99 protein-coding genes and 2 pseudogenes (2 of these 101 cut by a window edge) are annotated in these 115,343 nt (G+C 42.2%); 30 read left to right on the top strand and 71 right to left on the bottom strand.

Annotation, left to right across the window (positions count from 1 at the left end; all coding sequences use genetic code 11):
- On the top strand, positions 1–692 hold the 3' portion of the coding sequence (locus AC4CUX_RS10685) for a mechanosensitive ion channel family protein (RefSeq protein WP_183174928.1). 232 nt of this gene lie to the left of the window's left edge; the window shows 692 of its 924 coding nt (coding positions 233–924); the start codon falls outside the window, past its left edge; its stop codon occupies positions 690–692.
- A gap of 49 nt (positions 693–741) precedes the next feature.
- On the opposite strand, the gene AC4CUX_RS10680 is transcribed toward AC4CUX_RS10685, so the two are convergent.
- Positions 742–3,438 carry a DUF2339 domain-containing protein gene (locus tag AC4CUX_RS10680; RefSeq protein WP_201950092.1) on the bottom strand — a complete coding sequence of 899 codons (2,697 nt, stop codon included), beginning with the start codon at positions 3,436–3,438 and terminating at the stop codon, positions 742–744.
- Positions 3,439–3,600: 162 nt separating this feature from the next.
- On the opposite strand from AC4CUX_RS10680, the gene polA reads away from it, so the two are divergent.
- The gene (polA, locus tag AC4CUX_RS10675) at positions 3,601–6,366 is read left to right on the top strand and encodes a DNA polymerase I (protein WP_201950091.1); all 2,766 of its coding nucleotides are present in this window, start codon (positions 3,601–3,603) and stop codon (positions 6,364–6,366) included.
- A gap of 146 nt (positions 6,367–6,512) precedes the next feature.
- Here polA and AC4CUX_RS10670 read toward each other — a convergent pair whose 3' ends face one another.
- Genes AC4CUX_RS10670 through ppx form a run of 5 tightly spaced genes read right to left on the bottom strand, consistent with a single transcriptional unit; the run spans position 6,513 to position 11,628 of the window.
- Positions 6,513–7,082, bottom strand: coding sequence for a YggT family protein (locus AC4CUX_RS10670; RefSeq protein ID WP_004979206.1), 570 nt, complete (start codon positions 7,080–7,082; stop codon positions 6,513–6,515).
- 25 nt (positions 7,083–7,107) lie between these two features.
- Entirely contained in the window at positions 7,108–7,938 is an 831-nt protein-coding gene (proC, locus tag AC4CUX_RS10665) for a pyrroline-5-carboxylate reductase (protein ID WP_004692257.1), read from the bottom strand.
- A gap of 28 nt (positions 7,939–7,966) precedes the next feature.
- Positions 7,967–9,313, bottom strand: a complete 1,347-nt coding sequence (gene tilS, locus AC4CUX_RS10660; RefSeq protein WP_201950089.1) for a tRNA lysidine(34) synthetase TilS — start codon at positions 9,311–9,313, stop codon at positions 7,967–7,969.
- A complete protein-coding gene (locus AC4CUX_RS10655; RefSeq protein WP_078388708.1) occupies positions 9,250–10,074 on the bottom strand; it encodes an acetyl-CoA carboxylase carboxyltransferase subunit alpha in 825 nt (274 codons plus the stop codon). The genes tilS and AC4CUX_RS10655 overlap by 64 nt, the downstream gene beginning before the upstream one ends.
- Before the next feature lie 30 nt (positions 10,075–10,104).
- Entirely contained in the window at positions 10,105–11,628 is a 1,524-nt protein-coding gene (gene ppx / locus AC4CUX_RS10650; protein WP_004692262.1) for an exopolyphosphatase, read from the bottom strand.
- Positions 11,629–11,891: 263 nt separating this feature from the next.
- Here ppx and trxA point away from each other — a divergent pair, with 263 nt between their 5' ends.
- From trxA to AC4CUX_RS10635, 3 genes are all read left to right on the top strand, one after another.
- A complete protein-coding gene (gene trxA, locus AC4CUX_RS10645; protein ID WP_004692264.1) occupies positions 11,892–12,218 on the top strand; it encodes a thioredoxin in 327 nt (108 codons plus the stop codon).
- A 330-nt stretch (positions 12,219–12,548) separates the two neighbouring features.
- Positions 12,549–13,817 (top strand): transcription termination factor Rho, encoded by a 1,269-nt coding sequence (gene rho / locus AC4CUX_RS10640; RefSeq protein ID WP_004692266.1) that lies wholly within the window; start codon positions 12,549–12,551, stop codon positions 13,815–13,817.
- Positions 13,818–14,228: 411 nt separating this feature from the next.
- A complete protein-coding gene (locus AC4CUX_RS10635) occupies positions 14,229–14,486 on the top strand; it encodes a hypothetical protein (protein WP_005400740.1) in 258 nt (85 codons plus the stop codon).
- Between the two features lie 140 nt (positions 14,487–14,626).
- Here the strand turns inward: AC4CUX_RS10635 and AC4CUX_RS10630 are convergent, their stop codons facing one another.
- From AC4CUX_RS10630 to pheS, 3 genes are all read right to left on the bottom strand, one after another.
- Positions 14,627–14,923, bottom strand: coding sequence for an integration host factor subunit alpha (locus AC4CUX_RS10630; RefSeq protein ID WP_004649746.1), 297 nt, complete (start codon positions 14,921–14,923; stop codon positions 14,627–14,629).
- Positions 14,920–17,301 (bottom strand): phenylalanine--tRNA ligase subunit beta, encoded by a 2,382-nt coding sequence (gene pheT, locus AC4CUX_RS10625; RefSeq protein ID WP_419380886.1) that lies wholly within the window; start codon positions 17,299–17,301, stop codon positions 14,920–14,922. The genes AC4CUX_RS10630 and pheT overlap by 4 nt, the downstream gene beginning before the upstream one ends.
- Positions 17,302–17,438: 137 nt before the next feature.
- Positions 17,439–18,419: a phenylalanine--tRNA ligase subunit alpha gene (pheS, locus tag AC4CUX_RS10620; RefSeq protein ID WP_004979194.1), complete on the bottom strand. Its 981-nt coding sequence runs from the start codon at positions 18,417–18,419 to the stop codon at positions 17,439–17,441.
- Positions 18,420–18,576: 157 nt separating this feature from the next.
- Between pheS and AC4CUX_RS10615 the strand changes: the two genes are divergently transcribed.
- Entirely contained in the window at positions 18,577–19,593 is a 1,017-nt protein-coding gene (locus AC4CUX_RS10615) for a hypothetical protein (RefSeq protein WP_078388713.1), read from the top strand.
- A gap of 61 nt (positions 19,594–19,654) precedes the next feature.
- Here AC4CUX_RS10615 and AC4CUX_RS10610 read toward each other — a convergent pair whose 3' ends face one another.
- From AC4CUX_RS10610 to rpmI, 4 genes are all read right to left on the bottom strand, one after another.
- The gene (locus AC4CUX_RS10610) at positions 19,655–19,867 is read right to left on the bottom strand and encodes a KOW domain-containing RNA-binding protein (protein ID WP_078388714.1); all 213 of its coding nucleotides are present in this window, start codon (positions 19,865–19,867) and stop codon (positions 19,655–19,657) included.
- A 129-nt stretch (positions 19,868–19,996) separates the two neighbouring features.
- Positions 19,997–20,548, bottom strand: coding sequence for a P-loop NTPase family protein (locus AC4CUX_RS10605; protein WP_114836800.1), 552 nt, complete (start codon positions 20,546–20,548; stop codon positions 19,997–19,999).
- 152 nt (positions 20,549–20,700) lie between these two features.
- Positions 20,701–21,060, bottom strand: coding sequence for a 50S ribosomal protein L20 (gene rplT / locus AC4CUX_RS10600; RefSeq protein WP_004692276.1), 360 nt, complete (start codon positions 21,058–21,060; stop codon positions 20,701–20,703).
- Positions 21,061–21,071: 11 nt separating this feature from the next.
- The gene (gene rpmI, locus AC4CUX_RS10595) at positions 21,072–21,266 is read right to left on the bottom strand and encodes a 50S ribosomal protein L35 (RefSeq protein WP_004278281.1); all 195 of its coding nucleotides are present in this window, start codon (positions 21,264–21,266) and stop codon (positions 21,072–21,074) included.
- A gap of 221 nt (positions 21,267–21,487) precedes the next feature.
- On the opposite strand from rpmI, the gene AC4CUX_RS10590 reads away from it, so the two are divergent.
- Both AC4CUX_RS10590 and AC4CUX_RS10585 read left to right on the top strand, forming a co-directional pair.
- Positions 21,488–22,741 carry an MFS transporter gene (locus AC4CUX_RS10590; RefSeq protein WP_114836799.1) on the top strand — a complete coding sequence of 418 codons (1,254 nt, stop codon included), beginning with the start codon at positions 21,488–21,490 and terminating at the stop codon, positions 22,739–22,741.
- A gap of 104 nt (positions 22,742–22,845) precedes the next feature.
- Positions 22,846–23,577 (top strand): energy transducer TonB, encoded by a 732-nt coding sequence (locus AC4CUX_RS10585; RefSeq protein WP_114836798.1) that lies wholly within the window; start codon positions 22,846–22,848, stop codon positions 23,575–23,577.
- Between the two features lie 106 nt (positions 23,578–23,683).
- Here the strand turns inward: AC4CUX_RS10585 and AC4CUX_RS10580 are convergent, their stop codons facing one another.
- The 3 genes from AC4CUX_RS10580 to AC4CUX_RS10570 all read right to left on the bottom strand — a co-directional run bounded on the left by AC4CUX_RS10580 (position 23,684) and on the right by AC4CUX_RS10570 (position 25,143).
- Positions 23,684–24,112 (bottom strand): YqaA family protein, encoded by a 429-nt coding sequence (locus AC4CUX_RS10580; RefSeq protein WP_114836797.1) that lies wholly within the window; start codon positions 24,110–24,112, stop codon positions 23,684–23,686.
- 1 nt (position 24,113) lies between these two features.
- Entirely contained in the window at positions 24,114–24,407 is a 294-nt protein-coding gene (locus AC4CUX_RS10575; protein WP_419380888.1) for a hypothetical protein, read from the bottom strand.
- Positions 24,408–24,522: 115 nt separating this feature from the next.
- Positions 24,523–25,143 (bottom strand): glutathione binding-like protein, encoded by a 621-nt coding sequence (locus AC4CUX_RS10570; RefSeq protein WP_419380889.1) that lies wholly within the window; start codon positions 25,141–25,143, stop codon positions 24,523–24,525.
- 324 nt (positions 25,144–25,467) lie between these two features.
- Here AC4CUX_RS10570 and AC4CUX_RS10565 point away from each other — a divergent pair, with 324 nt between their 5' ends.
- Complete coding sequence (locus AC4CUX_RS10565; RefSeq protein WP_004692288.1) at positions 25,468–25,920, top strand: Hsp20 family protein; 453 nt, start codon at positions 25,468–25,470, stop codon at positions 25,918–25,920.
- Between the two features lie 60 nt (positions 25,921–25,980).
- Here AC4CUX_RS10565 and infC read toward each other — a convergent pair whose 3' ends face one another.
- Together infC and thrS are read right to left on the bottom strand one after the other, a co-directional pair.
- Positions 25,981–26,532 carry a translation initiation factor IF-3 gene (gene infC, locus AC4CUX_RS10560; protein ID WP_078425166.1) on the bottom strand — a complete coding sequence of 184 codons (552 nt, stop codon included), beginning with the start codon at positions 26,530–26,532 and terminating at the stop codon, positions 25,981–25,983.
- A gap of 5 nt (positions 26,533–26,537) precedes the next feature.
- Entirely contained in the window at positions 26,538–28,460 is a 1,923-nt protein-coding gene (gene thrS, locus AC4CUX_RS10555; RefSeq protein ID WP_419282563.1) for a threonine--tRNA ligase, read from the bottom strand.
- 509 nt (positions 28,461–28,969) lie between these two features.
- Here thrS and AC4CUX_RS10550 point away from each other — a divergent pair.
- The gene (locus AC4CUX_RS10550; protein ID WP_419380896.1) at positions 28,970–30,613 is read left to right on the top strand and encodes an acyl-CoA synthetase; all 1,644 of its coding nucleotides are present in this window, start codon (positions 28,970–28,972) and stop codon (positions 30,611–30,613) included.
- A gap of 77 nt (positions 30,614–30,690) precedes the next feature.
- On the opposite strand, the gene yjgA is transcribed toward AC4CUX_RS10550, so the two are convergent.
- The 9 genes from yjgA to mazG form a co-directional block, all read right to left on the bottom strand.
- The gene (gene yjgA, locus AC4CUX_RS10545) at positions 30,691–31,224 is read right to left on the bottom strand and encodes a ribosome biogenesis factor YjgA (RefSeq protein ID WP_004979168.1); all 534 of its coding nucleotides are present in this window, start codon (positions 31,222–31,224) and stop codon (positions 30,691–30,693) included.
- A 2-nt stretch (positions 31,225–31,226) separates the two neighbouring features.
- On the bottom strand, positions 31,227–31,496 hold the full coding sequence (locus tag AC4CUX_RS10540) for an HPr family phosphocarrier protein (RefSeq protein ID WP_010325935.1): 270 nt from the start codon (positions 31,494–31,496) through the stop codon (positions 31,227–31,229).
- Positions 31,493–32,344, bottom strand: coding sequence for an RNase adapter RapZ (rapZ, locus tag AC4CUX_RS10535; RefSeq protein WP_004692298.1), 852 nt, complete (start codon positions 32,342–32,344; stop codon positions 31,493–31,495). The genes AC4CUX_RS10540 and rapZ overlap by 4 nt, the downstream gene beginning before the upstream one ends.
- Before the next feature lie 26 nt (positions 32,345–32,370).
- A complete protein-coding gene (gene panC / locus AC4CUX_RS10530; protein WP_004979164.1) occupies positions 32,371–33,213 on the bottom strand; it encodes a pantoate--beta-alanine ligase in 843 nt (280 codons plus the stop codon).
- 3 nt (positions 33,214–33,216) lie between these two features.
- Positions 33,217–34,026 (bottom strand): 3-methyl-2-oxobutanoate hydroxymethyltransferase, encoded by an 810-nt coding sequence (panB, locus tag AC4CUX_RS10525; protein WP_419380890.1) that lies wholly within the window; start codon positions 34,024–34,026, stop codon positions 33,217–33,219.
- A gap of 36 nt (positions 34,027–34,062) precedes the next feature.
- Positions 34,063–34,551 (bottom strand): 2-amino-4-hydroxy-6-hydroxymethyldihydropteridine diphosphokinase, encoded by a 489-nt coding sequence (gene folK, locus AC4CUX_RS10520; protein WP_419380891.1) that lies wholly within the window; start codon positions 34,549–34,551, stop codon positions 34,063–34,065.
- A complete protein-coding gene (pcnB, locus tag AC4CUX_RS10515) occupies positions 34,548–36,017 on the bottom strand; it encodes a polynucleotide adenylyltransferase PcnB (protein ID WP_419380892.1) in 1,470 nt (489 codons plus the stop codon). Before pcnB ends, folK begins: the two co-directional genes overlap by 4 nt.
- Before the next feature lie 137 nt (positions 36,018–36,154).
- Positions 36,155–36,553: a ComEA family DNA-binding protein gene (locus tag AC4CUX_RS10510; protein ID WP_114836792.1), complete on the bottom strand. Its 399-nt coding sequence runs from the start codon at positions 36,551–36,553 to the stop codon at positions 36,155–36,157.
- An 18-nt stretch (positions 36,554–36,571) separates the two neighbouring features.
- Positions 36,572–37,333: a nucleoside triphosphate pyrophosphohydrolase gene (gene mazG / locus AC4CUX_RS10505; protein WP_114836791.1), complete on the bottom strand. Its 762-nt coding sequence runs from the start codon at positions 37,331–37,333 to the stop codon at positions 36,572–36,574.
- 118 nt (positions 37,334–37,451) lie between these two features.
- Here mazG and AC4CUX_RS10500 point away from each other — a divergent pair, with 118 nt between their 5' ends.
- Positions 37,452–38,219, top strand: coding sequence for an SDR family oxidoreductase (locus tag AC4CUX_RS10500; RefSeq protein ID WP_078388728.1), 768 nt, complete (start codon positions 37,452–37,454; stop codon positions 38,217–38,219).
- Positions 38,220–38,258: 39 nt separating this feature from the next.
- Here the strand turns inward: AC4CUX_RS10500 and AC4CUX_RS10495 are convergent, their stop codons facing one another.
- The 4 genes from AC4CUX_RS10495 to cysM are packed head-to-tail and all read right to left on the bottom strand — an operon-like array spanning position 38,259 to position 43,767.
- The gene (locus tag AC4CUX_RS10495; RefSeq protein ID WP_004979149.1) at positions 38,259–40,565 is read right to left on the bottom strand and encodes a RelA/SpoT family protein; all 2,307 of its coding nucleotides are present in this window, start codon (positions 40,563–40,565) and stop codon (positions 38,259–38,261) included.
- Positions 40,566–40,598: 33 nt separating this feature from the next.
- Entirely contained in the window at positions 40,599–41,987 is a 1,389-nt protein-coding gene (gene rlmD / locus AC4CUX_RS10490) for a 23S rRNA (uracil(1939)-C(5))-methyltransferase RlmD (RefSeq protein ID WP_005400761.1), read from the bottom strand.
- A 6-nt stretch (positions 41,988–41,993) separates the two neighbouring features.
- Positions 41,994–42,815 (bottom strand): 3'-5' exonuclease, encoded by an 822-nt coding sequence (locus AC4CUX_RS10485; RefSeq protein ID WP_005400762.1) that lies wholly within the window; start codon positions 42,813–42,815, stop codon positions 41,994–41,996.
- A 22-nt stretch (positions 42,816–42,837) separates the two neighbouring features.
- Positions 42,838–43,767 (bottom strand): cysteine synthase CysM, encoded by a 930-nt coding sequence (cysM, locus tag AC4CUX_RS10480; RefSeq protein WP_005400763.1) that lies wholly within the window; start codon positions 43,765–43,767, stop codon positions 42,838–42,840.
- Positions 43,768–43,920: 153 nt separating this feature from the next.
- Here cysM and AC4CUX_RS10475 point away from each other — a divergent pair, with 153 nt between their 5' ends.
- The 5 genes from AC4CUX_RS10475 (at position 43,921) to rsfS (ending at position 49,836) form a co-directional block, all read left to right on the top strand.
- Positions 43,921–46,734, top strand: coding sequence for a GacS-like sensor histidine kinase (locus tag AC4CUX_RS10475; protein WP_279691830.1), 2,814 nt, complete (start codon positions 43,921–43,923; stop codon positions 46,732–46,734).
- Between the two features lie 113 nt (positions 46,735–46,847).
- Positions 46,848–47,636 carry a crotonase/enoyl-CoA hydratase family protein gene (locus tag AC4CUX_RS10470; RefSeq protein WP_005400765.1) on the top strand — a complete coding sequence of 263 codons (789 nt, stop codon included), beginning with the start codon at positions 46,848–46,850 and terminating at the stop codon, positions 47,634–47,636.
- Positions 47,637–47,670: 34 nt separating this feature from the next.
- Positions 47,671–48,546, top strand: a complete 876-nt coding sequence (locus AC4CUX_RS10465) for an NAD(P)-dependent oxidoreductase (RefSeq protein WP_005400766.1) — start codon at positions 47,671–47,673, stop codon at positions 48,544–48,546.
- A gap of 15 nt (positions 48,547–48,561) precedes the next feature.
- The gene (locus AC4CUX_RS10460; protein ID WP_005400767.1) at positions 48,562–49,356 is read left to right on the top strand and encodes a hydroxypyruvate isomerase family protein; all 795 of its coding nucleotides are present in this window, start codon (positions 48,562–48,564) and stop codon (positions 49,354–49,356) included.
- A 75-nt stretch (positions 49,357–49,431) separates the two neighbouring features.
- A complete protein-coding gene (gene rsfS, locus AC4CUX_RS10455) occupies positions 49,432–49,836 on the top strand; it encodes a ribosome silencing factor (protein WP_004692321.1) in 405 nt (134 codons plus the stop codon).
- A gap of 47 nt (positions 49,837–49,883) precedes the next feature.
- Here rsfS and AC4CUX_RS10450 read toward each other — a convergent pair whose 3' ends face one another.
- The 6 genes from AC4CUX_RS10450 to AC4CUX_RS10425 form a co-directional block, all read right to left on the bottom strand.
- Positions 49,884–50,492: a hypothetical protein gene (locus AC4CUX_RS10450; protein ID WP_078388733.1), complete on the bottom strand. Its 609-nt coding sequence runs from the start codon at positions 50,490–50,492 to the stop codon at positions 49,884–49,886.
- 17 nt (positions 50,493–50,509) lie between these two features.
- A complete protein-coding gene (locus tag AC4CUX_RS10445) occupies positions 50,510–51,847 on the bottom strand; it encodes an ammonium transporter (protein ID WP_078388734.1) in 1,338 nt (445 codons plus the stop codon).
- 185 nt (positions 51,848–52,032) lie between these two features.
- Positions 52,033–52,734 carry an XAC2610-related protein gene (locus AC4CUX_RS10440; RefSeq protein ID WP_078388735.1) on the bottom strand — a complete coding sequence of 234 codons (702 nt, stop codon included), beginning with the start codon at positions 52,732–52,734 and terminating at the stop codon, positions 52,033–52,035.
- Positions 52,735–52,831: 97 nt separating this feature from the next.
- Positions 52,832–54,286, bottom strand: a complete 1,455-nt coding sequence (locus tag AC4CUX_RS10435; protein ID WP_078388736.1) for an NAD(P)(+) transhydrogenase (Re/Si-specific) subunit beta — start codon at positions 54,284–54,286, stop codon at positions 52,832–52,834.
- Between the two features lie 3 nt (positions 54,287–54,289).
- Complete coding sequence (locus tag AC4CUX_RS10430) at positions 54,290–54,613, bottom strand: proton-translocating transhydrogenase family protein (RefSeq protein WP_004692331.1); 324 nt, start codon at positions 54,611–54,613, stop codon at positions 54,290–54,292.
- An 11-nt stretch (positions 54,614–54,624) separates the two neighbouring features.
- Positions 54,625–55,752, bottom strand: coding sequence for an NAD(P) transhydrogenase subunit alpha (locus tag AC4CUX_RS10425; RefSeq protein ID WP_004979125.1), 1,128 nt, complete (start codon positions 55,750–55,752; stop codon positions 54,625–54,627).
- 980 nt (positions 55,753–56,732) lie between these two features.
- Between AC4CUX_RS10425 and AC4CUX_RS10420 the strand changes: the two genes are divergently transcribed.
- Positions 56,733–57,923, top strand: a complete 1,191-nt coding sequence (locus AC4CUX_RS10420) for an MFS transporter (RefSeq protein WP_419380894.1) — start codon at positions 56,733–56,735, stop codon at positions 57,921–57,923.
- 62 nt (positions 57,924–57,985) lie between these two features.
- On the opposite strand, the gene AC4CUX_RS10415 is transcribed toward AC4CUX_RS10420, so the two are convergent.
- The 3 genes from AC4CUX_RS10415 to AC4CUX_RS10405 all read right to left on the bottom strand — a co-directional run bounded on the left by AC4CUX_RS10415 (position 57,986) and on the right by AC4CUX_RS10405 (position 63,273).
- On the bottom strand, positions 57,986–58,630 hold the full coding sequence (locus tag AC4CUX_RS10415) for a HEPN domain-containing protein (RefSeq protein WP_004692336.1): 645 nt from the start codon (positions 58,628–58,630) through the stop codon (positions 57,986–57,988).
- 735 nt (positions 58,631–59,365) lie between these two features.
- Positions 59,366–62,470, bottom strand: coding sequence for a type I restriction endonuclease subunit R (locus tag AC4CUX_RS10410; protein WP_078388738.1), 3,105 nt, complete (start codon positions 62,468–62,470; stop codon positions 59,366–59,368).
- A gap of 2 nt (positions 62,471–62,472) precedes the next feature.
- A complete protein-coding gene (locus AC4CUX_RS10405; protein WP_490792392.1) occupies positions 62,473–63,273 on the bottom strand; it encodes a type I restriction enzyme endonuclease domain-containing protein in 801 nt (266 codons plus the stop codon).
- Between the two features lie 59 nt (positions 63,274–63,332).
- On the opposite strand from AC4CUX_RS10405, the gene AC4CUX_RS10400 reads away from it, so the two are divergent.
- A protein-coding gene (locus tag AC4CUX_RS10400) for an IS3 family transposase (RefSeq protein WP_228127453.1) occupies positions 63,333–64,465 on the top strand; the annotation gives its coding sequence in 2 pieces (ribosomal slippage) (positions 63,333–63,585 and positions 63,585–64,465; 1,134 coding nt in all).
- A gap of 31 nt (positions 64,466–64,496) precedes the next feature.
- Here the strand turns inward: AC4CUX_RS10400 and AC4CUX_RS10395 are convergent.
- The 5 genes and pseudogenes from AC4CUX_RS10395 to AC4CUX_RS10375 form a co-directional block, all read right to left on the bottom strand.
- Positions 64,497–65,021: an FRG domain-containing protein gene (locus AC4CUX_RS10395; RefSeq protein ID WP_490792391.1), complete on the bottom strand. Its 525-nt coding sequence runs from the start codon at positions 65,019–65,021 to the stop codon at positions 64,497–64,499.
- A 3-nt stretch (positions 65,022–65,024) separates the two neighbouring features.
- The gene (locus tag AC4CUX_RS10390; RefSeq protein WP_193791549.1) at positions 65,025–66,404 is read right to left on the bottom strand and encodes a restriction endonuclease subunit S; all 1,380 of its coding nucleotides are present in this window, start codon (positions 66,402–66,404) and stop codon (positions 65,025–65,027) included.
- On the bottom strand, positions 66,401–67,804 hold the full coding sequence (locus tag AC4CUX_RS10385) for an AlbA family DNA-binding domain-containing protein (RefSeq protein ID WP_078388741.1): 1,404 nt from the start codon (positions 67,802–67,804) through the stop codon (positions 66,401–66,403). The genes AC4CUX_RS10390 and AC4CUX_RS10385 overlap by 4 nt, the downstream gene beginning before the upstream one ends.
- On the bottom strand, positions 67,794–69,524 hold the full coding sequence (locus tag AC4CUX_RS10380; protein WP_078388742.1) for a class I SAM-dependent DNA methyltransferase: 1,731 nt from the start codon (positions 69,522–69,524) through the stop codon (positions 67,794–67,796). Before AC4CUX_RS10380 ends, AC4CUX_RS10385 begins: the two co-directional genes overlap by 11 nt.
- 243 nt (positions 69,525–69,767) lie before the next feature.
- A pseudogene (locus AC4CUX_RS10375) lies at positions 69,768–69,956 on the bottom strand (hypothetical protein); the annotation flags it as partial.
- 196 nt (positions 69,957–70,152) lie between these two features.
- Between AC4CUX_RS10375 and AC4CUX_RS10370 the strand changes: the two are divergent.
- Complete coding sequence (locus AC4CUX_RS10370; protein ID WP_130804369.1) at positions 70,153–70,932, top strand: TorF family putative porin; 780 nt, start codon at positions 70,153–70,155, stop codon at positions 70,930–70,932.
- Positions 70,933–70,977: 45 nt separating this feature from the next.
- Here the strand turns inward: AC4CUX_RS10370 and AC4CUX_RS10365 are convergent, their stop codons facing one another.
- Both AC4CUX_RS10365 and AC4CUX_RS10360 read right to left on the bottom strand, forming a co-directional pair.
- Complete coding sequence (locus tag AC4CUX_RS10365; protein WP_078388745.1) at positions 70,978–71,193, bottom strand: hypothetical protein; 216 nt, start codon at positions 71,191–71,193, stop codon at positions 70,978–70,980.
- Between the two features lie 10 nt (positions 71,194–71,203).
- Complete coding sequence (locus AC4CUX_RS10360; protein ID WP_078388746.1) at positions 71,204–72,619, bottom strand: glutamine synthetase family protein; 1,416 nt, start codon at positions 72,617–72,619, stop codon at positions 71,204–71,206.
- A gap of 250 nt (positions 72,620–72,869) precedes the next feature.
- Here AC4CUX_RS10360 and AC4CUX_RS10355 point away from each other — a divergent pair, with 250 nt between their 5' ends.
- The 3 genes and pseudogenes from AC4CUX_RS10355 to AC4CUX_RS10345 all read left to right on the top strand — a co-directional run.
- Positions 72,870–73,265, top strand: coding sequence for a transposase family protein (locus tag AC4CUX_RS10355; RefSeq protein ID WP_078388747.1), 396 nt, complete (start codon positions 72,870–72,872; stop codon positions 73,263–73,265).
- Positions 73,213–73,545, top strand: coding sequence for a transposase (locus AC4CUX_RS10350; RefSeq protein ID WP_004692353.1), 333 nt, complete (start codon positions 73,213–73,215; stop codon positions 73,543–73,545). The genes AC4CUX_RS10355 and AC4CUX_RS10350 overlap by 53 nt, the downstream gene beginning before the upstream one ends.
- 9 nt (positions 73,546–73,554) lie before the next feature.
- Positions 73,555–73,683 (top strand): annotated as a pseudogene (locus AC4CUX_RS10345) (IS5/IS1182 family transposase); the annotation flags it as partial.
- 50 nt (positions 73,684–73,733) lie between these two features.
- Here the strand turns inward: AC4CUX_RS10345 and AC4CUX_RS10340 are convergent.
- The 5 genes from AC4CUX_RS10340 to kdpA form a co-directional block, all read right to left on the bottom strand.
- Positions 73,734–74,447: a response regulator gene (locus AC4CUX_RS10340; protein ID WP_419381180.1), complete on the bottom strand. Its 714-nt coding sequence runs from the start codon at positions 74,445–74,447 to the stop codon at positions 73,734–73,736.
- 27 nt (positions 74,448–74,474) lie between these two features.
- Positions 74,475–77,123, bottom strand: coding sequence for an ATP-binding protein (locus AC4CUX_RS10335; RefSeq protein ID WP_419381181.1), 2,649 nt, complete (start codon positions 77,121–77,123; stop codon positions 74,475–74,477).
- Between the two features lie 205 nt (positions 77,124–77,328).
- Positions 77,329–77,931: a potassium-transporting ATPase subunit KdpC gene (gene kdpC, locus AC4CUX_RS10330; protein ID WP_004682291.1), complete on the bottom strand. Its 603-nt coding sequence runs from the start codon at positions 77,929–77,931 to the stop codon at positions 77,329–77,331.
- Between the two features lie 19 nt (positions 77,932–77,950).
- Positions 77,951–79,993, bottom strand: coding sequence for a potassium-transporting ATPase subunit KdpB (kdpB, locus tag AC4CUX_RS10325; protein WP_004281624.1), 2,043 nt, complete (start codon positions 79,991–79,993; stop codon positions 77,951–77,953).
- 11 nt (positions 79,994–80,004) lie between these two features.
- Positions 80,005–81,729, bottom strand: a complete 1,725-nt coding sequence (gene kdpA / locus AC4CUX_RS10320; protein WP_039890241.1) for a potassium-transporting ATPase subunit KdpA — start codon at positions 81,727–81,729, stop codon at positions 80,005–80,007.
- 313 nt (positions 81,730–82,042) lie between these two features.
- Between kdpA and AC4CUX_RS10315 the strand changes: the two genes are divergently transcribed.
- Positions 82,043–82,840, top strand: a complete 798-nt coding sequence (locus AC4CUX_RS10315; RefSeq protein WP_130804367.1) for an undecaprenyl-diphosphate phosphatase — start codon at positions 82,043–82,045, stop codon at positions 82,838–82,840.
- Positions 82,841–82,895: 55 nt separating this feature from the next.
- Here the strand turns inward: AC4CUX_RS10315 and AC4CUX_RS10310 are convergent, their stop codons facing one another.
- From AC4CUX_RS10310 to AC4CUX_RS10290, 5 genes are all read right to left on the bottom strand, one after another.
- Positions 82,896–83,831 (bottom strand): recombination directionality factor, encoded by a 936-nt coding sequence (locus tag AC4CUX_RS10310; RefSeq protein WP_419381182.1) that lies wholly within the window; start codon positions 83,829–83,831, stop codon positions 82,896–82,898.
- Between the two features lie 195 nt (positions 83,832–84,026).
- On the bottom strand, positions 84,027–85,085 hold the full coding sequence (locus tag AC4CUX_RS10305; protein WP_419381183.1) for a YqaJ viral recombinase family nuclease: 1,059 nt from the start codon (positions 85,083–85,085) through the stop codon (positions 84,027–84,029).
- A 175-nt stretch (positions 85,086–85,260) separates the two neighbouring features.
- Positions 85,261–86,292, bottom strand: a complete 1,032-nt coding sequence (locus tag AC4CUX_RS10300; protein ID WP_201950347.1) for a DUF932 domain-containing protein — start codon at positions 86,290–86,292, stop codon at positions 85,261–85,263.
- Positions 86,293–86,314: 22 nt separating this feature from the next.
- Positions 86,315–86,593 (bottom strand): hypothetical protein, encoded by a 279-nt coding sequence (locus tag AC4CUX_RS10295; RefSeq protein ID WP_201953857.1) that lies wholly within the window; start codon positions 86,591–86,593, stop codon positions 86,315–86,317.
- 105 nt (positions 86,594–86,698) lie between these two features.
- On the bottom strand, positions 86,699–87,607 hold the full coding sequence (locus AC4CUX_RS10290; protein ID WP_490792390.1) for a YagK/YfjJ domain-containing protein: 909 nt from the start codon (positions 87,605–87,607) through the stop codon (positions 86,699–86,701).
- Between the two features lie 465 nt (positions 87,608–88,072).
- Here AC4CUX_RS10290 and AC4CUX_RS10285 point away from each other — a divergent pair, with 465 nt between their 5' ends.
- Positions 88,073–88,969, top strand: a complete 897-nt coding sequence (locus tag AC4CUX_RS10285; protein ID WP_078388754.1) for a hypothetical protein — start codon at positions 88,073–88,075, stop codon at positions 88,967–88,969.
- 100 nt (positions 88,970–89,069) lie between these two features.
- Here AC4CUX_RS10285 and AC4CUX_RS10280 read toward each other — a convergent pair whose 3' ends face one another.
- On the bottom strand, positions 89,070–90,305 hold the full coding sequence (locus tag AC4CUX_RS10280; protein WP_490792389.1) for a hypothetical protein: 1,236 nt from the start codon (positions 90,303–90,305) through the stop codon (positions 89,070–89,072).
- Positions 90,306–90,400: 95 nt separating this feature from the next.
- On the opposite strand from AC4CUX_RS10280, the gene AC4CUX_RS10275 reads away from it, so the two are divergent.
- Positions 90,401–90,697, top strand: a complete 297-nt coding sequence (locus tag AC4CUX_RS10275) for a pyocin activator PrtN family protein (RefSeq protein ID WP_004281614.1) — start codon at positions 90,401–90,403, stop codon at positions 90,695–90,697.
- On the opposite strand, the gene AC4CUX_RS10270 is transcribed toward AC4CUX_RS10275, so the two are convergent.
- Positions 90,663–91,799 (bottom strand): site-specific integrase, encoded by a 1,137-nt coding sequence (locus AC4CUX_RS10270; RefSeq protein ID WP_004281613.1) that lies wholly within the window; start codon positions 91,797–91,799, stop codon positions 90,663–90,665. The genes AC4CUX_RS10275 and AC4CUX_RS10270 overlap by 35 nt on opposite strands.
- Before the next feature lie 131 nt (positions 91,800–91,930).
- Here AC4CUX_RS10270 and dusA point away from each other — a divergent pair, with 131 nt between their 5' ends.
- On the top strand, positions 91,931–92,953 hold the full coding sequence (gene dusA / locus AC4CUX_RS10265) for a tRNA dihydrouridine(20/20a) synthase DusA (protein WP_419381298.1): 1,023 nt from the start codon (positions 91,931–91,933) through the stop codon (positions 92,951–92,953).
- Positions 92,954–93,015: 62 nt separating this feature from the next.
- On the opposite strand, the gene AC4CUX_RS10260 is transcribed toward dusA, so the two are convergent.
- From AC4CUX_RS10260 to AC4CUX_RS10210, 11 genes are all read right to left on the bottom strand, one after another.
- Complete coding sequence (locus AC4CUX_RS10260; RefSeq protein ID WP_078388757.1) at positions 93,016–93,525, bottom strand: hypothetical protein; 510 nt, start codon at positions 93,523–93,525, stop codon at positions 93,016–93,018.
- A 64-nt stretch (positions 93,526–93,589) separates the two neighbouring features.
- Complete coding sequence (locus AC4CUX_RS10255; protein WP_419381299.1) at positions 93,590–94,699, bottom strand: DUF695 domain-containing protein; 1,110 nt, start codon at positions 94,697–94,699, stop codon at positions 93,590–93,592.
- A 100-nt stretch (positions 94,700–94,799) separates the two neighbouring features.
- Positions 94,800–95,567: a tRNA threonylcarbamoyladenosine dehydratase gene (locus AC4CUX_RS10250; RefSeq protein ID WP_005400793.1), complete on the bottom strand. Its 768-nt coding sequence runs from the start codon at positions 95,565–95,567 to the stop codon at positions 94,800–94,802.
- A 114-nt stretch (positions 95,568–95,681) separates the two neighbouring features.
- Complete coding sequence (gene acnA / locus AC4CUX_RS10245) at positions 95,682–98,435, bottom strand: aconitate hydratase AcnA (RefSeq protein WP_419381300.1); 2,754 nt, start codon at positions 98,433–98,435, stop codon at positions 95,682–95,684.
- 127 nt (positions 98,436–98,562) lie between these two features.
- Positions 98,563–99,378: a TatD family hydrolase gene (locus tag AC4CUX_RS10240; protein ID WP_171054248.1), complete on the bottom strand. Its 816-nt coding sequence runs from the start codon at positions 99,376–99,378 to the stop codon at positions 98,563–98,565.
- Positions 99,379–99,390: 12 nt separating this feature from the next.
- On the bottom strand, positions 99,391–100,341 hold the full coding sequence (locus AC4CUX_RS10235) for an RsiV family protein (RefSeq protein ID WP_490792388.1): 951 nt from the start codon (positions 100,339–100,341) through the stop codon (positions 99,391–99,393).
- Positions 100,342–100,388: 47 nt separating this feature from the next.
- Positions 100,389–101,207 carry a hypothetical protein gene (locus tag AC4CUX_RS10230; protein WP_078389372.1) on the bottom strand — a complete coding sequence of 273 codons (819 nt, stop codon included), beginning with the start codon at positions 101,205–101,207 and terminating at the stop codon, positions 100,389–100,391.
- A gap of 90 nt (positions 101,208–101,297) precedes the next feature.
- Positions 101,298–102,887, bottom strand: a complete 1,590-nt coding sequence (locus tag AC4CUX_RS10225; RefSeq protein ID WP_004979098.1) for a peptide chain release factor 3 — start codon at positions 102,885–102,887, stop codon at positions 101,298–101,300.
- A 383-nt stretch (positions 102,888–103,270) separates the two neighbouring features.
- Positions 103,271–103,777, bottom strand: a complete 507-nt coding sequence (locus tag AC4CUX_RS10220) for a hypothetical protein (RefSeq protein WP_078389371.1) — start codon at positions 103,775–103,777, stop codon at positions 103,271–103,273.
- Between the two features lie 224 nt (positions 103,778–104,001).
- Positions 104,002–106,080, bottom strand: coding sequence for a bifunctional diguanylate cyclase/phosphodiesterase (locus AC4CUX_RS10215; RefSeq protein ID WP_078389370.1), 2,079 nt, complete (start codon positions 106,078–106,080; stop codon positions 104,002–104,004).
- Between the two features lie 263 nt (positions 106,081–106,343).
- Positions 106,344–108,539: a carboxy terminal-processing peptidase gene (locus tag AC4CUX_RS10210; RefSeq protein WP_078389369.1), complete on the bottom strand. Its 2,196-nt coding sequence runs from the start codon at positions 108,537–108,539 to the stop codon at positions 106,344–106,346.
- 241 nt (positions 108,540–108,780) lie between these two features.
- Here AC4CUX_RS10210 and nagZ point away from each other — a divergent pair, with 241 nt between their 5' ends.
- Positions 108,781–109,797 carry a beta-N-acetylhexosaminidase gene (gene nagZ, locus AC4CUX_RS10205; RefSeq protein ID WP_078389368.1) on the top strand — a complete coding sequence of 339 codons (1,017 nt, stop codon included), beginning with the start codon at positions 108,781–108,783 and terminating at the stop codon, positions 109,795–109,797.
- Positions 109,798–109,955: 158 nt separating this feature from the next.
- Complete coding sequence (locus AC4CUX_RS10200; RefSeq protein WP_078389367.1) at positions 109,956–110,831, top strand: class I SAM-dependent methyltransferase; 876 nt, start codon at positions 109,956–109,958, stop codon at positions 110,829–110,831.
- 62 nt (positions 110,832–110,893) lie between these two features.
- On the opposite strand, the gene AC4CUX_RS10195 is transcribed toward AC4CUX_RS10200, so the two are convergent.
- Complete coding sequence (locus AC4CUX_RS10195) at positions 110,894–112,225, bottom strand: alpha/beta fold hydrolase (protein WP_490792387.1); 1,332 nt, start codon at positions 112,223–112,225, stop codon at positions 110,894–110,896.
- A gap of 306 nt (positions 112,226–112,531) precedes the next feature.
- Between AC4CUX_RS10195 and AC4CUX_RS10190 the strand changes: the two genes are divergently transcribed.
- Both AC4CUX_RS10190 and AC4CUX_RS10185 read left to right on the top strand, forming a co-directional pair.
- Positions 112,532–113,797 (top strand): glutamate-5-semialdehyde dehydrogenase, encoded by a 1,266-nt coding sequence (locus AC4CUX_RS10190; protein ID WP_005400805.1) that lies wholly within the window; start codon positions 112,532–112,534, stop codon positions 113,795–113,797.
- Positions 113,798–114,275: 478 nt separating this feature from the next.
- A protein-coding gene (locus AC4CUX_RS10185; protein WP_005400806.1) for an acetate/propionate family kinase crosses the window boundary here: on the top strand, positions 114,276–115,343 show its 5' portion. The gene runs 150 nt beyond the window's last position; the window shows 1,068 of its 1,218 coding nt (coding positions 1–1,068); its start codon is at positions 114,276–114,278; its stop codon lies off the right edge, out of view.

Below are 115,343 nucleotides of genomic sequence, written 5' to 3'. Positions count from 1 at the left end.
TTGTGATGGCCAGCCTCAAAGAAGCTGGTTTTAAACTGAGTGTGTTTTTAGGCGCCGCAGGTATTTTGACGGTTGCTTTAGGTTTTGCCTCACAAACCTCTGCATCCAACTTAATCAGTGGATTGTTCCTGATTGGTGAAGGTTCTTTTGAAATTGGTGACACCATTTCAATCACCCTTATTCGTGGCAATACCATTGAAGGTGAAGTCATTTCAATTGACCTCCTCTCGGTTAAGTTACTCACTCAGGACAACATTTATGTACGACTACCGAATGAACAACTGATTCGAGCCCCAGTTCATAACCTCTCTAAGTTTCCAATACGGCGCATTCCCATCACCCTAGCAATTAACTTTCATGAGAACATCATTAAAGTACGCGAGGTGCTGATTGATGTGGCTAATAAATATCCTTTGGTGCTTGCAGACCCTAAACCTGCCGTCACCGTCACCGCCTTTCGCGAGTCTTCGATTGAGTTATTGTTTGCCGTGTGGTGTCAGCAAGAACACTTTTTACAAGTGCGCGATGAAATGCAGGAACGTATTCGCAATGGTTTCTTGGATAACCAAATCGAAATTCCTGTGCCGAAAATGGGTTTTGTCGATCATCCGCTTTCGCGTCCATTATCCAATGAAGAAATTGATCAATATGCCAATGCGCAAGCCTTTAAACGAGAACCGAATATCAAATAAATCGTCTCAGCTCCTTATGATCCATGCTGATATAAGGAGCTGAACTTGTTTAATTGGTCTTTTCCTCAAGTTCAGGCATCGGTGCAATATACGCAATCACCAACATCACCAAACCTGCACCTAAAAATGAAATCACGCGGGTGAGTGTCCCTATATGAGATAAGTCAAACAAGACCAATTTCAGTGTCACCAAGACCAAAATACAGCCGCCGAAAATCCACAATGAACGCAAGTTTCGTTTGGTTGCCGTCAGCATGCAAAAGAAGGCCAAACTGACCCAAAGCAAAGTAAAGCTCAGTTGCACCAAAGCGTTTTCCCACATTTCCCAGTCATTATAGGGTGTTGCAAAATAGACATGCAGCGCACGTAGCACCACATAACTACTGAGCCAGAGTAGACTCGACATCATCAAAATGGCACCCAGACTTTTTTCCAAACCCGCTTTCATTTGTAAATTCAGCATCCAAATGACACCAATCAGCATTGCAATACTGACCAAGTCAAATGGGTTGAAAATGGGTAGCCAGTACCCTGCAAAAGCTTGTTGGCTAAAGATCTGAGAACACACGATCCAAAACAACATGAGCACTAAGGTATTGCGTGCTTGCCAAAACTGTCTCCATCGCGTTTGAGTCGATTGTGTGTAGCACCATGCAGCAAAGGCCAGCGGTAAAATGACCATGCTTAAATACGGCATACTTGGAATGAGGGTTAAGCTGGTCAGCGCTAAACTCAGTAAAGCACCCAAACTCACCCACTCCTGCTCATCCTCTACGCCCTGTAACGGGCGAAGCCACAGCAACGTGAGTAATCCACTCGTTAAAGCAAACAATAGGCGATCTAAACCAGTCGACCACATAATGATGCCATCATGGCTCAAGCCCACCAAGAAAATAAAGGCAACTGCATACAACGGAATCAGGCCAATCCATTTGGGTAATAACCATGACCAACTGGCTTTACAGTAGAGCAACCATTCATTCAACACCGTATATAAAAGCACAATAATCAGCAGTGCCATCGTTACCTGACTTTTACTGTCGATTTCATCCAAAAGTAGGATAAACAACATGGTGGTTGCTGAAAGCAGTTGTAAGCAAAAAAAGGCAATGGTGGCAAAAGACAACTGTTGTCTAAAGCGCTCTACGCTGTTGGCAACGGCAACCACAGCAAAATAACTCAGACACAGCGCCCAATAGACTTCCGTTGGAAAACGATTGAGCTCCACCACATAATACAGACTTGAGAGCCCTGCCACGGCCAGTAAGCCCATCGCCAAATAACGACTCAGGGCGGAATTTCGATATAAGGCATACATAAAGATCAATGCACCCTCAACACTCCAACCCACTACGCCCCACTGATCAGGCAGTAAAATAGGGGGAATCAGTGCCAAGAAAACCAAAGTCAAACTGAGATAACTTTGCGCAATCAGCTCAACGCTATGGGCTCTTTTTAGCAGTTGATAAAGCACGGCATAGAGCGCTGCAAAGCCCAGACTAAAGCCTGCCTGCCAAGTCGTTTCTTCAAAATACATCACATACAAAAAAGCAAAAGCAACAATGGGTGCAGCAAAAATCAAAGCGACATCCAAGATCGGTTTTAACTTAAACTGCGTTAAATCCTCACGCGCCAACAGTTGACTATAACGAAAACTCAACCAAATAAAGACCGCACTATGTGCCAAAACCAACACGGCCAGCATGTCTCGCTCAGACGCTTTGCCTTGATAAAAGGCATACGCTCCGCCTACGACCACCGTCATTAAAAAAGCAATTTGGTTGAGGACTTTCCACGGTCTGAACGTGCTTAAAACAGCAACCGCAATATTAATGACCAAATAATAGGCTACCAACTCTATCGCAGTGGCATTCCGTACAGGCAAGGTAAAAGGCGCCAAATATGCAATGATCAGCGCCATCAACGCCAGCTCAATCGACTGTTGTTTTAAACTGAGCCAAAGTGTAAGCGCCATCACCACCACAAAGCACAGACTTGCAATCGCTAAACTTGCAATCACACCATTGTAGTAAGCAAAAAACAAAGTCAAAAATAAACCTGACAGTCCAAGTGCTTCCAAAGCCAAAGCAAAACTGCGGTTCTTTTGTAGGAGTGCGCAACCAAAGACCACAACGCCCACACTTACCGCAGCAACGAGGCTCAGCTTAACAGCGAGACTCAACTGCCAATGTTCGGTGGCAAAGCGTAATAATAAAATAAGCCCAATCAGCAGTATCACAATCGCAACTTTTAAGACAGGATTGCCCTGCCAAAGCCAGCGTTTCACTTGCTCACTGAGACTTAAATCATCTGTATTGTTTAGAGTAGTGGGTAAAGAGGGAGCGTTTTCAGATTCTGGGAATCGGTCAGATATCACCTGATGTGGCTGTGCTTGCACGGATAACAATAGATATTCTAAACGACGCAACCATCGAAAGAAAAAGAACAACCAACCACTGATCCCCAATCCAATGAGCCCACCCCATTGCCCCACCATGCCGACTAAAATGACGAAAGCAGCAAGGTAAAGCGGCACTTTTGACGTTGGCTGGAAAGTAATGTCCCGTTGTTCCGCCAAGGTCGTACTGGGGTGTTCAATACTATCAACATAGTACATAACACTCATGATCAAAGCAATTCCACACAATGCACTCAACAGCGGTACAGCCAGAAACCATGCTGCAATAGCAACAATCGTGAGCCCCATCAACCACATCATGCGAATTTCACGCTGTCCAGTTTGCATCCGTTCTCAATCTCTTTTTCTCATCTTCAAATAATACATCAGCTTGTAGTGCATCTTTAAGCGCATAACCGTAACCATCTATGCCAATCGGTACATCAATACACTTTGTTCTGCGTCAAAATCACGTACAATAAACGGGTTATTTGGATAAGGAATCTTGCAATGCCACCATTTGTCTTGGTCGATGGCTCATACTTTTTATTTCGTGCTTTTCATGCTTTGCCACCGCTCACCACGTCAACTGGCTTACATACCAATGCAATTCGTGGTGCAATTTCTGCCATCCAAAAACTGATGCGTCGTACCCAGCCAACACATATGGCAGTCATTTTTGATACACCAGAACCAACTTTTCGTCATGTGCTGTCGCCGATTTATAAAGGTGACCGCCCAAGTATGCCTGAGGAATTATCAGAGCAAATTCCATATTTGCATGCCTTAATTCGTGCTTTGGGTATCCCCTTATACATGCTCCCAGGTGCAGAAGCAGATGACATCATCGGGACTTTAGCCAAACGTGCGGAAGCCGCGGGACAGCAAGTGCTGATTTCCACAGGCGATAAAGACATGGCACAGTTGGTGACCGATAAAGTCACCTTAGAAGACAGCTTTAAAGACAAGCCCATGGATGTGAATGGTGTGTTTGAAAAGTTTGGGGTGTGGCCAAACCAAATTATTGATTATCTGACCTTAATGGGCGATGCATCTGACGGCATTATGGGTGTTCCAGGTGTTGGCGCCAAAACTGCGGCAAAACTGTTAACAGAATACGGCTCAATTGGTGGCATTTTAGAAAATGTCGATAAAATTAAAGGCAAAGTCGGTCAAAACATCAAAGAACATGCCGATGGAATTGCGCTTGATCATCAACTGGCAAGTATTGTCTGCGACTTAGAGACAGGACTGACCTTTGACGATCTCAAACTCCAAGATCCGAATACCGAAGCCTTGCGTTCACTGTATACAGAACTTGAATTCCGTCAACAGTTACAATCGCTCGATCATCCAAACAATCCCAATAGTGCAACCTACAAACAAGCGACGCAACACATTGCTAAATCAGCGCAGTCTGAAACCGTCATCAATACAGAAGATCAGGCCGTTCAAAGCAGTGTCGATGACCAACTGGGTCAAGCGAACTACCATACTGTGCTCAGTGCGGAACAGTGGGCACAATTATTCAAACGTTTAAGTACAGAAAAACGTTTTGCCTTTGATACTGAAACCACCAGTTTAGACTATCGCGTAGCGCAAATTGTTGGTTTTTCGGTCGCGTTTGATGCTCAAGATGCGTATTACGTTCCACTTGCGCATGATTATGAAAATGCACCTGCGCAGTTAGATCGTGAACAGATCTTGGCGCAAATCAAACCTATTTTAGAAGATGAGTCGGTTCAGAAAATCGGTCATCATTTGAAATATGATGCGCATGTCTTGGAAAATCATGGCATAGAGCTAAAAGGCTGGTATTTCGATACCATGTTGGCATCCTATGTACTCAATGCTGTGGCGACTCGTCACGGGATGGATGACGTTTCGCGTCTCTACCTCAGCCACTTAACCACTACTTTTGAACAGGTGGCGGGTAAAGGCGCAAAACAGAAAACCTTTAACCAAATTGAGATCGAAACCGCCGCGCACTATGCTGCGGAAGATGCCCATGTAACCTATCGCCTGTTTGAAGTGCTCGATGCCAAACTGCAAAAGCATCCCGAATTGGTCAATATTTTACATAATGTCGAAATGCCAGTTGCCCGCGTCCTGACCATCATGGAAGAAAACGGCATTGAGCTCGACTTAAGCTTCCTTGACCAACTCGGTGTTGAGTTTGCCAATACCATGGCCAATCTTGAAAGTCAGATTACCGAATTGGCGGGACAAAGTTTCAATGTTAGCTCGCCGAAACAAGTTGGTGAAATTCTGTTTGATAAACTCGGACTTAAGGGCGGCAAAAAAACCGCAACAGGTCAGTACAGTACCTCTGAAAATGTTTTAGAAAAGATTGACCACCCAATTACCGAGCTAATTTTGGACTATCGTGGGTTATCCAAACTAAAAAGCACCTATACCGATGGCTTATTAAAACAAGCCAACAGTGATACCCATCGTGTGCATACTAGTTACCACCAAGCACTGACCGCAACTGGTCGTCTGTCTTCGACCGATCCCAACTTACAGAATATTCCTATACGTGAGGAAATTGGCCGTCAAATTCGTAAAGCCTTTATTGCACCACCAGGTCGCGTGCTCTTGGCAGCCGATTATTCACAAATCGAACTACGTTTAATGGCTCATTTCTCACAAGATGAAGCCTTGGTCGATGCCTTTAATCATGGACAAGATGTACACCGTCGTACAGCGGCTGAAGTCTTAGGTGTCGCACTTGAAGATGTCACGTCAGACCAACGTCGTCAGGCCAAAGCCGTCAACTTCGGTCTACTCTACGGCATGTCTGAGTTTGGCTTAACCCGTCAACTCGGGTTTAGCCGTGAAGAATCGCGTGGCTATATTGCGAAATACTTCCAACGTTATCCGGGCGTGCTCGACTATATGGAACGTACCCGTCAAATTGCACGTGAACAAGGTTTTGTCGAAACCATTTTGGGTCGTCGCTTGTATACGCCCGATATTATGGCAAGCAATAAAATGATCAAACAAGCAGCTGAACGTGCCGCCATCAATGCGCCGCTACAAGGTTCTGCTGCAGACATTATTAAAATGGCGATGATTGCTGTTGATCAAATGCTGCCTAAAGATCAAGCCAAAATGCTACTACAAGTACACGATGAATTAGTCTTTGAAGTCGATGAAAGTATTGCTGATGCACTGGCTTCGAAACTGGCAGACGTGATGCAATCCGTCTTGCAAATTTCTGTGCCATTGTTGGTTGAAGTCGGCAAAGGTCGAAACTGGGATGAAGCCCACTAAAACATTTGCACCATCCTCCTCCTAGGAGGAAGGCTGGTATGGAGGTCATTTGCCTCCTAGAAGAAATATCAACGTCTTCACCTAAAAATTTCAACCACAAAAAAAGGACTCGCAATAGTCGAGTCCTTTTTTTATTCGCTACAATCTTATAAACCAGTGAGCAGGACAATCGCCACTTCATTCATAATCATTTCAGCAATATACAGCGCCAAGAACGCTACGATTGGAGAAAGATCAATCATCCCCATATTGGGCAATAAACGGCGAAACGGTGCCAATAATGGCTCTGCAAGTTCTTGAATCACTTCGATATAAGGCGAACGTGACTGCGTAAACATCACCACCCAACTTAAAATAATCGTTGCAAAAATCAGGTAACGACAGAAACGAATCAAGTCCTGAATCATGGTCACAAAAGTTAAAATGACCAAATGCACAGGACTATTCGGCATCGCTCCAGAGAGATACATGACGCCAAAAATTTTCAGTAAGTACAATAAAACCAAAAGCACTAAAGCCGCTAAGTTAACGCGGCCTTTCGCTACATTTGGAAAAATACGACCAAACATATCCACAATTTTGGTGGCTTTTACGGTCGACATCACCACTGGGTTATAAAAGTTAACCGCTGCCAACTGCATGAGAAAACGGAAGAACACCAGTAAAATTGCAACGTTAATAATGATGCCAAAAATTAGCGCAGAGTTTGCACCCATACTTGAACTTTCCTAAATAAAACGATTATTTGCTACTTTCACTCAGCTCTTGAGCAAGTTCCTGACTGCGCTTTTGAGCAGCAGCCAATGCAGCTTGGATATTTTGTGAAATTTGTGCACGATCAAACACTTCAAGTGCCGCTTGGGTTGTACCATTCGGTGAAGTGACATTTTTACGCAATTCAGCTGGTGTATTTGAGCTCGTGATTGCCATTTGTGCTGCACCCAGTGCCGTTTGCAACGTCAACGCCGTTGCTACTTTTTCATCTAGACCGAGGTTTTTACCTGCACGGATCATGCTTTCCATCATATAGAAAAAATACGCAGGACCTGAACCAGACACCGCAGTCACAGCATCAATTTGCGCTTCCTCGCCTACCCATAAAGTCAAACCTGTCGCAGCAAGTACTTGGCTCGCCAAATCACGGTCTTCTTTATCTACAGCCTCAGTGGCATATAAACCATGCGCACCTGTTTGTACTAAAGCAGGCGTATTTGGCATCACACGAACAATACGATTACTGCCAGCTAATGCAGCAATCGTTGCAATTTCAGCACCCGCAACAATCGAAATAATCAACTTACCGTCAAATAAACCGTTTAATGGTTTTAAAACATTGGCTAAAACTTGAGGTTTAACCGCTAAGACCACGACATCGGCTTCACGAATAGCAGATGCGTTATCCTCAGTCACCACCAAGTCTTTTTCGGCCAATAAATGACGAACTTGTTCAACAGGATCAGAAACCGTAATGCGAGTTGAAGGTAAACCACGTGAAATCAAGCCACCAATGAGGGCTTGAGCCATGTTACCACCGCCGATAAAACAAATATTACGATTCAACACTGCGCTCATGATTATTTCTCTATCCTGAATTTTTTAACTAAGCGATTAAATTTGGTTGCCATCCACCCGCTTCACAATAAGCCGACTCGACCAACCAAAATCCTTTAGGCGTAAAAACACCAAGCATAACATTATCTATGCTTAATATTTGTATTGTATGACGTTGCCACGGAAAAATTTGTGCGCTCTGAATGGCTTTTTTCAACGGCCAAGCCCCAATGCGTCCATACAAATGTAGTTTTTCCCCACCTAAACGCGGTTTTATCTGTAAAGGCTGCTCCAATAATGCAGAAGACAGTCCATATTTTTGTGTTTCAATGTGATATTGCCCTGAAGCCAATGCATAAGCTTGATCTAAACTAAAACGCTGCTCAATTGACTCAATCGTCTGGAATTGTTCCGCCAAATACTCTGCTTTACTGACACGAAAGAGCTGTTGTTGATAGCGCACATAATAATATTGGTTCCAGTGCAATGCGGCTTGGGCATCCACTTTGGATTCAATCACTTCATCAAACAAGCGTTGCACCATATCAAAAGCGGGGCGATATAAATCCTCACCTTTCATCCAAGCGGACAACAACTGTCGCTGTCTCGGTGCAGATAATTGACGAAATGGGGTTAAATTTAAAACCGCAGCATTCCCGCAACTGGCCCAATCTTGTGTCAACACATCAGCCAAAATCGTTTCGGCATCTTGCATCAAATAACTGGTGCGTGCCAAAGCTTGCTGCATTTTCGGAAAGCGTTTTTCTAAGATTGGCCACAATTCAGCTCGGCACCATGCCCGATCATAACTGGTATCAAAATTGGTTTGGTCTTGAATATTTCTTAGCTGCATCTCAGCGGCCCACAGCTCAATTTGCTGTCTGGACAAAGCCAATAGAGGGCGCCAAATTGTAAATTTCTCTCGTATATCGATGCCCTGCATGGCGGTTAGTCCATGAATCCCCGCACCAGAGAGTAAACGGAGTAAAACGGTTTCGGCTTGATCTTGTTGATGATGGGCGAGAACTAAAATTTCATTGGCAAGAAGATGCTTCTGAAAGGCCGCATAACGTGCACTACGCGCTTGGCTTTCTATATTGCCTGTATCAACATCCACTGCTTGAATCACACATGGGACATCAAGGACATAACATTGTTCTTGAACAAAGCTACCCCACTGCGGACTAACATCCTGCAATTGATGATCAATATAGATGGCGCGAATGCGCTTGGGAAATAAATGAGACATCAAATGGAGTAGCAGCATGGAATCCATGCCACCACTACATCCGATTAAAAAATGAGGCTGTTCAGGCGTATCCTGAAACTCAGTTAAGACACTAGCCCTAAATTGTCGCTGCCAAACTTCATTAAACGTTGGTAACGTGCTTCGCATCGTTCATTCGCATCCATTGGTTGCAACTCAGCCAATGCATCTTTTAAAACGGTTTTTAAAGCATGCATGACTTGTTCTGGGTTGAGATGAGCGCCTTCACCTTCATCGACCACATATTCAACAATACCAATTTTCTGTAATTTTTCAGCAGTCAATGCCAAAGCTTCGCTGGCTTGCTCTGCTTTTTCAGCTGTTTTCCATAAAATAGACGCACAGCCTTCAGGTGAAATGACTGAATAAATACTATGGGATAACATCACCACACGGTCAGCCACACCAATACCCAGTGCACCACCTGAACCGCCTTCACCAAGTACGGTTGCAATGACAGGCACTTTCAGGCTTGAAAGTTGTGCCAAAGATGTTGCAATTGCTTCAGCCTGACCACGTTCTTCTGCACCCACACCTGGATATGCACCCATGGTGTCAATAAAGGTAAAGACGGGTAGATTAAAACGTTCAGCCATATCGAGTAAACGTTGTGATTTACGGTAACCTTCTGGGTTACTCATACCAAAGTTATGTTGTAACTTTTCACGCGTACTACGACCACGATGTTGACCCACAATCATGACTGGCTGACCATCAAAGCGAGCTAATCCACCGATCATTGCACCATCATCACCAAATAAGCGATCACCATGCAAAGCATCAAATTCGGTAAAAATTTCACTCACATAATCTAAAAATTGCGGACGCTCAGGATGACGTGCAATTTGAACCGTCGTCCATGCTTTGGATTGCGCAGCTTTATTCTTCATAGCTCAACCATAAATCCCTAATTGACCAATTTATTCATCGACAAATTGTTCTGATTGGATATCCAGCTCAACATCCCAATGCTTAAATTGCGCTTGCTCATCATGCAAGTCTGCAACCAGCAAAGGCCATTGCGCGGCATTACCAGAAACACTCAGCTGCCATTGTTGCGCATTGCCTACTGTTAATTCAATGGCAGGAAGCATCTGATCGCTACGACTATGATTCAGTAAAACTGCGAGGCGAAGTAACAAACACAGATAGACTAATTTGTTGCCACCAACCTTCATCACATCGACACGTGCGTCACTGCGCAGCTTACGACGGTGATGGGCCACCAAATGCGACAGATGGTTTTGATCGATTTGCGAGAAACCCGCAATGTCAGAATGTTGCAATAAATATGCACCATGACGATGGTAGCCCGCATGACTAATCGCTAAACCAATTTCATGCAGATAAGCTGCTCGACGCAGTAAATCACTGTCTTCTGTGGTTAATTTTAGTGAATCTGCCACACCGTCAAACAAATGCTGAGCCATGTTCACGACCCGTTCAGCTTGTTTTGGATCGGCGTTATAACGGCCCATTAACGCTTGTACAGAACGATCTCGAATATCTTCATGTTGAAAACGTCCCAGCAAGTCATACATCACCCCTTCACGCAGAGCACCATCTGAATACACCAGTTTATCCAGTTCGAGTACATCAAAAATGGCATACAAAATAGCGATTCCGGCTGGCAAAACTGCTCGACGGTCTTCTTTTAGGCCATCAAATTCCATCTCAGCGACATGTTTATATTTGAGCAATTTTTCTTTAAGCTTATCTAAACCGTCACGGGTGAGTTCTTCTTTTTCATTACTCCAACCCATATTCACGGTAATTTGACGACACGCTTTGATGGTTCCACTCGAACCGACCACCGTATCCCAACCCGCTTCTTTATAGGTATTGGCAATACCAGACAGCTCCTTACGCGCTGCTACCACAGCTTTATCAAAACTTTTTTGGTTAATTTCACCGTCGACAAAGAAGGCTTTTGTAAATGCTACACAGCCCATTTGTAAAGATTCGGTATGAATGGGCTCAAATTCTTCACCAATAATCAGCTCTGTCGACCCCCCACCAATATCAATCACAAGACGGCGTCCACTGTTTACCATGGTATGAGATACACCTAAATAAATCAGACGAGCCTCTTCACGACCTGCAATAATTTCGATGTGCTTCGGCAAAATTTCTGCCGCTTTTTGAATAAATTCATGGCCATTTTTGGCTTGGCGTAGCGCATTGGTCGCCACAATTCTTAAACGATTCGGCTGAACCGAACCTAAGCGTCCGACAAAGCGAGATAAACAGGCCAAACCACGCTGCTGTGCGGCTTCTGTTAAGTTTTTGTTTTCATCTAAACCCGCTGCTAACTGTACTTTTTCTGACATTGACGCAACTTTTTTCACTTCGCCATGGTCCACTCGCGCAATCGCTAAGTGGAAGCTGTTCGACCCCATATCGATGGCAGCAAGTAACTCTTCATCAATCAAAAAATCAGACATGATTTAATATAAACCTATACAGAATTGTGCTTAGATTAATTCACCTCCATGCAATTTAAAAGCCATTTGTGGTCAGAAATTGACGAGCCTTTAAAATTTCGGCATATATGACAATTGTGTTACACGATCAGTAACATCGTGAGCTTCAATTAGACAAATTCAAACTAAAGGTTGAAAATTTAGTAATCCATCTACTCAGTGATAGCTGGCTATGACATACTATTAGCCATAAAACTATCCAAAAATTGAAACTGGAGCTATCCATGTCTGGCAATATCGTAAATACAACTGATACAAACTTCGACGCTGATGTACTTCAATCAGACGTTCCTGTGCTTGTTGACTTCTGGGCAGGCTGGTGTGCGCCATGTAAAGCAATTGCACCTGTATTAGAAGTATTGGCGAACGAATACGAAGGTAAAGTGAAGATTGTTAAAGTTGACGTAACTTCTTGCGAAGCAACGGCTGTGAACTATAACATCCGCAACATTCCTGCATTACTTATGTTCAAAAATGGTGAAGTTGTTGCTCAACAAGTGGGCGCTGCACCAAAATCGAAATTGACTGCTTTCATTGAAGAAAACATTTAAGCATCCGTTTAGATTGAAAATGAAATACGCTGCCTAAACAACAGCGTATTTTTTTCGGCTATAAATTGACAAGTCTGTCTTTCTCTCTTATATTGCATGATCAAGAGATAAAGGATTATTCAATCCTGTCATTTTCTTAAAAGACACAACACATAAGATCGCCGCTCGGCAATACAAATTGTTTTGACACGTTTCTCTTCAAACAATGAATCAGTACTCTGAATTGTTATAGTTCAAATACAATTGCGTTACTTCATTGCATGTCTGCGGCTAAATGTTGCTTCCTTTTCATCCTGTAATTTAGAATTTTTGATTCTTATCTGACCTCCTATGAATTTAACCGAACTCAAGAAAAAACCGATTGGCGAACTCATCAAAATTGCTGAATTTATGGGCCTCGAAGGAATGGCTCGTAACCGTAAGCAAGACATTATTTTTGCCATCTTAAAGCGCCATGCGATGAATGGCGAAGAGATCTTTGGGGATGGCGTTTTGGAAATTCTGTCAGATGGCTTCGGCTTCTTACGCTCTGCAGCGGGTTCTTACCTTGCAGGCCCAGATGACATTTATGTTAGCCCATCTCAAATTCGTCGTTTCAATCTACGTACTGGTGACACCATTACGGGAACCATTCGCCCTCCCAAAGAAGGCGAACGTTATTTTGCACTGTTAAAAGTGAACCAAATTAACTACGACACGCCAGAAAACTCACGTAACAAAATCTTGTTTGAAAACTTAACACCACTTTTCCCAACCGAACAATTGGTGATGGAACTTGGTAACGGGACGACAGAAGATTTAACTGCACGTGTAGTTGACTTGGTTGCACCTATCGGTAAAGGCCAACGTTCAATTATCGTAGCGCCACCAAAAGCGGGGAAAACCATGTTGTTACAAAACATCGCTCAGTCGATCGTGCGTAACAACCCTGAGTGCTTCCTGATCGTTCTTCTCATTGATGAACGCCCTGAAGAAGTGACCGAAATGGAACGTACTGTTCGTGGTGAAGTCATTGCGTCAACGTTTGATGAATCTCCTGCTCGTCACGTTCAAGTGGCTGAAATGGTGATTGAAAAAGCAAAACGTTTGGTTGAGCACAAGAAAGATGTTGTGATTCTGCTTGACTCCATTACCCGTTTAGCACGTGCTTACAACACGGTTGTGCCTTCATCTGGTAAGGTTTTAACTGGTGGTGTGGATGCACATGCGCTGGAACGCCCTAAGCGTTTCTTCGGTGCGGCACGTAATATTGAAGAAGGTGGCTCACTAACTATCATTTCTACAGCCCTGATTGAAACTGGCAGTAAAATGGATGAAGTAATCTACGAAGAATTTAAAGGTACAGGTAACCAAGAAATTACACTGGATCGCCGTATTGCAGAAAAACGTGTCTTCCCTGCGATGAATATCAAAAAGTCTGGCACCCGTCGCGAAGAGCGTCTAATGTCTGAAGACAATCTACGTAAGGTTTGGATTTTACGTAAACTACTTCATACCCAAGATGAACTTGCAGCAATGGAGTTCTTACTTGATCGTATGAAAGAAACTAAAACCAACGATGATTTCTTTGATCAAATGAAGCGTAAAGCAACCAGTTGATCCGACCTGCTTCACCTAAAAAGGCTGTCTTAACGACAGCCTTTTTATTTGGTTGACTTAGCTTACACAAAGCAACATTTCATCTCATTCTCTGTAAACTTATTTGCAAGTTTTTGATAAATAAAAATTTGAAATAAAAAACCTTCATCTTTTTAAATGTTTATTTAGTACTTCTCCAATACAAACCTCATCATTGATTGTTATTTTCTGTTAAAAAAGCCCTGTTTTTAGACCTTTTTTATCACTTTTTTCATCCCAGCTAGTAGCAATTCAAAATGCGCAGTGATAGCATATTTGCAGACCAGTTAGGCTGCTCCTGCATTGTTAGTCCCTAGCAAAATTAGGAACAATAAAAGCATACAACAGACTAACGTCGGTTTTTTTTAATCTCATATTTTAGAGAGTGATGCCATGTTATTCAAAAAAATCGCTATTGCTGCTGCAGTTGCTACTACTTTAGCTTTCGTTGGCTGTGCTAAGAAAGAAGAAGCTCCTGCTGCTGAAGCTGCATCTGAAGTTGCTGCTGCATCTGAAGCTGTTGAAGCTGCATCTGAAGTTGCTGTAGATGCTGCTGCTGCTGCTTCTGAAGCTACTGTTGCTGCTTCTGAAGCTACTGCTGCTGCTTCTGAAGCTACTGTTGCTGCTGCTTCTGAAGCTAAAGCTCACTAATCTCTTAGAGATTAGTCAAAAAGAGAGCCTGTGGCTCTCTTTTTTTATGCTCAAATTTTATCAAAAAACGACATTCTATTATTTTGCAAAAATTGAATCAGCCAAACGATCACCCAAAATTTTAAGCAAAAAAAAGCAGATCAATCGATCTGCTCATTTCCCACACGCTGGCGGAATTTCTGCCCTGCGCGGAAGGTCACTACACGGCGTGCAGAAATCGGAATTTCTTCACCCGTTTTCGGGTTACGACCTGGACGTTGACGTTTATCACGCAACTCAAAGTTACCGAAACCAGAAAGTTTAACTTGCTCACCAGAGATTAGCGCTTGGCTAATCTCGTCAAAGAACAACTCGACCATTTGCTTAGCTTCACGACGGTTTAAACTCGTGAGCTCACTTAAATGGTCAGCCATTTCCGCTTTTGTTAATGCTGTCATGAAGCCCTCAATGTCGCCTGATAAGTGTTTTCCAACACTTGTAAAATATGATCCATACCGGATTTAATTTCAGCATCTTCGAGCGTACGTGATGGATGTTGCCAAAGAAGTGCAAATGCCAATGAGCGCTTACCGTCTTCAACACCTTGCCCAGTGTACACATCGAATAACCAAGTCGAGTCTAAAAGCTCACCACCTGTTTTTTCGATAAGTTGCTGAATTTCACTTACATTTATCTTATCACTAATTAAAAGCGCAATATCACGTCTAACCGACGGAAAACGTGATAATTCTGTAAAATTAGATACATAAGTTTGCAAAACAGCCGATTGATCAAGTTCAGCCACCCAAGTTGTGCTCAAATCCAATGCATCTTCTAAAGATGGATGTAATCGACCAAAGTAACCAATAGATTGACCATCGACTAAAACCTCAGCAGACTGTCCTGGATGCAACCAGCTACGCTCAGAACGAACATAGTCTACTTGCACACGACCTGCTGCCAATACTTCTTCAATTTCACCTTTGAAATCAAAGAAATCCATAGCTTGAGGTTTAGCATGCCAAGTTTCTGAAGTTTTTGCACCTGTTGCAATCACTGCAAGGGTAGGAATTTGTTTCAAATCATGAATAGATTCAGCGTCTTGATAGTCAAAGCGTAAGCCTAGTTCAAAGAAACGTACACGACTTTGTTGGCGGTTTACGTTGTATTGCACACAAGGAATCAAACTAGAGAGCAGTGTTGAACGCATCACCGCTAAATCGCTTGAAATTGGGTTAGCCAAAGCCAAAGGATTCACAGCCGCATTGAGTTGCTTCTCAAGCTTTAAGTCTGCAAAGCTAAAGCTAATCGCTTCTTGATAACCCAAAGTCACGAGGGTTTGACGAAGCTGAGCCATTTCAAATTGGTCTTGATATTGCGCCAATTGCGCTTCAATTTTTGGCAAACTGATTTGAATATTGTCATAACCATGAATACGCGCAACTTCTTCAATCAGGTCTTGGTAGATTGCCATATCATAACGGTGTGAAGGCGGCACCACAGACCACTGACCTTCTGCTTTAACCGTCACAGCACAACCTAAACGGGTTAAAGCATCCGCAATAAATGCAGCATCTACGCGATAACCGAGCAATTGATCCACTTGTACTTGTTCTAGCTCAATCGCTTCACGCTTCGGTAAAACAGCCGCTTGTTCCGCAGTCGTAATCGGACCGAACTCACCACCCGCCAATTCTGCAATCAATTGTGATGCGCGGTGCATCGCGAGCATTGGGAGTTCAAAATCCACGCCACGCTCATAACGCTGTGATGCATCAGTATGTAAGCCAAAGCTACGGGCACGGCCTGCAATGGCTAATGGAGCAAAGAATGCAGACTCTAAGAAAATGTCTTGGGTTTCATCGGTAACAGATGAAGACAAGCCACCCATGATGCCTGCAATCGCTAATGCTTTTCCATCATCCGCAATCACCATGACTTTTTCATTGAGCTCAACTTCTTGTTCATTCAGTAAAACCAATTTCTCCGCCATATTCGCTTGACGAACTTGAACTGAACCTTGAATTTTTGCCGCATCAAAAGCATGTAGCGGTTGACCCAACTCCATCAGTACATAGTTAGTAATATCAACCAAAATACTGTGCTGACGAATCCCTGAGCGAACCAAAGCGCGTTCCATCCACTCTGGGGTTGCTGCTTTGGTATTCACATTTTTAATTACACGACCTAAATAGCGTGGGCAGCCTTCAGTGCTCACCACAACTTTTTTCTCATCAGCAATGCTCGCAGCAACGGCATTAATTTCAGGTGCAGTCACAGTCAGTTGGTTAATCACCCCAATTTCACGGGCAATACCACGAATACTGAAACAGTCACCACGGTTTGGCGTGATGCTGATATCAATCACATGATCATCTAAATTTAAATATTCACGAATATCCGCACCTACGGGTGCATCAACGGCTAACTCTAAAAGACCATCAATTTTATCTTCTAGATCAATTTCAGACGCACCACATAGCATACCTTGTGATTCAATGCCACGAAGTTTGCCTTTCTTGATTTTGAAATCGCCTGGAAGCACAGCACCAATGGTTGCCACAGGGGCTTTCATACCAACCCGAACATTCGGTGCACCACAAACAATTTGTAAAGGTTCCCCTGAACCAATATTCACCGTGGTCACACGTAAACGGTCTGCATCAGGATGTTGTTCTACCGTCAACACTTCACCAACAACCACGCCAGTGAACGGTTTTGCCGCAGGTGATAAATCATCAACCTCTAAACCCAACATGGTCAGTTGATCAGATAAAGTATTGCTATCAACGGCTGGGTTAACCCATGTACGCAACCAATTTTCGCTAATTTTCATAAATTCAATGTCCTTAATCTCCCCTAACCCCTCTTTTAAAGAGAGGAAAACACACCACCGTTTTAGGTAGACCAGTCCCCCTTTATAAAGGGGGATTTAGGGGGATTTCAATAATTCTAAAATAACTGTTTAAACTATTAAGCAAATTGGCGTAAGAAACGCACATCGTTTTGGTAGAACATACGTAAGTCATTGATGCCATAACGAAGCATCGCAAAACGTTCCACACCCAGACCGAAAGCAAAGCCTTTGTATTTTTCAGGATCAATCCCTGCTGCCTGCAAGACATTTGGATGTACCATGCCACAACCAAGCACTTCTAACCATTTACCACGCTCATCCATAATATCCACTTCAGCACTTGGCTCTGTGAATGGGAAATAAGATGGACGGAAACGCACTTTTAAATCCTTTTCAAAGAATTCGTTTAACAGATTAACCAACAAACCTTTCAGTTCTGCAAAGCTGGTATTTTCAGCGACATACAGACCTTCAATTTGATGAAACATTGGCGAATGCGTTTGGTCAGAGTCACAGCGGTATACACGACCTGGACATACAATACGAATCGGGGGTTGCTGGGTTTCCATGGTACGAATCTGCACACCAGAAGTATGGGTACGTAACAAATGTGTCGCATCGAAATAGAATGTATCGTGCATTGCACGCGCAGGGTGATGCCCTGGAATATTTAAAGCTTCAAAATTGTGGTAGTCATCTTCAACTTCTGGCCCAGTTTCAATCACAAAGCCCGCTTTGGTAAAGAACTGACAAATACGCTCTTGTACTTGAGTAACGGGGTGAATACTACCAATCGTTTGACCACGACCCGGTAAAGTAATATCCACCGTTTCACTTGCAAGTTTTTGCGCCAACGCCGCTTGTTGTAATTGTGTTTGGCGTTCAGTTAAAGCACCGGTAATCGCTTCGCGGACTGCATGAATTTGCGCACCAAAATTTTTACGCTCTTCAGGGTCCATTTTACCTAAAGCTTTTGATTGCTCAGCGAGCTGGCTTTTCTTACCCGTAAACTGCACTCGTACTTGATCGAGTGTAGCAAGGTCCTCTGCTGCTGCAATCGCAGCAAGCGCTTCAGTGGTCAGGGCTTCCAGTGACATAGTAACTCTCAAAGCAACAATTTATAAAATTAATAAAACCCCATATTCTATCAGTTTTTAAGCACGTTGATGAAGCTCTACGATCAGGAAAATTTGTTTAGTACATGGTTTTATAATCAGGTTAAGATAGGGCCATCACAGAAGAGAACAACAAACGATGTCGCTTGATCCTATTTGGCAACAACAACTTACTTTAGTGACTTATGGCAATGAATATTTACGCCACAACCTAAGTTTCCAACGTTGGTTAGAACATGCCATTTTTGACCGACATTGCTTTCAGTTCCGTGACCTAAATAGCCAACATTTACTGGCTCAGCATTTTCAGGTATGGCTTGAAGCCTTAAAAAAACAAGGGGTCAAACAGCTCAGTCTGCATAGCTCAACATTGCTAGCAGATGAAAAGAACCCCAACTCAAATATTGAACTCCTCGCTACACCACATATTATTGTGAGCCATCAAGCACAGCAAAAAACTGCTTGGATTTTTGGTAAAGAACTGGCTGAGTGGTACAGCGCTGAACATGATTTTATAGTTCCAAAGGCACAACAAAGCTCAATCCGTAGCGAAAATTTATGGCGTTTTGAACTGAATCACAAACTCAGCAAACGCATTGAAGCGGATTTACAAACGCCGAAATGGGATGAAATCGAGAACTTTACCGAACAAGAACTATTTAGTGCGCCATTTGCACAAGATTTAGTAGAGCCAGAGACGGCAAACTTACCTTACTATGGGCAACAAGATGCCACAGATGCAGTCCACCGTCTCGCTCTTTTACCAACAGATTACGCTGCTGATTATGCACACCAAACGCTGTATCGTTTAGATACACTATCAGCATTGATCCAGACTAAGATTCAACATCCTTATAATGCAGAAGGCCAAGTACTCACGCCAGATGAGCAATTGAACTTACGTCATTTTGAGCAAAAGATTGATGATTTAAGTACCAAATTTATCGTAAAAGTGGCCAATCACTATCAAACCGCGCAGCTCACACCCAAAGACACAACTACACCACTGGATGCACGTAATCATCCAACACCTAAATTAAGTGCGATAGAGAGCAAGCCTCATGAAATACACCATAAATCGGGGAAAACTGGGGTGTTTGCTTTAATCGTGATTACGATTTTGATCTGCCTAGTTGGCTATTATTTTGGCTTATAAGTTATTACCGAGATATCTAAGCGTTCCTCTCAATGAGCGCTTTTTTATGGATTCAATTTCTTTAGGCAGTAATTAGAAGATTGAAGGGCCGAATCTTGATTTGTACCTTATGCTGATTGGCATGTTGATTAATATAATGATTAACTGAAACCACCTCGCCTTCTAGCTCCGCATCAGGTCCATACATAATTTTAACTGACTCGCCTTTTCTGGGAATCATTTCTAATTCCACCGTAATACTTCCCTGTCCCATCCCAGTAATTTCTGCAAGCATATCCTGCTCCTTTTCTTTTTAATCTTTTTATTTATTAGGCATCGACCACCTTTGAGATTAAAGCAGATTTATGTAACTAAAGCTTAACAATTCATCTTGATCGCTGAGTATGCACTGATATTTTTTTATTTAAACGTTATGCTTTTCAACAGCCAACTGGTCTAAAAAACGACTCACCTGTTTTGGTGTCTTTAAATGAATCCACTGTATATGTTGATATTCAGGCATCTGCATCATTTTTAAGTATTTCTGTCGGTTTTTAGCATGTGTTTTGATCATCCACCAAATAATCGAGTCCCGACCAAACATCCGTAGCAAGCTTTCCCGATTATTCGAGTTTTCCCATAAATCCTGTTGCGCCCATGCCCGCTGAACCGCACGCTTCACAGAACGGTAAAGATTGACTGGAAACGGTAAGTCCAACCAAATGACAGTATCAATTTCCGCCCATTTCACAGGAATGGCGCGGGTATAGTTACCATCGATCACATAGCCCTGTGTCGCCTTTTGTACTTCCGACTCAATCTTGGCAAAGAACACCTCATCGGGACATTCTTGCCAGTCGTCTAACCAAAACAAATTATCCAACTCAATATAATGCAAATCTAACTTTTCGGCCAAAGCTCTGGAAAATGTAGATTTTCCTGTAGCAGAAGTTCCTACGACATTGATTCTTTTCATTGTACTGGCCTAACGCTGATGCGGTCTTTCTTATCATATGTAATTATGGTTGTATCACAGTCTCACCTTTGACCCATAAAAAATTTGATTCAAAAAATAATCGGCCATAAAAAAGACCGCTAAAAAGCGGTCTTTCTTTAAGTCTTAAAGACTTATGCAGCTAATGCATCTTTAGCTTTAGAAGCTAAAGCAGCAAATGCGACTGCGTCATGCATAGCGATGTCAGCAAGTACGCGACGGTCGATAATCACTTGAGCTTTTTTCAAGCCAGCGATCATACGGCTGTACGATAAACCATTTAGACGAGCACCAGCATTAATACGCGCAATCCATAGAGCACGGAATTGACGTTTTTTCTGACGACGGTCACGGTAAGCGTATTGACCCGCTTTGATTACTGCTTGGAACGCTACGCGATATACGCGTGAACGAGCGCCGTAGTAACCTTTAGCACGAGCAAGAATTTTTTTATGACGGCGATGAGCCTGTACACCACGTTTTACACGAGCCATTTATAATCTCCTTAGATGTATGGGCACATACGACGAACTGAAGCAACGTCACTCACGTGAACCATTACACAGCCGCGTAATTGACGAATACGCTTAGCAGATTTTTTGGTCAAAATGTGGCGTTTGAACGCTTGTTTACGCTTGAAACCGTTAGCAGTAGCTTTAAAACGCTTAGCTGCACCACGGCGAGTTTTCATCTTAGGCATAACAACCTCTTTTGAACACCTGTTCGGAACGTTTGCACCATTGCAAAACGACCTGCAGGTAAGGGAGCGAATATTCTAATCGAACTTTGTCTAAAACAAAAGCAAATAATCAACAATAAAAGCAAGCTTAGTTTATTTCCCGATAAGCTTTAAGCGATGAATTTATAACCGTGGTTTAGTCCAAGTCGTATAATGCCTCATCCATTCCATACGGTTCCCTTATGAACGCTACACAGGATGCTTTTGCCGCACTCCGATACCGAGACTTTTCTCTTGTTACACTCAATCAATTTTGCCTGACGCTTGCCATTTTAATTCAGGAAATTATTGTGGCGTATTCTTTGTATAAAATCACCAAAGACCCACTCACTCTAGGCTTGATTGGTCTGGCAGAAGCAATCCCCTTTATTGCGCTCTCCTTATGGGGCGGTTATTTTGCAGATCGCTTTAATAAGCAAACCATCATGAAAATCTGCTTATTCTTTGCCATTCCACTGCCCTTGGTTTTATGGGGTTTATTTCATGCTTATGGCTTAAAGCAAATTGAACTCTCCACCCTGTCATGGGGTGTTTATGCCGTGATCTTTGGCCTAGGAACAATTCGGGGGTTCTATAACCCATCTGCAACATCACTCAAACCTTTTTTAATTCCTCGGGAAATTTATGCCAATGGTGCTACATGGACCACCATCGGTTGGCAAAGCGGTGTGATTATTGGCCCGATGCTCGGTGGATTTATGCTGGCATTTTTAGGCCGTGAAACCAGTTTAATCAGTGTAGCGGTACTGCTCAGCCTATGTTTCTTACTCGTCAATCTTTTAAGCAAACGCACTTTTCCTAAAATAGAAACGGAACGTGTACTACAAAGTTTAGGTGAAGGTTTTCGCTTTATTGCTAAAACTAAAATTGTCCTCTGGGCCATCTCACTCGACTTAGTCTCGGTACTGTTTGGTGGTGTGATTGCTTTGCTCCCGATCTTTGCTGAAGATATTTTGAAAATTGGGCCTGAAGGATTGGGCTATTTACGGGCAGCACCTTCGATTGGTGCACTCATCACCATGATTGCGCTGACACGTTTTCCACCCACCCGACATGCATGGCGCAATATGCTGCTTGCTGTTGCAGGTTTTGGCCTATTCACCTTATTGTTCGCATACTCAAACTATCTCTGGCTATCTTTATTTGCTCTTGCTATGACGGGCGCATGTGACAGTATTTCAGTGGTAATTCGTCAGACTATTTTACAAATTTACCCTCCTGAGAATATGCGAGGCCGTGTTGCAGCGGTAAATGGCATGTTTGTGTCGAGTAGCAATGAACTGGGGGCATTTGAGTCAGGTCTTGCAGCAAAATATTTAGGCCCTGTGATTGCAACGGTTTTTGGCAGCAGCATGACGCTCTTGGTGGTCGCACTCAGTTGGGCTAAAACCAAAGACTTATTTGGTGTAGACATCACCCAAGTCGAGCAAAAATAGTTTTAATTTAACAATATAACTTGCGAGTCTTTCTAATTCAGGAAATACTCGCAACAATTATTTAAGTCATGCGCACTGGATGCGTTATAAAAGAAATCGATCATATGAAACCACTCTTCTTGCTCGCATTATCGACACTGCCTTTTCATCTCAGTCATGCAGCTCAGCCACCATTAGAACTCACCATTCAAAAAAGTTCAGCTCAATCGGCGCATTTGACCACGCGTATTCAATGGGTAGATTTTCCCAAACCCCAATATAAAAATAGTGATTTAAATCAACAAAACCGTGCAGCAATTATTCGTGTGTATGCAGATGAAACAGGTGATGTAACCAAAGCCACCGTACAGGAAAGTACTGGGCTCAAAGCTTTGGATGAAAAATTGGTGAATGCTGTGCTTCAAGCCAAAGTAAAACCGTTTATAGAAGACGACACCGCTTTAGCTGTCATTGGTTATCAAGTTTTTAATTTAAACTTAACTCCAGATGATGTCGAAGCATGTAACTATAGCTTTGACTCAAAGAACTGGCGTGCGCAACAACAGCAGCAAAAAGTGCCTTTTCAATATCAGGCTCAACCTACGCTTGCGCTAGATTCAACGCAGTTGAATGGTCATGACCGTCAAATTAAATTTAGCTTTAAAGCCGATAAACACGGCAACATCAAGAAGCCTAAAATTATCAAAGGTTCAGGTATTTACGAGCTTGATCAACAAGTTTTACAAGCCGTTGCAAACAGCAAAGTCAGTGTTAAACGCACGGCAAGTACACTGTGGCTCTATAAAAAGTCTAAATTTAAAGATGCGATTGAATTCGATCTAAATGCTTGTCGTTAAGAATTTAGCATGACACGAGTTTTTACTCACTCGTGTCATCTCTCTAGATAAACTTTAAACCCATTCAGCACATATAAGCATGTGGCTAGTTGGTCTCTGAAAATAATTAGAACTGACTAAACATCCAATACACAAAAAGATAGCGTCCGATTTTCGCAATACTCACCATCACGACAAAACGAACAAAGTTTTCTTTGAGTAATCCTGCAATGAGGGTAATCGGATCACCAATGATGGGAATCCAACTGAGCAATAAAGACCAAAAACCATATTTTTGATAAATACCCTGCGCCTGCAACATCTTTTGCTCTGAGACGGGAAACCATTTTTTATTTTTGTATTGTTCAACTTTCAAGCCGAGCCACCAATTCACACAGCTACCTAGAATATTGCCTAGACTGGCGACAGCTACCAATAACCACACTGGGTACTGCATCTGAGCCAACAATCCCACCAAGACTGCTTCTGACTGTAACGGCAGCAGTGTCGCTGCTCCAAAAGCAGAAAGGAAAAGTAGTCCTAAGGCCCACATCATTTTATGATTTTAAACCCAGCTTTTTCTTGGTTGAGCTATAGGCAAAACCTGACCAGATCAATGCCAGAATCAACAAAGACCAACGCGACCATGAATACTTATCAGCAATCGGTTCAATTGCGGCTCGAAGTACCGCCTGATCTTTGGTATTCAGCAGTTCAATGATTTTTTGAATGTGTACCGCTTCAGCTACAAATAGCACCAAACATCCCGCAACCCCCACAATAATACTGAGATAGATTTTAGGATTCGCTTCAATAATACGGGTTAAATTGAGAAAAAACTCTTTTTTCATTACACTGATGTCCAAACAACCTTTCAACAAAAAAGCCACCCATCGGTGGCTTTAAAGAATGGCTTATACCTTGAAGGTGCTAAGCTTAACACAGTTCAAGTCAGCGCTTCTGTAACTAATTCACTTGAAGCGCCAACGCACGCTGAACTGCAGGACGCGCTTGAATACGCTCCATATAAGCCTTCACATTTGGATAGTCATTTATGTCAACTTGTTGCCATTCATAACGCAAAATCCATGGGAAAATTGCCATATCCGCTATCGAATACTCACCAGCCACATAGTTTTGACCAAAAAGCTGCTTGTCTAGTACAGCATACAAGCGCTTAGTTTCATTGACATAGCGTTCAGTTGCATACGCAATACGTTCGGGAGCAAATTTACTAAAGTGATGGTTCTGTCCAAGCATTGGACCGAAGCCACCCATTTGCCACATTAACCACTGCTCAACCTCAACACGAGACTGTTCATCGCTTGGATAAAACTGCCCTGTTTTACGCCCTAAATACTGCAAAATCGCCCCTGACTCAAACACAGAAATGGCTTCACCTTTGGGACCATCTTGATCCACAATCGCAGGGATTTTATTGTTGGGTGAAATGCGTAGAAAGTCGGGTTGGAACTGATCATTTTCTAAAATATTGATGGGAAAGACTTGATACTCCAAACCCATCTCTTCTAATGCGATGCTAATTTTATGTCCGTTGGGTGTTCCCCAATAGTACAAATCGATCATGTGGTTATCCTGTTACTTTTCTCGTTTTAGTTCATATTGTCGAGGTTTGATACTGTTTATAACATGATTCCAGCCTAGAAACATTAGGTTAAACTGAAATTGAAATCTTAAAATATGCAAGACTAGCTTCATATAAATAGAATAATTATCAACCAAAGAGAATTTTAAAAAAAATCTTATTTTTTAATCTTGAAATTTCATAGAGCATCCAAATATTAAAAGTACAGCAAACATCCACACCGATTATTGCTGTGACAACCATGCTAATCGAGTCGCATAGGTTGCTTATTTATATCACTTTTCCTAATAGTGGAGGTTTTATCAATGAGTAATTTAAGCTTAATGCCATTATTCCGTCGTAGTATCGGTTTTGACCGTTTAAACGATTTGTTTGATCATGCAATGCTCAGTGAAGCACCACATTATCCTGCGTACAATATTGAAAAAGTCGGTGATGATCACTACCGCATTGTCGTAGCTGCGACTGGTTTTAACCAAGATGAGCTCGCGATTGACTTAGAAAATCAGGTACTTAATATTTCAGGTCAACATGCTGATCAGACCAAAGACAATCATGCTGAGTTCTTGCATAAAGGCATCACACAGCGCTCATTTAAATTATCTTTACGTTTAGATGAACACATTGAAGTACAAGAGGCCAATTATGAAAATGGTTTACTCACCATCCAGCTACGACGGATTGTTCCAGAAGAAAAAGCGCCATGCCGAATTCCAATCGGACAAAAGAAATTAACAACTGAAAACACTTCGGCATAGTAATCAACAAAATAAAAAAAGCACTGCATAGGCAGTGCTTTTTTTAAGATCAATGGATCATTACTTTTTCTTTTTAGGACCAAGCAACATACCCATTTGACGACCTTCCATTTTCGGTGCTTGTTCAACTACGCCCAAGTCAGCCACATCTGCTTCAACTTTTTGAAGTTGAGCCAAACCAAGCTGTTGGTGCGCCATTTCACGACCACGGAAACGAAGAGTAATTTTTACTTTGTTGCCTTCTTCAAGGAACTTAGTAATTGCACGTAGTTTTACGTTGTAATCACCAACATCAGTACCCGGGCGGAGTTTGATTTCTTTCACCTGTACTTGATGCTGTTTTTTCTTCGCTTCTTTCTGCTTTTGCTTTAGATCAAACAAATGCTTGTTGAAGTCCATGATTTTACAAACAGGCGGTTCAGCGTTTGCTACGATCTCAACAAGATCAAGCTCAACACTTTCAGCAGCGCGTAATGCTTCTGCCAAGCTAACAATACCTTTTTGCTCACCATTTTCGTCTACAAGACGGACTTCTTTCGCACGAATTTCATCATTCAAAGCAGGACGGTTTGATTTGTTACCGCCCTGTTGATTACGGTCAGGCTGTTTAATCGCTGTTACTCCACAATGTACCGGCCGCGTTCGGCAACGGCTGCTTTTACTAGGTCAACGAAAGCGTCGATTGACATAGTACCCAAATTTGTTCCTGAGCGGGTACGCACGTTCACTGTACCTTCCTCTACCTCACGATCCCCAAGTACCAGTAAGTAAGGAATACGCTCTAATGTACGTTCACGAATCTTAAAGCCGATTTTCTCATTTCTCAAGTCTGAAATCGCACGGAGACCGTTTTCTTTAAGTTTTGCGACGACCTGTTCACTTGCAGCAGCTTGTGAGTCAGTAATATTCATGACACAAGCTTGCACTGGCGCTAACCATGGTGGCATAAAGCCTGCATAGTGCTCAATAAGTATACCAATAAATCGTTCAAAGCTACCAAGAATTGCTCGGTGCAACATTACAGGCTGATCACGATCATTGTCTTCAGTGACATAAGATGCCTCTAAACGTTCAGGCAAATTAAAGTCACACTGGATTGTACCACATTGCCACACACGACCTAAGCAGTCTTTCAGTGAGAATTCAATTTTCGGGCCGTAGAACGCGCCTTCGCCCGGTTGCAACTCCCATTCCAAGCCTGCAGCATCCAAAGCATCTGCCAAAGATTTTTCAGCCATATCCCAAAGTGCATCATCACCCACACGTTTTTCTGGACGTGTAGACAACTTCATTTGTACTTCTTCGAAACCAAAGTCTTTATATACATCTAAAGTCAGTTGAATGAAGTCAGCCACTTCTTGACCAATTTGTTCTTTGGTACAGAAAATGTGTGCATCATCTTGGGTAAAGCCACGCACGCGCATAATGCCGTGCAGTGAACCTGATGGTTCGTTACGGTGACACGAACCGAACTCAGCCAAACGAATTGGCAAATCACGGTATGATTTTAAACCTTGGTTGAACACTTGTACATGACAAGGACAGTTCATCGGTTTAATTGCATAGTTACGGCTTTCTGAATGCGTCGTAAACATACCATCTGCATAGTTTGCAGCATGGCCTGATTTTTCCCAAAGCGTGAAATCAACCACTTGCGGGGTACGAATTTCAAGGTAACCATTATCTTGTTGTACTTTGCGCATGTATTGTTCAAGCACTTGATAAATGGTCCAACCGTTTGGATGCCAGAACACCATACCTGGTGCTTCTTCTTGCATATGGAACAGGTCTAAAGCTTTACCAATTTTACGGTGGTCACGCTTTTCAGCTTCTTCAATACGTTTGATATACGCTGCAAGCTGTTTTTTGTCTGCCCACGCTGTACCATAAATACGTTGTAACTGTTCATTCTTCGCATCGCCACGCCAGTAAGCGCCTGACATTTTAGTCAACTTGAATGCTTTTAAAAATTTAGTATTTGGCACGTGTGGACCACGGCACATATCCAAATAATCTTGATGGTAGTACAAGCCCATTTCTGTTTCTTCAGGCATGTCTGCAATCAAGCGTAATTTATAATCTTCACCACGCGCTGTGAATTCTGCAATCACCTCATCACGTGGTGTCATTTTTTTGATGACATCATAGTCTTGATCGATGAGCTTTTTCATGCGCTCTTCAATGGCTACCATGTCTTCTGGCGTAAATGGCTTTGCGCTAAAAATATCGTAATAGAAGCCATCTTCAATGACAGGACCAATCACCATTTTCGCTTCAGGGAACAATTGCTTAACCGCATGTCCCACCAAGTGAGCGCAAGAGTGACGAATGATTTCGACACCTTCTTCGTCTTTAGGCGTAATAATTTGAAGGCTGGCATCCGTGGTAATCAAGTCAGATGCATCGACTAAACGACCATCGACTTTTCCTGCAACTGTATTTTTCGCAAGACCCGGACCGATGCTCAGTGCAACGTCCATCACAGATACAGCTTGATCAAATTGTTTTTGATCGCCATTTGGCAAAGTGATAATTGGCATAAAAAATCCTTAAGGAGTGATGCCCCGTACCATGGAGCATATCACCGCGAGATTATGATCGAGGTAAAACCTCAAAAGATAAAAACGGTGGATAAATAAAATCAGTCGAATTTTACACGTGTTATCCACAGGATTAAACCTTTTCCCCTATAAAATTCACGTTTCAGCGCATTTTGAATTTATTTGCCAGTCCCACAGCATCACTAAAATGAGGGAATTGATGTGCCGCAATCCTTATCGCTACATTTTATAATGACTCTATCGGTCACTTTTTATTGAACAATACAGCAACACAAGCATACACATTTTGCTTAAAAAGCAGGCTAAAATCTAACTAAAAGGGTTTATATCGCACAGAATCCATAGATTCAGTTTAGATAAACTAAACAAAAAAAATTCAATAAATTCATCTAAAAAGAGCAACTCGACTAAAGCATAAATGCAAGATGGCTGAAAAATGCATATCTTTTAATCAATGGAAAAATAATACTGAATCTGGAGTGATCAACATGGTGAGTGCTTATGATGAGTTACCAAGAACCCCCGCAAACTTTGTGGCTTTGTCACCGCTGCGTTATTTAGAACGAGCTGCTTATATTTACCCTCATCAAGATGCCATCATTCATGGGCACCGCCATATTTCATGGCGTGAAACTTACCTTCGCTGCTGCCAATTTGCCTCACAATTACAAAAACTGGGAATCACAAAAAACGATACTGTCTCTGTTTTGCTGCCCAATGTCCCTGCAATGATCGAAGCACATTTTGCAGTCCCAATGGCAGGTGCTGTCCTCAACACATTGAACACGCGCTTAGATGCCAAAACCATCGCATTTATGCTTGATCATGCAGAAACCAAAGTCTTATTGGTGGATCCAGAGTTTGCATCGGTTGCACAAGAAGCCTTGGCTTTGGTCGGACGCGATATTTTCGTGATTGATGTAGATGATGCTGAGTACGAAAACTGTTTTGCAGCCCCGATTGGGCAAATCGAGTATGAAGACTGGTTAACCGAAGGCGATGACAACTTTGAATGGCATTTACCTCAAGATGAATGGGATGCCATTAGCCTTAACTACACCTCTGGCACCACAGGCAACCCAAAAGGCGTGGTTTATCACCACCGTGGCGCTTATATCAATGCAGCCAGTAACATCATTGCTTGCGGCATGACACCACGTGCGACCTACTTGTGGACCCTCCCCCTGTTTCACTGCAACGGTTGGTGCTTTGCATGGACTATGGCAGCCAATGGTGGCACCAACATTTGTTTACGTAAAATTGACCCTGAACTCATTTTTAAACTCATCGCTGAACACAAAGTCGATTATTTCTGCGGTGCGCCGATTGTGTTATCAATGCTGATCAATACCCCTGAAGAGCAACGGGTTCACTTTGAGCATCGCGTTGAAGTGATGGTGGCAGGTGCTGCACCGCCTGCTGCAATTATTGAGGGCATGCGTCATATTGGCATCAATGTCACCCATGTCTACGGTCTCACTGAAACCTATGGTCCTTCTGCGCTTTGTGCCTCTCAAGCAGGTTGGTCAGACTTATCGATTCAAGAACAAGCGCAACTGCACTCACGCCAAGGTGTACCGTACCCACTGCAAGATGGCATGAAAGTCCTTGATCCAGATACCATGCAACCTGTACCGCATGACGGTCAGACCATGGGCGAAATTATGTTCCGTGGCAACATTGTGATGAAAGGTTATCTCAAAAACCCTGAAGCGACCGCAGAAGCCTTTGCAGGTGGTTGGTTTCATACAGGCGATCTTGCAGTCTGCCAACCCGATGGCTATGCCAAAATTACTGACCGCTCTAAAGATGTCATTATTTCTGGAGGTGAAAATATCTCATCACTAGAAGTTGAAGAAATCCTCTATCAACATCCTGCTATTTTAACGGCTGCGGTGGTCGCGAAACCCGATCCTCGCTGGCAAGAAGTGCCCTGTGCATTTATTGAGCTCAAAGCAGGTAAAGAAATCACACCTGAGGAAATCATTGAATTCTGTAAGCAACATCTGGCACGTTTTAAAGTACCGAAAGATGTAGTGATTACAGAAATTCCAAAAACGTCGACAGGCAAGTTACAGAAATTTGTTCTACGCGATTGGGCCAAAGAGCGTGCAACGGGCGAGTTTAGCTAAACATTCAGCAGTCTATACAAGCAAATATTCTCAAAAAAAAGCGACCGTTAAGGTCGCTTTTTTTATGTCTAAATGACTTAATTATCTGAAATTAAAGCCACTTGCTGGATGTAGTTAAACAACTTCAAACGTGAAGCTTTAAGTTGTTCTTCATCAGCCTGCTGTTTGATATCACGGTGAATACGCAATACATGCTGACGAATGGTATGACGTTCCGCGGCATTATAAGTTTTGGAAAACTCATTAATGACCACATCACCATCTTTGATCATACGATCAACCCAACGCTGTAATTGAGCAGTTTTTTTCGCGCCTTGTTGCGGTGTCAAATAAGACAAAATCACCGTTTCATCTTCATTACGCAACAACTTCCCAATGCGTAAAAATTGGCGACGACGAGCTTCATTTGATGTAATTAGTTTCACATCCAAAAGGGCTTCAATCAAACGCTCTTCAACAGGTAAGTTTTGAATTTGTTTAGTGTTCAACTCTGCAAGTTGAGAACCCAAAGATGCCATACGTTGTACGGCTTTTTTCTGTTCAGTTTTACTTGCACGTCCTTCTAAAGATTCAAAGTCTTCTTCAGTAAAACTATGCGGTCGACGTGCCACGATTAATCTGCCTCGTAAAATTTTGCTGCAAATAGTGCCTGAATCTCAGATAAAGCTTGTTCTTCATCTGCGCCTTCAAGCACCAAGCGTAAAGTGGTGCCCTTTCCTGCGCCTAGCATCAGGAGGGACATAATATTTTTGGCATCCACCAATTTGTCTCCTTTTCCAATTTGAATTGAAGAACGGAATTTGGTGGTCACTTCAATGAGCTTGCCAGATGCACGCGCATGTAACCCTAGTTTATTAATTACGTCAACAGTTGTGTCAATCATGCCCAGTGCTTCATTTCTCGATGGAGGACCTGAATAGACCATTTTGCCTCAAGGGCTTTTTTTAGTCTATCCACAATATATACAGAGCGATGCTGCCCACCCGTACAACCAATTGACACGGTCATATAGTGACGATGCCCTTCAGCAAAAGCTGGTAACCATTTATCTAAAAACTTATAAATATCTTGGAACATTTCGTGCGTTTGCTCACTTTGTTCCAAAAATTTTTGCACAGGAGCATCTAGTCCTGAATACTTCCTCAGTTCTAAATCCCAATGGGGATTGGGTAAATGTCGAACATCAAACACATAGTCAGCATCCAACGGAATACCGTGTTTAAAGCCAAAAGACTGCAAAATCAAAATCAGGTTATCTGACTGCCCCAATTTTGACAGCAAGGTATGCTTTAAATCATGCACACTTTTATCGGTGGTATCAATATGCACAGTTGAGCGCAAATTAATCGGCAATAAAAGGGTTTTCTCTTCTTGAATGCACTGATTCAAACTTTGAAAGCGTGTCGCCAACGGATGTGGACGACGTGAAGCACTAAAGCGCGCAATCAGCTCTTGGTCACGTGTGGTCAAATAAATAATATCGACCGTACCATGCCTTTGCAATTGTTCAAACACCAAATCGAATTCTTGCAAATCTGCACGTGTACTGCGTACATCCACACCAAGCGCCAATTGCTCAAGGTTATTTTCCCGATCCAGTTTAGCCACAATCTCTGGGAGTAAGGCCAAAGGCAAATTATCAATACAGTAATAACCGAGGTCTTCCAATACTTGTAATGCAGAGGATTTACCCGAACCAGACTGTCCTGTAACAATTAAAATGCGCTTCATCTTAATCCTTTGAGAGGTGAGCTTGACTAAATATGTTTCACTTTCAAGTTATCAATTAAACGAGTTGCCCCGAGTTTTGCCGCAACAAAAAGCACCACATCTTGGTCAAACGCATCCAATTTCTGCAATGCAGGTGTGCGTGCTTCCACATAATCCACAACAAAACCAGCCTGTGTCAATGTCGCCTTTATATTTGCTAACACATCAGCTAAAGCGGTACCAGTTTGTAGCGACTGTTCTGCAGCTTTTAAACTTTGATAAATGGTCGGTGCTTTTTGACGGTTTTCTTCGCTTAAATAACCATTACGTGAACTTAAAGCCAAACCATCTTCTGCACGTGCAATTGCCACACCCATCACTTCAAGCGGCATATTCAAATCACGAACAAACTGACGAATCACAGCCAACTGTTGATAGTCTTTTTCACCAAAGAAAGCAAAATTAGGTTGCACAATATTGAACAGTTTCGTCACCACAACAGCGACACCATCAAAATGACCTGGGCGTTGTAGACCACACAAATCATTGGTGATATCTGAAACAGTAATATTGGTCAAACGTGGACTGTTGCCATACATTTGCTCAACCGATGGTGCAAACACGATGTCACAACCAACCTCGGCCAACAAGCGCTGATCTTGTTCCAAGGTGCGTGGGTAACTGTCAAAATCCTCATTGGGTCCAAATTGAATCGGATTCACAAAAATGCTGACTACAACCACATCACAGAGTTTTTTCGCTTCGCGTACAAGGTTCAAATGCCCCTGATGCAAGTTGCCCATGGTCGGGACGAAACCAATACTTTTTCGAGCCGTTCGCGCAGGGTTCAATGATGCTGATAGGCCTTGGATCGTGGTTTCAGTTTTCATGTTTTACAGCTCGACTTGGAATGTTTGTTCTTTTGCAGGGAATGAGCTATCTAGCACCGCTGCATGGTATGCCTTGAACGCATCCAAAATTGCCGTTTCCCCTGCTTGTTCTTTCATAAAGTTACGCACAAATTTTGCAACACGACCAAAAGTCAGTCCAAGCATGTCTTGTACCACCAAGACTTGACCATCGGTATCCACACCTGCGCCAATGCCAATGACAGGTACATGTGGGAACAACTCACTAATTTCTTTGCCGAGCTGCGCAGGCACACACTCTAATAACAGCACCGCAGCGCCCGCATCAACCACCGCTTGGCAGTCCGCAATCAGTTGGTCTGCCGCTTCACGTGTACGTGCTTGTAATTTATAGCCACCAAACACATGTACAGACTGTGGGGTTAAACCTAAATGTACACATACAGGAATACCGGTCCGTGTCAAAACCTGAACCGTTTCAGCCAGCCATGCTCCACCTTCGACTTTGACCATTTGCGCGCCCGCTTGCATCACTACTTTTGAGCTTTGCAAAGCATCATTTAAGGTGGCATAGCTCATAAACGGTAAGTCAGTCATGATCAAGGCATGCTGGTTACCACGGCGTACAGCTGCGGTATGGTAAGCCATATCTTCAACTGTAACAGGCAAAGTGGAATCACGACCTTGAATGGCCATACCGAGCGAATCGCCAATTAAAATGGTATCAATTTCAGCAAGTTCCATTGCCTTTGCCATACTTGCATCATAGCAAGTCAGGCAGGAAAATTTGCGACCTTCTGCTTTAAATTTTCTTAAGTCATTTAAACTAATCATCAAACTATTCCTTTCAACATCTTTAGCTCGGCTAAATTAAATCTCTGCCCAATTGCCTGCATCCAGCACGCTCAACGTGGGTTGTTGTACAACAGGCAACTGTTTCAACGCAATACCATCAATGTGTAAATCTGGGTCTAAATCCAGCAATGGAATCAACACAAAATCACGCTCCATCACACCGACATGTGGCACAGTTAAGCGTTCATGCTGAATTTTCTCTTCTGCATAGATCAGTAAATCTAAATCTAAAGTACGTTCACCCCAATGGCGTAAACGTACACGTCCCGACTCTTGTTCAAAACGTTGCAATTCATCCAGCAAGGCCAACGGTGCCAAGTTTGTGCTGAGTTGCACCACGGCATTTAAATAATTGGGTTGGTCTTGCGGCCCCATCGGTGGGCTTTGATACAGCTTGGAGATCTTCACATCGCCAAGACTAGCCAACTTGTGCACCGCTTCAGTCAAAATCACTTTAGAGTCGCCTAAGTTGCTACCTAGACCAATATACGTGACGATGCTCATTGTGTCGGTCCAAAAATCACGCTGCTTAAATCACGCTGAACACGTTTACGTTTTAAAATTGGGTGATCTGCGCCAATCTCGGTTGAGCTGTGACCTGTTCCCTTACCAGTCTGGGTACGGGCTTCAGCGTGTTGCTTCGGTTTACGTGCACGGCGACTGCGTGATTCTTGCTCTTGCACCAAAGGCTCAATTTCATGACTTACCGTTTTGGCAATCGCCGCTTCTTCAGCACTTGCTTTACCACTGCGACGTGATTTTGCACGTTGGCGGTTATATTGGCTGATGGCACGTTCTTTTTCATCGGTGCTCATCAACTGATAGGCATCCCACCACTGTCCCATGCCGAGCGTACCCTCATCACCGGATTTTTCGCGAAGCAACAAGAAGTCAAAGCCTGCACGGAAACGTGCATGGCTAGATAAGGCTTGAATTTGCTGTGCTTTCGGGTTGAGTAGTCGAGTTTGCATTTCCCACACTTCACGAATGAAGGTTTCGGCAAAGCGCGGAATAATAGTACGCGTGGCTTGGCGTTTTAATACATCAAGTCCCGCTTGTGCACGAGCTTCAGCCGCAACCATACCTTTACTGCTATAAAACTCACAACGCTCTAAGAACGGCTGCCATAACAACACCGCATAGAAAAATGCTGGGTTGATGGTTTTGCCCACTTGAATACGCTGATCGGTATTTTTAGCGGCACGTTCAATAAATGGGGTGATATTCGGTTGGATATCTGCAAATAACTGCTTCCAAATGCCGAAATCGATCAACATTGGCAACACACGATTTAAATGTCCCATCGTGAACAACTTCTGAGATTCATCATACAAACGGTGCGGCGAAACATCACGCAGTAACTGCGTCATTTCCAAGGTAAAAACGTCAAGAATTTGCTGATCAATTGAGAAACCTAATTTTGCAGCAAAACGTAAAGTCCGCAGCATTCGCACAGGATCTTCTTCAAAACGTGTTTGTGCATCGCCCAGTAGACGTAAGGTTTTATCTTTAATGTCATCCACAGCATGACAGAAATCTAAGACAACGCCCTTACGTGGCTGATAGTACATCGCATTAATTGAAAAGTCGCGGCGGGCAAAGTCTTGCTCAATCGTACCCCAATTGTTATCACGCAAAATCATGCCTTGTGCAGAGGTGACTTCTTTCTTCGGCGGTGCACGGAAAGTTGCAACTTCAACCAACTCACGACCTGAATAGACATGAGCCAGCTCAAAACGGCGCCCGATAATACGGCAACGTCGTCCGAAAACTTCTTTTACCTGTGACGGTGTTGCATTGGTCACTGCATCAAAATCTTTGGGATTTAGGCCAAGCATCATGTCGCGGACACCGCCACCGACGATATACGCTTCATAGCCTGCCTTAGTTAATGCATCGATCACATCTAAAATGTAAGAAGGTAATTGAGCGGTTGATAAACCACATTTTGACGCGCGCAAAGTTTGCAAAAGCCGCTGTCTCCTACGCCTAAACGTAAAATTCTAAGATGACGCTAATCATATATCTAACACAATCAAAGGGCAATTTGATTATCGAAAGCAAAGCAGGATTCTGATCAATTCACCAATAAATGACACCGCTTTTTTCACAAGCCCAAACGAGTTTTATTTTTTGCAAAAATTGCCGGTCCAATCCCGCGCACCTGTTGTAGTTCATCTATGGTCTTAAATGGCCCTTGTTTCTGGCGATAGGCCACAATTGCCTGTGCCTTTTTTAAACCCACACCCTGAAGCTGCTGTAATTGATCGACACTGGCTTGATTTAAACTAATTTTATTTGCGCTCAACACAGGTTGAGCCTGAACAGGAGACACAGCACGTTTCACGCTCTTTGGCGCTTGAATACGATCATCCCACGCCTGCTGCTCTGCTTTCCAGTTCAGGTAGTTCTGATCAAAAGACTGTGCATAACTACTGGGTACCCAAGCCAGTAGACTCAGTAATAACAACGCAATGATCAACAAACTTACTTTTATTTTTATCAATTCAAGCCACCATTTTTATTATTTCAGTTGTAATTTGGCTTGCTCCCACAGTTGATCCATTTCTTCTAAGGACATCTGCTCAATCTTTTTTTGTTGTTGCAAAGCTTGATCTTCAATGAAAGCAAAACGAGTACGAAATTTATGAATCGTACTCAAAAGCGACATTTCGCTTGAGACGCCCAGTTTACGCCCAACATTGATCATTGAAAATAAACAATCGCCAAATTCATCTGCTATTTCATCGGAATTTTGCTGTTGAACCGCATGTTTCAATTCAGCTAATTCTTCTTCAAGCTTGGTATAAGCGCCTGCTACATCAGGAAAGTCAAAACCGATTTGTGCTGCATTTTTTTGAATCTGTTCCGCTTGTTGTAAGGCTGGACCATGTTTGATGCTGTCTAATCGTGACTGTGCCTTACCCTGCTTTTCCTGTTGTTTAATTTGCTTCCAAAGCTCGCCTACATCTTCGGCAGACAAAGCTGAAAACTGCTGTGCTTGAAAGACATGGGGATGACGACGAATCAGTTTTTCTGTGATGGCATGAACCACATCTTGAAAATTAAAAGCCCCTTGCTCGGCATACATCTGTGACTGGAACACCACCTGTAACAGTAAATCCCCCAACTCATCGCGTACCTCATCAGCTTTACCTGAACGCACAGCGGCTTCAACTTCATAAGCCTCTTCAATAGCATAGCGGGTTAAACTTTCTGGGGTTTGCTGTTGATCCCATGGACACTTTTCACGTAATTCACGCATCACGTTCAGCAATTGTTCCATGTTTATCTCTCTTCAAAAATCATATTGATAAAAATTACATTATGACGGCATTCATTTGTTATGCTCAATCCAATCACAACAATAACATCAAGAAAAAGAGCAACAAGGAGCAGTTTCAATGCGCAGTATTTTGATTAGCGGTGCAGCCCAAGGTATTGGTGCAGCGATCGCCCGCTTATTTTATGCACATCAGTACAAAGTGGGAATTTATGACATCAATAGCGCTCAAGCCCAACAGCTGGCAGCCAGCCTCGGCCCGAATGCCAAAGCAGGGCAGCTCGATGTTTCCAACTATCAAGACTGGCAAACTGCTTTAGCCGAGTTTGTCACATGGGCAGGCGAGCTCAATATCTTGGTCAATAATGCAGGAATTCTATTCTCAGGGCCTTTTGAACACACAGAGATCAGCGCACATCACAAAACCATGTCGATCAATGTCAATGGTGTACTGAATGGCTGCCACGCTGCATTACCCTACCTCAAACAAGCGAATTTTGCTCGTATCATCAACCTTTCATCGGCTTCAGCCATCTATGGTCAAGCTGATTTGGTCTCGTACTCTGCCAGTAAGTTTGCGGTACGCGGCATCACCGAAGGCTTAGATACCGAATGGCAGAAATATGGCATTCGCGTGTTGGATGTGATGCCGCTATTTGTACAAACTGCCATGGTGCAAGATATGCAAGCGAAGAGTATTCAAAACATGGGGGTACACTTAACTGCAGAAGATGTAGCGCAACACGTTTTCCAACGTGCTGTTGCAAAAGATACGACACTCACTGCAACGCATCAAGCCGTGGGTGCCAGAGCCAAGCTTTTATTTCAACTGAGTAAAATCAGCCCCCAATTTCTCAATCGCCTGACCAACTTGTACCTTTCCAAATAAAAAGAGCCTGCAATTGCAGGCTCTTTCTTTTCAATTCGCTTAGTTACCTTGCACCAAACGACGCGCACTAATGATGCCTGGTTGTTGCTCCAATCGTGCCAACAGTTTTGATAGTTGCGATAAACCTTTCACTTCAATCAACAATTTCATATTGGCAATACCGTCTGCTTCAGAGATGGTATTAACCTGACGAATATTGATTTGATCGGAGAAAATCACTTGAGTCAAATCTTTGAGCAAACCACGGCGATCATAAGCTTCCACCACAATTTGCACACTCTGACCACGCGTTGGCTGCATTTCCCAGTCGGCTTCTACTGCACGTTCAGGTTCATTTTGAATCATGCGTAAGTAGTCAGGACACGCCACTTTATGGATGCTCACCCCACGGTTCAAGGTGATATAACCCGCAATTGACTCACCATGCACAGGCTGACAACACTGCGCCACATGCAGCTCAACGTTATCTAAACCATCAATCAGAATGCCATGCGCTGACAAGGTATGACTAGCACGTGGATTCAACGTCGGCTTCAGCACCAGTTCAGGTTCGTCCTGATCCAAATGCATATGGCGGTTCACCTGATTGATCAAGGCATGCAGACTAATGTCACCATTGACCAGTGCAATCAGAATATCTTCACCCGCTTTGACATTGAAATGATTGCAGTAATCATTCAAATCAATACTTTTTGGGTGAATTGCCAAACGTGAAAGTTCTTTGTTGAGCAGGTCACGGCCCACTTCCAAGTTTTTGCTGCGGTCTTGTTGTCTAAACCAATGACGCAGCTTGTCACGCGCACGTGCCGTCTTGATATAACCTAAAGAGTTCACCAACCAATCACGGTTTGGCTCACGGTCTTTCTTGGTTAAAATCTCAACTTGCTCACCCGTTTTTAAGGTATAAGTCAGCGGAACATAACGCTGATTCACCCGCGCGGCATAACACTTATTACCGACTTGAGTGTGCACATGATAAGCAAAGTCGAGTACGGTCGAACCACGTGGGAGCTCTTTAATATCTCCATCACGGCTAAATACATAAATCTTCTCAAAGTCTTCAAAATCTTGAATTTGCTCAAAATTTTCAGAGTCTTCATCAGACTTATGTACATTCGCATCATTGCGCTCTTGATAGTGTTCAAGTACTGCACGCAATGAATGTAAACGATGGTTAAAAGAGCGATCAGTATTCTTACCGCCCTCTTTATAGTTAAAGTGCGAACACACCCCAAGCTCTGCTTCTTCATGCATGCTCTTGGTACGAATCTGAACTTCCAGTGATTTGTTTTCCGCAATCACAGCCGTATGCAGTGAGCGGTAACCATTGGCTTTGGGATTGGTAATATAGTCATCAAACTGATGCGGTATATGCCGCCAAATTTGATGCACAATCCCCAGCGAGTGGTAGCACTCAGGTACGGTTTTAACCAAGACTCGAACGGCACGAATGTCATAGAGCTGATCGAAGCTCAGGTTCTTACTTTTCATTTTTCGATAAATCGAATAAATGTGTTTTACCCTGCCACTAATTTCAGCTTCAATACCATGCTCATTCAAAGATGCACGCAATGTATCAATCACAAACTGAATATATTGCTCACGCTCCAGTCGCTTTTCATTCAGCAGCGTCGCAATTTCTTTATAGCGATCGGGTGCTAAATAGCGAAAGGCTAAATCTTCCAGTTCCCACTTTAACTGCGCAATCCCTAAACGGTGTGCCAGAGGTGAGTAAATGGTTAAGATTTCTCGTGCTACACGCTCTTGACGTTCTTTAGATGAAGTCGCCAATTCACGCAGTGCATAAGTTCGCTCAGCCAATTTGATCAGTACAACGCGCACGTCTTCCGTCACTGAAATCAACATTTTATAAATGCCGTTTAAGTGCTCGCGCTGATTGTTATTAAAGTGATCTTCGAGGCGTTTATTCTGCTCAATGAGGTCGGACAACTTACCCATGGCCAAAGTGCCTTTGACCAGTGCATGCACTTGTTCGCCAAAATGCTCTTGCACTTCCGCCAATGGAATCACGCCTTCGCGTACACCACGATAGAGCATCGCAGCAGCCAAGGTGTCTTCATCGACATGTAAATGGGCCAGAATATCCGCCATTTCAATACCGGTATAAAAGGTATTGGAACGATGATTAACCGTGGTTTCTAACTCTTTTTGTAAAGTCAAATTGGCAACTTCTTCGAGTTGCTCAAGCTTCGCATCATCTAATATGCTTCGAACACGATCTAACCATTCAGCCAAATCATGTTGAGCTTGTTCGGCATGCTCTACAGTCGCCTCCTGAGACAACTCATTAAGTCGCCCAGGTAGTTGCTCACGTACTGTGACCATACCCTTCTCCTACACTTTTACGCTTCATATTCTTTAATCGTTTATCTCATTATCTTTTTCAAACAATGCTATCGACTCAACGTGACCTGTGTGGGTAAACATGTCCATCACACCGGCTTTGACTAATCGATAACCCTGTTGTACCAACAGCCCCGCATCCCTTGCGAGTGTCGCTGGATTACACGACACGTAAACGATTCTTTTTGCACCAAAGTTAGGCATATAATGCATTATTTCCTCTGCGCCTGCACGTGGAGGATCTATCAATAATGCATCAAATCCTTGATTTGCCCAAGAATGATGCGAGAAATCTTTTGTTAAATCTTGTGAAAAGAACTTCAACTGGCCAAGAGCATTACGTTCCGCATTTTCTGCACCACGTTGAACCATTTCTTCACTGCCTTCAACACCAACCACTTGTCCTGTTTCACCCACGCATCGAGCCAAAGGCAAAGAGAAATTTCCTAGACCACAGAACAAATCGAGAACACGTTCTCCTTGTTTTAAATCTAGCAAGTCACATGCCAATTTCACCATTTGCGGGTTAATGGTTGAGTTTACTTGAGTAAAGTCGTGTGGGTTAAATCCAAATGCCACATCAAAATCATTTAAACGATAATGTAAACGCATCTCTGCATGTTCATCATCCATACGCTTTAGACTGTCTGGGCCTGCAGCTTGTAAATACAACTGCCACCCTCTGTCTAACGCAAATTGTTTTAATCGGTTGACATCCTCTGTGTTTAATTTTTCAGTATGTCGCACCGTGAGGGCGATGTCACAATCCCCCATGGCCAATTCTATATGACCAATAGCCGCTTTGGCTGTTAGACTTTGGAGTAACTGCTTTAAGCGTGTGATCGAACCAAACGCTTGATCTAACACCAAACAACGATCAATTGAAGTCAATTTATTGGTTTGACGCTCTCGAAAACCCACGACCAATTGGTCTTTGTGCGGCAAATAACGTACCCCAATGCGTGCTTTACGACGGTAGTCTTCACGTAAAGAGCGCAAAGGCGGCAACCATTGTTCAGGTTGTATCCCCGCAAAATGCTGCAAATGTGATTTAAGCACATCTTGCTTTAAGCGAATTTGTTCATCGGGATGAATATGCTGCATATTACAGCCACCACAGCTTTTAAAATGCGGGCACTTCGGCTCAACACGAAAAGTAGAGGCTTCACTGAGGAGTTGAACAGCATCGGCTTCCTCTAAACGCTTTACCGCATGGGTAATCTGCGCTTTAACCGTTTCACCCGGCAACGCATAGCTAATAAAGACTTTTTTACCCTGCTTGTCCGCAGGATGGTCTGGATGCGAACCATAGTGCGCTATGCCGCGTCCTTCATGCGAAAGTGACTCAACCTGAAAAATATAACTGGGCTGTTGAGTTGGACGAGGTTTGGCTCTATGTTTCATGTGTACCTAAAGATGGGAAGGAGAAAAATCGGCAGCGGTAAAAGCCGTCTGCTGTGAGGTCTCACGCCACACCGACAAAAAGTCTTGATGCTGCGGTTGAGCCTGTAAAAACTGGATGGTTTGATCGATAAAATGACGGTGGTCTTGAGCGAGCAATTGCCCTTTGAGCAAGAGCCAACGCAAATACACCAACCATGTATTTAGCACATCACCTTCACAATAACTGGTGAGTTTGAGCCATTCCTGAGCCCGAACATATTCAGGTACATGATAAGCCCCATCGCCTCGTTTACCGGGATACCCCAATAAATGAGCAACATCATCTAGCTTTTGGAAATGACGTCCATTAAACATTGCCATCACATCCATCAGATCGATGTGACGCTGATGATAACGGTTCTGATAGTTATTATAGCGCTTTTGTGTGTCAATTTCGCCCTGATCGAACAAAGCAGGTGCAGTTAAACCATGATACATAGCACGAAGCATGATTACAGGTAAGTCAAACTGAGCACCATTCCAGCTCACTAAAGTTGGTAAGCGCTTATCAAATATGGATAAAAACTTACTGAGGATTTCTGCTTCCGAATATTGCTCACGGTTAAAAGAAAAAAGTTTCATCTGGCCTTGGTCATCCAGCCATAAGCCTGAAATACACACAATTTCATGCAAAGCCAAACGCTGAAAATCCATGCCAGACTCTTGGCGACGCAATTTGGTCAGTGCCGCCTCCAAATCAGCCTCAGGCAAATCTAAACCATATAAATGCGCCCCCGATCTCAAATCTGTCATTGTTTCAATATCAAAGGTGAGAACAGGTAAACGCATAGCAGGACTCTCTTTTATTGTTTTATTCAGGATCGACCACAGAGAAAAGACCCGTCGATAAATAACGGTCACCACGGTCACAAATAATGCACGCAATGACAGCACCAGGGTTTTCTTCAGCAATTTTAATCGATGCCCACACCGCACCACCTGAAGAAGTTCCTGCGCTAATCCCTTCTTTTTGCGCCAATTTACGCATGGTTTTTTCCGCTTCAATTTGCGGAATATCAATAATTTGATCAATCCGACTGCGGTCAAAAATCGTTGGTAAATATTCTTCAGGCCAGCGGCGAATCCCTGCGATACTTGAACCATCCGATGGCTGTAAGCCAATAATTTGAATGTCGGGGTTCATCTCTTTGAGATATTTAGAGACCCCCATAATGGTACCTGTAGTGCCCATTGAACTTACAAAGTGAGTGATTTTGCCACCTGTTTGCTGCCAAAGTTCAGGCCCAGTCGTTAAATAATGTGCTTCAACATTATCAGGATTACCAAACTGGTTGAGTACATGCCCTTTGCCTTCTTCTTGCATTTGCAAAGCCAAATCACGTGCACCTTCCATGCCCTGTTCTTTGGTCACTTCAATCAGTTCCGCGCCATAAGCACGCATTGCATCTTTACGTTCTTGGCTCATGTTGTTGGGCATAATCAGTTTCATCTGATAGCCACGCATCGCAGCAACCATCGCCAGTGCAATGCCGGTATTTCCACTGGTCGCTTCAATCAAGGTATCGCCCGGCTGGATTTGCCCTCGCTTTTCCGCTTGCATAATCATATTATACGCGGGACGGTCTTTGACAGAACCTGCGGGGTTGTTGCCTTCTAACTTTGCCAATACTGTTGCTTGAGTGTGACTTGCCAGACGCTGTAAACGCACCAGTGGAGTTTTTCCAACATAGTGATCTAACAAAAATTCGTCTGCTTGAAAATCAGTGGATGTAGTACTCATTCTTTGCACCTTGATCGAGGTGCGCCTATTGTATGGAAAAATGCCAGTCCCTGCACCCATTTAGCGTGCTTTTTCGTGAAAGTGATTAAAGCACCATCGATTTTTTATAAAGCGTGCTACACTTCAAAGCATAGGGAATAAATCACTTGCACCATGTCAAATATCAATAAAAAGTTATTTAATCGTCTGCACTTAAACCATGCTTATGGACAGCTCATTGCACTTATTTTCGTGCCGATTATGATTTTGGCCTGTGTAGGTGCATTACTGGTTATTACCGAAACTTCAAATGCCGCCAAAGCCCAGCAGCGACAAATGGCGATAGCGATTTTAACGCGCTACCAGCTGGATGCGGAAGCGGCGATCAATTTGGTGAATGCCTCCCCTTGGCAGTATGAAAATGCACGTTATTTGATGCAAAAGATGTTAGATGAAAAACATCTGATTCGTGCCGCAATTATTGACGACAAAGGCAATAACAAACTTAGCATTGGCTACCAAGACCAAGCGCCGTGGCCTGCGCTGAAAAAAAATACTGATTTTTTTGGTCCAATGAATTTTAAAGGCAATACAGTATATGGTTTGCCCATCAACCAATTTACAGGGACGCCTGCACAGTTGGTGGTTGAATTAGATAACCAGCCCTTACAAATTGCCCGTTATCGCGTGTTGATCGTGTTGATTGCGACAGGTCTGTTGACACTCTTATTGCTTTTACTCTGTTTAAATTTCTACTCGCGTCGCTGGATTGCGCCGATGTATGAAATTCGCATGCAGCTGCAACGTTTAAATGCCGACACCCTCGATCAACATATGCTGATTAACAGTACTGGTGAATTACGTTTGCTACAGCGCGATATTGCCAATGTGGTGAAACGTCTACATTTTAGTTTTTTAGAATTAAAAGAACACACTGAGCAGACGGAAGACGATTTGCGTCGAACCCTCGACACATTAGAGGTGCAAAACATCACCTATCGTCAAGCGCGTGACCAAGCCATTTCAGCAAGTCAGTCTAAGTCTGTGTTCTTGGCCAATATCAGCCATGAACTGCGCACGCCACTGAACAGTATTGATGGTTTTATTCACCTGTTACTGCGTCAAGACAACCTCAACAATGATCAAAACCTGTATTTACAAACCATCCGAAAATCATCTGCACACTTACTGGCACTGATTAATGATGTTTTAGATTTTTCAAAAATTGATGCAGGTAAAATAGAACTCGATACTGCAACTTTTGATTTAGAAGAAGCAATTTTTGATGTTATGGATATGCTGTCTCCTCTTGCTGCACAAAAGCATATCGATATGGCCTTTTACTATGCCGACAATGTGCCAAAGCATGTGGTTGGAGATGCCCTACGCTTCAAACAAATTTTAACCAACCTGATTTCCAATGCCATTAAGTTTACTCCTGATGGTGAGATCATCGTCCGCGCAAGAATGGAACAAGATGATATTGGACAGTGCCTATTGCACTTTAGTGTACAAGACAGCGGTATCGGACTCAGTGGAACCGACCGTAAAAAACTGTTTGAGTCTTTCTCGCAAGGTGATGCTTCGGTCACGCGTCAATTTGGCGGCACAGGTCTAGGCTTAGCGATTTCCAAACAGCTGGTGCATTTGATGCAGGGGCAAATTGGATTTGAGGACAACCAAGAACGCGCGCCCACCGAAAAAGGTTCCACCTTCTGGTTTACCGCCATGTTTATGGTCAATGAAGAAGATGAGTACGTTGAACATCCTCAATTTAGCGACATGCAAGTGGTCTCGTATTTGGCGCATCCTGCAACGGCCAATATTCTGCGTCATTATCTTGAAGACTATGCTGTGGAACACATCGAATCGAGTTCAATTTTAGACTTGTTCAGCCACCTCAACAGACTGCCTCAAGATGTGGAAAATACATGGTTAATTGTTGATCACAGTGGTGATACCGAAGCCTTATTAAAAGAAATTCGTCAGCGTTATAGCGGTAACCTTGCGGTTTATGGTTACCAGATGTCACTCGATTTGACCACGCTGAATGAATATCGCGCACGACCATTATACCAACCGCTCAGTCGGAGTGCTTTGATTCAATTGCTCAGCAATCAACCGCTATTTGAAGAAGACGAAATGGAGTCCTTCAATGGTCAAGGCTTACATATTTTAGCGGTGGATGACCATCTCCCTAACCTGATTGTCCTTGAAGCACTACTAGGCGAATTGAATGTCACGACAACAAAAGCTTTAAGCGGCCAACAAGCCTTAGAGATTTTACAAGAGCGCGCTGAACACGACAGCAAAGCTTTTGATTTGGTATTTATGGATATTCAAATGCCTGTCATGTCGGGTGTCGATACCACACGTGCCATTCGTGCGCTGGAGTCAACCATTGAAAACCATAAGCGTTTGCCCATCATTGCCCTCACCGCACATGCATTGGCCGATGAAAAACAAAAACTACTGCAAGTCGGCATGGATGACTATGTCACCAAACCGATTCAAATTGATCAGATTATCCAAATCCTGACCCATTGGACCACTGATCGTTTCAACAAAGGCTCACCCGTTGAAAAAGCCATCGTGATTGAAGCACTTGATCCGAAGGTACTCGACTGGCAGCAAAGCTTACAGTTAGCCGCCAACAAAGAAGACTTAGCAGTCGACTTACTGCGTATGTTAATGGATAGTTTTGATACTGAGCTGCATGAAATGAAGCAGTTGATTGAAATGGAAGATTTCCCACAATTGGAGCATGTGCTACACCGTCTGTATGGTGCAACACGCTATGTCGGTGTACCCAACTTACAAGAAGCAACAGGGACATTTGAACAGTTTGTTTCAACCTTACGTAAAGAACGTCGTAAAGCCGATGAACAATTTGTTCAAGAAACCATAAAGCGTTTCAATGAACTCAAAGTTGTGATTGAACAAGTACAACATGCGGCACAGCAAATTTTAATCAAACATATCCCATAAAACATTCAAAAGAGCATGGCACGAAAGACAAATTGCGACGTGACTCTTGGTGTCATTTATCCGCACGAGAGCTATGCTATGCTCCATGCGAGCAAAAAATAAGAGTTCTCATCATGGCTTTACTTCGCATTGAAAACAAAAACGGCATTGCCACTGTTTCACTTAACCGCCCAGACAAACGCAATGCGATGAGTTTCGACCTGTTGCGCGAGTTGGTTAAAACTGCTGAAAAAATTAAAAAAGACCGCAGCATTCGTTGTGTCATCCTCACTGGTGAAGCGCAAGTCTTTAGTGCAGGCATTGATCTTGCCGATTTGAACAATCCGAAGAATCGTGCCTATGCCGCGTGGGAACTGATCAAACCTGGACAAAGCCTCTTTCAAAAAGCCTTCCTAATTTGGCAAGAACTGCCTGTTCCTGTGATTGCCGCGATTGAAGGGTTTTGCTTTGGCGCTGGCATGCAATTGGCTTTAGCGGCGGATATTCGTGTGGCACATCCTGCAACCCAAATGTCGATTATGGAAAGCCGTTGGGGACTGGTTCCGGATATGGGACTGACGCGCTCTTTGAAAGGTCTAATCGGACTAGATCTTGCCAAAGAATTAACACTTACGGCACGTATTTTCGATGCAACTTATGCCAAAGAAATTGGCTTAGTCACACATCTTGATGAATCACCGCTTGCTAAAGCCCAAGCCATTGCAGAAGAAATGTTACAACGCTCACCAGATGCACTTATGGCCTCAAAATATGTGCTGGATGCCATGCAGCATGAGCCTAAAAAATCCTTACGTTTGGAAAAAATTTGGCAACTCAAATTACTGTTAGGTAAAAACAGCCAAATCGCACGTAAAAAAGATAAACAACCCGACGTGCAGTATCTACCACGCCAATACAAATAAGAGTATTTAAGCACTGACAATCAAAGAGGGTCCCATGAGTTTCGATCGACACACTAAAATTGCATTTCTCGGCATGGGACTCATGGGCAGCCGTATGGCCACCCGCTTACTTCAAGCAGGTCTTGAGGTCGCTGTATGGAACCGCACCAGTAGTGCCTGCGATGCACTCATTGATTTGGGAGCGACAGACTTAGCGCTACAAAATATTGCCGAATATCCAGTAGTTCTGACCTGTTTAGCGGACGACAAAGCCGCACTCAGCGTTTATGAACAAATCGAACCGTTTTTGACGGCGAAGCAAGTGATCATCGACTTTTCCAGTCTTTCAGTGGAACAAACCCTGAGTCTTGCAGCACGTGCCGAACAAAAACAGGTGCAATGGATCGACTCACCTGTTTCAGGGGGAACTATTGGTGCGGAACAAGGTACGCTGGTCATCTTTGCTGGTGGCGATACACAGACGATTCAAGACTTGTCTTTGATTTATAATATCTTGTCTCAACGTGTCACCTGTATGGGTAACACTGGAACAGGACAAGCCACCAAAATTTGTAATCAACTGATTGTGGCAGCCAATAGCACTCTGATTGCAGAAGCAGTTGCTTTAGCAGCCAAAGCTGGCGTGGACACTCGCTTACTTGCACCTGCGCTTGCAGGCGGTTTTGCCGATTCGAAACCCTTTCAAATTTTAAGTCCACGTATGGCGACTCACCTGTTTGAGCCCGTACAGTGGAAAGTTCAAACCCTGTCCAAAGACTTGAACAATGCTGTGCAACTTGCTGCGCAGCACCAACTCGACATTCCTGTTGCAGCGCGAGCACTTCAGCAATTGCAAGCACACCAACAACAAGGCTATGCTGAAGCTGATCTTGCCTCAGTCATATTACAAGTAGAACAAAAAGCCAAATAAAATCAGGAGAAAATCATGACCAAACTTGCTGTAAATTTATCCATGATTTTTACCGAAGTGCCGCTGCTTGAGCGTTTTGCTTTGGCTCAAACCGCAGGCTTTAAACATGTGGAAATCCAATTTCCCTACGAACTCAGCATTGAACAAATTCAAACTCAGCTTACGCTTCATGACTTAAGCCTCTGCCTCATTAACGTTCCTGCGGGCGACTTAATGACTGGTGGAAATGGGCTCACAGGTGTCCCCGGCAAAGAGTTAGAGTTTCATCGCGCTCTTCAGTTAGCAGTACAATATGCCAGCGCACTCAAAGTGCCAAGTGTGAATATCCTTGCGGGTAAACAACCCCTAGATGCCGACCTACTGCCCTGTTTAAATACCTTGTCCAAAAACCTGAAACTGGCCTGCCACATGTTCAGTGAACATGACATTCAACCTGTCTTTGAAATGATCAACGGCACAGATATGCCACGCTTCTTAGTACAAAATATTGCCCAAGCACAGGAAATGCTAGAAGCAGTACAACACCCTGCGCTTAAAATGCAATACGACTGCTATCACATGGCCATGATGGGTGAAGATGTGTTGCAAGGGCTACAAGAAAATATTCAAGATATTGGTCATATCCAATTTGCAGACTGTCCGGGACGGCATGAACCAGATACTGCACAAATTATGTATGCAAATATTTTTGAATGGCTACAACACAGCAGTTATGACGGTTTTATTGCGGCTGAATATCGACCAAAAACTGTTTCAACTCAGTCCTTTGCATGGAAGGCAAAATACTTTGCTGCACATCCTCAAAGTTGAACCATTGCGGATTTGAAATTTTCGCCTAAAAACGCTATATTATAAGATGAGTTATTGTCCGGAAAAATTCCCTTTATGAATTTAGAACCATCGCCCAGCGCTTCTAATTCTCACGATTTCGCAATGAATACCCAAGCTGCCGACGTACAAGCTTGCTTAAAAGTTGTACATGAAGCCCTTGAAGATGTAAAAGCAAAAGATATTTTAGCGATTGATGTCAGCCTAATCAGCAACGTCGCTGATGCAATTGTGATTGCAAGCGGTACATCAACGCGTCACATCAAAGCACTTGCTGATAACGTTGCTGAAGAAGCACGTAAAGCAGGTTTTCGCCCTCTCGGTGTCGAAGGCGAACGTGATGCAGAATGGATCTTGATTGATCTTGGCTTTGTTGTTGTGCACGTGATGTTGCCAACAGCACGTCGTTTCTACGACCTAGAAAGCCTTTGGCGTGCAGCCCCAGAAGAAACTGTAGCCTAATATGAAAAGAGCGACCTGAAGGTCGCTTTTTTTATGTCTAATTTTATTTAAATTAAGCGATGCATATCGACCATTGGGTAACGCTCTTTCACTTGGCGCTTCACGTGGGCATAGAGTTGATCTGCTTTTGCAGGACCATAAAACTCACAATAATTTTCATAACAGACTGTCAAGATCTGCGCATATTGAGTCATGGGCAAAGCTTCGAGCACCGCTCGATCATTCAAGGCCTGATACCTATCAATCACAATGGATAAAGCCTCTAGCTGCATTTTCACTTCACGCTCAAACTCCTGCACATCAACGGCTTTGACTGCTTGACAGATATTTTGCATAAAAAACGTCAATGCATCGAGTAACACTGCTCCCCCTTGTTCGCTTTTCGATGCTTTTGCAGAGGGATTCAACAACACTTGTTTTTCAACTTGGGCCATCTCGGCCAAGACATTTTTGAGCATGTCTTTTCGAAAGTAACGTAATTCCTCTGTGGTACAGATTTCACTCAAAAAACGATTCAGGACAAAGGAGGGTTGATCACCATATTTCGCTTCCCAATGATTCAATACTTGCTCTAAAAGTGTTCCTTGTAAGTACTGACTTAACCCACGTTCGATCGCTTGGCGTTTTTGTAAAATAGTTAATGTTTCAGTCGACATGAGCTATCCTCCTTTCATTAATGACGTTTGGTCATATCATCAGTTTCAAACGTCACATCACGCTGAAACTCAGGATAAGATAGTTCTGCATGTTCGGTATAGTCCAAGCCACGTTGTTCATGTTGTTTACTCACCCGCAAACCACCAAGAACGAGGTCTAAGACTTTAAAGACGATCAACGCCACACCAAAACCCCACGCAAAGGCTGTCAAAATCCCCAAGCCTTGTACCGCAATGAGCCCCGCATTAAACATATTGTTTTCAAAAAACAAACCCGCTGCCAATGTGCCCCATGCCCCACAAAAACCATGCACAGTCACCGCATCGACCACATCATCCAAGCGGAGTTTTTCCATCACCACTGGTAAAATACTGACCAGTACACCTGCAACCGCCCCACTGATGATGGCATACAGTGGACTCATGGTTGCACAGCCCGCCGTAATTGCAACCAGCCCACCCAAGGAGGCATTAATGGTGCCGCGCATTAAAATTGCTTTACCACGTATTAGGGTATAAACCATATAGGCAACTGCCGAAGCACACGCCGCCAAATGTGTATTCAAGGCAATCCGCCCAATACTCACATCTGCCTTCACGGTAGAGGCCGCATTAAAACCAAACCATGCCAGCCATAGAACAAAACCGCCTAGCGCCACCAACGGTAAATTATGTCCTGCCAAATAATGGACCTGCCCATTGCGTCCAAACCGTCCTAAACGGGGTCCCAGCACAATAATTCCGGCTAAGGCCACCCATCCACCAATCGAATGCACCACCGTTGAACCAGCAAAGTCGATAAAGCCCATGGCTTTTAGCCAACCTTCACCATCAAATAGACTCCCCCAAGCCCATGCACCAAAAATCGGGTAGATCAAACCACTGACCACCGCAGCACTCACGATATACGCCACAAAGTGAATCCGCTCAGCCATCGCCCCACTGGCAATCGTCGTGGCGGTGGCCGCAAACATCATTTGAAAGAACAAGAGGTTCCAGTGCCAGTCATCCATGGCATTGGGTGCAAAATGCGAAGTTCCTATCCAACCACTCGTATTGACACCAAACATCAAACCAAAGCCAATCAACCAAAACACCAAGCCCCCTAAACAGGCATCCATATAGTTTTTCATGAGTACATTAATGGTGTTTTTAGAGCGCACCGAACCACTTTCAATCAGGGCAAAACCTGCTTGCATGAAAAACACCAAGATGCCACCCAGCACCACCCAGACACTGTCAAGCGAGAGGCGAATCTCTTGAATATTTTGAGCCTGTGTTGGCAGGGGCTCTGCAGCAAAACTGGGTAAAGCAATACAGCACACAAAGAAGAGTAAGTATTTTATTTTTTTCATGAATAATCCCCCAAAGATTATTCATTTCAATTGCAAAATCAATGCCAGTGTTTCAACACATTACGGATATTTAATCATGATCCATGCCCGCCAATATAAACGGAGCGATTTAAACAAGGTGAAAAAACGATACACCATACAAGAAGTCAAAATGAATTTATAAGCCAATTGATAAAACATAACTTTTAGTTTTTATAGTACTCATCCACAGCATAATAGTGAACCTTCTCTATCCATCGACCACGATTCAGCGTTCGCTCTGTCACTTTAACCTTTCCCGCTTGGACTGTTGCATCTTCAATAAACTCTTTGACTAAACTCAAACCATGTTTAGGAATCACAATATATTCCGAACGGATGTGATAACAACATCCACTTTTATTGAAGGTTAAGATTCTTTTCTGTTTTGGATCGACCTCAAACATGCCCAAATTTTCATGGGTTAAGGCCGATAGCTCCTCACTCAGAACAAATTTATTTTTGGTTCGATGAAAGACATACACATCGTAGGTTGGTCCACCATAGGCACCATAGTTACCATTACGGATGGCGACATCCTCACTCCCGTCAAAGTTAAAGTCAGCAAAAATTAATGCGCTTTGCTCACCATAAAGCTGCACCACATTAACAGACGGTTTGTAAGTTTCGTCCAGATCCATCGTCAATTCAGCCGAGGAAAAATGCTGAAAGTGCTGTGTTGTCCCTTTTAGGTAAAGATCAATATTGGCTTGTCCATCACAGCTACTGTCCGTACAGTTCCTCGTCATTTTTACATCATAGTGCTTCGATGCATTTTTTATTTCGAAGACTTGAGCCTGAGTAGTTTGACTCAAAACGAACACACCAAATATCAACAGCAGCTGACACGAGATCTGATTTATGTTCATATTGTTTTCTTATTGAAAAGTTAAACATCATCTTAGCAAAAGCTGCAAACATAAAAAAACCACCCGAAGGTGGTCTTTATACACTCTAGGAGGAGGATTAGTGTCCACCACCATTGATTGCTTTAGTCATGTCTTCAACCACTTTCTTCGCATCACCGAAGATCATCATAGTTTTTTCGTTATAGAACAAATCGTTGTCTAGACCTGCATAACCTGTCGCCATAGAACGTTTGATGACCATAATGGTACGTGCTTTATGTGCTTCAAGAATTGGCATGCCATAAATTGGAGATGTTGGATCGTCTTTCGCTGCAGGGTTGACCACGTCATTCGCACCAATCACAAGCACCACATCTGTTGCAGGGAAGTCAGAGTTAATCTCATCCATCTCTAAGATGTCTTCATAAGCCACGTCTGCTTCAGCCAAAAGTACGTTCATGTGACCCGGCATACGACCAGCAACTGGGTGAATGGCGAAGCGCACTTTTACACCCTGTTCTTTTAGGATTTCACACAGTTCTTTGACCGCATTTTGTGCACGACCTTGCGCCATACCATAACCCGGTACGATCACAACGCTGTCTGCATTTGACATCAAGAAGCCGGCGTCATCTGCTGAACCAGAACGATGGTTACGCTGTGCTTGTTCGCCTTTGTCTGCAGAAGCTACCGCAGTTCCACCCATTGCACCACCAAACAAAACGTTGATGATTGAACGGTTCATGGCTTTACACATGATGTAAGACAGAATCGCACCTGAAGAACCCACCAGTGAACCCGCAACGATCAACATATTGTTTTCGAGTGTGAAACCAATACCTGCTGCTGCCCAACCAGAGAAGGAGTTCAATAGCGATACCACCACTGGCATATCACCGCCGCCGACTGGTGCAATCCACACCCAACCGAATGCAAGTGCCAGTGCAGTCATAGCCCAGAATGCATTCATGTTGCCTGTTGTGAAGAAGTACACACCACATGCCAACATTGCAAGGAAAATCAGCGCTTGTACAGGTTTAACCCATGCACCAGAAATGGTTTTCGCCCATTTTTTTGCAGCCAATTTACCATAAGCAAATACAGACGCTGTAAAGGTAATCGCACCGACGAAACAGCCCACGAACAATTCAAATAAATGAACCTGGCTCATGTGTGCATGTTGCACACCCGCAGCAGTTAATGCCGCTTCATTTTGTGCAAATAATGCAGTCAGTTGGTTGTTATGTAGAATTGCCGCAATCGCAATCAATACCGCAGCCAGGCCCACCAAAGAGTGCATCAATGCGACCGTTTCAGGCATCTGCGTCATAGGTACAGTGCGCGCACGAGCAATACCCACAATCGCACCCAGCACCATCGCACCACCAATCATCCAAATCACAGGATGATCTGCCACAAAGAAGGTAGTCACTACAGCAATCGCCATTGCGATCATGCCGTAACGGTTGCCTTGAATTGCCGTCTTCGGGCCAGACAAACCACGTAAAGTTAAGATAAAGAGGACAGCACCAATCAGGTAGAACCAATCCGCATAGTCTCGAATGAATTCCATATATTAGCCCTCTTTTTTCTTTTGCTTTGGCTTGAACATTTCAAGCATGCGCGCAGTTACTGCGAAGCCACCGAAAATATTGATACTTGCTAAGAACACCGCAATCGCACCTAAAATGCTCACCACATTCACACTTTGGAATGCAACATTCGCATCAACACCAATTGCAGGAATCCCCACCGTTTGAATCATTGCGCCCACCACGATGATCGATGACAACGCATTGGTTACTGCCATAAGCGGTGTATGTAGTGCTGGCGTAACGCCCCACACGACGTAGTAACCTACAAAGATGGCAAGGACGAAAATTGTAATTGTTTCAACCATGATCTATCTCCTTAACCACGCTTCAGCAGTACTTGACCGCCATGAGTTACTAGAAGGGCTTTTTGAATTTCTTCTTCAGGATTGATAGCAAAGTTTTTCTCTGCATCAAATAAAGTATCTAAGAAGTTCAAGACATTTCGTGCATACAAAGCAGAAGCTTCAGTTGAAACTGTAGAAGGAATGTTTGGAATACCTAAAATGGTTACGCCGTTGTCAGTCACAACATTTTCACCATTCTTAGAACCTTCAACGTTACCGCCTGTTTCAACCGCCATATCAAGGATGATTGAACCTGGTTTCATTTTGGCAACTGTTTCCGCCTTAATCAGACGTGGTGCATTACGACCTGGTAAAAGTGCAGTGGTAATCACGATGTCAGCATTCGATACAGCTTTGTCCACAATAATAGCTTGATCGCGGATATAGTCTTCACCTGGCATCCAACCATAACCATTTTTCGCAGCATCGGCTGCTTTTTGCTGTTCTTCCGCTGACATAGGTACGTCTAGCCATTTGCCACCCAAAGATTCCACTTGATCTTTCGCAGTCGGACGTAAATCCGTTGCTTCAACCACAGCACCCAAACGTTTTGCTGTCGCAATCGCTTGTAGACCAGCAACACCGACCCCCATGATCACGACACGTGCAGGTTTTACAGTACCCGCAGCCGTCATCAACATTGGGAACATGCGCTGGTACTCTGCCGCAGCAAGAAGCACTGACTTGTAACCCGACAAGTTAGCTTGTGAAGATAATACGTCCATGTTCTGCGCACGAGATAAAGTTCGTGGCAGTAGCTCCAAAGCAAATGCAGACACTTGTTGTGATGCAAATTGATCAAGCTCCGTATTACGGTACGGGTCAAACATGGCAATAACCGATGTATTTGGCGCAAGCTTTTGAATTTCAGCACCCTGAGGGGCACGTACTTTCAAAATCATTTGGCTACCGGTATAGGCATCATCTGTCAGCGTAGCACCGACTTGCTCATAAGCACTGTCGATATAAGCAGCTTTCACACCTGCTCTACGTTCAATCACTACACTATGACCAGCACTGATCAACTTTTTTACCGTTTCTGGCGTTGCGGCTACACGATTTTCACCGACGACAGTTTCGGCTGGAATTCCGATCTGCATGAGCGTCCCTCAAGCTAGTTTTTCTTAAAGTAAACATCACCGATTAGGCAATGTTTTCTCACAGGATGTTCTTATGAATTTTTGGATTCTAATGAAACTTTTTTAAAATACCACCCACTATTTATTTAATAAATACCCATATACTGAACTGGTGATTCATAAAAAATATTGGGTGATATCTCGTTTATTTACTTTGAATCCGCTTAAAAATTGATTTATTTCTATTCAAATTCTGAGCTACAGATCTTTTTACACTAAAATCTGCACTTTTTTTGCACAAAACTAAGTCCTTTAATTCCGCAGTATTGATCTTTTTGACCAATCCAAGAATATGAACCACCACGTTCACATTAACCCGAACCTGTCATTCATCGAGCTTTGCCATCTGCCGTCGCGCAAACTTTGCAGGCATTGACTTGAATGACAGTTTTGCCCCATTTGCAAAAGCTTAGAATTGGCCTGTTCCTATGTTTCATCGATCAAAAATGCCAATGCTCAAAATTTAGTCCAACTGAAACGTGTATTTGAAGTGGATCATATAAAAATACGAGGAAGGATTAATCACGTTTAAATAGATCTAAAACGCGGAACGACCAACAAAAATGTTTTTTTCATATTTTATGGGATGATAATGGCGCGCATTGAAACACTAGGCTTAAGTAAAAATGCACCATAATTAAGCAAAAATACCTTAAATAGATGAATATTTCAGTAATTTGCCCCAAATCTTTGATGTGCAAGATGAGTAAAAATGATCGAATGCAACAATTTCATACAAAATAGACGGCCATGCTCAGAATTTTTTAAAGATTTTTATTATTTTTTGACAGGAAATTCTAAATATCATCATTTTTTGATTGTATTAGATGAATAGGCTTTTGCCCCCAGCTTCGTATACAATTTCTGAAACGATGCATCTATTTAGCTCAAGCACGATGTAAACGTCATTCTAAAAAATACTCCCTCATCAAAGGCTCATTATGAATACTTCTTTCGACATCAGTCGAGACAAATCTCTGCTCTGGCTGATGGCAATTGTCTGCGGCTTATGTGCAGGGGCAAACTATTATTGCCAGCCTTTGATTTCCTCTATTCAGCAAAGCTTTCAAGCACCAGAAGAACAAGTGGCTTTGACCGTGACCTTTGCTCAAGTTTCCTATGCTTTGGGTTTACTGTTCATTGTGCCCTTAGGCGACATGCTGAACAAAGCCAAACTGATTCCATTCCTGATGTTTGGCGCATCTGCTGGACTGTTTATCTGTGCGACATCTACCAACTTATCGATGCTCTGGCTGGGTACCATTATTACGGGACTCTTTTCTGTCGCAGCACAAGTGCTGATTCCTCTGGCTACGATGGCAGTCAAACCTGAAAAAACGGGAGAAGTAGTCGGTTTCCTCATGAGTGGCTTATTGGTCGGGATTTTACTGTCGACCAGTGTGGCTGGATTACTCTCAGACTTATGGCACTGGAAAATGATTTATGTGCTGAGTGGCATCGCCATGTTTGCTTTGGCCCTTCTGATGAAAGGAAAACTCCCCCAACTACCAAAACTCAAAATCACCTATTTCGACATTTTTAAGTCCATGGGGAGTCTGCTGCAACAAGAGCCGCGTTTGGTGTTTCGCTCAATCACGGGTGGATTTGCTTTTGCTGCCATGAGTATGCTGTTTTCAACCATTGCCCTACTTTTAACCTCTGAGCCATTTCAACTTTCGGATGTTTTAGTCGGCGTGGTAACTTTGGTCGGCGTATTTGGTGCACTCTCCACCCAGTGGATTGGTAAATGGGCCGATCACGGTTATACCCTGCTTTTGACGTGGGTCGGCTGTGGGACTTTAGCCCTCAGTTGGGCCTTTCTATACTTAGGCGGGAGTTCACTCATCAGCTACATCATCGGTTATGCACTGATTAATTTAGGACTTGCAACCACACACAGTTGTAACCAAAACGTGATTTTCCGTTTACGCCCCGATGCGAAGTCTCGGGTGAACTCCATCTATATGACCTTATATTTTATTGGTGGCGCGTGTGGCTCGGCACTGGGTGTCTATGCATGGCATCACGGCGGCTGGAGCAGTACATGTTTAGTCGGTATTACACTGGTGATGATGGCGAGTGTCTTTGCTCTGCTGGATACCCTGTATAGCAAAAAACATGGTATTGCTTAACCCTTAAAAAAGACAGTTGACTGAGTAAACTGTCTTTTGGTTTGGGCACTTCATTTTGAGCGCTAACTGACCTGAGCCACGGGGTAAAAAGGTTTACCCAAGTCGAGACTATCGGCATTTTCCAAAGCAATATACAAAAATGCGGGCAGCAAAGCCGATAAAATTTGACAGCCATCTTGTAGCTGCTTACGGTTTAATGAACTCTTATAGGTTGAACCGCCATGCATCAGCTGATTTCTCAAGGTATATAAACGGTTAAACAGTACCAGTAAAATATCAACCGAATGCTTCTGTTGTAGCGCTTTCGCCACTTTTTTCTTTTCTTGTTCAAGCTGAGCCTTACAAACCTCTAAACCAATTTTCTTATTTTGATAGTCCCAATAGCCTTGATAGGTGTATTGGTTGTCTAAGAGCATACGAATGGCTTGACTAAACTTGTCCCATAAAATGCTATAAATTCTATGATCGACATCATGCTGGCAAATTAAATGTAAGAACTGACGTAAACTCTGTTTGTCCTGACTTTGCCCCAAGTCTTGTGCATATATCGCATTGAAAGAAATCCAGAGGCTGATAAATTGCAAATCGGGATCATGATCGAGCAGGAATGCTTGCTTTAACCAACTCAGCCCACGATGTATTCTCAGATTAAACTCATCACTCTGTTGTATTTTTTTAGTTTTAAAAATTTCTTCTAAAAGCAACATCGGCTTTTCCTATACTTTATTCTTCTATATATTCAACATACTGAATGATTAAGCTAAATTCAATTTAATCCTGCTAGGACATAATGATTGATAAATCCCACAAGTTCAGTGTGAATGTTCTATCGAAAAAAACATTCTGTTTTCTATATTTCAATGTATCTAATGAATATTGGCTGCTCCTCTTACCATTAATTATAAGTTCTAAGGTTGATAAAAGCAGATAATACCTCTCAATGAATGTATTCCATTTTTGTGATAGTATTGCGTGCTATCGGAAATACCTGAATAAAAATGAAGCACCGAGTTTCATTTTTCGTCCACTCCCAAAGATCCTCCTATCGGTAATGAATGCATTTCAGCTCATTACATTGTGCTGTATCTTGCTCAATAAATGGATTGACGCTTTGGCTTTGCGACATCTGATTTTCATGTAATTTCCCACATATTTCTTTGCACCGCTTCCGCTCTAAGACATAGGTTGTTCACCATGTCTTTGCAGACAAAAGCTGATAAACACTGATCAAGAGCCTGATTTTTTAATGAATACTGACAAAACCATTGAAACCCCTCAATCTCCACGAATCAGTGTTGCACCTATGATGGATTGGACAAACAAATAAATATTACTATTTAAAAACAATGATTTATTATTATTATAAATTTTAATGGCGTAAATTTGGTGTAAAAAACAATTGGCAAGCCAAATGCTTACCAATTTTTCAATCGAATTATTAGTTAAGCACACGTCCAAGCATTCGACAAAGTCTCCGCCTGCTTCATCACCAACTCAATCGCTTCAGCTGCTTTATCAGGTGGATACTTCCAACGCTGTAAAGTACGACGTACTAATATTTTCAGCTGAGCACGGACACTGTCCCTAACCTGCCAATCGACGGTCGTTGACTTCCTGAGCTTTTCGGTAATCTCTCGTGCGATCTGTTTCAACGTATCGTCTCCAAGCTCTCTGACAGCACTTTCATTGTTTGCCAAAGCATCATAGAAAGCGATTTCATCTGGATTCAAGCCAAGTGAAGCTTCACGCTGCATTTCTGCCTGAAACTCTTTTGCCATTTGAATGAGTTCTTCAATGACCTGAGACGTTTCAATCGCTCGGTTATTGTATTTCCTCAAGGTTTCCTGCAAACGGTCAGAGAAGCGTTTTTCCTGTACCACATTGTTTCGTGTCTTTGCCTTAATGCCATCATTGAGTAACTTTTCCAACAGTTCAACTGCCAAGTTACGGTATGGCATCTGCCTTACATCTTCTAAGAACTCATCTGAAAGCAAGCCAATGTTGGGTTTATCCAAACCACACATTGCAAAGACATCTGTTACCCCATCAGCAATGACAGCATTATCCAGAATCTGTTTTAGCGTACTGTCCTTTTCCGCTTGCGACAGTTTACGATCTACAGAGGTATGCTTGCTAATGACCGCTTTAATGGCTGAGTAAAAGGCAATTTCTTTGTGCAGGTTCTTCGCTTCATCCAAGGTGCTGCATAAAGAGAAGGCTTTATTGATTGCCAGGACTAAATCAAGAAAACGCTTTTTACCATCCTTCAAGCTCAGCACATAGTTAGCTGCGGGGATAATCAGTCGGTGTGCCTGAGTTTCATAAGCACTTAAATCCATGCCAACCTGTTCATTGGTTTTGGCAAACATTCCCCGTATCGCATCCATCTTTTCAGCAAGAACCGCATAAGCTTCTTCTGCACGTAATGTTGGTTCCCCTTTACCTTTGGCATCGGTATAGGTTTTTAAGGCTTGCTTCAATTCATTAGCAATGCCGATATAGTCAACAACTAGTCCACCCTGCTTATCTTTAAAGACACGGTTCACACGTGCAATAGCCTGCATGAGGTTGTGCCCCTTCATCGGTTTGTCGATATACATGGTGTGCGTACAAGGCGCATCAAAACCTGTGAGCCACATATCGCGCACGATCACTAACTGCAAAGGATCTTTGACATCCTTAAAGCGTTTCTCAAGACGTTTTTTAGTTTGCTTATTGTAGATATGCGGCTGTAATAATGGTTTATCTGAAGCTGAACCCGTCATCACAATTTTGATTTTGCCTTTTTCAGGATCAGGGTCATGCCAATCTGGACGTAAGGCAATAATCTCATTGTAAAGGTGGACACAGATCTCTCGGCTCATGGTCACAATCATACCTTTACCCGCCGTCGCTTCAGTACGAGCTTCAAAGTGTGCGACTAAATCCGCAGCAATCTGTTTCAGCCGTGGTGTGGCACCCAGCAGCTTTTCTAGTCGGCTCCACTCACTTTTAGTCTTTTCTCGGTTACCAACATATTCTTCATCTTCTACAACCTCATCAACTTGATCAGATAGCTCTTCGATTTCAGCCTGATTAATATCTAACTTTGCCAAGCGTGATTCGTAGTAGATTGGGACTGTTGCACCATCATCGACGGCATCCTGAATATCATAGATGGAGACATAGTCGCCAAAGACGGCTCGGGTGTCTTTATCTTCACTTGAGATTGGAGTTCCAGTAAAGCCAATAAAAGCAGCATTCTTTAAAGCATCACGCATGTGCTTGGCATAGCCGAACTTGTATGTGCCATCATTGTTTAGTTTTGCTTTCAAACCATATTGGCTACGATGTGCTTCATCTGACATCACAACAATATTATGGCGTCCATTCAATAATGGATGCTCACTCTCACCTTCCAGTAATGCAAACTTTTGTACTGTAGTAAAAATGATTCCACCAGACTCACGCTCAGCCAAAAGCTGTCTTAGCTCATCACGGTTATTGGCTTGTACTGGGGTTTGCTTTAATAATTCTTGAGCATTGCTAAAGGTTTCAAAGAGCTGTCCATCCAAGTCATTACGGTCAGTCACGATTAACAAGGTTGGGTTGTGCATAGCGGGCTGCTGTAAAAGTTTACCTGCATAGCAACACATGGAGATACTTTTACCCGAGCCTTGGGTATGCCATACAACACCGGCTTTTTTATCCCCAGTTGGATTGGCTGCTGCAATGGTCGCATGTACCGCTTCCCGAACCGCATGGAATTGATGATAGCCTGCAATTTTCTTAATGGTCTTTTCGCCATCTGTTTCAAACAACACAAAGAATCGAATGTAATCCAGGAACAATTCTCGATCAAAGAAGCCTCGAATAACTGTCTCTAACTCCCATTCTAAAACGGGTTTATCATCTTCATTCTTGATCGTACGCCACGGTAAAAAGCGTTCCTGATTCGCCGTCAGTGAACCGACACGTGCTGTTACACCATCACTGACTACCAAAGCTTCATTAAATACAAACAGATCCGAGATTTCTTCTTTGTAAGTTTGCAACTGGTTAAAGGCATCCCAGATATCTGCATTTTCATCGGTTGGGCTTTTTAGCTCCAACACGGCAAACGGAATACCATTGATAAAACAGATGATGTCAGGACGTCGAGGTTGTTTAGTACCTAGAATAGTAAATTGATTGACCGCAACAAAACGGTTTTGATGCACATGATTAAAGTCCACTAAGAAGGCATGGTCATGTACCCAATCATCTTGCTTCTTATACGTGACAGGTACACCTTCCAACAACATACGATGGAAAGCGCGATTATTGGTGACAATATCTAAACTTTCAGGTTGATTCAGCTTTTGTAAGACTTGTTCAAAACAATTTATGGGAAGATGCGGATTTAATCGTTCAAATGCAGCATGTAAGTCTGATTCAATTAAGACTTGTTTATAGTCTTTGCGTAGGGGATTACTGCTGTCGGGCGCAATATCAATACCATGAACGACTTCCCAACCATTTTCAGAAAACCAATCTAAACATAAATTTTCTAGTTGTGTTTCATTCATGGTTAAGATTCCCCCTGTATCACAAAATCAAAAATATTATCAATAACTACTTCCCTATGAGTTTCAGGATAGTTCAACCTCCTCAAAACTAAACGGAGCTTTGCTTGCAACTCTAAGGCAAGATCATCTCTTTCTTCAAAATCAACTTCTTTATACTCTGTAATGATTTTTACTATCTCGGAAGCAATCCTATTTATTAAATCCTTTTCTAAAGTTTCTTCTTGCTGTAAAGAATTAATCAATAATTCAAGGATCGGTGCCACATCCTGTGACTCAAGACTTGGCTTAGGTACAACAATCTCAGTATCGATACTTGGTGGGGCAATAATTATTGGTTCAGGTTGTAAGATAATAGCTTCTTTATCCTTTCTATTTTGCTCCCACTCTTCAATTAGAATATTTGAATAATCTGCAGCACCAATAAGATCAGGAAACAAACTTGCATGATGAACATTCATACGTCTCAAAAACTTTAAGCATTCTTTTTGCTGAACATTCTTGATAAAGACTTTACAAATATACTTAGCTAAAATAGCAGGCTCTTCCCCCTCATCTTGTGAAGCATTCCTTAGTTCTGCATCTGGATACTCTTCGCTTCCAAGAACTTCGATCAATTTATTTTCAATCGTGAGATCATTGGGTGAAAAAATAAAAAGTCCCGCTTGATTGACCAAACGTCCATGATCATCTTTTCGAGGTTCTAGCACTCGAATATCATTAAAGTACTCATCATCTGAGATAGCCGTTTTGTTTAGAATATAAATGGCTCTATAGAGAGGTGGATCAGGAAATTTGAACAACACTTATAAGTGATATTTTGCTCCCCAAATGATGTTATAAACATCAATATATGGAGTATTTTATGGCACGTAGACCAAGAAGAAATCATTCAAATGATTTTAAAGCTAAGGTAGCACTTGCTGCGATTAAAGCAGAAAAAACACTTGCTGAATTGAGTGCTGAATTTGATGTTCATCAAAACCAAATTATCGACTGGAAAAATCAACTGATTTCAGCTTCCTCGCAAGCTTTCGATCAATCAAAAGCTCCAACAGAACCACCCATCGATCTAAAAAAACTACATGCAAAAATCGGTGAGCAGGCATTAGAAATTGATTTTTTAGAAGGTGTGTTGAAGAAACTGGGCCGCTTCAACCACAAAAGTTAATCGATGACTCACTTCAGATTTCAGTATCTAAGCAAGCTAAGCTGCTGAAAGTCTCCCGTGGTTGTTATTACTATCGCCCAAAACCTGTGAGTGAATCAGATCTGAAGCTGATGCGCTGTATGGATGAGTTACATATGCAATACCCTTTTGCAGGTAGCCGTATGATGCGTGATTTGTTGAATCGTCAAGGACATCATATAGGACGACGTCATACACGTACTTTAATGAAGAAAATGGGCATTAATGCGTTATATCGTAAACCAAATCTAAGTCAGGCCAATCAAGCTCACCGTAAATATCCATATCTGCTCAAAGGATTGGCTATTCAGCGCAGTAATCAAGTGTGGTCTACGGATATAACGTATATCCCTATGGCAAAAGGCTTTGTTTATTTATGTGCTGTGATTGATTGGCATAGCCGCAAGGTACTTGCGCATAGAGTATCGATTAGTATGGAGGTTACATTTTGCATAGAAACATTAAATGAAGCTATTGAAAAATATGGTCGACCTGAAATATTTAATACAGACCAAGGCAGTCAGTTTACCAGTGATGCATTTATTGATGTATTGAAATCAAATGGCATTCAAATCAGTATGGATGGTAAAGGTCGATGGGTTGATAATGTGATGGTTGAACGATTATGGCGGAGCGTTAAATATGAAGAGGTGTATCTCAAAGCCTACAGCAATGTTTTGGATGCGAAGAAGCAATTAAACGCATATTTTGAATTTTATAATTTGAAACGACCTCATTCGAGTCTGGACAAAATGACTCCAGATGAGTTTTACTATGACCAGCTACCACAACAAAATAAGGTAGCTTAACTAGAGCAGAGTATCACTTATAAATAAGCTTTTAGTTGTTCAAACATGTGGGACCACCTCTATAGGGATTATCTGTTTCCTCAGCTTCATCTGCCTTAGCAAAAGCAAAAAATAAAGCGACGTAAGGTGAATATGTCCAATCTAACAATGGCGTTTTTAATCCATAATGTTGACCAATTGCCCACAACTCATCATCCTCTCGCTTATCACCACTATTAAACAAAGAGTGATCAGAAATTCTGCCACGTATAGCTTTACGAAAAAGTTTCAACTGCGCCTCAGCCAACTTTTTATCAATTGTATTTTGTTCATTAAACCGAGCTAAAGTTGGTGTTAGCCCCCAGTCATAACGTCTATGCCCACGGAAAACTAGCTCAACTGTTTTACGATTACAAAAGTCAGTATCTAAAAATGAAGTAAATTGATTCCAGTGCTCTAACTTTGTAACAGGAATGCGACCATTAATTTGGTCATTCATTAAAATGAAACTGTCTTTTAAGCTTTCTTTATTCCATACAGGAATTCGGTCCCAATCATGTTGTTCATATTGAGTCATAAATTAAACCTGCGCTCTATTTAATAAAGACACATCAATTTCACCCGACAATAATTTAGGTAATAACGTATCTCTTATACTTGCTAGAATATTATTTTCTTCAAACTTACTCGCCGAAAGAAGGTAAAACTCTTTTACATTTTTATGGAATAAATTCAAAATTCCATCTTTATTTTCGATAGGTAAAATACAAGGTGTATTTAAAACAGTATCATAACTCACGGCAGGATAAGCCCCACCATCAGCCAAATGAGCTAAACGCTTAATATTTTCTTTATCAGTTGCCACAATATAAATAAATTCAGCATAATTTTTATGCTTAGGCGAAAGAACAGCAAAACCTGTACTACCTGTTAAATTTTCTCGTTGAATAAAAGCATAAGAACCATTTGCAGGTCGAACTGTACCAAAAATTGTATCCCCTATTTTCAATACACGTCTTGCTCGACTCGGTGCTTTTTCAAAAATAAATTCTTCCGTTTGCTGAATAGTCCCCCATTTTGTATTTGATAAATCTACATAAGTTACTTTTTCAGGGCAATTTTTCTTAGTCCAAGATTGAACATTCAAATCAGCAAGAATACTTAAATCTGTTTTAAACCACCCCTTCGGCACTTCCCCTAACTCACTTTCCATCAACTCATCAGGAAATAGCGAAGCAGTTGCTCGCAATTCAGCCAAATCATCTTCAGTCATTTGCTGAAGTTCCACTTCACTTTTACCGCTAATGGCACACATAGCAGTAAGTTCAGGATCTTTGCCTTCCTGCTTAGCTGCAATTTTGGCACGGACAGGGTCAAAGTCGATAAACCAGCTTTTAAATAGGGCTTGGGCAATAGATTCCAAAGTTTGGTTAATTTGGTTATTTAGATTAATTTTTTCACAGAAATTAAAGTAAAAATCACCAATAATTTTTTGATTTTTATAGCAAGGATTAGGTAATTTTAGTTTATTAAAATCAGCCTTTTTAAAGTGAGGAATAACACCATCTACATTTAAATTTTTAATTTGGTTTTGAACCTCTTGCGAGCGTAAAGCCGCGAAAAGAAATTTAGGATAAATTAAATCTCTTTTTGCTCTTAGCGCAACCATATCTTGTGCAATGCAAAAAGTTACTGGATTTGGAACAAAACATACAGCACCATTTTGACTACCTTTATTTGTGATAATAATATCGTCAGGTAATGGATGCGATCTAAACCAGTTATTATAAGTATCAGTTGATACATATCTAACATTTAAAAAGCTTGGATAGAGATTATCATTACTGATACAGTTAGTAGCGATTAATGGAAATCCTTTTTCTGTTGTAGGTACAGTTTTACCCCTATTATCTACAACAAATTCTAATGCATCTGCCAAAGTGATTTTCTCATTATTCACATTCCACCCCCAAATTCTTTCTTAATCACCCAACAGCCACGAGTTCCACCAACACGTTCAAGCCAGCCTGCATCTTTTAAATGATTCAGATGCTTTTTCACTGCTGAATCATTAATACCAAGCTGCTCTGCCATAGAACGATAGGAAACTTTTGGGTTCTGTTGAATTAAAACTAAAATCTCTTTGTGCCGATCTGTCAACATATCTTCTTGGATTGAGCCACCAATTGAGCCACCGATTGAGCCACCTGCTTGCTCAGTCGAAGGACGGTAAAACTCCCAATCGACAAAATCTCCTTGGGCTTTCAGTTGAGGTTCGACATTGCCTGCCTTCAAACAAAGATCTTTGATCCGCGCAATACCACTGCCCCACTGCTCGATATAACCCAGCTCTTTAAACACACGCGCCAAAACACGGTTACGGATCTCAGAACGACCTTGAGCCAAATCTTCTTCAGTCAGACCATTGGGCAAGCCACCCGGGGATACAATATTCAGGATGTCATCATAAATGCCAACCTTGATATCACGCCCTGCATTGCTATAGTCACGATGCAACACTGCATTCACCAAGGCTTCACGAATTGCAGGAATGGGGATTTCATAACTTTCTGTACGTTGTAACCCTAAAATCTCCGCCCGTAGATGCAAATGGTTTTTAATGAATTGCTCGGTTTGCTTCAACTGGCTAAATAGGTCTCCACGATATTCTTTTTTGTCCAAAAACACCGTCATGGTCGTGCCTTTAAAGCGGCTACATTTGATCTCAACCTGCTCATAAAGCCCCAACAAAATGAGTAACCCATGACTAGGATAATCCTGTCCATTCTGCTGAATGATCAATTTGAGATTCCGCATTTTCTGCAAAGACAGCTCTTTACCCACCTCAGCAAAGGCTTTCTGCAACGGCTGTAAATCAATATCATCTAAACTGTATTGCGGATTCGGCTGCTCATCAAAAGTCTGGTTCAGACGCTGCAATTCGAGTTGCTGAATATACTCAGGCGATGCCACACGATTACTTGCACCCAAACGGATATAGGTTCCCTGTGCCTTACCTTGCGGCTTGAGATAATAAGGCAATAACGAACCACGGCTCACTTCAATCACCAGCAACTCTATGCCTTGGATATTCTCGATATAGATATACGGCAGAATGTTTGGCATACACAGTTCATTAATCATCGAAGTGATCTGATCTTGCAACTCAAAAATATCATCTTGAATACCTACGAGTTGGCGATCATCACTTACACCCACTACCAATTTACCACCACTGGTATTGGCAAAAGCAATCAGGGTCTTTGCGACCTGTTGCCCTTTCGGTAACTGCTCTTTAAATTCAAGGGTTTGACTTTCACCCTTCTGAATTTCTTGCAATAAAGGATGATCAGAACTCATAACCCAAGCCTTTTAGATTCTTTTTAATCTCACTTTCCAAGACAGCACTTTCAGCAAATTGTTCTTTGAGCTGAGCAGTCAAACGCAGCATTTTCTCAGCGAATGGCTCGCCATCATCTTCCTGCTCGACTGCACCCACATAACGTCCTGGAGTCAATACATAGTCGTGCTTTTGTATATCTTTTAACTCAGCAGAGAAGCAAAAACCTTTCTCATCTTGATACGCTTCGCCTTCAAAATTTTCGCCTTGTTGCCAAGCATGTAAAGCATTGGTGATTTTAGCAATATCTGCATCGGTAAAGTCACGCAGTACGCGATCTTTCATATAGCCCAAATTACGGGCATCGATGAACAGAGTCTTGCCTTCACGATTGGCTTTCTTTTTATCTAAAGACAAGCCATTCTTTTTGTCCTTGGTTAGAAACCAGATACAGGCTGGAATTTGCGTGTTGGTGAACAGTTGTCCTGGTAATGCGACAATACATTCCACCAGATCGGCTTCGATCAGGTTCTTACGGATCTCACCTTCATTGTTGGTATTGGAACTCATCGAACCATTGGCAAGTAACAATGCCATACTGCCCGTAGGTGATAGATGGTGCAGCATGTGCTGCATCCAAGCAAAGTTGGCATTACCTTGCGGTGGCGTGCCGTATTTCCAACGCACATCATTTTCTAAAGAAGCATGCCACCAATCCTTGATGTTAAAAGGTGGGTTAGCCATGACAAAATCGGCACGCAAGTCTGGATGCTGATCCTCTAAAAAGCTGTCTGCATTCTTTTTACCGAAATTAAAATCAATCCCGCGAATCGCCATGTTCATGGCTGCCAGTTTCCATGTGGTCGGGTTGCTCTCCTGACCATAGATGGAAATATGCTTTTTCTGTTCAGACGCTTTGTAACGCTTTTCCTGTGCATGTTGTTCAATGAACTTTTCACTGGATACAAAGAATCCACCTGAACCCATTGCAGGGTCATACACACGACCTTTATAAGGCTGCAACATTTCAACGATTAAGGTGACGATACTTTTAGGCGTGTAGTACTGCCCACCTTGCTTGCCTTCAGCCAAAGCAAACTGTCCTAAAAAGTATTCGTAGACGTGCCCAAGAATATCTTTACTGTGCAGACTGAGTTGCTCACCGTTATATTCTGGATTAGTAAAACTGGTGTCAGAAAAAGTATTGATCAGATCAAGTAACTTGTCATTGTCCAGCTGATACTGTCCAATACGATTAAGAATACCCTTAAGCTTTGGATTGGCTTTTTCAATTGCATCAAAGGCATTGTCAATCAGCCAGGATACAGAACGCAGTTTGACATCTGTACCTTGTTCATCCTGCCAAATGGTTGAGCCAATTGGTAAAGCGGCTGCATCACGGATATTTGACCAGCGGCCTGCTTTTGGCACCCAAAATACGTTTTTTTCTTGGTAGTAATCCAGTATTTCTAGTTCATCAGCAATAGACTGTTGGTATTCTTCTTCGCTGTCGTACTGATCACGCGGCATGTAATAGATGTTGTGATCGTCTTTTTGTGCAAACAATTCTTTGAGTTCAGATTGCCGTTCATCAAAAGCATCTGATACGTACTTTAAGAAAATCAGTCCTAAAACAATATGCTTGTAGTTAGCGGCATCCAGACTGCTGCGTAATTTATCGGCGGCTTTCCAAAGCTTGTCATCTAAGTCATTTAGAAACTTTTGTTCCAATGAATGCATTTTATTTCCTCAATCCAAGATCAACCGCTTTGGTTTTATACTTAATGTTAAACAATGTTGCTAAGTTAGCATATCAATGACCTATTAAAAGTCATGCACTTAACAAAAAAAATAGAGATTAATAAAGTCCTGTCATTTTAACGGGATAACTTTAGCTAAAATAGTCCTTTAACAACTGCTACGTCTTATAATGTCGTAAAAAAAAAGAGCAACCTAGAAAGTTGCTCTTTTCCAACCAATCGATTAATTGACGGGTCTGACTGATCGCTGCAACCCCTGCTGAATACCCTGCACAAACCCTTCAGGCGAAGCTTGTTGCTCCACCGTACGGTTTTGTTCTTGTTCAGGGTAGTATTCCTCCAGCACATCCAACCCTTCCTCTATATCCGTTTCAAACCGTGCATTGGCAAAACCCTTCCTTGCGGTAAAGTCTAATGATTCTATGAATACACCTAACTTTTTCAACTAACTACAAATGTGTTGCACTTGGGATTTGAATCTGCGACTTTAAAAAATATTCATCTTAAATTTTATACTTATTTTACGCAAAATTTACGATATTTTTATTATAAATCAATAAATTAATCCATAACATACATTACTTCACTGACTACTAATTTAAAATGTTATGAAAAAATTATACCATCTACTTTTTAGCCTTATACCGCTCTATTCAAGTTATGCTTTTGCTACTGGAGATGAAAGCTCTCCCGCATTAAGCTTTTCAGGTAATGTATCATTAGCCAGCGAGTACCGATGGCGCGGCCAAACGCAAACCCAGAATGACCCAGCCTTACAGGCAAACTTTGTTTTAAGCCACGCTTCTGGCTTTTATCTTGCTGCATTTGCATCGAATGTTGATTTTGATGACGAAGCGCATTTAGAACTGGATCCCCAGATGGGCTATACAGCGCCAATCGCGCTAGGTTCAATCCATCCTGCAGTCGATCTTGGCATCCTGCGCTACAATTACATCGATAACAGCGATTTAAATTATAATGAATATTATTTCAAAATGATCTTTAATGCGTTGCTGCATCAGAACGATAGCTTCACACCAAGCATAAGCTATACCGATAACTATGGCGGCAAAGCTGCAAGTGACAGTACAGGTAAAGATATCTCAAATTGGTATTTTAATGTCTTATATACTACACCGATTGCCCAAACTAATTTTGGCACAAATGTTAGCTTAGGCTATTCTAAAGCAAATCAGGACATTTATGGTTCTGAAGCAGAAGACCATTTTTTTGATTGGAAAATTGGTGCAACTTACCGCTATAACCCAATGGGAATAAATGTAGAATTAGCAGCAGTTGGTAGTAATTTAAAAACCAAAGACTTTACAAATCAAAATAAAAAAGGGGTAAAAACTGAAGCCGTATTTACCCTGACTAAATCTTTTTAAAAGTCTAATGCCAATAGTATCAATAATACTATTGGCATAATCATTTTACTTGATTGAATTCAATAAATACTCTACCTCACTTCGATTAAAACCTCTTTCTTTTAAAATAGCATGAATTATTTTTTTCATATTTTTTGACGCATGCTGGTATTTCTTTACTAAAATTTCAGAATCAATTTCCTGTAAACTATACTTCAAATATAATTCTTCATTGAGCTTCTGATTTTTAGCATCATCTTCATTATTTATCGTGTTATACATTTTTATGTAGCTAAATATCCCAATGCTGTTCCATTAAAGTGATTTGGCTATACATATGCTGATACTCCGCACATTTAACAGCACACCATAATTCCATAAATCTTTTGCCGAGATGTTTTTGCAAAACCGAATTACTGTGAAAAAGCGCTAAAGCATCCGGCTGATTTGTACTTAAAAAGAGCAGCTGATCTTTATTTTTTATGTGAGTGGCTTGCTGTGGAATTTCCAGATTCTGTGTCAACCCATGCAGTGTGCCGATCAAAATCAGGGCTGCAGTTAAATAAGGATTGCAATCCGCACCTGCAACACGATATTCCAAGCGTTGATTTTCATTGTCCGAACGTGGTATGCGAATGGCCACATTGCGGTTATTCACGCCCCAATTAGCTTCTAAGGGCACATGGTTTCCAGCTTTAAACCGGCGGAATGAGTTTACATTCGGGGCAAGCACGGCCATGGACGGCGGCAGCAAGACTATCAGCCCGCTGATCGCCTTTAATAATTGCCGTGACGGTAAAGGATTCTGCTTCATGCTGAAAATATTCTGCTGGTCTTGATTTAACAAACTCATGTGAAAGTGCATGCCGCTGCCCGCTTTATTCAGATCAGGCTTAGCCAAAAAGCTTGCATGTAACCCATGTTCTACAGCGACTTGCTTAATGGTGCGCTTTAGCATCATGATCTGATCGCATAGCTTCAAAATATCACCGCTATGCTGAATATTAATTTCGTATTGTCCGGAAGATGATTCCGAGACTAAGCCTGTAATCTGAATCCCCTGCAAAAGGGCAATCCGTTCAATTTCATCCAGAACGTCTTGATATTTATCTTGCGCATTCACATCAAAACATTGATTTAAATAAATCTGATTGGAGCCAGATTTTTCATTGCTGTCAAATAAATAAAACTCCAATTCTGCGGCCATGCAAGGATAAAAGTTTTGATCATGCAGCGCTCTTAAACTTTTTTTTAAAATATTGCGCGGTTCAACTTCGCAATCTTGATGATTGTCATCTTTCATGGTTAGGAATAACTGTGCATTGGACTCTGGATTTAAAGCGCAGGGCTGCAGGCTTCCCAATATAGGTTTACATAAATAATCCGGCTCACCGATCGATTTTCCTAAACCCGATTCTTCAATCACTTCTCCATCAAGACTCATGGCATAAATAGACATTGGGAAATAACAGCCTTGTGCAATATTTTTTAGACCGACAATATCTATGCGCTTGCCGCGGACATGACCATTCAGATCGTGCAGGCAAATCTCAACATGACGGGTATTGGGATAGCGCTGCAGATAGTTTTCGATTTCTTCTGAAAATAGAATATCTTCAATATCGCAGCATTGACGCGCAGATGGCATGGATTCAGGGACCGCTTCTTCGTCAGCTATATTATGTCTAGCCATGAGTAAATTACTCATTATTTTGTCCTGTTAAATATTAACAATGATCAAAATAAAACAAGTTCTACCGAATGTAACGTAAATAAACCGTAAAAAAGCACCCAACTAATATGATTATTTTTTAAACTATTAAAACCACGAAAAAGCTAATTTAAAATAAGTTAAAACATAAAAATAACAATAGATCTCTTTCATAAATCAAAAAACGATCTTCTTTTTGGTTAATATTTGCACTCCGGATTTCTTAGCATTCGTGCATAATCTGCGGATGAAATACATCGATTCAAACAAGCTTTCTGATCCTCAGTTCAAGCGATACACAGGCATCTCATGGTCAACTTTCTATTTGATGGTTGAGCAATTGCAGAAGCATGTCTCTGCCAAAGACAGACCGCCCAAGTTAAGCCTGGAGGATCAGGTTCTGCTCTGTCTGAGCTATTGGCGGGAATACCGAACCTTATTTCACGTTGCGACGAGTTACGGGGTTTCAGAGCCCACAGCCTCAAGAATTGTCCGTCATGTTGAAGACTGCCTGCTTCGGTCCAATCTGTTTAATTTACCCAAAGATTTACCCGAGGGCGAAGGCATCGACTGGAATGTTGTGATCGTGGATGCCACGGAAATTCCAATCCAAAGGCCTAAAAAAACAGAAGAAAAGCTATAGCGGCAAAAAAAAGACCCATACCTTTAAAGTACAAGCCATGATTCACTACAAAACTCAGCAAATTCTGAGTTTATGTGCCAGTCGCGGGGCAGTGCATGATTTCGAGTTGTTCAAACGCAATTTAAACCAGATTCCTTTTGGGGCTTTTATCCTGGCAGATAAAGGCTATCAGCGGATTTATGTGTTGTATCCGAATAGCCTGTTGCCATTAAAAGCCAAAAGACACTGTAAATTGGATCCTGAATTGAAAATCTATAATCAAGAAATCAATAAAAGATGAATCGGAATTGAGCATGTATTTGGCAACCTGAAAACCTTCAAAATCCTTGCTGAGCGTTATCGAAATAGATGTAAAAGGCTTAGTTTGAGATTCAATTTAATCGCTGGAATCTACAACTTGGAACTGAGCAAAAAATGATTTATGAAAGAGGTCTAATTACTCATGTAAAATAAATGGCATATTTAATATTAATAAATCTTCAAAAATCGCAAACCCACTCCCGGTTCAGTAATAATATATTTAGGCTGCACAGCATTATCATTTAACTTCACTCTTAATTTAGCCACCAGAATCCGTAAATAATGCGTATCTTCTTGGTGCGTTGGCCCCCACAGCTCTTTCAATATTTGCGGCTGAGTAATCAATTGGCCTTTATTTTTCGCCAATAAATTCAGCAGCTGATATTCTTTGCGTGTTAAGGAGAGCAATTGTTGATTTAAAAAAACCTGCCGTTTGGAAAAATCGATTTTTAATACGCCATCATCAAAAATTACAGTATCAACAGTACTATGCTGATGCTGCCTAAGCAGTACACGAATGCGCGCCATCAGCTCCTGAACACTAAACGGCTTGGTCACATAATCATTTGCGCCAGCATCCAGAAGCTTCACTTTTTCTTCTTCATTTGCCCGCACAGACAGCACTATCACTGGAACGTGCGACCATGTGCGAAGCTCAGACAAAACCTCATAACCATCCAAATCTGGCAAACCCAAATCGAGGATCACTAAATCTGCGCCTTGCAAAGCTAGGAGTTCCAAACCCTTTTGGCCATTTTCAGCCAAAAGCGTTTTATAGCCTTGCGCTCTGAGTGCTATATCCAAGAATTTTCGAATCTGATTTTCATCATCAATAATCAAGACATTGGTCATGGAGCTGGCTGATTCATTCTGTTCTGGCATTTTCCCACCTAAAAGCTGCTAGATGCTTTAAGTAATTTGCTGAATAGGAAGCTGTATGCGGATACATGTTCCTTGATTGTTCTTGCCTGATGATGCCATGATTTTCCCCATATGCGCACCCACAATCGCTTTCACAATCGTCAAGCCCAAGCCTGTACCATATTGCCCGCGGTCACCGCGCTGCATGGTATAAAACATGTCAAAAATGCGTTCCCGCTCACCTTCCGGGATACCCTGCCCCTTATCAGTTATGGTAATTTCGATCTCATTTTCATTCACCTGCTGCACCTCAATCATCACAGCTTTATTCTCTGGTGAAAATTTTGCGGCATTTTCCAACACATTAAAAATGGCCTGTTCAATCAAGGCGGCATGTACAAATAAACTCAAAGATTCTTGAGGCGCATGCACTTCAACCAATGCATCTGGCATATAACGGTTTAAACGGCGCACTGCTGAACCGATCAGTTCATCAACTCCAATCCAGTCCCGCTTCAAGCTTAAGCCTTCATGGCCTAAACGGGTCATATCCAGTAGGTTTTGAATATAGCGGTCTAAACGTTCCCCCTCTAAATGAATCGCTTCCAGCAAGCTGTCCTGATCATTTTCATTCATGGAATGGCGGTAAGTGCTCAAAGTATCCGCTGCTCCAATCATCGACGCCAAAGGCGAGCGTAAATCGTGCGATACGGATGATAATAATGCCGAGCGCAATTTTTCCGTTTCAGAATTCACATTGGCTATTTCCAAAGCCTTGGTCAGCTGGGTGCGGAAAATCGCCTGCGCAAGATACTCTACCATGAGTTCAGCGAGCTGTTTTTGCTCCGTATTGATTACTGCTTGCACATCTTTAAGTTTCAACCCCACCACGCCTAAGCATTGCTTGGAAGCCAATAAGGGCAAAAACCACCACTCATTTTCCGTCAAGGTTTGGGTAAAGCGACCGGACGGTTGATGGTTTTTGAATGTCCAATCGGCTGAAATTTTTTCTTTATTACTCATGATAGTGGATGATGCTTGAGTTGCTGCAGTATCTGGGAAATACAGCCAGACATCTGCATTGAGATTTTTACTCAGGCTATGTTCAGCAATCTCCTTGATTTGTGCCAAATCTAATGCTGTGGACAGCTTCTGCCCTAAATCCTGCATAATGCTGTTATAACTGTTCGCCGTTTTGAGTGCAGTCACCTGCTCTTTCAAACGTGACGCTAATCGGCTCGAAATTAAAGCCGCGCCCAAAAATGCAATCACGGTGACAATCCCCTGATGTGCAGAAATCTGAAATGTAAATTGCGGGGAAATAAAGAAAAAATTATAAGCTAGAAAGAATAGGATGGCTGAAAAAGCTGCAGCCAGCATCCGTGTTTTTGATGCCACAAAAACCACAGCGGTGATAAAAATCACCGAAAGATCTTCAATCCCTAAATACTTTTCCCCTAAGCTTGCAATCACAATGCTGATGACCGTGGTGGCTAGTACGTACTGTATTTCTCTCAGCGACAAGAATGCCCTTTGAGTGAAAAAGGACAGATGCTTATTCTCTGCAATAATCGGCACAATACTGAGTTCAAAACTGGGCCGGTATTGCAGTAATTGATCAATCAAATTGAGCCTTAAATTCAGCGAAAACTTTTGCGGAGCCGCTTGTGCTAAAACCAAGGTTGAAATGCCGCGGTCCATCACATAATCAAATAAAGTTTTAGCATGTTGCTGGCCGTGAAGGACTTCTGTCATTCCACCCATTTGACGCGTTAAGTTTAAAGCCCGTTCAATTTCACGGCTTTGCGAGTTTTCCTGTTTATTCATGATTTGCGTATCATGAGAAAAAGCAACAACCGTCCATTTTGCCGCACGATGCTCGGCAATACGGCATCCAGTCCGAACTAAAGCTTCAGAATGCCCTTTGCCATCAATCATAATTAAGACATGATTTTTTAAGGGGATTTGAGCAAGCCCTTGAATGGCGAAATTTTCGCGTACATCATTATCAACATAATTGGCAACGGTTTGCATTGCCAGTTCACGCAGTGCCGTTAAGTTGGAGCTGTTGAAAAATCGCTGTAAGGCCTGTTCCGCCTGCTCAGGCACATAAACCTTCCCTTGGTTTAAGCGCTCCAACAGCTCATTCACAGGCAAATCAATTAAGCGGATATCTCTAATCCGTTCGAACACCCGGTCTGGCACGGTTTCAGTGACACGAATCCCAGTGATTTGATATACCACATCATTCAAACTTTCCAAATGCTGAATGTTCATGGTGGTAAAAACATCAATACCAGCATCTAATAATTCATTGATGTCTTGCCAGCGTTTTTCATGACGGCTGCCGGGCATATTAGTGTGGGCAAATTCATCCACCAAAACAATACTGGGCTTTTTATCCAAAACGGCATCTAGATTCATTTCCTCCAGATGCTGCCCTTGATATTCAATAGCCTTGCGCGGAATTATATCTAAACCAGAAATTAAATTTTCAGTTTCTCTACGGCCATGCGTTTCTACATAGCCAATGACGATATTAATACCCTGCAGCGCCAGTTCATGCGCACGAACCAGCATGGCAAAGGTCTTTCCCACGCCCGGAGCTGCGCCTAAAAAAATCGTCAGCCGCCCAGACTGATAACGCTGTGTATGTTGCAGCAAAACATCGGCTTTATTGGTTCGTGGATCAGTCATAGAAGTAATCTTTATTTATTGCTTTAAAAGATGTTTTTAAATTCATTTAAATGCGTCTAAAGTCAGCTTGGCTATTGCTGGGCAATATGGATGCCACCGTTGGGCGGAGGTATAGAACATCCCCTCGCCCAACAATCGTATATAACTTAATTCAGATTATTCAATAGCTTTCAATCACTATATTTTAATCATCAAGCCATTCATATCACTTCCCGCCCCGATCCAAAGCCAAATTCAATTCAAGCACATTGACACGTGCCTGCCCTAAAATCCCAAAAATCGGCTGAACCGTATGCGACTGAATCAGTTTTTCGATATTCTGTTCAGGCATATGCCGTGCATGGGCAATCCGCTTCACTTGAATCATGGCTGATTGCACGCTAATTTCAGGGTCGATGCCGCTGCCTGAAGCGGTGACCAGATCCGCAGGAATTTTAGATTTTTCAATCTGTTCCTTCGCTGCGATTCGATTCAGCCGTTCCTCTATGGCTTTCTGCAGTTCAGGATTGGTTCTCGCCATGTTGCTTCCGGCCATCGCCATAGGATCATAATTTGCGGCAGATGGACGCGGATGGAAATATTGAACTTGGGCAAAAGGCTGTGCCACTAAGCGTGAACCGATCACTTGATTATTTTCGACAATCAAGCTGCCGTTGGCTTGTTTTGGAAAGAGCATTTGTCCTAAGCTGGTTGCAGCAGCACTATATACAAAGCCGCATAAGCCTAGAGCAATGATGGTCATTCCAAACGAAGCGCGCAGTTTCTCACCCCATGATGAGTCTGCCAATTGATGATTTTGCATATTCACTTTGTCATCCTCAAAAAATTTATAGGGCCAAGATTGGACTGATCAGCAGATCAATCGCTTTAATGGCAATAAACGGTAGCAGCACCCCGCCCACACCATAAATCAGCATGTTGCGGCGCAATAATTGGGTAGATGTCGAAGGTTTGAATTTCACACCGCGCAGTGCAATTGGAATCAGCAGAGGAATAATGATCGCATTAAAGATCAGCGCAGACAGGATGGCACTTTCAGAACTGCCTAGTTGCATGACATTTAACACATGCATTTGCGGAATTGCCGCGACGAATAATGCCGGCAAAATTGCAAAATACTTTGATACATCATTCGCCAAGGAAAAGGTGGTTAATGCACCGCGAGTAATCAGCTGCTGTTTGCCTATTTCAACCACAGATAGCAATTTGGTTGGATCAGAATCTAAGTCCACCATATTGCCTGCTTCTTTGGCTGCTTGCGTTCCCGAGTTCATGGCTAAGCCAATATCTGCTTGGGCCAACGCCGGTGCATCATTAGTACCGTCACCGACCATCGCTACCAAATGTCCTTTGTTTTGCTCGGTTCGAATGCATGTGAGTTTATCTTCTGGTTTCGCTTCAGCGATATAATCATCCACACCAGCCTCTGCTGCGATGGCCGCTGCTGTGAGCGGATTATCTCCGGTCACCATCACAGTTTTAATGCCCATTTCACGTAAGCGCGCAAATTTTTCTTTAATGCCTTGCTTAATCACGTCTGATAGTTCAATGACACCCAACAAATTCTGGTCTTTAGCCACGACCAGCGGCGTTGCCCCTTTTGAAGCTATTTGTTCTACGCGCGCTTTCAGTTCGGCATGATTTTCAAGGTTTTGCGAAGCGAATTTAAGAATGGCATCCATAGCGCCTTTACGCACTTGATGACCATCCGCCAAGTTAAGGCCTGAAATGCGTGTGGACGCATTAAAAGCGATAAATTCAGCCTGTTCAGGCTCGGCCACTCTTTCACCTTGCTCTTTGGCCAAAGCAACCACCGATTTACCTTCTGGCGTTGGATCGGCCAAAGAAGTCAGTACCGCCGCTTGGCGAAGTTCAGACTCCGTCACTCCTGTTAAGGGATAAAAAGCAGTCGCCTGACGGTCACCGTAAGTAATAGTTCCGGTTTTATCGAGTAGTAAAACATCTATATCGCCTGCAACTTCAACCGCCTTGCCTGATTTGGCAATCACATTGGCTTTGAGCGCTCTGTTCATCCCTGCAATTCCAATAGCTGGCAATAAGCCGCCGATGGTGGTTGGAATCAAGCAGACCAATAGCGCCACCAATAAAATCGGGCTGATTTCAATATGCAGGAAATGTCCAATCAACGGCAGGCTGACCACGACGATGATAAAAGTCACAGTCATCACGGTCAGTAAAATACCTAAGGCAATTTCATTCGGTGTTTTTTGACGGTTTGAGCCTTCGACTAAAGCAATCATTCGGTCGAGAAAGCTATTTCCCGCCTCTGCGGTCACTTGCACGATGATCCGGTCGGTTAAGACTTTGGTTCCGCCAATCACCCCAGATTTATCTGTGCCCGCTTCACGGAGTACCGGCGCAGATTCACCTGTTACTGCAGCTTCATTGATCGTAGCAAAGCCCTGAATTATTTCACCATCTGCGGGAATCAATTCCCCTGCACGCACTTCAATCAAGTCATGCATGTTCAATTCAGCCGCTGAAATCTGCACCCCATCCATATCATCTTTAGAATGGATCCGGCGCGCCGTCAAATTCTGACGCGCTTGACGCAGGGATGACGCCTGTCCGCGGCCTTTGGCTTCAGCAACCGCTTCGGCATAATTGGCAAAGAGAACCGTCACAAATAAAATCAACGTCACCAATAAGCCAAAAACCAAACTAGATTGACCTAGAATTGTACTAACCAGTGTAATCAGCGTCCCAAGCCAAACGATGGCCATCACCGGATTTTTAATCACATGCTGCGGCAGCAGTTTAATAAAAGCATTTTTCCATGCTTCAGCTTGAAATAAGGTTGAAGCTATGGTGTTTTGCTGTGTTTGAACAGTGTGTTTTGAATGATTCATTGTACTCCCCCTTAACCTTGAACCAATAACAGATGATCAGCAATTGGCCCCAAGACCAGGGCTGGCATAAATTGCAATAAGGTCAACATCACCACAATGGCAATTAAAGTCAGTGCGAATGTTGGCGTTTCGACTTTTAAACTGCCGCTGCTTTCAGGTGCTTGGCGTTTAGCAGCTAAACGTGTAGCGATGATTAAAGGAATAATTAATGTCGGGAAACGGCCGAGCAATAAAGCAATACCGCATGTGACATTCCACCACACGGTATTGTCTGATAGTCCTTCAAAGCCTGAGCCATTGTTGGCAAATGCAGACACATATTCGTACAGCACTTGAGAAATGCCGTGGTATTGCGGATTACTGTTGCCCGTCAATTCAGGAAAAAATACAGTTATTGCGGTTAAACCAAGAATGACGATGGGTTGGATCAAAATCACAACAGCGAGCAGCTTGATTTCACCGGCTTCAATTTTGCGGCCAAACAATTCTGGGGTGCGGCCGGTCATTAAGCCTGCAATAAAGACTGCTAAAAACAGATAAATAATGAATTGCTGTAAACCACAGCCAATCCCGCCCCAAATGGCATTGATCAGCATATTGGACAATTGCACCATACCTGTGAGCGGTGCAGATGAATCATGCATCATATCCACTGAGCCGTTATTGACTTGGGTGGTGACCGCTGACCACAAAGCAGATGATGCCTCGCCAAAACGCACTTCTTTACCTTCCATGGCGGAAAGCAATGTCGAAGTCGATGAAAGGCTTTCTGACCAGATAGCGCTAGTCGCAGAAATGATCGACATCAGCAGCATTGAAGCAAAGACCAAGCCTGCGAATTTGGCGCGTTTGGTGAAAAAGCCCAGCATAAAAATCACCGAAACAGGGATCAGTAAAATCGCAAGCATTTCCAGAAAGTTTGACAATGGTGTCGGATTTTCCAAAGGTACACTGCTGTTCGGACCATACCAGCCACCACCATTACTGCCCAATTGCTTAATTGCTACCATGGGCGCAACAGGGCCTAAAGGTATTTTTTGCGTTGTTAATTCGCTGCTTTGGTCGATGACTTGAACTTCTGGGCCGCCTTGAAAAGTCGATGGTACGCCTTGGCTAGTGAGCAATAATGACCAAACCATGCATAAAGGAATCAGAAAGCGGAACGTCGGACGAATCACATCGGCCCAATAGTTGCCGACATTAATTTGTTGCACTTTATGCTTAAAGCTGGTCTGTTGATCGGTTTCAGAAAGTGCATTGGATTGTTTGTAGAACAGTGCTCGAACTGTAGCCACCACCATCGCCAGGCCCATCATCGGCGTGAAGATCTGCAAGCCGACAATGCCGACCATTTGCGATAAATAAGACAGTTGCGCCTGTCCTGAATAGTGCTGCTGGTTGGTATTGGTCAGAAACGAAATCATGGTATGCAGCGCCAAATCCCATGACATATTCGGTGCATGGTTTGGGTTCAACGGCAGGCTGGCTTGAACCATAAATAGAGTCCAAGTCACCAAACCGATCACTGCACAGCTCATGACAAAATTGAATGAATAGGTTTTGACATTCATCCCCCGTTTGGGATTGATTCCTAAAACCGCGTAAATGGGCTTTTCAATCCAATTGAATAGAGGATCAATTTTCATATCGCGGTTGTGCATAATTGCTGCGAGGTATTTACCCAAGGGATAAGCCAGAACAAAGACGATGGCTAAAAGCAAAGCAAACTCTAACATGGCATTTCACTCCTATGTTTCAGAGCTGAAATCTGCATGCAGATATTGAAATAACGTTTATTTTGATTATTTAGTACAACGCAATTTTTTTGATGCTGTACCTGCTGATGCGCGTGAATGACCGCACTCATGTTTTTCATCCTAAGCATTGGGATATTCCAAAATCCAGTATGAAAAATAAGACCGTAAAGTCTCTATTCATAACTTTGGATGCCGCGTAAAGAAAGCGTAAAAATTTAGCTCAATGCACTTATAAATGCAGAAAAATATCTTAAAAGTGATGGCTATTATTATTCTGTGACTCACTTTATTTATGGATATAATTTCAGTACTTAAAGCCTTATTTTTAGGTTTTATAGAAGGTTTAACGGAGTTTTTACCCATTTCCAGTACTGGTCATTTAATTTTATTTGGCCATTTAATTGATTTTCATTCAGGCTCAGGCTGTGTCTTTGAAGTTGTCATTCAACTGGGCACAATCTTAGCCGTTTGTTGGCTCTACCGTAAAAAAATTATTAATCTACTACATGGTTTTATATCAGGTGATTACCATGCGAGACGTTTTGCGATAAATGTCTTCATTTCATTTATTCCTGCAGTAGTGATCGGAGTTATAGCTGTTGATTTTATTAAACAAGTTTTATTCAGTCCTTCGGTTGTGGCATCTGCACTGATTATTGGTGCACTGTTAATTTTTGCTGTAGAAGCTAAAAATTTTAAAGTCCAAACCATTGAGGCAACCAATATTGGATTCAAACAGGCCATTGTTATTGGTTTGGTTCAATGTCTTGCGATGATTCCGGGGACTTCACGGTCTGGTGCAACCATTATTGGGGGGATGTTGGCGGGTTTATCACGTAAAGCAGCTACTGAATTTTCTTTTTTCCTTGCCATACCAACAATGCTTGGTGCCGCTACTTATGACATATTTCGCAACGTTGATGTTTTAACTTCAGAAAATTTATTGAATATTTCCGTAGGCTTTGTAACCGCATTCATCGCAGCTTTGCTTGTGGTAAAAGCCATGGTTAAATTTGTAGAAAAACATACTTTAAAAGTTTTTGCTTGGTATCGTTTGGTATTAGGTTCAATCATCTTATTTATTTTTTAATACAAGCAAAAAAATAAATAAATTAAAGAGAACTCGCTGTTCTCTTTAAGTTTTTTTAATTTACAACCCGTACATTCTGCTGCAAGCTTTTCTGAATCTCTTGTACAACACCCTCTCCCTGATGGAACTTAGGCCCTGATTTAGATTCCTTTTTGGTTCTAGTTTGCAGGGGTTCAGATTCAATAAGTTCATCTATATCAAACTCCTTAACTACCTCCAAGCCTTCCTCTATATCGACCTCCATCCTTCCATTCGCAAAACCCTTCCTTGCAGTAAAGTCTAAAGCCTCCTGATAAAACCCAGCCTGCTTACTCTGCTCATCAATTTGCTTTGCCTGAATAATGGCTTCATTCAAGCTAATCCCCTCCCTTAAAGTTAGATCCACGTAATACACCTGCTGACGATAGCTTTGTGTCGTACTCTTGCCCCGCAATATCAATTGCAATGGGAGGCATGACAACAAACCATTTGATGCCGCATGGTAATAATTCAACCTTGCTGCCAAAGTTCGAATACTGTTAAAGCCTGTAGTTCTAAAGATAAAAGTTCCAAATTCATCCGATTCATCCAAGTTCACATGCAAACGCCCGTAGGGCTTGCAGTTCCCGCCCTGAGCTAATGGACATAAATCAGGGGATGGACAGGGATGTTGCTCCACGCCTTGGTTGGTTAAACGTTGGCAGGTTTCTCCATTACCGACACACACAGGCCGTCCGGTCTGTCGGTCAAATAAGGTGTATTCAGCGCGCAAGCTCAAATCAGGATCATTAAAAATCATTCTGACGGGGATTGAGCGTAGCTTTTGATTGGGAATATTAGCTCGAAGCTGATCATCTAATGGATGTTTGACCCAGCCTTCTTTGCTTTGAATCTGGGATGTAATAGTGAACTGGTCATCCTTTTCCGGTAGGCGTTTGCCATTCTTTTCAACCATCCGACCAATACTGATCCGTCCGAGTATTGGAGGAGTAATTGCTAAACCTTTAATCATATTGATATTCCTTAATGTATTACCTTACAAATTTGGGTCTATCTATGTAGGTCGGAACAAGGACCAAATAAGTTACCCAAAGAATGTAGAGCCAGATAAAGTGCTACAGAGATCGCGACCGATTTGCTCTCTACCGAAGGGTAGAGAGCGGGGAGCGATTTTTGTGAATTTTCGATTGGGTGCTGTAGATCGGGCTTAGTCGGTATAGATGTTGAATCGACGACTGCCCTGCTTTTGAAGTGGATAAAGCTCGATGAGTTCAGGCTGGTGCTGAAGCAATGTCTTGGTATTGAGGCTGATGGAGTCCTTGGCTTTCTTCCAGACTACTGAGCCATGTGCAAAGACTGCCCTTTCCTTGTCTTGCATCATCATCTGAATTTCATGTTTAAGCTGATCAAAACGTTCCTGCTGATGCTGAATCTCTTCTTTCATTTTGATGAGCTTGTCGAACATCAAATTGGCATTTTCATTTTGCGAGAGATCCTCTACGGTTAAAGGTACATGCGCTGGATAAAGTTGTTGAATCGCTTTAGCTGCGGATTCACTTGCATCCACGGATGGTGGTGTATCCTTTTCCACGCATTCCCAGAAATATCGTTCTGCTTGAACAATATGTTCAATCACGGATTCTGATCGTGTCACTTTGAAGATCTTGGTTTCATGCCCACAGATCAAGACACAAACATGCGCTGCCTGTTTACCAGTCACCGCCAGTTGATGTTGTACCTGACACAGCACGTATAAAGGCACACCATCACACCACAATTTTGCTCCATGCTCACCTGCTGTTTTGCATTCCAAAATTTGGACTTCATCGCTGCCGACTACGCTGTAATCTAAATTGGCTAACATAAAGTGTTTATCGGGATCAGGATGCTGAAGTACCGCATTGATCCGTCGCACCTTGTTATTGGTGTGCATGCTATAGAACTCTGCCACCAAAGGTTCCAGCTGCTTGCCCCAATACAATGGTGCTACACCTGAGCTTTCATCTTCTATGAATTGAGCCTGCCGTCCGGTTTTGATCAGCCAGAGTTCCAGCATCGACATGTAGGGATTGAGACCACAGGCAGTCGCTGCATCACTGCTACCGATACCTTGTTTACGAACTTCAAGCCAGTCCTGATATTCCATCCCTTTGGTGTTGACCAGTCGCTTGGCTGCTGTTGAGCGTTTGGTGGTGATGGTTGGATTGACTACAATCTTTGATCCTACCGTCGTAGGCTGATGGGAAATAGATACAATTTGATTCATGGAATTATCCTTATAAATTCTGATCTCTGTAAAAGAAATGCATAAAAAAGCCATACCCGACACAAGGTCGGGTATGGCGATTTGTTTGCTGTTTTAATTGAGAGGGGTTACATGAGTGCTCTGATGAGCATTTGTTTGGGGTGACTTGATTTCAACATAAGTGAGTTAGTTAATTTCACGCGATCAAAGCAAGTGCTTGCTCCAATCCTCGTTGTTTCACCCCCGCACCTGCACCGAACCAAGCTGAATCAAGACGGTGATCTGTACTCATGGCACGTCGTTCATGATCCACAAATTCTGTGATGGAACACAGTAAGCCATAAGCAGTGTCTTTGGCGGATGACAGGTCAGCACCACGTCCTTGCCCATTGAACATCTCTAAAGCTTTATTCATGGCACGACCATTCGGTTCAGGCTTTTTCTCCTGAGCTTGCTGCGCGACATTACGATAGAACTGAATAATGTTTTCTTCAGGATCGGAAATTGACATGGTGCTGTTGTTGAACACGGCATCAAAGTAAGCCTTAGCTTCTTGCTGACTCACCTTACGCTGTGTGAGCTGTTTCATCTCATACATGTGTTCATCCCATGCACGCACTGAAATACCCAATTGCTGTTTCACTTTTTCTGCATCAAACTTGGTGCTATGTGGAACCTTCACTACACCTGCACTACTGCTCTGCCCACGTAAGGCAATCGCCAAAGTGTTGTTACAGACCACTCGGATACCGGTGAACTGTGCTGTCGTTGCCAAAGTGCCGTCACACGCAGTAGCCAGCAGAATATAACCATTACTGACATCTTTGGACTTTAACGCGGTGCTTTGCCCGGTACGTGCCAAAGCCCAGAACTTCTTCCCACCTTTCAAAACCCCTGCGGTTTCTAACTCAAAACCTGATTGCTCAGTCAGATCCCGGTAGAACTCCAGAATCTCTTTGGGTTGAACTTCCTGATAACGCTGACTGACCACAGATAAAGGCGCATGGGTATCTGAGCGATACAATACACGCTGCTCTTCAAAAGGCATGATAATGCTCTGACCACGTTCATTCTGTGCCATATAGCTGACGTTCGAGGATTCAATCCGCCAGTCCATCCCAGCTTGCTGTGCCCAAACTTCGAGTGGTTGATTCGGACTCAGCTGATTACCCAGACCATGCCAAGGGGTTTCGCCAACATAGGCGATTTGTTCGATTTGATGTGCCATCGTTCTTATCTCCTATGACGATTCAACGAAAATTCTGCTGACATTGATTGCAATGGTAATAGGTCAGGGTGATCGGCTTTTTCGGCTCATCAAACATGCTGCTAAATAGACCACCAATGACCGCACCTGCAAGCCCGCCAAGCAGTGGTGATACAGGTAAAGGTAAACCCTTTGAAATGGTTGCACCGATGGTTGCGAACGATGCGGACGCTGCTAGACCTGTAGAATCAGAACCATTCACCTGCTGATTAACCACTTGAATAACCTGATCGGAAAAACAATAAGGACAATTTAAACTCATAATATACATCTCCAGAAATGACAAAGGCTCACCGATTGGTAAGCCTTGCAAAGTATTTAAAACCTCGTTTTCATCTAGATAATGTATATCTGAGATTATTTTCATTTAGCGTCTATCATACTGCACTCTTAACTGACCTTTACCAAATACTCTTCGTCCTTCTGGCTTAACACGTAAGTATTGAAGAGTACGTTTGTGATGATCAGCAATGTATTGCATTGCCTCAATGAAATTTGTCACTTGGGTTGAATCGCGACGATAAATCAAACCGATCCCTAGCTCATCTCTACCTCGAAGCTCCTTTACGCGTTCGCGGTTCCAACAATTATAGCCTTGACCATAATCTCGAGTAATCTCACTCCAAAGCGCGATAATTTTATTCCCCCAATATGCTGCGCTTCCATCACGAAAGGCAGTATCATAAATGATTGCTAAATGGCAATGAAAACCTTTACTTTTACCACCTTGCTCTACTCCCCATATATATCCGATCACATGTTTAAATATGCCATCTTTATTTTGGATACGATTAAGTAGTATATCTAAGTCCTTATAAATATCTTCAACTCTGATTCGACTAGAATATTCTTGCAAATAACCCAAGTCTACACGAACAACTAATATTCGACTGCATTTATTAAGTATTGATCTACAATATTTCTGCACTTCAATTTTATTTTCATCTTTCTGTTTTTCAATAGTTTCATAATATTTTTCACAAAGGTCAGATAAATCTAACAACTCTGATCTCAATTCTCTATACCCAATCGATTCCAATTCATTTTTAAGATCAACTTCATCAGAGTCTATGCTTTGTAAGTCATATATCAGAATAACAAAGAACTGAAGATAACCTGGGTATTCATCATCAGGATCATAAATATCATTAAAGTCTAATAACAGATTAGTAAGCTGTGAATAGAATCCATCCCATTTTGTACGTTGTCTTTTTAAGCGTTTTAAAAAGCTCTCAATCTCAAGTGTAAGTTTTGCTTGGTTAATTGAATACCTCATATTTAAACCTATATGTTTGTTAGTTTCATAAGAGATACGGGAATTCAGTATATATATACTTTTTACTTCTTAACAAAGCATTAACTAATAAAAGATTAGATTAATAACCAAAGCTTAAAATAAACCAAATTATCATTAAATCAAAATAAAATACAAAAATTCAAATACAATTTTCCCGTATTTCACAAAGATTTTTTAATACCCTACCTCTCATTAAAAGCTAGAATTAAGGAATAAAATGAATTTTAGACTATATCGTTTTAGTACCTAATTTTAGTTATAAAAAAAATTAAATTAAAAACTTATATTGCCTAAACATTTTTTATTTATAACACCCTTACCCCTTAGTAGAAAGCTTTTAAAAATATAGTGCAAAACAAGGGGAAATAGAGCGAAAAACTTAGTAGAAAGTATTGTTTTTATTACCTAAAGTATGACGTAAGCTTTTTTAAAACAGGATACAAAATGCGCAATTCTGAACTAGACAATCTTAAATCATTCCTGACACAACTTAGAGATGAAGATCTTATCTGGGCACTGTTTGTCTATCATCGCCCAAATATTGATAACAATCGCAGAATACGGGAGAGCAACGCTGCTATAGAAAAAGATATAGCAAAACTGAACAGCCTAGATAAACTCAGGAACATAAGTAAATTTATAATTGATGAAATGAATAATAGTAGTGATGATGATATCTATTATTTTTTACGTGATTTAAAGGATTTTCAATCTAGAATCACAATACATTCTTTTGACTTTAATAAAATTAAAGATAATCAAAGATTCTTACAATTTGCATGCAAAGTCTTGAATGAAAAAGAAGGAGATCGCTTAATTTTAGATATAAAAAATCTATACTTCCAGCTCCTTTATCTGGCTTATACAATCCCTTTTTATTATGAAAATTCTAGATCAATTGAAAATATATATTTTCGATTTGACAAAATATACACAAAATTCAACAGTCATTTTAAATCACCATGCTCTGATTTTTTTGTATGGGCTAAAAAGTATATTAATGAAAACTCAGAATTTAGGAGATACAGAAGAGATGCATCACATGTATCTGAATATGAGACTTTAATTAACTCAATATTTGATATTATCTATTATGAAGATGAAAATATTCACTATGCTTTAAGAAAAAAATTATCTAACGCGTGGTATCAAAAAAAGCACCGTGAGGAGAAAAAGGTGAAAAAACCTCACTATTACGCATTAACTAAAAGAGCTAGAGAAGCGTTGCTTACATTAGCTTTCAAGAATGGTCTGTCCGAAGAGCAAATGATCGAAAGACTCATCAATGAAACCTATGCCAAAGAATGCTGTTCAGTCGATGGAGAAAATCTATATTTGTAAAAATAATCTTTCCACCAGTCACACCCAATCTAGTCCATTATATAACTAAGATTGGGTTTGTGCGTGCAGACCTAATGAAAATAGGTATCTTAATAAAATTTTATTGATTTAAGCTCATATTCACTTTGCTTAAAGCACTTTTAAACTTATCCCCAATATTGGGATCATAAAAGAAATATTTAGTTAGTACTGGTTCTAATATTCCATAGAAGCCATCATCTATCATGTCATTCACTGTAATTCTAATAAGCTTATAAAAATCAAAAATACTATTATGTTGGTCAAATAAGGTTCTTTCCGAAATAGCAAAACCATACTCTTCCATTTCTTTTTTTGCTATCTCAGAACAGGTAGGTTCAGCATCTAAGATGTGGATAGGGGTCTCACGGTATAATGGTTTATTTATGTTGTTCTTTTTGACCAGCATCAGATGCCATGCTCCTAGCAAGCTAACCCAAGATGCAAGGTTGGGCTTAAAGATCGGATTATGCCCTAACCTTGCCTCCACATTAGTAAAATACCTCGACAAATCATTTTTTTTGTTTAGATCAATAGTATAGATACGCTGATAATCTACTTTTTCCAAAGCTTCCAACTTGGCGTTAGACTTAATAACTGCAATGACTTTTTCATGGTCACTTAAATTATTCAAATCTACAATCTGCGACATTTTTAAATTTGATGCCAACAGCTTATTTTTAAAAATTTCTAATTCAAGAAATAGCATAGCTCTAAAGAATAACTTATCTAATAATTCCTGAGAAATCACCTGATAGGCTTTACTATACTTCGAGACCTTTAAGATCCCCATATCAAGTAATTTTCCAAGTACTCCAATGGCAATATTGTCATATTCATAGCTTAAAAACTGACTAACTATTTTATAGCGTTCATTTCCGCTCAACGGATTTATAGGTTGTCTATCCAATATGTTCTGCAAATCTTGGGCAAATTCATCAATAGGAAAATCCGCCTTATCGACTTCTAAACGTATCTCATCATTAAAAGCAGAGATAAAATTGCTAACATCATTCTCTTGCATCTTATCCGATTTACTATAATAGGCAATATTTAAGTCTAGCCCCATCAACAGTAAATGCTTGTAGTGCTCAGCTCTCAGCCCTTTATATTTTCTTGTAGCTAAAATTAGATGAAAAGAATCATTCAACCTTTTATAAAAATCCGACTTCTCATCAGAAAAGGTTTCTAGCGAAACAATATCGTAGAAGTATAAATAATCTAATAGTTTAATAGTGTTGATTTGAATGTCTGTTAGTTTTGGCATTGAGCTATCTATGAAGAAAAAAGTTACCCTTATTTCCTCATTATTCGTCATTTCATCTTTTTTACAATTATTTCAGTGAATTTTGTTAGCTATACCTTAGTTGTATGACTAAAGATTCAAGAATTAACTTTTAAAAGAGTAACCAAATGAACAAAGTACAAATGAATTTATCAGATTATTTATTCATGCAATTTAAAACCATGACTCCCACTCTTGAACAAGTGGCAGCCATGTATTACCCCCATCTAAGTAAAGCAAAAATATTAGAAAAAGCGAGAAAAAAGGAATTTCCATTTATTTGCTACAAGATAGATGAAAGTCAAAAATCACCATACTTAGTTGATATTTTTGACTTAGCTTTTGTTTTAGACAAACGTTACAACGAACAAGCTAAAGAGTATGAAATTTTTACGAAGTCAGCTCTAACGAATTCTCAAAATTAAGGGTCTGTTTTCTTCGTTTAACTGATACATACCTTTCCAAACTCCCCCATGAATCGTGCAAACTAATTTGCTGTATCTGGGGGATAGTGAAACCTTGCTCAGCTAAACGGGTACACCCTTCATGTCTCAAATCATGGAATTTTAAATCATCTATTCCAAGCAACTTACAAGCTTTTCTAAATTCACCACCTATTGTTTTTGGACTAAGAGGTATCAGATATTCATCGCCATAGCCTCTTTTCAACATTCTAGCTCTAACTTCCTGCTCCGATAAAAGCTCAATAATTTTTTTACACTGAGGTAATACATTAAACTCCTTATGATTACCTTTAGAGCCTGTTGGGTTTTTCAAATCACGTATTTTCCATGAGTTGTTATGAATGTCAAAATCACTTAATTCCATTCGAGTTATTTCCGCCTCACGTCTACATGAGTAAATTGCAAACCAAATAATCAAATGCATTGGATAACTGTAAGCAGGATTATTCCATTTATTGACAAAATACTTCGTCAATGCCGCCAACTCTTCATTCGTTGGAAGCCTATCTCTTTTTTGACTTGATGAAATTTGGCGTGTCTTTCTTAATTGTGCTGTTGCCTTATCGAAAGAATTTAGATCAATATCTATATCCCACATTACCGCTGCATGAGATAGCACCCCTCTAATATGTAAAAGCTCATGCTGGAGTGTACTAGATGCAACAGGAGCGAGTCCTAGATCTTCAATGCCTTTTTTGCGTAGAGCTACGTGTTCCGCAATATGAGTCGATTTAATTTTTGTGATAACATGCCGCGCGATTGGAAACTTCTGAATAAGTTTGAGTGAATATGTTTTAGTTCGTCCATACTCAGCTCCCACTTCCGCCAAATATTTCGAAATAGCGTTAGAAAGAGTTAGATCTATTACATCTTCTTGACCAAACAAAATTTCAGGATTTTCTTCTATTTCAGCTTCCCTTTTTGCTAACCAAATTGCTGCAACTTTCTTCGATCCAAATGTTTTACTTTCTTTATATATTGGTAAATCTTTTCGATTGATTCGAATTTCAGCACGATAGCGTATTGATCCATTGACTAACTTACGCTGCGTGATTGTACCCATTTTTACGCCTTATGATATTTTTACTTATTATGGCGTATTTATGGCGTAAATCAAATTTTAAAAAGAGCAAAAAAAGATGAAATAGATGCAAATAAATTCAACACAACACTGATTCAATAGGTTGATTTTCAATGAGTATTTTATCAAAACCAAGCAACACACAGAATCCTCGAATCAGTGTTGCGCCGATGATGGATTGGACGACCAAAGACTATCGTTTCTTTGCGCGTCTATTTAACCCAAACGTCATTCTTTATACAGAAATGGTGACCACTGGCGCGATCCTGTTTGGCGGTGCAAATCGACATCTCGATTACAACAATGAAGAACACCCGATCGTTTTACAACTCGGTGGCTCAAACCCTAAAGACTTAGCCACTTGTACCAAAATGGCACAAGACTGGGGCTATGATGAAGTCAACTTAAATGTCGGCTGTCCAAGTGACCGTGTACAAAACAATAAAATTGGCGCATGCCTCATGGCAGAACCGGACCTCGTTGCAGAATGTATCGCTGAAATGCAAAATGCCGTCGATATTCCAGTGACGGTAAAGCACCGTATCGGCATTGATGATATGCAGTCTTATGAAGAGATGCTGCATTTTGTCGATACCGTAGCCAAAACAGGCTGTAATAATTTTATTGTACATGCACGTATTGCATTACTTCAGGGACTTTCTCCGAAAGAAAACCGTGAAGTTCCGCCACTACGTTATGAAGATGTCTATCGTTTAAAGCAAGAACGCCCAAATCTATTGATTGAGATTAATGGCGGGATCAAAACCTTTGCTGAAACACAAGAACATCTCAAACATGTGGATGGTGTGATGATTGGTCGTGAAGCCTACCATAACCCCTACCTTTTGGCAGAGCTGGGGCAGCTGTGGAATTTGGATCTACCTGATCGCTTTGAAATTATTGACCAAATGCTGCCGTATATTGCAAAGCGTATGGCTGAGGGTGCGCCATTGTCGATTATCACGCGCCATATTTTGGGTTTATTCCAAAACCTTCCGGGTGCTCGAAAATGGCGTCAGGCTTTAAGTGGTGGTAATGCCAAGACTTTTGCCGATGTTGAAAATGCAATTCTTAACATTAAAGACGCAATGCAACGCACCGAAGATTATTTAAAAGAACACACTCTAGCTCAGTAATTTAGAACGTTGATCTAAACGAAAAAAGCGAAGCATCTGCTTCGCTTTTTTATGTTTCACCGTTATAGCCGAGTACAAGCTTTCACTAAAGCACGCTTGTGTATATTGGTGACACATTTTATTGTTTCAGTCTTAAAATCATAATGATAGGAAATATACTTTCCTGCAATAAGCTCGCTGACAAAGGGTTCTTTTCTAAAGTAAGCCGTAGTTATACAGTGGTGTAAATCAGGCGTGGCATTTACTTTAATCTGTTCAACAAATTGACTTTGCTGATGAATTTGATCCTGTAATTTTAAAATACGATTCATATTTTGAAATTCTACGGATTGAGCAATCTGTTGTATATTTTTAAAATGACAAGCCTGCGTGACATCATCATGATGCTGATGCATTGACCAAACCAATAATGACTGTATATCACTCATCATTTCTTTGGCTTCATTGACCTGATTTAAAACATAAAAATGACGAACGGTTGAATAAATAGCATATACAACACCGCAACTCAAAATGATCCCTAAAGCCACTATTTTAACATCAAGTTTGGAATGCCCTGAAAGATCAGTCATTGAGTTACTTTATCCCATTATATTTTAAAAGTGCTTCAGGCGAACTCGTCTTTTATATAAGAGATTAACCCGTAAATTTACTCAGAGCACGCCAGTATTTGTCTTTAAACAGACTGACCTCTATTTCAAAGTTGCCTTTATATTTTTCAATTACTTGATCAATGACTTTGGATGGCTTTCTAAACTCTTTACACGCAAAATATATGGTTCTTAAGTGATTACCCGTTTCACGGCCTATATTTAAATAGCCATCCACATCTTTCAACTCTTGTAATAATGCGTCTTCTATCAAATTCAGTAGTTCATAATCTGTAGACGCAGGCATGCCATTTGAATACTGACCATCATAGGAGATTTCAATCAGCATCATCCATGGATGCGAAGCTTTTTGATCCCATGTTAAAAGTGTCCGATTTAAAGTCGCCAGCAACGGTAGACCTTCATTGGTTTCACCTTCCAAGCTAACAAATTCATCGGCATCCGTATGTGAACGGGTAATTTTGTCTAATCTTGAAATTTCACTGCTTTTTAAAATTAAAATATTTTTGAGCAAGTGAATCGGTAGCAATTCTTTTTCGGCATCTTGCTTAGACTGGACAGAAACATTGTCCAATTTGGTAACCGCATCGTACTCGCCCAAATAGTTGTCGAGGAAAATATACACAGCCTGTAAAAACGCATCGTTTTCAGCTGCATTATATTCATCATGTACCACGACCAGATCAATCTCATCGGGATATTCGGCTTGCTGGTTAAAATAAAAAGATAAAGTCTCCTGACTAAACTCATAATCATGCATATTAATCCCGACTTGATGAATATCGCTTTCAGGTTTCAGCGCAGTGAACTTCCACCCTGCAATCTCAGGTGCAGCTGCAATCAGCTCTTCCACAAAAACAATATTTGGAATGATGCCGTCGGGGGTTAGAATTAATTCAGCTGTTTGCGGGGTTAACATGCCCGTCAGAAAAAAGATGCCGCAATGGACTTTTTCCAATTCAGGCGTCAATCGATCAAAGAAATCTCGCTCGATTTCAGTTTTACTGCCTTGATTCACAATGTGGTGAAAATGCTGTTGATGCTGCTGAAACCATTGCCAAAATGCAGTATATACATTTTCATTCGCAGGCGTTTTTTGTTTTTGAGAACCCCATAATTTTTTTAAAAAGCTCATTTTTCTTTTCTCTTTTTTTCTATTGGTTTCAATATTTTTTGTGGTCTAAGGACTGTATCCATATATCGATGTATACAGTCCAATTAAACCTAAAACAGTATTATTGTTTCGCTTTCATTCCATCTAATTTTTTCAGCACTTCCGCCACTGCCACCATCGCAAAGCTTGAAGTCACCACCACCGCAGAACCATAGCCACCACAGCGTAGGCCTGCACTTGGACACACATCTGCACTGGAAAATGGATTATCAATCGAATACACACAGCTAATGCCGAACTTTTCTTTTGGTTTTTTACAAATTCCCATGCCACGTAACTGGGTTCGAAGCTTCGCCAACATTGGATCTTGTTCAGTTTTAGACAAATCAGCCACTCGGATTTTCAATGGGTCGAGCTTACCCCCCGCTCCCCCTGAAACAATCAATGGAATTTTATTAAAACGACAGTGTAACATCAGTGCTAATTTAGCTTTGACGTCATCAATACAATCTAAAATTAAGTCTGGTCTATGCTCTAAAATTTCTTTGACGTTTTCTGGAGTCAAATAGTCATCGATCAAATTGATTTTGATCCGTGGATTGATGGATCGACAACGCTCGGCCATGACTTCAATTTTTTCATGGCCCAAGGTCGAGCTCATGGCTGGCAGTTGACGGTTAACATTCGAAGCCGCAATCGAGTCCATATCAACCAGTGTTAATTCGCCAACGCCTGTACGCGCTAAAGCCTCTACTGCCCACGAACCTACACCACCAATTCCGATCACCATCACATGACTTTTTTCATAATATGAAAAGGCCTCGTCTCCATAAATTTTGGCTACCCCAGCAAAACGGCGGTCATATTCATCATGTTGCAGATCAGTCATGCGTACATCTATATCGGTAAAATCGTGTTCATTTTACCTGAATACGACCTTGGATTGAATGTATCGCTACAAACAATAAAGCCCTGATGATGACAGGGCTTTATTCCATTGAGATTAGGCCGCAATTAAATTACGCAGTACATAATGCAAAATGCCGCCAGCTTTAAAGTATTCCACCTCATTCAAGGTATCAATACGGCACAACACTGTAAATTGGTCTTGGCTACCATCTTCTCGAAACACTTGAATTTCCAAGGTTTGATGCGGTTGGAGATCATCCGACAACCCATGAATCGAAAGCACTTCCCGACCTGTCAAATTTAAGAATTGGCGTGTTTGTCCATCGATAAATTGCAATGGCAATACACCCATACCAACCAAATTCGAACGATGAATTCGTTCAAAACTTTCGGCAATCACCGCTTTAACTCCCAATAAGTTCGTACCTTTGGCAGCCCAGTCGCGCGATGAACCTGTACCATACTCTTTCCCAGCAATAATGATTAATGGCATATGTTGCTGCTGATAAAGCATAGAAGCATCATAAATCGGCAAGGTTTCTCCGGTTGGAATATAGATCGTGTTTCCACCTTCTTCACCGCCCAACATTTCATTCTTAATGCGGATATTGGCAAAAGTACCTCGCATCATCACTTCATGGTTCCCACGTCGAGACCCGTAAGAGTTGAAGTCTTTGGGTTCAACCCCTTGCTCTTGCAAATAGCGTCCCGCAGGGCTGTCTTTCTTGATATTACCCGCTGGGGAAATATGATCGGTGGTGACCGAGTCTCCAAGCACAGCCAAAATACGTGCCTGTTCAATATTGGTAATCGGTTTCGGTGGCTGATCTATCTCTTCAAAAAATGGCGGGTGGCGAATATAGGTTGAATTCTCTTGCCAAGCATAGGTCTGACTTTGAGGAATCTGAATCGCCTGCCATGCTGCATCACCATCAAATACTGCGGCATATTCTTTATGGAACATCGCGGTATTTACGCTCTGTAGCGCATGATCAATTTCAGCCTGACTCGGCCAAATATCTTTCAAATAGACTGCTTGCCCATCTTTGCCTAGACCAATCGGTTGTGTAGTCAAATCTGTACGGATATTGCCCGTCAAACCATAAGCCACCACCAAAGGCGGCGAAGCCAACCAGTTGGTTTTCACCAGAGGATGCACACGCCCTTCAAAGTTACGGTTGCCTGAAAGCACTGAAGCGACATTGAGATCATGGCACTGTATGGCTTCTTCAATCGGTTCAGGCAGTGGTCCAGAGTTCCCAATACACGTGGTACAGCCATAACCGACTAGGTTATAACCCAATTCATCCAAATACGGTGTTAAACCTGCCGCAGCCAAATAATCGGTCACGACTTTAGAACCAGGTGCAAGCGAACTTTTCACCCACGGTTTACGCTGTAGGCCTTTTTCAATGGCTTTTTTGGCGAGGAGTCCTGCAGCCAACATCACGCTCGGATTGGATGTATTGGTACATGAGGTGATGGCTGAAATCACCACATCACCATGATTCAAGGGGTAGGATTTTCCATCAATGGTGCAAGATGGCTCCTCATGCGGTAGATTAGCTTTTTTAGCTTCAACAGCTGTGCCACCACCTTCATTTTCTAAACGCTCTTTCGCCTCTTTGGCTGGCTTGAGATTTAGTTCCATCAAATCATGAAAAGTTTTAGGTACATCTGACAGCAAAACACGATCTTGCGGTCGTTTAGGGCCTGCCAAACTGGCCTGCACTGTGCTCATGTCCAAGCTCAAAGTATCGGTAAAAACGGGTTCGTCACCTGCATTTCGCCATAAGCCCTGCGCTTTACTATACGCTTCAACCAAATCAATCCGTTGTTGCTCACGACCTGTCAGCGCTAAATAGGCCAAGGTCACGTCATCAATCGGGAAAAAACCACAGGTCGCACCATATTCAGGCGCCATATTGGCAATAGTCGCGCGGTCAGCCAAAGGCAAGTCGGCCAAACCATCGCCATAAAATTCGACAAATTTACCAACCACGCCTTTTTGGCGTAGCATTTGTGTGATGGTTAAAACCAAATCTGTTGCAGTAATGCCTTCATTCAATTTCCCTGTGAGTTTGAAACCGATGACTTCAGGAATTAACATGGATACAGGCTGTCCAAGCATCGCCGCTTCAGCTTCGATCCCGCCAACACCCCAACCGAGCACGCCTAAGCCATTGATCATGGTGGTATGCGAATCTGTTCCCACCAAGGTATCAGGGAACGCAAAAGTTTGTCCCTCATCCTCCCCCAACCATACCGCTTGAGCCAGATACTCTAAATTGACTTGGTGGCAAATTCCTGTACCGGGCGGGACAACGCTAAAGTTATTAAAGGCCGATTGTCCCCAGCGTAGAAATTGATAGCGCTCACCATTGCGTTGCATTTCAATTTCGACATTTTCAGCAAAGGCATCTTTATCTGCAAAATGATCGACCATCACGGAATGATCAATCACCAAATCGACAGGGGATAAGGGATTTATCAAATTCGGATCGCCACCCGCTTGTGCCATTGCGGCACGCATGGCAGCCAAGTCAACCACGGCGGGAACCCCTGTGAAATCCTGCATCAACACACGTGCAGGCCGATATTGAATTTCCTGATCAGAGCTTCTGGTTTTTTGCCAATCGACTAGGGCTTGAATATGCTCTACTTTTACACTTTTTTGATCTTCAAAACGGAGTAAATTTTCGAGTAAGACCTTTAAAGACTTGGGTAAATGATCAATATTACCCAATGTTTGGGCGGCTTGAGGGAGGTTAAAAATTTGATAGGATTTTTCACCCACCGTGAGTATTTGTAATGCATTGAAACTATTGATTTTGCTATATCTGGCCATTCGGTTGCCCTCCCAATATTGGCGAATGTATTTATTATGATGTTCTTTCTTTAATGTAAGCCTGTTTAGAAAAGAATGTGTTCCCTTTTGGTTATCTTATTTTTATCGAGATTATTGTCTTATTCTTCTAAAATTTTAAATGCAACGCAGCCAATGAGTTCTGCCAGAGTTGAGTTGCTAACGACCGCTCAGACTGATCCAGTGTCTGTGCGAGACTCTCCAAAACATAAGGTAAATTTACCGGTGTATTGCGGGTGGGATGCTCGGTCGATGTTTGACAACACAACGGTGTCATATCTGGACAGTCCGTTTCAATCACCAAATGTTCGCTACCAAGTGCTTGCACCACTTGATGCAATTTTTTGGCATTTGGATTGGTGATTTGTCCTGTTACCCCTATTTTAAAACCGAGTTTGACCAAGACCTTGGCTTCTTCCACCCCACCACTAAAGGCATGAGCGATACCACCAAATTTGAATTTTTGGGCTTTTAAAATAGCAATGCTTTCTGCATGTGCTTTGCGAATATGCAATAACACAGGTTTTTGATATTGCTGAGCAAGTTCCAGTTGTGCGGAAAAATAAGATTGCTGCTTGGCGAAAAGTGCAGGCTGTTTATGCTCTTTTAAAAAGGTGTCTAAACCAATTTCACCCACAGCTACGCAGTCCTGCTGCTGCAAAACCTGTTCTAAACGCTGTAAATGTTCAGTCTGATGCTGTTCGATATAAAACGGATGTAAACCTGGGGCAAGATAAGAGCATGGAACATTCTCCCAGCTTTTTAATTGCTGATGTGTCTGAATCAGCGCATCAAATCGTGATTCAAGAAAACCAATAAGGACCAGTGCCTCTACCCCAACACGTTTTGCTTGTTCGGCCAAATGTTGCCGATCAGTATCAAAATCGGCAACATCAAAGTGAGTATGGGTGTCGAACAGAGGCAAGCTCATGCTTGATTAACTCTTGGCTTCTGAAGCAGCCTGTGCGCTCTGTTTGGCTTTGGGTAAATACTCAGGCTTTAAAATTTTCTGGAGTTGATCATAACCAAGAGTTAAGCGTGGTAAACCCACCACATAAGGACCAATTTCATACTCGCCATATTGCAAAATTAGACCTTCAGTACCCAAGTAATAATTGTTACTCAAACTAAACTTCCACGCTTGCTCATATTCATCGACATTGGTCGCTAACTTAGAGTCGACGATCCAAGCACGAAAGGCTTCATGCGCTACTCTATTTAACGCCGCCTTCTGATTCGGCAACAATAGATCATCCAAACTCACCAGCTTTTGCTGCTTCAAGTCAAAATTATAATAATGCTGTGACGATGAACCATGTGCACCGCCTAAGTAGCTGCTGGTGTTCAACACCACCGTAGCCAAAGGATCTTTGGCATTTAGAATTTTCGGCTTAATCATCAAACTAATTTGATGGTTAGAACTTAAGGCTTTCAACTCTTGATCTAAACCCAGAAAAGCAGCCAAATAAGGTTGAACTTGTTTCTCTAGTTTCAGTTTAGGGGTGAGGACTTGGCCCACTACCGCAGGTTCAGAACTTGCCGCCACAGCACTTGATGCCTCGGTAGCAGAACTGCTATGCATAGGCGAAATATCAATAATCTGCGATAAATCTTTCACAATTTGTTGATCAATAAAATCATCAATAAACGCTTGATTACTTTGCAAACGATCAATGTTTAATTCTGGGCAAGCATTGCCATCACATTCAGGTAATTCGAATTGTAATTTTTCTGTGTCACCGACCAGTTTTAAAGTGGTGTCTACCTCTGAAGCCGCTGTGGTTTGCGTTGCAGGAGTTTGAGGCTCTTTATCTTTTGGTTGGCAGGCCGTCAAACTGATGGCAGCTGCAAGTACGCTGATTGTCAATATTGTTTTGCTTTTTAACATATATAACCTATTACCTTTTGAAGCCAGCTCTTGCTTTGGCCAGTACACTAAAACAACTGGGTATAGACATCGGCTTTTAATACCTGTTGAGTTTGTGCTTTCGTCAAATAAATATCAAGCTGAGTCCCATCTTTTACAATCTCATGAGTCCGATAGTGTAAACCGATGCCCTCTTGGTCAAAGAACCAATCTGCTTGCCCCCAGTACAACTTCGCAGGTGCAGATTTTCGCGCTTCGGGTTCTTGTTTCTTCAACCAGTCTTGATACGCTTTTTGCACCAACACATTCATCGCCAGCTGCTGTTTCGGGTGAATTAAATCTAATAATGCCACCGCTTTTTGGTTTTTACGATCCGCAACAAAGAAATAATAACGTTCCTTAACATTTACATTCTCTTGATTGGTATCAACCCCAATTTGCATGAGCACAAACTGATTGCGCTGATACGGTATACGCGTATACATCGCCAAGCTATAAGCCTTATTGCCCTTGAATTCAGCTTGCCATGTATCCGACTTTTTCACATAGGCATTAATGGCTTGCTGTAAGCTCATGTCTTGTTTTAAGCCAACCTGATCTTGAATCACTCGAGCCTGACTTTTGGCAATCCATTGGTTTAGCCACGGATCTGCCGTTGTTAAGCTTTGCAGATCTAATTCAATACAATTCTTGGTTTCACAAAATGGTTGTGCAATATCAGCCGCTTGTTGCTGAATATTTAAATATGGTAACACTTCAGCCTGCTCTGTTTTAAATACCGAGCTTTTGGCATCTGCGTCTGTTTCAGATTGTTTAGAGGAGTCACATGCCGTCAATAAGACAGTCAAACTCACCAATATTGTATAAATAGCCTGTTTCTGCAACATGCGTCTTCCATGAAATTCATGATTAAAATAAAGTATCTTGCATAATAAAACAGCTTCACGAAGAAGCTGTTTTATTTTTTAACATCCCGATTAGTGTTCGCGGGTATTGCGGAACACGATGTCTGGATAGCGCTCTTGCATCAGTTGTAAGTTCACACGACTCGGTGCCAAGTAGGTCAAGTGACCACCACCATCTACCGATAATTGATCATGTGCTTTTTTCTTAAATTCATTGAATTTTTTGTCATCATCACATGACACCCAGCGCACAGTGTTAATGCTCACAGGCTCGTAGACGCAGTCGACTTTGTATTCTTCTTTCAAACGGTATGCCACCACTTCAAACTGAAGCACACCTACCGCACCGACAATCAAGTCATTGCTATTTTGCGGCATGAAGACCTGTGTTGCACCTTCTTCTGAAAGCTCTTTTAAGCCTTTTTGTAACTGCTTCGATTTCAATGGATCTTTCAAACGTACACGGCGGAACATTTCAGGGGCGAAGTGCGGGATGCCCGTAAATTGTAGTTTTTCACCTGAGGTAAAAGTATCACCAATTTGAATCGTACCGTGGTTATGTAAACCAATAATGTCGCCCGGCCATGCTTCTTCTAGATGCTGACGATCACCGGCTAAGAAAGTCAAAGCATCACTAATGCGCACATCTTTATCTAGACGCACATGCTTCATTTTCAAACCTTTTTCATATTTGCCTGAACAAATACGCATAAAGGCAATACGGTCACGGTGTTTCGGGTCCATATTGGCTTGAATTTTAAAGACAAAGCCAGTAAAACCCTCTTCGGTGGCTTCAACCAAACGATTTTCTGTTGGGTGTGCTTTAGGTTCAGGTGCATAGTTACTAAATGCATCTAACACATGGTCTACACCAAAGTTACCCAGCGCTGTACCAAACAATACAGGCGTTTGACGACCCGCAAGGAACTCTGTGCGGTCTAAAGGCTCATTGGCCATTTGCACCAACTCTAGAGACTCTTCAAATGCCGCCCAAGCCAGCTCACCGACTTTTTCACGTAAGTCTGGATAGTCATAACCATCACGGACTTCGATTTCGGTAATGGTTGAACCAAAACCTGCTTTATACACATAAAACTTTTCTTCGATCAGGTTAAACACCCCAGCGAAGTCGCGACCGGTACCGAGCGGCCAAGTGATCGGCACACATTTAATTTTGAGAACGTTTTCAATTTCATCCAACAGCTCTAAAGGCTCACGGATTTCACGGTCCATTTTGTTCACAAATGAAATGATCGGTGTGTCACGCATACGACACACTTCCATCAGTTTCACGGTACGATCTTCAACACCTTTTGCACCATCGATTACCATCAAAGCTGAATCGACCGCTGTTAAGGTACGATACGTATCTTCAGAGAAGTCTTCGTGTCCCGGCGTATCGAGAAGGTTGATCATCTTGTCTTTAAATGGAAACTGCATTACAGAAGTGGTGATCGAAATACCACGTTCTTTTTCCATTTCCATCCAGTCCGAAGTGGCTGCACGGTCCGATTTACGGCTTTTCACCATACCAGCAATCTGAATAGCTTGTCCCCACAACAGCAATTTTTCTGTCATGGTGGTTTTACCAGCATCGGGGTGGGAAATAATCGCAAAAGTCCTACGAGCCGCGACTTCTTTCGCCAATTGATCTTTAAACATAAGAGAAATCTTCAATAGGTACACGGTGTTGTACACAACTTATGGATGTGTATCCAACCCGTAAAGTGATAACTTAAAATTGGCGCAATTGTAGCAGATTTATCAATGAGATTTTATTGATAATTTTCCCTTAACCCATCAGCTTAGTACATCGCATTCGTCGTCCATTCGAATGCTTTTTAGCTCTGGTAATGGGTAAGAATAGAAACGCTATAGTCCTATCAGCGACAACTTAGATGTACAGAAACATTGTTTGATCCGATCTGAACGTACACTTAATCACGCTGTACCCAAGGACAACTAGGAGTAAAACTTCCGTTACCCCTCATACATCAAGCATTCTTTTATCTTGTTAAGCCTAATCTGAGGTCATTTTATAAACTTCATTCAAACTCTGGATATACGAAACTATATTTCCCTGTTTTTATACGTTCTACTATAGCCAAAGGAGGCATAACCACACCTATTTCTGCTTTACGGTTTTCTCCATCTAGATTTCCAACATAAGAAAATTTATCATCATTAATGTGCCATACAAACCAATTGTGAGAAATTTTTATTGGTTCTTCCCCTACCATAACACCATAATCATCTGTGTCTCTGAATAATATTGTAGAAGTTCCACCCACATCAGATATGTTTCCAACTTTCTCCCAAAGATTCATTTTTATGCCAAACTTAGTGACACAATGCGCATAAAAATCGACATCATCATTAACGATATCCAATAACGTAGGAGTTACATGGATAGGGTACACTTTTTTAAATGCTCTGATCACATCACTATTTAATTGTGTTAAATCAAAAGCAATGAGCTGGAAATATTTTTTCATCTCATTATCCAACTTTACAGAAAAAACATCACCAACCTTAGTCACGACTCTAACCATAATTATTTAATTCCAAATTGTTCCCAATGTTTTGAACTGATTGAATTGAACGGCTTGGTATACGGACAACAGGACACTAAAACGAATAGATTCTAAAGAATGCATAAAAAGCCGATATCACTAGATAGAGGATTTTGCGAACACTGCTTATTTTTTATTAGATTCTCAACTGAATTACATCACCATAAAAGCGATCAGCCATCAGCACAAATTGTAGATATCGCTTAATTGAAATAAGTTGACGATGTGTACTCAAACTCTTCCAAGCGCTTAACATCCATAGGCATACCCAACAAATAGCCTTGTAATTGCTGACAGCCTAACCGTGATAAAATTTCCATTTGCAGGGGACTTTCTACACCTTCTGCTGTCACGACCAAACCCAAGTGAATCGCCAGATGAACAATACTTTCTAAAATCATTTCATCTTTTGAGCCAACGGTCAGTTCATGAATAAAACCGCGATCAATCTTCAACTCATCTACTGGTAGATTTTTTAAATATAAAAAGCTGGAATGGCCTGTCCCAAAGTCATCAATTGCCAAACGAATCCCCATTTCACGTAAACGCTGTAAGGTACGAATGCTGCCTTCGATATGGTGCATGGCTGTACTTTCAGTAATCTCAATAATTAAATGATTAGGGTTGACTTTATATTTATCAAAAAGATGCTCAAGATTATTAAATAAGTGCTTATGCTCAAACTGCACCGCCGATAAATTCACGGCAATTGGATACAGTTCAATTTTCTCTCGCTCCCAGATTTGCAGTTGTTTACAGGCTTGCTCCAGAGCCCAATACCCCATTTGGATAATCAACCCTGTTTTCTCCGCACCTTTAATAAACATATTGGGGGTCAACAAACCTAAAGTCGGATGTTTCCAGCGAATCAATGCCTCGACCCCACAAATCCGTTGATCTTGGATGGTAAATTTAGGCTGATAATACAAAACAAACTGTTGTTCTTCTACGGCTTTATACAAGTCATTGATCAGCTTAGTTTGGCTTTTCGCTTCTTGTTGGTCAAAACTGTAATTAAAAATAGAATAGGTATTTCGTCCCTGATATTTTGAGGTCAGCATCGCTGCATCGGCATTAATCAATAAATCTTGCAAATTACTACCATGCTCAGGATACATCGCAATACCAATACTGGCCGACACATTGATTTCTTTACCCGCAATCAAAAAGCTATCTTGAATCAACTCCAGTACTTGCTCGGCCATTTGGCACGCTTGCTCAGCAGTCGCCTGCTCCAACACCATTAGAAACTCGTCCCCACCAATTCTGAGAATTTTTTCATTTTTACTTAAGTGGCGATGAATTCGTGTGGTCAGTTGAACCAATAATTGATCCCCAACATGGTGCCCAAAGACATCATTCACAGCTTTAAAGCGATCTAAATCGATATATAGAAAAGCAATGCTTTCATTGCGGAAGCGGTGATCTGTAAACAGAAAATGGGCGTATTCTGCCAAATACAATCGATTGGGGAGCTTGGTTAAATTGTCTTGTACCGCCTGATTTGCCAACTCTTTATTGGCGAGAGAGAGTTGAATATTACGCTCTTCTAAACGCTGCTCCAACACCGCAACAACAAATGCCGCCACCAAAATCAAACAGGTAATAAAGATAACAACAAATAAAACAATGCTTTGACCTGCTTCAAGGGGCATCACCAGCTTGTCACTATGGGTTGGATAGAACGAGACTGCTAGCATACCGGTATAATGCATACTCACGATGGTCAAGGCCATCATCCCTGCAACATACCATTGGTACAACAGTTTCTTGCTGACCGCACTTTTATATTTAAAGATCAGCCAAAAGGTTAAACCCGAGCCACTGATGGCAAGTAAAATAGAGAAAACTGTCAGCAAGGGATCGTAAACACTCTGATAGCCCTCAATAATCAGCCCCATCATGCCAGTATAATGCATGCCCGAAATACCAAGCCCCATCAATACCGACCCCAAGACTAATCTTAAAAAAGGTAAGGTCTGACGCGTGGTCAACCAAATTGAAAAAACAGATGCAATAAAAGCAATAAAAAAAGAAAGAATTGTCAGTGCAGGGTCAAAATAACTATGCGTCGGCAAATCACAAGCCAACATGCCCACAAAATGCATGGCCCAAATGGCACAGCCTAAGAAAAAACTACTGAGTAAAATGAGCGCTGTTTGAAATTTTTTACGCCAAGCACGAAATAATAAGCGTTCGGTCGACACTGCAAAAAAACACGCCAACAATGCCACAACAATTGAACCTAATACCAAACTAAAATCGTAATGCACATGCATCATATAAAGTGTCCGTATTAATTTCTCTTTTTCTTCATTTATATCCTTTTTATCAAAGGCGAAAAGCATTACTACCCGATTAAGAATCTTATACAAACAGGTTCAGGTCAAGAAAAAATCACAGAGATATCATTAGAATTTATAGATTTATTTTACCTAGCAGATTGCTTTGGCAGCCTGCCAATCCCACATTTGTGTTTTGAATCACAATTTAAATAAAAAGCCAGTCGAAACTGGCTTTTTAATACATTGCGTCAGAGATTAAACTATTTTGCAGTGCCTTTTTGCAACTTGGCATAATCTAACAAGACATTTGCAGATTCAGTCACAAATGCTTCCTCTTCAGGCAATGCAGGACGTTGATTCGCTTTCATTTTAGCGCGTGCTTCAACCAAAGCTTCCATAGAAGCTTGATAGCTTTCCCAGTTTGCATAAGGCTTTTGTCCTGCAATCTGACGGCGCTTGTTTTCCGAGTCTAAAGTCTGTTTTTCCAGTGCCAACAATTCAGCTTTACGTTGATCAATATCTAAAACCACACGTTTTTGATCTTCGGTCTTTTTCGAGATGTCTTTACGCTGTTCAAGATAGTTAAACTGCGGGTCGACTTTAACGCGTGCTTGCGACAGCTCACCTAAACGTTTTACATACGGTGCAATGCTGCCTTCTCGTTTAAACGGTGCTGTTGGGATTGTGTCCCACTCAAGCGCATTTTTCGCTTTACGCTCACCAAACTCTTCATTGTAAATGTCTACCAATTTCACGTCTGGAATCACGCCTTTGTTTTGTGTACTGCCACCCGTCACACGGTAAAACTTACGTTGCGTTAGTGTTGCTTGACCATGTGCCAAGTTATCCAGCTGTACTTGTGCTGTTCCTTTACCTGTGGTGGTGCTACCAATCACAATGCCACGTTCATAGTCTTGAATCGCAGCAGAATAAATTTCGCTTGCAGACGCAGATGCTAAATTCACCATCACTGCCAGTGGACCTGCATAGGTCTGTGCACCATTGTCATCGTCTTCGAAAACGCTCACATTGCCGTTACCATCTCGAATTTGCACCACAGGACCTGACTTAATCACCTGCCCAAGCATACGAGCCACTTCTTCAAGTGAGCCCCCTGGGTTATTACGTAAGTCGATAATAATCCCTGATACATTTTTGGCCGCTAAAGTTTTCAGCGCATTGTTGGTATCTTCAGATACAGAACGATATTCCGTGCCCGCACGACGTGCACGATAGTTCAAATAGAAAGACGGAATCTCAATCACACCAAAGGTGTATTGTTGCCCATCGCGCGTCACATTCACAGTACGTGAACGTACCCCAGCATCTTCTTCTTGAATGACGTCACGGGTAATGGTCACATTACGCGCTTGGCTCATCGGTGCACCTGAACCGAGTAAGCGTATGGTAACTTTGGTACCGCGTTTACCACGGATTAAGCCCACAATTTCATTGCTCGGCCAACCGATCACATCCACCATTTTTTCGCCATCTTGCGCCACACCAATAATGCGGTCACCCGACTTCACCTGTCCAGACTTGCTCGCAGGACCACCTTCTACAATGGTTTCGATTTTGGTGTAGTCTTCATTGCCCCGTTCAGGTCGAATCGACACCCCAATCCCTTCAAGTTGCAAAGTCGTCTGGCGATTCAACTCCATTGCATCGACAGGTGGGAAATAGTTACTGTGCGGATCATATGTCAGCGTCATCGCATTGAGTGTTTTGTCTAACACATCATCACTTTTCACCCGTGAAATACGTTCTAACTGGCGCATATAACGCTTGGTTAAGGTTTGTACTGGGGTTAAATCTTCCGAGCTAGTGAGATCTTGTCCATTGGCCAATTCTGGGTTGGCTTTAAGCGCTTTTTGCTTCGCTAACTCTTCTTCTTTGCTAATGGTCAAATTAATCAGCTGCGAAACCAACATTTTGTTCCAATGCTGACGCTGCACTGCTTCATTCGCAAAATAAGGTGCCTTTTCACGATCCGTTTCGATATAAACGTTGGCTTGTTTTAAATTCTGCGGCTTTTTCAGCTCATCCAACATATAGGTATAAAACTGGGTCAAACGATCTCGATACTGTGCATGAATCGCATACGGCCCACTTAAGTCACCTGCTTTTAAAGCCGCACCTAAGTTTGAGCCATATTTACGCTTATAACTCTCTACTTCAGAGGCAAGAAACAACGAATGGTCTGGATCTAAACTGTCCAGATAGAAATCGAGAATACGCGCCGATGTTTTCGCATCTAAACGTTGATTGAGATAATGTTGACGGTCAACCAAGGTCGCCAGTTGACGAGACACCAAAGCCTGCTCCTGCGACGGAACAATAGCTTGTTTGGTTACAGCGGTAGTTTCAGTCGCTGCAATAGCTTCATTAATGGCATGGGTGAAAAAGAATCCACCCGTTGCAATTGCAACCGCACAAGCAATGGTTTGAAGTTTCATAAATAATTCTTAGTTCCTTGGTTTTTGACCAAAATTACAATGTCATTTTTCGACATGAATTGAGAATATTCAAAATCTTAAACAACTTAATCTGTTTATGTCGTGTAGTTTTATCATAATCTGTGCTGACAAAATGTAGCAAATCATTGCAAAATTCGGGTATTGTTTTCGACGACCTGTTTCGCTCACCTTTCAGAGCCAAAACAGCCACTGACTAAAAAATCAAATACGGACACCCAGTATGATTGGCGCATTGATGCTCGACATCGCAGGCACAGAACTTACTCAAGAAGATATTGCACTATTACAAGCACCGCAAGTCGGTGGCATGATTTTATTTGGACGAAATATTGAGTCTCCTGCACAAGTTCGCGCCCTCACCGACCATATGCGCCGAATTCGTCCTGATATTTTGATTGCTGTCGATCAAGAAGGCGGACGTGTGCAACGCTTAAAACAGGGCTTTAGCCTACTTCCAGCCATGGGTAAGTTTGGCGAGCTATTCTTAAGCGAACCTGAAAAAGCCTTAAGCTTGGCAGAACAATCTGGCTGGTTGATGGCGACAGAAGTGCTTGCCGTCGGTATCGACTTTAGCTTCGCCCCTGTACTCGATTTAAATGACATCAGTGATGTGATTGGTGACCGTGGCTTTGCCAAAAATATTCAAGACATAGTACCACTGGCCAGTGCATTCCTAAAAGGGATGAAAGCCGCAGGCATGGCATCGACAGGCAAACATTTCCCCGGTCATGGTTCAGTCAAAGCAGACTCGCATGTCGCAGCAGCCATCGACTCACGCACATATGATGAAATCTATGCCAAAGATATGCAGACTTTTATAAAACTGATGCCACAGTTGGATGCACTCATGCCTGCACATGTGATTTATAACCAAGTCGATCCAAACCCAGCAGGTTTTTCACCGTATTGGATTCAAACCGTTCTACGTCAACAACTGGGTTTCAATGGCGTCTTATTCTCAGATGATTTAAGCATGCAAGCTGCATGTGTTGCAGGCGGTGCAGATGCACGCATTCAAGCCGCACTCCATGCAGGCTGTGACATGGGACTGGTGTGTAATGACCGAGCAGCTGCATGCGTGGCTTTGGAGGGGATTAGCCAACTGGCGCTACCAAACCAAGCTCGCTTAGAACGCATGCGTGGTCAGATTCCAAACGTCAACGTTCAATCGACGCTGCATTTAGGTGAAGATTGGGCCAAAGTACGCGACCAAGTGGAACTGTTTAGATTAAGTTAAGCACTTCATCTTTGACCATTTCAACCACGATATTTCGGACAAAGGGACATCACAAGATGTCCATTTTTCATTATGATAAACTTAAAATAAATCAACAGGCTTGCTCTGCATTGCCCAAACAACAACGCTAAAATAACAAAATATCGGGTACGGATACCATGACAGATGCTTTATCGGCTCATCGCCACATCTCTTTTACTGCGCACTATACAGGCTATATTTGGTATAGCATGGGCATCTCACATCCTGTATTTGCCACCCGCAAAGGGAAGTTACTGGCCAAACTGGTGCATCCACTCGAAAGCTGGGCCGAGAAACACGTCGGTGGCAGTATGCGCACCACCTTAAAACAGCGTCATCAAATGATAGACGCGCAACTCTGTGCACTGATAAAACAAGTCCCGAACTTACAAATCTTAGAAATTGCCAGTGGCCTGTCCCCACGTGGCTGGAGCTTTCGCCAACAGTTTCCCGACATTGACTATCGTGAACTCGACTTACCAGATATGGCGAAAATCAAAACTCAGGCCTTAAAACAGATCGATCAGACCAGCCCAGCTGTTCTCTCCGCCGACTTATTTAGCGCAGATTTTGCCCGTGCTTTTGAGGTGTTTGACCCAAACCGCCCTTTGGTGGTGGTGAGTGAAGGTTTGATCAACTACTTTAGCAAAGACATGCTCGCTCAACTGCTACAAGGCATTGTCCAATACGGACAGCAGTTTGATCAGTTATATTATCTGACTGACCTCTACCCTGAACCTGTGAAAAATAAGCTGGCTAACTTTATCTGGAACAGTAGCAAGCTTTTAAAATGGATGTCCCGTAGCGCCTTTGGCTTTCACTTTATCAGTCCGACTGAAGCCACTCAGTTTTTCAAACAAGCGGGCTTTCATACTGTGACCGTTCACCAACCCACTTTGACCTTCAATAGTACTCAGGCCGATACTTCAAACTTAGATCAGCAGAATCACTTAGGCGACTTGGTCTGGTTGATACATAGCCAATGGCAAAAGCCCAATCAACCCGAGCAATAGCCTAAAAACCCAACCCACAAAAAAACAGCGATGAAACGCTGTTTTTTTATTTTGAATTTCACTTAACTTACGGCTTCGAGCAACGTCTGTTCTTGTTTCTGATGCCCCACAAAGCGGAGCAGTCGCTCCGCGAGTTCAAAACTGCCATGTTTAAATAAGGCACGAATATACGGTCCATCTTCCGCAAAAATTAAACATTCAATCTGAAACTCGCCTTCTTCATCGCTCAAGTGTAAAGCTAAATCACGCGGATATTTAGCCGCCACAGCAGCCAACTCTGACTCAAAGCGTAAAAGTACCCCAAAGTAGTTCAAATCCACCACTTCTGTCGCAATCACCAAATCCGAGTGACGATAGTTTAAGAAGGTTTCAGGGTGTTGAATCTGAACCCGTTCTTCACCGCGGCGCTCCATATTCAGCATTTGTGCTCGACTAAAGGGAATAATCCCATCTAGATGTTGAATGGACTCATCCTTCAGAAACGTCGCAAACAAGTGCATGGTTTCTTTACGGCGTTGTAGCTGTGGCACATGGTCTGCATTGGCAATTTGCGCATATTCCATGTCAGGACATTGCAACGCAAAGTTGGCATTTTCATGTGGCAAGGTAAAACTGTCATATTGGCCACAGGCCACCAAGACTCTGCACTGTGGAATCGGCACATCGGTGAGGCGAAGCAAACGATTACAGTTGATTTCATAACGCTCTTGTTCTGTTGCGGTAAACTCCGCCATCTGCCTGAAGAACAAACGCTTGGCTGTGGGTGACATTTTGGTTTTATCCATTTTGGCATGATTGACCAAATACAAAATCACGGCCTGACCAAATTCATCCATGCGTTGTTCACGCATTAAATGTAACGACTCTTCCAGCAACATCCGCCAGCTTTTACGGGTCTTTTGCATAACGCCCATTAAAATCATACGGTCAATCAGCTCTGGTCGTTGATCGGCCAGACAAGACGCCACCACTGAGCCCAGTGACATGCCCATCACTGAAACTTTGTCTAATCCTTCAATATCGAACCAGATGCCAAGCATCTTCGCGAGATCACCCAGTTCTAATGTTCCTGCAGACAAGCCCGTATCGATATTACGAATTTGTTGATTGGCACCCATTGAAGGCAGATCAATCAGGACAATCGGACCGGCATCCAGCAATTGCTCAACACAGTATTTGTAGGAATTAAAGTTTTGAAATGCCCCACCGATAATCACGATAGGCGTGCGATGGAATGACTCTGGCCGAGCAATCGCCATGTATTCGACTTTCCAGCCCTCAATCCATGTGGTTCGTGCAGGTTCTTTAAAGCTGTTACGATGGTAAACATCAAAAAAACCTAAGCGTAAATTCGCGTCATTCAGCTCGGCATCCCTTTGAATCATAGAATTCATGTTCCTTCCCTCTACTCTTGCCTATACTTTTTGTTTTGCAAGAAATGCACGATCACGCCTGTCAACGATAACAGGGTGTTCAGTGTTGTAATAATTATGCAAGGACTTCATGTCCTAAAATTCATTCTATACAGAGCACTGTTTTACACGCAACAGATTGTGTAACCGCTCATCATGTTTTAGATAAAAAACAATTTCAAAATATGTATAAGTCCGCCTATACGCTGGATTTTTCATGTAGAGACTATGCGGTCGAGTGTTAGGCTGTTACTATCTTCTGTGAAATTTCTAAGTGATCAAACCGCTATGCAAGAGTCGATTGAACAATATATGCAAACGGTAGGACAGCAAGCACGTCAAGCTTCTCGTATTTTGGCGCGTGCCTCTACCGAAACTAAAAACAATGCGTTGTCAGCTATTTATACTGCTTTAGTCAACAGTGAGCCCACTATTTTAGCGGCGAACCAAGCAGATATGAACAAAGCACACGGCAACAACTTAGACAGTGCTTTACTTGATCGCTTAGAACTGTCTCCCGCACGCTTTAAAGGCATGTTGCAAGGCTTAAAAGATGTGATTGGCCTCAAAGATCCTGTTGGTGAAATCACCGATATGGCCTATCGTCCGTCAGGAATCCAGCTCGGTAAGATGCGCGTTCCTTTAGGCGTAGTTGGCATGATTTATGAGTCTCGCCCAAATGTGACCTTAGAAGCCGCCTCTTTAGCACTGAAGTCTGGTAATGCCATTATTTTACGTGGTGGTTCTGAAGCGCTCGAATCCAATAAAGCCATTGCTGAAGCCATCCAACGCGGTTTAAAACTGGCGGGTTTACCTGAACATGCGGTTCAAGTCATTAACACCGCAGACCGCACAGCCGTGGGGCAACTGATTACACTCACTGAATTTGTCGATGTGATTGTTCCACGTGGAGGCAAAGGCCTGATTGAACGTATCAGCAATGAAGCCCGTGTCCCTGTGATTAAACACTTGGATGGGAACTGTCACGTTTATGTTGAAGCGCAAGCTGACCTACAAAAAGCCCTACCGATTGCGCTCAATGCAAAAACTCACCGTTACGGCGTATGTAATGCCATGGAAACTTTGCTGGTCGATGAAAAAGTCGCAGATGAGTTTTTACCGCGTGTCGCTGAGCTCTACACTGAAAAACAAGTGGAGTTGCGCGGCTGTGCTGAAACTCAGCGCATTTTAGGTGCGGCAGTCAAAACGGCGACCGAAGAAGACTGGTACACCGAATACCTCGGTCCAATTTTAGCGGTAAAAGTGGTATCTGGTATGGAAGAAGCGATTGAGCATATCAATAAATATGGCTCACACCATACCGATTCAATCATTACAGAAAACTACTCTCTAGCTCGTGAGTTCTTGGCCGCTGTGGATTCGAGTTCTGTCATGATCAATGCCTCGACCCGTTTTGCCGATGGCTTTGAATATGGCTTAGGTGCAGAAATTGGCATCTCAACTGATAAAATTCATGCCCGTGGCCCAGTCGGCTTAGAAGGCCTGACTTCACAAAAATGGATTGTGTTTGGTGATGGTCAAATTCGCCAATAACTCATCCGACACATTTTAAATATCTATGTTCAGCTCTTTCCAAAGGGCTGAACATTTTTTATATCTAAACATTCTCTGCCTCTGCGAATCCTTAAAATCTAGAGGAAATCATGCTTTTTTTGATGGTCACGTTGATTGTGCATGTGATTATGTCTGGATCTAAAACGACATATCAAAAATAAACAGGAAAGCCACAATATATTCAGCTCTTTTCAGCAGATAGCGTGTTATTTTTAAAGGGTTGAAGCTGATAAATAATTCAGCATCATTTCATGAATAAATGAAAATCATGAACCGATAAATTTTAATTATTATTCATGAGACGGTCGATAGTGCTTAAGTCTAATCACCTAAAGTCTATCTAGGACTAAAAATATACACATGATACAACATAAAAAATGATCAAGATTGCATAAGAACGTACTGCATGAAGATCAGTTCTAGGACGGATAATTCAATTAGAATCAGGTATTAAAACGTGTCTACATCAGTATTAGTAATTAACTGCGGATCTTCATCAATCAAATATGCGCTCGTTTCTGAACGTCGTGAAGATCGTATTTTCGGTTTAGCTGAGAACTTAGGTTCTGCTGACGCTCGTATCAAAGGTATTACAGCGGGTGGTCAACCCCTTGAATTGTCTATTCCACATGCCGATCATGAAAAAGCATTGGAAACCATCTTAGAACGCCTTTCACATTATAACCCTCAAGCCATTGGTCACCGCGTAGTACACGGCGGCACATTGACCAAAGCTGAGCTTTTAACAGAAGAAATTGTAGAACGCATTCGTGCAGCAACACCACTTGCACCATTACACAACCCTGCGCACTTGGTTGGGATTGACGCCACTATGCGTTTATTCCCAGAGCTACCACAAGTGGCGGTATTTGATACAGCATTCCACCAGACTATGCCTGCACATGCTTACCGCTATGCTGTGCCAAAGTTCTTATACACTGAACACAATGTCCGTCGCTATGGCTTCCATGGTACGAGCCATGCTTATGTGTCTGAACGCGGTTCAGAACTGGCAGGTAGCTTTAAACAAGGGGGCTGGTTAACTGCACACTTGGGCAATGGTAGCTCTACTTGTGCGATTTGGAATGGACAAAGTGTAGATACCTCAATGGGTTTAACTCCACTTGAAGGTGTCGTAATGGGCACACGCAGTGGTGATGTCGATCCAAGCTTACATAGTTTCCTTGCCAATAACCTAGGCTGGGACATTTATAAAATTGATAAAATGTTGAATAGCCAATCGGGCTTACTCGGCCTGTCTGATCTATCAAATGACATGCGTACTTTGATTGAAGCCTCTGAACAAGGCAATGAAGATGCGACTTTAGCTATTGAAGTGTTCTGCTACCGCCTCGCAAAATCATTGGCCGCACTGAGCTGTGGTCTACCACGTCTTGATGGCTTGTTCTTCACGGGTGGTATTGGTGAGAACTCGGCATATATTCGTGAAAAAACAGTCGCTTTCCTACCGCACTTTGGTTTTAACTTGAGTAAAGAAGCCAATGACAGTTTAAAACGTGGTACC

This window comes from Acinetobacter sp. 231_lipA (assembly GCF_058243005.1).
This window is presented reverse-complemented; position numbering and strand designations above follow the sequence as displayed.

Excerpts from the sequence above, each read along its gene's own strand:
- AC4CUX_RS10445 (WP_078388734.1), bottom strand. The coding sequence starts at position 51,847 with ATGAAAAAAATAAAATACTTACTCTTCTTTGTGTGCTGTATTGCTTTA.
- rapZ (WP_004692298.1), bottom strand. The coding sequence starts at position 32,344 with ATGAAGCGCATTTTAATTGTTACAGGACAGTCTGGTTCGGGTAAATCC.
- AC4CUX_RS10285 (WP_078388754.1), top strand. The coding sequence starts at position 88,073 with ATGCGCAATTCTGAACTAGACAATCTTAAATCATTCCTGACACAACTT.
- AC4CUX_RS10260 (WP_078388757.1), bottom strand. The coding sequence starts at position 93,525 with ATGACTGATCTTTCAGGGCATTCCAAACTTGATGTTAAAATAGTGGCT.
- tilS (WP_201950089.1), bottom strand. The coding sequence starts at position 9,313 with ATGCGAAGCACGTTACCAACGTTTAATGAAGTTTGGCAGCGACAATTT.
- AC4CUX_RS10395 (WP_490792391.1), bottom strand. The coding sequence starts at position 65,021 with ATGACTCAATATGAACAACATGATTGGGACCGAATTCCTGTATGGAAT.
- AC4CUX_RS10220 (WP_078389371.1), bottom strand. The coding sequence starts at position 103,777 with ATGGTTAGAGTCGTGACTAAGGTTGGTGATGTTTTTTCTGTAAAGTTG.
- mazG (WP_114836791.1), bottom strand. The coding sequence starts at position 37,333 with ATGGAACAATTGCTGAACGTGATGCGTGAATTACGTGAAAAGTGTCCA.
- folK (WP_419380891.1), bottom strand. The coding sequence starts at position 34,551 with ATGAGCATCGTCACGTATATTGGTCTAGGTAGCAACTTAGGCGACTCT.
- AC4CUX_RS10585 (WP_114836798.1), top strand. The coding sequence starts at position 22,846 with ATGAAACCACTCTTCTTGCTCGCATTATCGACACTGCCTTTTCATCTC.
- AC4CUX_RS10435 (WP_078388736.1), bottom strand. The coding sequence starts at position 54,286 with ATGGAATTCATTCGAGACTATGCGGATTGGTTCTACCTGATTGGTGCT.
- AC4CUX_RS10250 (WP_005400793.1), bottom strand. The coding sequence starts at position 95,567 with ATGACTGATCTGCAACATGATGAATATGACCGCCGTTTTGCTGGGGTA.
- AC4CUX_RS10255 (WP_419381299.1), bottom strand. The coding sequence starts at position 94,699 with ATGAGCTTTTTAAAAAAATTATGGGGTTCTCAAAAACAAAAAACGCCT.
- AC4CUX_RS10200 (WP_078389367.1), top strand. The coding sequence starts at position 109,956 with ATGACAGATGCTTTATCGGCTCATCGCCACATCTCTTTTACTGCGCAC.
- AC4CUX_RS10630 (WP_004649746.1), bottom strand. The coding sequence starts at position 14,923 with ATGACAGCATTAACAAAAGCGGAAATGGCTGACCATTTAAGTGAGCTC.
- rlmD (WP_005400761.1), bottom strand. The coding sequence starts at position 41,987 with ATGAAACATAGAGCCAAACCTCGTCCAACTCAACAGCCCAGTTATATT.
- AC4CUX_RS10485 (WP_005400762.1), bottom strand. The coding sequence starts at position 42,815 with ATGCGTTTACCTGTTCTCACCTTTGATATTGAAACAATGACAGATTTG.
- AC4CUX_RS10460 (WP_005400767.1), top strand. The coding sequence starts at position 48,562 with ATGACCAAACTTGCTGTAAATTTATCCATGATTTTTACCGAAGTGCCG.
- AC4CUX_RS10425 (WP_004979125.1), bottom strand. The coding sequence starts at position 55,752 with ATGCAGATCGGAATTCCAGCCGAAACTGTCGTCGGTGAAAATCGTGTA.
- AC4CUX_RS10370 (WP_130804369.1), top strand. The coding sequence starts at position 70,153 with ATGAAAAAATTATACCATCTACTTTTTAGCCTTATACCGCTCTATTCA.
- AC4CUX_RS10475 (WP_279691830.1), top strand. The coding sequence starts at position 43,921 with ATGTCAAATATCAATAAAAAGTTATTTAATCGTCTGCACTTAAACCAT.
- AC4CUX_RS10495 (WP_004979149.1), bottom strand. The coding sequence starts at position 40,565 with ATGGTCACAGTACGTGAGCAACTACCTGGGCGACTTAATGAGTTGTCT.
- AC4CUX_RS10295 (WP_201953857.1), bottom strand. The coding sequence starts at position 86,593 with ATGAGTTTAAATTGTCCTTATTGTTTTTCCGATCAGGTTATTCAAGTG.
- panC (WP_004979164.1), bottom strand. The coding sequence starts at position 33,213 with ATGAAAACTGAAACCACGATCCAAGGCCTATCAGCATCATTGAACCCT.
- AC4CUX_RS10310 (WP_419381182.1), bottom strand. The coding sequence starts at position 83,831 with ATGATTAAAGGTTTAGCAATTACTCCTCCAATACTCGGACGGATCAGT.
- kdpA (WP_039890241.1), bottom strand. The coding sequence starts at position 81,729 with ATGTTAGAGTTTGCTTTGCTTTTAGCCATCGTCTTTGTTCTGGCTTAT.
- AC4CUX_RS10500 (WP_078388728.1), top strand. The coding sequence starts at position 37,452 with ATGCGCAGTATTTTGATTAGCGGTGCAGCCCAAGGTATTGGTGCAGCG.
- AC4CUX_RS10275 (WP_004281614.1), top strand. The coding sequence starts at position 90,401 with ATGAACAAAGTACAAATGAATTTATCAGATTATTTATTCATGCAATTT.
- dusA (WP_419381298.1), top strand. The coding sequence starts at position 91,931 with ATGAGTATTTTATCAAAACCAAGCAACACACAGAATCCTCGAATCAGT.
- AC4CUX_RS10280 (WP_490792389.1), bottom strand. The coding sequence starts at position 90,305 with ATGACGAATAATGAGGAAATAAGGGTAACTTTTTTCTTCATAGATAGC.
- AC4CUX_RS10270 (WP_004281613.1), bottom strand. The coding sequence starts at position 91,799 with ATGGGTACAATCACGCAGCGTAAGTTAGTCAATGGATCAATACGCTAT.
- pheS (WP_004979194.1), bottom strand. The coding sequence starts at position 18,419 with ATGTCACTGGAAGCCCTGACCACTGAAGCGCTTGCTGCGATTGCAGCA.
- rho (WP_004692266.1), top strand. The coding sequence starts at position 12,549 with ATGAATTTAACCGAACTCAAGAAAAAACCGATTGGCGAACTCATCAAA.
- AC4CUX_RS10540 (WP_010325935.1), bottom strand. The coding sequence starts at position 31,496 with ATGATTGACACAACTGTTGACGTAATTAATAAACTAGGGTTACATGCG.
- AC4CUX_RS10190 (WP_005400805.1), top strand. The coding sequence starts at position 112,532 with ATGCAAGAGTCGATTGAACAATATATGCAAACGGTAGGACAGCAAGCA.
- AC4CUX_RS10340 (WP_419381180.1), bottom strand. The coding sequence starts at position 74,447 with ATGCCAGAACAGAATGAATCAGCCAGCTCCATGACCAATGTCTTGATT.
- AC4CUX_RS10230 (WP_078389372.1), bottom strand. The coding sequence starts at position 101,207 with ATGTTGCAGAAACAGGCTATTTATACAATATTGGTGAGTTTGACTGTC.
- AC4CUX_RS10550 (WP_419380896.1), top strand. The coding sequence starts at position 28,970 with ATGGTGAGTGCTTATGATGAGTTACCAAGAACCCCCGCAAACTTTGTG.
- AC4CUX_RS10420 (WP_419380894.1), top strand. The coding sequence starts at position 56,733 with ATGAATACTTCTTTCGACATCAGTCGAGACAAATCTCTGCTCTGGCTG.
- trxA (WP_004692264.1), top strand. The coding sequence starts at position 11,892 with ATGTCTGGCAATATCGTAAATACAACTGATACAAACTTCGACGCTGAT.
- AC4CUX_RS10215 (WP_078389370.1), bottom strand. The coding sequence starts at position 106,080 with ATGATGCATGTGCATTACGATTTTAGTTTGGTATTAGGTTCAATTGTT.
- AC4CUX_RS10410 (WP_078388738.1), bottom strand. The coding sequence starts at position 62,470 with ATGAATGAAACACAACTAGAAAATTTATGTTTAGATTGGTTTTCTGAA.
- AC4CUX_RS10635 (WP_005400740.1), top strand. The coding sequence starts at position 14,229 with ATGTTATTCAAAAAAATCGCTATTGCTGCTGCAGTTGCTACTACTTTA.
- AC4CUX_RS10290 (WP_490792390.1), bottom strand. The coding sequence starts at position 87,607 with ATGAGGTATTCAATTAACCAAGCAAAACTTACACTTGAGATTGAGAGC.
- AC4CUX_RS10440 (WP_078388735.1), bottom strand. The coding sequence starts at position 52,734 with ATGAACATAAATCAGATCTCGTGTCAGCTGCTGTTGATATTTGGTGTG.
- AC4CUX_RS10605 (WP_114836800.1), bottom strand. The coding sequence starts at position 20,548 with ATGAAAAGAATCAATGTCGTAGGAACTTCTGCTACAGGAAAATCTACA.
- AC4CUX_RS10385 (WP_078388741.1), bottom strand. The coding sequence starts at position 67,804 with ATGAGTTCTGATCATCCTTTATTGCAAGAAATTCAGAAGGGTGAAAGT.
- cysM (WP_005400763.1), bottom strand. The coding sequence starts at position 43,767 with ATGAGTACTACATCCACTGATTTTCAAGCAGACGAATTTTTGTTAGAT.
- AC4CUX_RS10465 (WP_005400766.1), top strand. The coding sequence starts at position 47,671 with ATGAGTTTCGATCGACACACTAAAATTGCATTTCTCGGCATGGGACTC.
- AC4CUX_RS10570 (WP_419380889.1), bottom strand. The coding sequence starts at position 25,143 with ATGATCGATTTGTACTATTGGGGAACACCCAACGGACATAAAATTAGC.
- AC4CUX_RS10610 (WP_078388714.1), bottom strand. The coding sequence starts at position 19,867 with ATGCTTGCAGAAATTACTGGGATGGGACAGGGAAGTATTACGGTGGAA.
- AC4CUX_RS10430 (WP_004692331.1), bottom strand. The coding sequence starts at position 54,613 with ATGGTTGAAACAATTACAATTTTCGTCCTTGCCATCTTTGTAGGTTAC.
- AC4CUX_RS10350 (WP_004692353.1), top strand. The coding sequence starts at position 73,213 with ATGCCACGGAAATTCCAATCCAAAGGCCTAAAAAAACAGAAGAAAAGC.
- AC4CUX_RS10305 (WP_419381183.1), bottom strand. The coding sequence starts at position 85,085 with ATGAATCAAATTGTATCTATTTCCCATCAGCCTACGACGGTAGGATCA.
- AC4CUX_RS10210 (WP_078389369.1), bottom strand. The coding sequence starts at position 108,539 with ATGAAACTTCAAACCATTGCTTGTGCGGTTGCAATTGCAACGGGTGGA.
- AC4CUX_RS10300 (WP_201950347.1), bottom strand. The coding sequence starts at position 86,292 with ATGGCACATCAAATCGAACAAATCGCCTATGTTGGCGAAACCCCTTGG.
- acnA (WP_419381300.1), bottom strand. The coding sequence starts at position 98,435 with ATGGCCAGATATAGCAAAATCAATAGTTTCAATGCATTACAAATACTC.
- AC4CUX_RS10335 (WP_419381181.1), bottom strand. The coding sequence starts at position 77,123 with ATGACTGATCCACGAACCAATAAAGCCGATGTTTTGCTGCAACATACA.
- AC4CUX_RS10355 (WP_078388747.1), top strand. The coding sequence starts at position 72,870 with ATGAAATACATCGATTCAAACAAGCTTTCTGATCCTCAGTTCAAGCGA.
- rplT (WP_004692276.1), bottom strand. The coding sequence starts at position 21,060 with ATGGCTCGTGTAAAACGTGGTGTACAGGCTCATCGCCGTCATAAAAAA.
- AC4CUX_RS10580 (WP_114836797.1), bottom strand. The coding sequence starts at position 24,112 with ATGATGTGGGCCTTAGGACTACTTTTCCTTTCTGCTTTTGGAGCAGCG.
- polA (WP_201950091.1), top strand. The coding sequence starts at position 3,601 with ATGCCACCATTTGTCTTGGTCGATGGCTCATACTTTTTATTTCGTGCT.
- AC4CUX_RS10575 (WP_419380888.1), bottom strand. The coding sequence starts at position 24,407 with ATGAAAAAAGAGTTTTTTCTCAATTTAACCCGTATTATTGAAGCGAAT.
- rsfS (WP_004692321.1), top strand. The coding sequence starts at position 49,432 with ATGAATTTAGAACCATCGCCCAGCGCTTCTAATTCTCACGATTTCGCA.
- AC4CUX_RS10235 (WP_490792388.1), bottom strand. The coding sequence starts at position 100,341 with ATGTTAAAAAGCAAAACAATATTGACAATCAGCGTACTTGCAGCTGCC.
- AC4CUX_RS10415 (WP_004692336.1), bottom strand. The coding sequence starts at position 58,630 with ATGTTGCTTTTAGAAGAAATTTTTAAAACTAAAAAAATACAACAGAGT.
- AC4CUX_RS10380 (WP_078388742.1), bottom strand. The coding sequence starts at position 69,524 with ATGCATTCATTGGAACAAAAGTTTCTAAATGACTTAGATGACAAGCTT.
- kdpB (WP_004281624.1), bottom strand. The coding sequence starts at position 79,993 with ATGAATCATTCAAAACACACTGTTCAAACACAGCAAAACACCATAGCT.
- AC4CUX_RS10470 (WP_005400765.1), top strand. The coding sequence starts at position 46,848 with ATGGCTTTACTTCGCATTGAAAACAAAAACGGCATTGCCACTGTTTCA.
- AC4CUX_RS10225 (WP_004979098.1), bottom strand. The coding sequence starts at position 102,887 with ATGTTTAAAGATCAATTGGCGAAAGAAGTCGCGGCTCGTAGGACTTTT.
- ppx (WP_004692262.1), bottom strand. The coding sequence starts at position 11,628 with ATGTCTGATTTTTTGATTGATGAAGAGTTACTTGCTGCCATCGATATG.
- AC4CUX_RS10590 (WP_114836799.1), top strand. The coding sequence starts at position 21,488 with ATGAACGCTACACAGGATGCTTTTGCCGCACTCCGATACCGAGACTTT.
- AC4CUX_RS10450 (WP_078388733.1), bottom strand. The coding sequence starts at position 50,492 with ATGTCGACTGAAACATTAACTATTTTACAAAAACGCCAAGCGATCGAA.
- AC4CUX_RS10360 (WP_078388746.1), bottom strand. The coding sequence starts at position 72,619 with ATGAGTAATTTACTCATGGCTAGACATAATATAGCTGACGAAGAAGCG.
- AC4CUX_RS10655 (WP_078388708.1), bottom strand. The coding sequence starts at position 10,074 with ATGAAGAATAAAGCTGCGCAATCCAAAGCATGGACGACGGTTCAAATT.
- AC4CUX_RS10615 (WP_078388713.1), top strand. The coding sequence starts at position 18,577 with ATGTCGCTTGATCCTATTTGGCAACAACAACTTACTTTAGTGACTTAT.
- thrS (WP_419282563.1), bottom strand. The coding sequence starts at position 28,460 with ATGCCAATTATCACTTTGCCAAATGGCGATCAAAAACAATTTGATCAA.
- AC4CUX_RS10195 (WP_490792387.1), bottom strand. The coding sequence starts at position 112,225 with ATGAATTCTATGATTCAAAGGGATGCCGAGCTGAATGACGCGAATTTA.
- proC (WP_004692257.1), bottom strand. The coding sequence starts at position 7,938 with ATGAGCGCAGTGTTGAATCGTAATATTTGTTTTATCGGCGGTGGTAAC.
- AC4CUX_RS10670 (WP_004979206.1), bottom strand. The coding sequence starts at position 7,082 with ATGGGTGCAAACTCTGCGCTAATTTTTGGCATCATTATTAACGTTGCA.
- pheT (WP_419380886.1), bottom strand. The coding sequence starts at position 17,301 with ATGAAAATTAGCGAAAATTGGTTGCGTACATGGGTTAACCCAGCCGTT.
- rpmI (WP_004278281.1), bottom strand. The coding sequence starts at position 21,266 with ATGCCTAAGATGAAAACTCGCCGTGGTGCAGCTAAGCGTTTTAAAGCT.
- AC4CUX_RS10365 (WP_078388745.1), bottom strand. The coding sequence starts at position 71,193 with ATGTATAACACGATAAATAATGAAGATGATGCTAAAAATCAGAAGCTC.
- AC4CUX_RS10315 (WP_130804367.1), top strand. The coding sequence starts at position 82,043 with ATGGATATAATTTCAGTACTTAAAGCCTTATTTTTAGGTTTTATAGAA.
- nagZ (WP_078389368.1), top strand. The coding sequence starts at position 108,781 with ATGATTGGCGCATTGATGCTCGACATCGCAGGCACAGAACTTACTCAA.
- AC4CUX_RS10565 (WP_004692288.1), top strand. The coding sequence starts at position 25,468 with ATGAGTAATTTAAGCTTAATGCCATTATTCCGTCGTAGTATCGGTTTT.
- AC4CUX_RS10680 (WP_201950092.1), bottom strand. The coding sequence starts at position 3,438 with ATGCAAACTGGACAGCGTGAAATTCGCATGATGTGGTTGATGGGGCTC.
- panB (WP_419380890.1), bottom strand. The coding sequence starts at position 34,026 with ATGATTAGTTTAAATGACTTAAGAAAATTTAAAGCAGAAGGTCGCAAA.